Consider the following 114,036-nt stretch of genomic DNA (forward strand, 5'->3'; position numbering starts at 1 on the left):
AAATTCAGATACAGGAACATTCCGGACTTCATGCACAACACAGGGGTAGTGTAACATGGCTCAAAATTCATTGCGGTTGGTTGAGGGTAATTCGGTGGATAAAACGAAAGCGCTGGATGCGGCATTGTCCCAGATCGAGAGGGCCTTTGGTAAGGGCTCGATCATGCGGCTTGGACGCAATGAGCAGGTGGTTGAAATCGAAACGGTTTCGACCGGCTCGCTGTCGCTGGATATTGCCCTTGGCGTCGGCGGATTGCCGAAAGGCCGTATCGTCGAGATTTATGGGCCGGAAAGCTCCGGCAAGACGACGCTTGCCCTGCATACGATCGCCGAAGCCCAGAAGAAGGGCGGCATTTGCGCCTTTGTCGATGCCGAGCATGCACTTGATCCTGTCTATGCCCGCAAGCTTGGCGTCGATCTGGAAAACCTCCTGATCTCGCAGCCGGATACGGGTGAACAGGCTCTGGAGATCACAGATACGCTGGTGCGCTCTGGCGCGATCGATGTTCTGGTCGTCGACTCCGTCGCCGCACTGACGCCTCGCGCTGAAATTGAAGGCGAGATGGGGGACAGTCTGCCGGGTCTGCAAGCCCGCCTGATGAGCCAGGCGCTTCGCAAGCTCACCGCTTCGATCTCGCGTTCGAATTGCATGGTCATCTTCATCAACCAGATCCGCATGAAGATCGGTGTCATGTTCGGTTCGCCCGAAACCACCACGGGTGGTAATGCGCTGAAATTCTATGCGTCCGTCCGTCTCGATATTCGCCGCATCGGTTCGCTGAAGGAGCGCGATGAGGTTGTCGGTAACCAGACCCGCGTCAAGGTGGTCAAGAACAAGCTGGCTCCACCCTTCAAGCAGGTCGAATTCGACATCATGTATGGCGAAGGCGTTTCCAAGACGGGCGAGCTCGTCGACCTAGGCGTCAAGGCCGGTATTGTGGAGAAATCCGGTTCCTGGTTCTCCTACAACTCGCAGCGTCTCGGTCAGGGCCGCGACAATGCGAAACTGTTCCTCAAGGAAAATCCGGAAATCGCCAACGAGATCGAATTGGTGTTGCGCCAGAATGCCGGTCTCATCGCCGAGCAGATGCTCGACAAGGGTCCGGACGATGTCGAAGATGACGAGAGCCCGGACGCCGCCGAAGGCTGATCTGCCGATTACCGCTTAAGGCTCTATCCGCTCACGGTGATTACAAACCCGCATCCAAGACTTGGCTGCGGGTTTTTGCATGATGCTATGGCGAGGGGTTCTTGCCAACCACTCCATCCCTCATGCTGAGCTTGTCGAAGCACGTACAGCAGCATTGCGTGCTTCGACGAGCTCAGCATGAGGGAGGTTGAGCTTAGCAAAGGGATTTTCTGGACAGGTCGCGGCCCTATCGCTACAAGCGGTGCGTTCTGCCCCTTTTCCATAGGAAGGGGCCAATTCCGTTTCGGACAATAGCAGGTCAGAAGGCAATAAGATGAGTGGCGTCAACGAGATCCGGTCGACATTTCTGAACTATTTCAAGAAGAATGGCCATGAGATCGTGGCGTCGAGCCCGCTTGTTCCGCGCAATGATCCGACGCTGATGTTCACCAACGCGGGTATGGTCCAGTTCAAGAATGTTTTCACCGGCCTGGAGCAGCGTCCTTATAGCCGCGCTACCACCTCGCAAAAGTGCGTCCGTGCCGGCGGCAAGCACAATGACCTCGACAATGTCGGCTATACCGCACGTCATCACACCTTTTTCGAAATGCTCGGCAATTTTTCCTTTGGCGACTATTTCAAGGACGAGGCGATCTCGCTTGCCTGGAACCTGATCACCAAAGAGTTCGGTCTTTCGGCAGACAAGCTCACCGTCACCGTCTATCACACGGACGACGTGGCTTTTGACCTTTGGAAGAAGATCGCCGGTCTCCCGGAAGAGCGCATCATCCGTATCGCCACCAGCGATAATTTCTGGGCGATGGGCGATACCGGTCCTTGCGGTCCGTGCTCGGAAATCTTCTATGATCACGGCGCGGATATCTGGGGCGGTCCTCCCGGCAGCGCCGATGAGGATGGCGACCGCTTCATCGAGATCTGGAATCTCGTCTTCATGCAGTTCGAACAGGTGACGAAGGAGCAGCGCATCGATCTGCCGCGTCCGTCGATCGACACCGGTATGGGGCTCGAGCGCCTTGCTGCGGTTTTGCAGGGCAAGCACGATAATTACGATATCGATCTTTTCCAGACGCTGATCCACGCTTCGGAAGAAGCGACCGGCGTCAAGGCGGAAGGTCCATTCCGTGCCAGCCACCGCGTTATTGCCGATCATCTGCGGTCATCGAGCTTCCTCATTGCCGATGGCGTCCTGCCTTCCAATGAAGGCCGCGGCTATGTGCTGCGCCGCATCATGCGCCGCGCCATGCGTCACGCGCAGCTGCTTGGCGCCCGGGAGCCGTTGATGTATCGCCTTCTTCCAGCGCTGGTGCGCGAGATGGGCCAGGCCTATCCCGAGTTGATCCGGGCGGAATCGTTGATCTCCGAGACGCTGAAGCTCGAAGAGACCCGCTTCCGCAAGACGCTCGAACGTGGCCTTGGCCTGCTTGGCGAAGCAACGGAGACCTTGAGCGATGGCGACAGCCTCGACGGCGAAACGGCATTCAAGCTCTATGATACCTTTGGCTTCCCGCTCGACCTGACGCAGGATGCGCTGCGCCAGCGCGGCATTTCCGTGGATACGGAAGGCTTTTCCGCTGCCATGGAGCGGCAGAAGGCCGAGGCCCGTGCCCACTGGTCCGGTTCGGGTGATGCGGCAACGGAGACCATCTGGTTCTCCGTTCGTGATAAAGTCGGGGCGACCGAGTTTCTTGGTTATGAAACCGAGAAGGCGGAAGGCGTCATCACCGCCTTGGTGCAGAATGGCGCGGTTGTAGACAGCGCCAGCGAGGGCGACGCCGTGTCCATCGTCGTCAACCAGACGCCGTTCTACGGCGAATCCGGTGGCCAGCAGGGCGATACCGGCACCATCTCGGGCGATGGCTTCACTGTGTCCGTCACCGACACGCAGAAGAAGAACGACGGCGTTTTCGTTCATATCGGCACCGTTACCAAGGGGACGGTGAAGGTGGATCTGCCGGTCGAACTCACTGTGGATCATGCGCGCCGCACCCGCATCCGCTCCAACCATTCGGCAACGCATCTGTTGCATGAGGCGCTGCGTGAAACGCTTGGCACCCATGTCGCCCAAAAGGGTTCGCTCGTCGCGCCCGACCGGCTGCGTTTCGATTTTTCGCATCCGAAGCCGATTTCGGACAAGGAGCTTGCCGTCATCGAGGATCTTGCCAACGAGATCGTCCTGCAGAATGCGCCGGTCACCACGCGTTTGATGGCCGTCGACGACGCCATTGCCGAGGGCGCCATGGCGCTGTTCGGCGAAAAGTATGGCGATGAGGTGCGTGTGGTTTCCATGGGCACCGCACTGCATGGCGACAAGGCTGGCAAGAGCTATTCGACGGAGCTTTGTGGCGGCACGCACGTGCGTGCGACGGGCGATATCGGCTTGATCCGTGTCGTCTCCGAAGGTGCAGTCGCTGCGGGCGTGCGCCGTCTGGAAGCGCTGACGGGCGAGGCGGCCCGGCGCTACCTCGAAGAGCAGGACGAACGCGTCAAGGCAATCGCCGGCGTGCTCAAATCTGCACCGGCCGATGCGTTGTCGCGTGTCTCGGCGTTAATGGATGAGCGCCGCAAACTCGAACGCGAACTGACCGAAGCGCGCAAACAGCTGGCTTTGGCCGGCCCGGCTTCGGGCGGCGCACAGTCCGAAACGGTCAATGGGGTCGGTTTCATCGGCAAAGTGGTCAGCGGCGTCAATCCGCGTGACCTGAAGCCGCTTGCCGACGACGCGAAGAAGACCGTCGGCTCGGGTGTCGTGACTTTCATTGGCGTCTCGGACGATGGCAAGGCAAGCGCAGTCGTCGGCGTTACCGATGATCTCGTTAGCAAATTTAGTGCCGTCGATCTCGTCCGCATTGCCTCGGCTGCACTTGGCGGGGCAGGCGGCGGCGGGCGTCCGGATATGGCACAAGCCGGCGGCCCCGATGGCTCCAAGGCCGAGGAAGCCGTGTCTGCCGTGCGCGAAGCTTTGGCGGGATAGGTCATCACTGACACCAGCCGCGCGTATTGCGCGGCTGGAATCTATCCCAAGTTGCTATTGGTAATAGATTGGCAAGTACGACTAAGTGTTTAATTTTAAATAATTGCTTTCTTCCAGTGTCGGGAATATTATCTTGGATGAATAGTTTATTATGTTAAGTCGTTTGAAGAATCTGAAAGCCGAGGTGGTCGGTGCCGTGCTTCAGATACCTGTAATTCTCTTCTTAAAGTACTGAGATTCTTTATGCCGCGTAAAGCGGCGGATTGTTACTTATACATTGCTTGGGAGATTGACTTGGTGAGGCGCATCTTTGTTCTGCCAGCGCTTACGATTGCACTTTGTTCATGCATAACGCAGTCAGCAATTGTCAAGGATGTGCACGTGGGTGATCAGATAGCCTATGGACCAGTTGTTACGGCCTATTACGCTGTTTTAGAGTTTCTGCAGATCAGACCGTTTTATTCGATGAAATCGGGGTATGGCTTCGAGACGCGCTTCGCTAGCTATGGCAAGGCCTCATTTATCGAGGCTTGGAGCTTTGGAAAGCAGTTAGACTACAGCAAAGGTGTGTCGCAAAAGGGGATTTGCTTCCAAGCGCCGTGCATGATTGAGGAGACAGGGCTTGTCCTTTTAAGCGAGGCCGATTTTCTGGCAGCGGCGCAAAACGGTTTTGCTTTCGCGTTGGTAGGCAAGCTACGAAGGATCAATGGGAAGGCATCAGCGCAGGCTTTTGGCGCGGTGCTGAAGCTCAAAAAACAGCTTACGCCCGCCGCGTCAGCGATTCAGGTGATCGAGCCGCCTCCGAAGCCCTACCCGGATCTCGCTTTGGAATTGGATGCGAAATCGGGAGAGTTGCGTCCACGTGAACAGGTCCTGACCCTGGATTAACCAGCGCGAAAGCCGCGGGCCGCTGCAATATGCATCGGCGCGATGCTGTAGCTGTTCAGTCCCGCCATCACCGTCGGGTCGTTCTCGGCAAATTGTACTGCTTGATTGTGATCCATGACTTCGAGGAGCGCGATGCCGAACCAGCCGTCCGGGTCTTGCACCGGGCCATAGGCGAGAACGGTTCCCTCTTCGAAATATTCGCCGACATAGGTCACGTGCTGGCGCATCAATTCCTGTTCGTCGTCGTCCATATCGTCGGCGAAGGTCGGGCGCGGCGGGATCAAGCGGAAAAAGAAATGCTGCGTGGTCATCGTTTCAGTCCCCTCTGTTCGATGGCGCTGTGACACTCCATCATACCGCAGGAACATGGGACTTGCGATCCAGTAAATACTTGCCGCGCTGCGGGGGCTATTTCCGTACCTGCTCCATTTCGCTTTGGATCAGCCCGCCAAGCCGCTGCATGCCTGTATCGATCGCTGCGGCATCTGGCAGGGAGAAGTTCAGCCTTATCGTGTTCTTTCCGGTGCCATCGGCGTGGAAGGCCGCACCTGGCACGAACGCCACCCGGATCTGCTCGATTGAACGGGCCAGCAGCGCCGCACCATCCATATGGTCCGGCAGCGTCATCCAGACGAACATGCCGCCCTCTGGCTTTGTCCATGTTACGCCCTCCGGCATATATCGTGCCAAGGCGTTCAACATGTGATCGCGCCGTTGCCGGTAGTGCTTTCTGGCTTTTTCCACCTGCGCATCGAAATGGCGCTCTGCCACGTGGTGAATGACCATCTGGTTGATGGTCGGGCTGTGGAGGTCCGCGGCCTGCTTGATCAGGACAAGTTTGCTGATGACCGGATGTGCGGCGCAAATCCAGCCAACACGCAAACCGGGCGTCAGGGTTTTCGAGAAGCTGCCGGAATAGAGGATGCGTGTCTGGTCGATATGGCCTTCGCGCTCGATATCCAGCGCCAGCAATGAGGGCGCATTCTCTCCCTCATAGCGCAGCGCGCGATAGGCGGCATCCTCGATCAGCGGAATATCGAGTTCGTGCGCTAGATCGATCAGCTTCATGCGATCGCTGCGGCCTATTGTTTCGCCGGTCGGGTTGGAAAAATCACTGGTTAGATAGGCGAGTTTTACGTGACCTCCCGCCGCCCGCTCATTGGCCCGGTAGGCGTCAGGCGTCATGTTGCCACCCTCCGGGATCAGGCGATCATAGTGCGGCTCATAGGCGTTGAACGCCTGCAGTGCGCCGAGATAGGTCGGCCATGTGGTGAGGATCGTATCGCCGGGCGAAATGAAGAGCTTGCCGAGATAGTCGAGCGCCTGCTGCGATCCGGTGGTGATGATGATGTTGTCGATCGTGCAGGCAACACCAAGCGAGGCCATGTACTGCACCAGCCATTGCCGCAACGGCTTGTAGCCTTCACTGACCGAATATTGCAGCGCTGCATCCGCATTCTCGTTCAGGACTGCAGCATAGGCGTCCTTGATCGCATCTTTTGGAAAGAGCGCCGGGTCCGGAATACCGCCGGCGAAAGAGATGATGTCCGGCTGGTCGAGCAGCTTCAACAGCTCGCGAACTTCCGAAGCGCGCATCTTGCCTGTGCGCGCCGAATACCGAGCATCCCAGTCGCTCATTTCAATCCTCCCATCGTGCAAAGGCACTCGACCGCAATTTCGTGATTATGTCAATAATGCTGTCGTATATTTGGGTTTTCAGTTTGACAATATAAAAAGCCCCGGCGAACCGGGGCTTTCTCTAAGCATCAAGTGCCGGATCAGGCAGCCATGGCTTTCGAAAGGTTCTCGTTGATCTTGTCGAGGAAACCAGTGGTCGACAGCCAAGGCTGATCCGGGCCAATGAGCAGGGCGAGATCCTTGGTCATGTAACCGGCTTCAACCGTATCGACGCAGACCTTTTCCAGCGTATGACTGAAGCGCTCGAGCTCCGCATTGCCGTCGAGCTTGGCGCGGTGCGCAAGGCCACGCGTCCAGGCGAAGATGGAGGCGATGGAGTTGGTCGACGTCTCTTCGCCCTTCTGGTGCTGGCGATAGTGGCGGGTCACTGTGCCGTGCGCTGCTTCAGCTTCGACGGTCTGGCCATCCGGCGTCATCAGCACCGAGGTCATCAGGCCGAGCGAGCCAAAGCCCTGCGCCACGATGTCGGACTGCACGTCGCCGTCATAGTTCTTGCAGGCCCAGACATAGCCACCGGACCACTTCAAGGCCGAAGCGACCATGTCATCGATCAGGCGGTGCTCGTAGGTGATCTTCTTGGCCGCGAACTTGTCCTTGAATTCGGCGTCGAACACTTCCTGGAAGATATCCTTGAAGCGGCCGTCATAGGCCTTGAGGATGGTGTTCTTGGTCGACAGATAGCAGGGAACGCCGCGATTATAGGCATAGTTGAACGAGGCATGGGCGAAATCGCGGATCGAGTCGTCCAGATTGTACATGGCCATGGCAACGCCGGCGCCCGGCGCATCATAGACTTCATGTTCGATGGTCTCGCCATCGTCGCCGACAAACTTGATCGACAGCTTGCCCTTGCCGGGGAATTTGAAATCGGTGGCGCGGTACTGGTCGCCGAAGGCATGACGGCCGACGATGATCGGCTGCGTCCAGCCTGGAACCAGGCGCGGGACGTTCTTTGCAATGATCGGCTCGCGGAAGATGACGCCGCCGAGAATGTTGCGGATCGTGCCGTTGGGCGACTTCCACATCTTCTTCAGGCCGAATTCCTCAACGCGCTGCTCGTCAGGGGTGATGGTGGCGCATTTGACGCCGACGCCATATTGCTTGATCGCATTGGCTGCATCGATTGTCACCTGATCGTTGGTTGCATCACGATGCTCGATCCCGAGGTCATAATATTTCAGGTCGATATCGAGGTAAGGATGGATCAGCTTTTCCTTGATATATTGCCAGATGATGCGGGTCATCTCGTCGCCGTCAAGCTCGACGACCGGATTTGCAACCTTGATCTTTGCCATGGAGTGTCAGCCTCTTTTTTGCTGCGTCTGGGAGTGTCAGCACGGGATTAAAGTGAGGGTTCGCGCCCCTATAGCACCACGATTGCAGAACGCAAAGTGAGGGATGCGCTGGTTTGAGGGTGTTTCTGAAATATTCGGCTTTGCAGCCCTCGCAGGATGGCAATGGCGCTGTGCGTGGTTCGACAAGCTCACCATGAGGGAAATGGAGTTTTGCAGGGCGCCAGCGCAGAAGCCTCCCTCATGCAATCAACCTACCTCCCTCATGGTGAGCTTGTCGAACCACGCACAGCAGCATTGCCCATCAAAAAAACGCGAGCTATGACGGCGCAACGTCAGCGAAGGATTAAAAATGGCCGGTACAGACAGACAGCGCACCCTTATCGCCGAAGGCCCGGCGATCATTCTGGTCGAACCGCAACTGCCGGAAAACATCGGCATGGTGGCGCGGGCCATGGCAAATTTCGGTCTGGCGGAGCTGCGCCTGGTCAAGCCGCGCGAGGAATTTCCAAACGACAAGGCGCGCTCCGCCGCGAGCCGCGCCGATCATATCATCGATGCGGCGCAGGTCTTCGACGACCTGCCTTCGGCGATCAAGGATTTGCATTTCGTCTATGCGACCACGGCGCGCGAGCGTGACGCCTTCAAGCAGGTTCGCGGCCCCGTCGAGGCGGGCCAGGTCCTGCGGCAGCGTTTCAACAATGGCGAGAAGACCGGCATTCTTTTCGGGCGCGAACGCTTCGGCCTCAATAATGACGAAGTCAGCCTTGCCGATGAGCTCGTGACCTTTCCGGTCAATCCGGCGTTTTCGTCGCTGAATATTGCACAGGCGGTTTTGCTCATGTCCTATGAGTGGATGAAGTCAGGTCTGGAGAAGCATACCGACACGGCTTTTCGCGGGCCGGAACTTGAGCCCGCGCCAAAAGAGCAGCTGCAGGGCTTTTTCAACCACCTCGAAGACGCCTTGCAGGCGCGCGGCTATTTCCGGCCGATGGCGCGCAAGGAAATCATGGTCAACAATCTGCGCGGCGTGCTCACAAGAGCGGGCTTTTCCGATTCCGAATTGAAACTCCTGCGCGGCGTTCTTGTCTCGCTGGATTATTTCAGCCCGAAGACTCCGCGCGGCTCCGGTGCGCCGGAAGGGCGCAAGCGCGAGAAACCACCAGCGAAGAAAATCAACGGGGATCAGCCAGGCGATGAGTGAAGAAACTGCGGACCGGCCGATCATCGTCTTCGACAGCGGGATTGGCGGCCTGACCGTTTTGCGCGAGGCGAGGGTGTTGATGCCGGACCGGCGGTTCGTCTATATCGCCGACGATGCCGGCTTTCCCTATGGCGAATGGGAGGAGGGCGCCCTGTGCTCCCGCATTGTCGATATGTTCGCGGGCCTCATCGCCGAACACAATCCGGAGATTGCGATCATCGCCTGCAACACCGCCTCGACGCTGGTGCTCGATGATCTTCGCGAGGCCTATCCCGGTGTGCCGTTCGTCGGCACAGTCCCCGCGATCAAGCCGGCCGCCGAGCGCACCTCGTCAGGCTTCGTCAGCGTGCTGGCGACGCCGGGCACCGTCAAGCGCGCCTATACCCGCGATCTCATCCAGTCTTTCGCTACGAAGTGCCATGTCCGCCTTGTCGGCAGCCAGAATCTGGCTGCCATGGCCGAAGCGCATATTCGCGGCGACCACATCGATGACGAAGCCATCGCCAAGGAAATCGCACCGTGCTTCTACGAGAAGGACGGTGACCGCACTGACATCGTTGTCCTTGCCTGCACGCATTATCCCTTTCTCGCCAATGTCTTCCGGCGCCTTGCACCCTGGCCAGTAGATTGGCTCGACCCTGCCGAGGCGATCGCCCGCCGGGCGCTGTCACTGCTCAAGCCGAATGGCACCGGTGCCGAGCCCGAACATGGTGACGACATCGCCATCTTCACCTCGGGTAATCCGGATTTCTCGACAAGACGGCTCATGCAGGGCTTCGGGCTTGCAACAGTGTGACTGCCCAATAATGGGTCACGCGAGCTGCGCGATAAAAAAATAGACAAACTGCGACTATCGTCGAATTGACCACTCAACCTCCTGCCGCCAAAAGTTGCTTTTTGAGATTTTCAGAGAGCACTTATGAATTTTCGTCATTTATTGCTTGCGGCCGCCCTTGGCCTTTCCGCTTGTAACGGCTCGGACTCTTCAACGACAAAAAAAGAAGCGGATAGCACTTTTTCCGATCTGGCCAATGCAAAGGCCGAATTGGTCAAAGTGAATGCTCAAAAAGAGGCTGGAGAAAAGGACAAGATCGTTCTTGCTGGCGAAATCGCAGCTCTGGAAGCCAAGCAGAAAGAGCTGAGGTCGGCGATTGGGAACGCCACAGCTGAACTTGGTCGGCTGCAAGGTGAGGACGGAAAGGGCGGAGAGATCGCCGCGCAGAAGGCACGTCTAGCGCAGCTGACAAGCGAGACGGAAGACAAGACAGCGGACATCAAGGCGGCCAAGGAAACATTGGCGCGGCTCGGCAGTGTCGAAGACAAGAGCAGCGAGATTGGTCTGGCCAAAGCAGCGTATGACAAGCTCGTCCGGGATGCAGAGGTGAAAGCCGAAGACCTCAAAAAGGCAACTGAAACGCTCAAACGGCTTGCAGGTGGAGAAAGTGAGGGCGGAGAGGGTGGCGAGATAAAGGTAGCCAAGGAGACGCTTGCTAACCTCGGGAAAAAAATTGGCGATGCCAACAAAGACCTCAATACCGCGAAGGCTTCGCTCGCAACACTGAACGGCAAGGACGAAGGCTCAATCTTCGCGGCACAAGAGAAACTCAAGAAGCTGACGGGAGATGGCGCGGATCCCGGCGAAATTGCGAGGGCAACCAAAGAACGCGACAATCTGCAGGAAGCGGCCCGCAAGGCAAATGACGATCTTGTTGCAGCAAGGCAGAAACTGACGGCCTTGCAAGGGGACGAAGGCAAGGGCGGTGAAATCGCCGAGGCAGAGCGCAAGCTGCTTGAGGTCAAGGACGAAATCGCGACCACCAGTGAAATGCTGAAAGCAGCGCGAGAGTCCCTGGAGAAGTTGCAGGGCAAGGATGGCAGTGACGGTGACATTGCGACGGCGCGCAAGGCCCTCGAAACTCTCTCTGCCGATATCGAAACTGCACAAGACAAACTGGCAGCGGCACACAATGCCTGGAAAAAGCTTGCAGGCGAAGACGGAAAGAGCGGTGATATTGCTGCCGAGCAGAAAAAGCTTGACGATCTGATCAAGCTAGCTGGAGACAGAGCCGAAGAGATTAAGGTAGCACAGGCTGACCTTGAGCGGATCACGCTTGACGGAAAAACCATAACGGACAAGGCGACGCTTGATGCTGCGCGCATTCGTTCACAAGCGGCATTCGATGCGGGGCGTTTCGACGACGCCGGGAAGTTTCTGACCGATGTCGGCCTCAATGACGAAGCCATCGAATTGTACAAGAAAGCAGGCAAGATCGACAAGGCAGCGGCGCTGCTGACTGCCGCCGGCAAACTCGAAGACGCCTACAAGCTCTATGCGGTGGAAGACGAGGCGATTACGGACACCAATCCTTACGGCGCCGCGACGTACGGCTCGGTCACATTCGATAAGGTCGACGAATCTCCTTCGGTCAAGCGTCATTCGATGCAACTCGGCGACAAGACGGTGTGGTTTACCGCCAAGGCCGGTCATCTCGTCGCCTACGCCCAGAAGGACAAGAACAATCCAGATGCCAAGCGGGATCCGCAGGCGGCAGTCTTCTATATGAGTTACACGCGCGATGACCTGCCAAAGGAGGGGCGTCCCGTCACCTTCTTCTTCAATGGAGGGCCGGGCGAATCTTCCATCTGGCTACATCTCGGTGCCTGGGCGCCGTGGCGGCTGAAGGTCGACCAGCCCAATGTTCCAGCTGATGCCAAGTCCGGCCCTCCCAAGAGCTATCCCTTTGTAGAAAATCCGGAAACCTTGCTCGACAAGACGGATCTCGTTTTTGTCGATCCCATTGGCGCTGGCTATTCGCAAGCCATCTCTTCGGACGTCAAGAAACACATCAACAAGGATTTTTGGGGCGTCGACGCCGATGCTAAAGTCATGCGCGATTTCATCACTCGCTATATCAATGTGAACAAACGCCAGAGTTCACCCAAATATTTATACGGCGAGTCTTATGGAGGGGGTATTCGCGTGCCGGTCCTGGCCAAATTGTTGATCGATGCCGGAACGACAAATTTTGATGATGACAAATCAGGAAAGCCGCCGGTCGTTCTGACGGGTTCGACATTGCATTCGCCCATACTGGACTATGGGTCAAACTGTTCTACCGGCGGAGGTTCATCCTGTGCCGGATATATTCCGACCTATGTATTGACGTCCGATTTCTTCGGAAAATCGACCGGACACGACAAAACTCGCCCCTATACGAAGTTTGTCGAGCAATTGCGTTCATTTACCCGGGAAGAATATACCCCGGCGATCACGGAATATCTGAAAGTGGAGAGGGGGGCTCAATGGACAACCTATACACAAACTTTTCTCGACGAGATGAGCCGATTGACGGGCATTACCGCAACAAGATTATCTGATTCCAAGGGGAATGTGACCAACTATGCCAATATCTGGAGACAGTGGCCGACTGTCACCGTCGGCAAATGCGAGCCTGATCGCAAGCAACAAGAAGGATATATGAATGCTCTCAAGCCGGGATTCAGTTATAATTTATATGACACCCGGATGGTTCTCGAAAGCAGCGTGCCCTATGATTTCGAGTATTCCGAGGATGACGCGTTCAAGGCACGTATGGCGACGTTCGTGCCGGAATATTTGAACTACAAAAACAGTGCCGAATATATCGCATCTCCAAATTTGACAAACAAAGACCTTTCAAAGGGTTGGGATTGGGGAACCAATCGCGGTGGTGTAGAAAAGAAAAAGACAAGTTCGCTGTCGGATCTCGCGTTGGCTATCAATGGCGCGCCAGGGCTCAAACTCATCGTCACGCATGGATATTTCGACGCGGCGACACCGTTTTTTCAGACAGAACTCGACCTTGATGTTGTGGTCAACGTGCATGGTGCCGACGTCAAGCTCTCCGACCGTATTCCAGTCCATAATTTTGAGGGCGGTCATATGATTTATTACGTGGAGAAAGCACGCCCGGCCTTGAAGAGAACCATGGACAATTTTTACGACGCGCCTCCCTATACACCGCCAGCCACAGTTCCCGCACGAAAATCGGCTGCTCTGCAGTGAGATGAATGTCATGAAAAAAATGTTTCAAGCTGCTGTTATTCTCGCATTTTTCAACACGTCGGTGGCCGTCGCGATGCCACTTTCCGGCATGGGAGAGATGCATGCTGACGCTGTCGTTCAAGTCAAGGACGGAAGGTTCGGTTCACCGCCGATCGATCCGAACCTGCCGCCGGTGACCGGTGATTCAATCAATGCGGAGGTCAACGCTGAAGTTGCGGCGCGCTTTGCGGAAGCCGCGGGTACTTCCTCCGGCTTGCTGACAGTCAGCCAAGCGAAAAACGCGAGCTGGGGCTACGTCGCCGATCATTTTACGGCGATCGACCGGGATGGTGACGGTTACGTAAAGCTGGGCGATGTTCTGGATTTCATGCAAGGCAGATCTGGCAGCGGCGTTCAAAGCGGGCAAATCCCTGCCGGGCCGAAGAGCATCCAGATAGTGGAGTAGGTCGCCAAACTTCCTCGGATAGAGTCATCATTCTCAGACTCGGCGGACGTCGCTACACGTTCCGTTTGGCGCTCTGTTGATCAGAGATACGCCCTTCATTCCGTACATTTTCGATTTCTTTCATGCGATCCAATCGGCGGACAACAACACCGCCCGAACGCACGTGCGCGGCGACAATGCGACATGCGACTTTCGCCTAATAGACGCCACAGCTCATAATTGCATATGGTGTCAGTACTAAACTTTTACGTGTAGTGCTTCTGGGTCTGCCTGGATTTCCTTTCGAGAAGGTTGCTCCAATATCGTCGTTTGTCGCCAACGATCGTAATCCATTGATTGATAGATTTTTTTATTGTGGAGGTTGTGATGAAATACTGGATTGCGCTCGTTTCTGCATCGCTTTTACTGACCGCCTGCGGTGATGATTCTGGCAACACCAATACCGATAATGCGTTTGTGCCGGCTTCGACCGACCCGAACGTCGGCACATTTGTGTCGACCGGGGCCGGCCCAAACGTCAATACTCCGAAAGATCCAGAGACGACAGAGGTGGTAATCAAGGGCGTCGCATTGGTCCCACCCGAGGACCATGTGCTGGAAGACAAGAACGTCTATAGCGCCGCTGCAGATGCGAGCCTTAGGCCAGCGGATGTCGACGAGACGCCCGCCGTCAAGAATCACCAGATCATGATCAACGGCAAGCTGGTGAAATTCACTGCCTCTGCCGGCCATCTCATTGCCTATGCTCCGAAAGATACCAAGAACCCGGCCGCGAAGGTTGAAAAGGCATCCATGTTCTACATGGCCTACACGAGGGAGGACTTGCCGAAGGAAAATCGCCCCGTGACGTTCCTCTGGAACGGTGGCCCGGGATATTCCTCCGCCTTTCTGCATCTGGGCTCGTGGGCGCCGAAGCGGCTCAAGACAGGTGCTTCCGATGTTGCCCAGGGAAGTCCGAAGAGCGAGACGAAAGGCTTTTCGTGGATCGACAATGCGGAAACATTGCTCGACAAGACCGACCTGGTGTTTGTCGATCCGCCCGGAACGGGGTTGTCGCAGGCCATCGCACCTTACAAGAACAGCGACTTCTGGGGTATGGAGGCGGATGCGCGGGTCAATCGCGACTTTGTCGTGCGCTTCGTCAATCGTTACGGTCGGCAAAGCTCGCCGAAATATCTTTATGGCGAATCCTATGATGGCATCCGCCTGCCGATTGTCGCCAATCTGCTCGTCACTGCGGGAAGCGGCAATTTTGACCCCGATAAAACCGGCAGGAAGCCTGTCGCTCTGTCAGGGCTCATGCTGGGTTCGCCGGTTCTCAACCTGGGGACGAACTGCAGCCAGAATGCAGAGGTCAGCTGCGCGGGCTATTTGCCGTCCTACGCCATGGCGGCTGACTACCACGGAACGGGTACCGGGCGGGGGAAAGCGACCGCACTGGAATATATTGAGATATTGCGCACATTCGTCACGGAAAAGTACAACCCTGCCCGGAAAATCTGGTACGCGCCAAGGCTCGTTGCAGCCAAGGATATTTATGCCGAAGCCAAGGGCCAATACGACACGGCGACCGGCCGTTGGCCGAACGCTGCCAGCGCCCGCCAATGGGCGATTAATGTGGAAACCTCGCAGGAAGCGAAGAGAAAAGCCACCGAACTCGCAAACGTGCTTATTGCCATCCCAGCGGAACGGGAGAGCTTTATCACAGACTTCACGACTGAGCCGGTTGCCACGCTTGAGCAATTTGTCACCAACGCCAAACAGGAGGTCGAGAGAGCCTTGACGCTGGCGTGGCGGCCCTATGCACAGACGCCGGCTGGTTTGAACTTCTTTAAGGAAATGACAAGCATCACCGGTCTTGCTGCGGATTGGCTGTATGAATTTGAAGCGTCTCCAGTTCAATTCCTCACCAGGCTCGTTCCAGGCTCAAGCCTCGGTTTCTTTGACGCTCGGGCGAAACTCTCCCACTTTGGCAGCCCTGCCGCTGCGCTTTATACCGGTGCAGGGTTTGCTGATGCAATAAGGACTGCCCTGCCTGAGATGTTCAACTATCACAACGTTTCGCCCTATATGCTGCGCGATGACAGTATACGTGGCCCTTGGAAATTCGAGCGCGAACACAAGCTGCAGCCATACAGAACCGGACTTCCGGACTTGGTCGCGACCTTGAAGAGGGACCCGGCGGTAAGGGCGCTTGCCTTGCACGGTTACTATGACCTGCTGACGCCATTTCACCAGACAGAGCTCGGTCTCGCCGGCGCCGGCTTGGCAGGCAGCGTCCCGGTCGAACTCTACGAAGGCGGGCACATGCTCTTCGATGACGACAAGGCACGCGCTCAGGCAAAAAAGACGCTCGATGCGTTCTACGATGGTCGGCCCGCGGACGCTAGCAAGCCGGCTGTCGTGTTACACTAGTGGTCCTATTCTGATCGTGGAAATAAGGGCACTCACGCTGTCGTTGCCGCGTCGGCTTCTGCTACCAATGTCGGGCTGGAGCTAGCCTGAGAAATATACTGTAATGCGGCCCTTAGCTCATATTCAGAGATTTTTGTGGCCATTATTCTCGGGCTGGTTCTTTCCAGCAAAGCAAAGTCGTCGAAGCATGGTCTGAAGGCGAAGGAGCTTGCAGCCAGGTTTTGCTTGATCGCGCGTCAGGAACCCGTTCTGGGACCTCTTGCGGTTATTGGAGCGGAAGGTGACGACGGCAAGACTGAATCGACGGTCTCGATACTGCCCATCGATGAGAATGTGCATTTTTACCAGCATGGACGGAAGGTGAAAGTCTCTGCCGCGACCAATGCGACTGGGCCGGGATATCATGACTATCTCGTCGGGCTTCTGGACCAACTCATTGCTGCCGAAAATCTGATCGCAACTGAGGAAGAAGGGTGGCTGGACGAGACCGAGTACTGGACGCATCGCGATTATGCTTTGCTTCAAACGCATATGAGCATCTATTTCAACATGGTTTCCAAGGTTGTCGTCGCGCGAAGCAGAGCCGAGGGGCATGGGCCTCTGTCTCTTTCTCTGAAGCCCTCCGAAATCCTTGACGATTTCAAGGCGGAAATAGTGACGGTGCGGGGCCCGCGCGACGCGGCTTTCTTCGGAATTACCGGAGAAGCCGCCAACTTCTTTCCGTGGTGGGACTTTGCTTTGCCGCCAGCCGCCGCGCTAGGGTTGGCAGAAGCAATGTTGTGGCTGGAATTCCCCTGGCGTGCGCCAATCGATCGCTACGAGGCTGCTCTCGTTCATACGGTTTCTGAGCTAATCAAAATTGCGCAAGAGGAGCCTCGACTGAATTCCGATACCCGATTGAACGTTGCCGCGTTCCGGGCGGCAAGCACATCGATGGAATGGCCCGCCTCCACTGGCATGGGCTATCTTCGCTATTCCCGGATGGTCAATATCAACGACAACTGGTGGATCAAACTGCCGGGCTACTTCGCCAGCGTGTGGGACGAACATTTCAAACAGGAAGTGTTCAAGTGTTTTGGCTGCGTCGTCATCGTAGCCATAGGTCTTACGGAGAAAAAGGATCGCAGCGTGATTGGAGGTTTCGAGGGCAAGCTCGACATATCTGTCGCAAAGGACGACCTCAGTTTCTACGGCATATTCCGTGATAAGGAATATACCGCTCGCAAGATGGGTAAGTGGCTGGATGGTTGCGCGGTAGCAAAGGATGAGGTGGCTGTTGTCGCCATCATGTTTAATGATCTTACCTTGCAGCAATGGGCCACGGATACGTTCCTTAGCATTCGCACCCATTAAAGGTAGGCCGTCGCTGCCGCCTCCATCTTCGCCACTCCACCAAGTTCCTTCCTGATCACCGGCGCGACCTTCGTGCCATAGAGCTCGATGGCCTTTAGCGTGTTCGCATGCGGCAGGCTGCCGAGGTCGATCTGCAGCATGAAACGATCGTGCTGGAAATAACTGTGCTGCAGCATGATCTTGTCGATGACCTCCTGCGGGGAGCCGACCAGCAATGCGCCGCGCGGTGTACGTCCGGCCTCGTATTGGGCGCGGTTGCTCGGTGGCCAGCCCCGCTCGCGGCCGATCTTGTTCATCACCACCTCGTAGGACGGCCAGTATTCGTCAGACGCGGCTTGCGAATTCTCTGCGATATAGCCATGCGAATTGATGCTGACCTTCAGCGTTTCCGGCGCATGTCCCGCCTTGGCGGCCGACTTGCGATAAAGTTCCACCAGCGGCGCAAAGCGATGCGGTTCGCCGCCGATGATCGCCACGGCCAGCGGCAGGCCGAGCGTTCCGGCGCGGACCACCGATGCCGGTGTGCCGCCGACCGCGATCCAGACGGGCAGGGGATCCTGCAGCGGACGCGGGTAAACGGCGAGGTTGTCGATCGGCGCGCGAAAATTGCCGCTCCATGTTACGCGTTCGCTGGCGCGCAGTTTCAGGAGCAGGTCGAGTTTTTCGGCAAAAAGCTCGTCGTAATCGTTGAGGTCATAGCCGAACAGCGGAAAGGATTCGATGAACGAGCCACGTCCGGCCATGATTTCGGCACGGCCGGAGGAGATCAGGTCCAGCGTCGCATATTCCTGAAAAACACGGACCGGATCGTCGGAGCTCAGCACTGTTACTGCGCTGGTCAGTCTGATGTTCTTTGTCCGCGAGGCGCCGGCCGCCAATGCAATAGCCGGGGTCGAGATGACGAAATCAGGGCGATGGTGCTCGCCGATACCGAACACGTCGAGCCCGACCTCATCGGCGAGCACCATCTCCTCAATGAGGTTCTGCATGCGCTGGTGCGCGCTGATGGCGACGCCCGTCGCAGGATCAGGGCTCATCCCTGCAAATGTATAGATGCCGAGTTCCATGGTCATACCTTGCGTTACTTTGTTGCATAGTTAAGCGCAGGATGACGCCATGGGAAGAACGCACGTTGCGGTTGCCAAGGCACCAAAAGGAAACCGGGCTGGGGAAGCTAGATTTGGCTACTTTGCTGCTGTGCGTGGTTCGACAAGCTCACCATGAGGGACGTAGGACCATTTTCAGGGAGCGGGTAGAGCGCCGCTCTTCAGTTTCTGGCTCTCTTAAAACGCCAACCCCCTCATGGTGAGCTTGTCGAACCACGCACAGCAGCAGACCGTCTCCCGGTTGTTAAACCCGGGAGACGACTGGCACCTCAATAACCCACGGTAAAACGCTCCCTGCTATGCTTCGGCTTTTCTGCCTCATCCACAATTGCCACGGCCAGATCGCTGGCGCTGATCGCGCTGTTGCCCTCGGCGTCGAACACTGGGTGATCCTTGCCGAGCCGGTATTTGCCGGTGCGCGGGCCGGGTGCCAGATGGAACGGCGGTGACACGAAACTCCAGTCGAGTTCTGTCTCACCGCGCAGGTCGTTCAGTGCCTGGCGCGCACCCAATGCGCCTTCCTTGTATTCGGCCGGAAAACCTTCGCCATCGACAAATTGCGTGCCATCTGGCGCATAAAGGCTGCCGGCGCCACCGATGACGATCAGCCGGCTGATCCCCGCTTGCTTCGTTGCCTCGGTGATCGATTTGCTGGCGGCGATATGGACTGCCTTGATGTCCGGGTTGGTCCAGCCGGGATTATAGGCGGAAATGACGATGTCATGGCCTTTGAGTTTGGCGGCGAGGTCGGAGCTGTTGGTTGCATCGGCTTCGACGGCTGTAACACCCTTCAGCTTTTCCACCTTGTCCGGGCTGCGCACCAGCGCTGTGACGCTGCCGCCGCGCGCAGCGGCTTCCTTCAAAATCTCGCTGCCAACAAAGCCGGTGGCGCCAATCAATGCAATTTTCATAATATGCTCCTTTGGTGCGGGTACGCATCGTTTTCTGGTTACCAATAATAACCATGTATGCTAGAAGCATGATCGGGAGAAGTACGCACTTTTTCCGTTTCAGGGCACATGGAAGTAACTGCCTGAAGCAATTCCAGGAAAAGTGGAAACCGGTTTTCCGTCGGGACGAAGAAACAGAAGACGAGGCAGATGTGAGTATTCATGCGAAAGCCGACGGCAAGACACCACTGCTTGAATCGATGCCGGCCATGCAATCGGATGGTGCAGGCGGATGCCCGATGCGCGAGGTGCTGGATATTGTCGGCGACTCCTGGAGCCTCCTGACGCTGATCAACCTGCAGTCCGGCCCGCGCAGGTTCAACGTGCTTCGCCGCATGATAGAAGGCATATCGCAGCGCATGCTTACGGTGACGTTGCGCTCGCTCGAGCGCGATGGTCTCGTCAGCCGTACTGTCAAGCCGACATCGCCGCCGGAAGTGACCTACGCGTTGACCGATATTGGCCATTCGATCGCGGTGCCGGTGGGCGCGCTTGGCGAATGGGCGGCTGCCAACCGCGATCACCTGCGCGCGGCGCGCAAGGCTTTCGATGAGGCGAAGAAAGAATAAGTGTGCGTGGTTCGACATGCTCACCATGAGGGAGGTGGTTGGGCTGCAATACCAAACGTCGGCGATGGCCATCCTGACTCCCCACGGTCACCACCTCCCTCATGGTGAGCTTCATCCTGAGCCTGTCGAAGGGCGAACCACGCACCATGATTTTGGAACCCCCATCCGCCGGTTGCGTTTCTGAACCTGTGCAACATTTCTCAGGGAGAATGACAATGCCTGCAAAATCCCAGGCCCAGCAAAAGGCAGCTGGTGCGGCGCTTTCAGCAAAGCGCGGCGACACCAAGAAGAGCGAGCTCAAGGGCGCGTCCAAGGGTATGTATGAATCAATGAGCGAAAAACAGCTCGAAGAATTCGCAGAAACCGATCGCAAGAACCTTCCAAAGAAGAAGTCAACCAAACACTGATCGGAATTCAAATTCGAGGCGCCGCTGCTACTGGCAGATGCGCGCCTCACATTTTCTTCCGTGACAGCCGAGATCGAGATGCAGGTTGCCCTGATGGGCAGCATCGCCATCCGGGCCGATCACCGTCATGAAGCGGTCGCAGCTCGCCTTGTGCAGCGCCCGCCAGAATGTCTGTTCCTCCGGGTTGCCCCTCCATCCCGAACCAAGTTCCGTCGTCTTGCCGTTCTTGAACTTGAAGGAGACGATATCGACAGCGTTGGCGAAGGCGTGTTCCGAAACGCGGCCCTTGTGGCCATTATTGACCTTGCGGCACTGATAGTCGGAACCGGTGGTGATGCTTTCGATCTCTGCACCAAAATTCGCCTGCGCATCTTTTTGCACCTCAACTACCCACGTCGCCAGTGATCCTGCCATCGCGCAATTCGTGGTGATCGGAGCCGCCAGTTTCACCGGATTGTCCTTGCCAATGGCCGTGATCTTCAATGGCGAACGCTCACCGCACATACCCTCGGATAAGGGTGAAATGAGTTCGCCCTTGACCTCGCCGTTCATCAGGGCAGGGCAGGCATTCTGGTAAACCCGGTCGGGCGAGATCGAAGGATCAGCCTTTTCGACACTTTCCTCATGATCGGGCTTGTCGCCGGCATCCTGCTTGGGCAGCGGGTTCGGGCCAAGTTGTTCGGCGGGCTTTGGCGGCTCCTTGGGCTCCTCGGCCGGTTTGGTCTCCGGGGCTGGCTTCTGCTCAGGAACGGGCGTCGTTTGCGGATCCGCTTTTTGTATTTCGCCGGCAGGCTTTTCCTCAGGCTTTGGCGCTTCCGGGGCGGCTGCGCGAGGATTGTCCATTGGCAGGGGCGGAACAGCAGGCAGGGCAACAACCGGCGGTCGCGGGGGACGAACAATTTTTGTCCGGTGTCCCCGTCTGTGCCGCGCATCCGCATCGTCGCTCGAACCGATGATGACTGTGCTTGCAATAATGGCTGTGAAGGATAGAAGGACGAGTGGTAGGTTACGCGACTGCCGCGAGAATAGGGTCATTATCTGGCGCTACTCCTGTTGAGCGTCCACCCTAACGTTTCAAATGTGGCATCGGTTTCAAATTATATGATCCGCTGAAACATGCAGCAGTTGTCGCAGCGACAAATCAATCGAGACTCTGCCACCGTAGAACTTTATATGATTGCGTAATGCGTCCGTTCTCAAAAACTGCCGCAGGGCCAAACTTTCCGTGTTCTGACATGGAACCAATGATGTTGGAGACAAATTTCCAAGGCGTATTCTCGTTCACGATGACAAAGACGCACGCATCTTTGTTGCTGCGCAGCTTGGCCAACAACTCATCTGGGTTTGCTACTTGGCCGCTCCACGTGGATATCTCCCCCGCAGGATTGACCGTAACCATCAACGGCTTGACGGGTTTTGCGTGGGTGGCATCGCATCGCGCCCAAGCGTGTTGAGGAAAAATTGTCGAGCAAGTGAATAGTATCAGGCAACCAATCAATTTCATGAAACACCTCAAAAAAACTTCTAAAATATGCATCCACAAACCATGCCCGGCTCGCCAAAGCAAGATCCGTGTCCTTGGGTTGACATTCCCTTACCTTCACTCTAGAAGCCACCCAGCGCAGGGCTTGAAAGAGCTCTGCGTTTCATTTGACGTGTCCCGTGAGTGATCTCGCAAAGCGTGCGTGGGTCATTCTGTCAGTCTTCGAAAACGGAAGGCAGAGGAGGGCGCGTTTCCTTGAACCCGGGTTCTAAACCCAGGTTTGGTTTGTTTGAAAGGAAATGCGATGAGCAAGCGCGAATCGTCCAAGTATAAAATCGACCGCCGTCTTGGCGAAAACATCTGGGGCCGTCCGAAGTCCCCGGTCAACCGTCGTGAATATGGCCCCGGCCAGCACGGTCAGCGCCGCAAGAGCAAGCTCTCCGATTTCGGTGTGCAGCTGCGCGCAAAGCAGAAGCTCAAGGGCTTCTACGGTGACATTTCGGAAAAGCAGTTCCGCAAGACCTATGAGGAAGCCGCTCGCCGCAAGGGCGACACCGGTGAACAGCTCATCGGTCTGCTCGAGTCGCGTCTGGATGCGATCGTGTACCGCGCAAAGTTCGTTCCGACGATCTTCGCAGCGCGTCAGTTCGTCAACCACGGCCATGTCAACGTCAACGGCCGTCGCACCAACATCCAGTCCTACATCTGCAAGGCTGGCGACGTGATTGAAGTGCGCGAAAAGTCGAAGCAGCTCGTTATCGTTCTGGAAGCCGTTCAGCTGGCTGAACGCGATGTTCCTGAATATCTCGAAGTTGATCACAACAAGATGGTTGCCAAGTACAACCGCGTTCCGGCCTTCTCCGATGTGCCTTACGCTGTACAGATGGAACCAAACCTGGTTGTCGAATTCTATTCGCGTTAATCAGTATTGAGTTTTAAAAGAAGCCGCCGGAGAAATCCTGGCGGCTTTTTTTTCAACCGGAGTTTCGCATGACCGACCTTCAGGATGTCGTCGACAGCGTCTATCACGATCTTTCGGGCAGGATCGGCGAGGGAAAGCTTGCCGACTATATTCCGGAGCTTGCGACCGTCGATCCGAAGCAGTTCGGCATTGCGCTGGTCACTGTCGACGGGCAGACTCATGCGGCAGGCGGCGCTGAAACAGCATTCTCGATCCAGAGCATCTCGAAAGTCTTCACGCTGACGCTTGCGCTTGGCAAGATCGGTGATGGTCTATGGAAGCGCGTCGGGCGTGAACCATCGGGTAATGCTTTCAATTCCATCGTCCAGCTCGAGCAGGAAAAGGGCAAGCCGCGCAATCCCTTCATCAATGCCGGAGCGATCGCAGTCGCCGATGTGGTTCTGGCCGGCCATTTGCCCAAGGAAGCGATCGGCGAGATCGTGCAGTTCATCCGGCATCTCGCCGATGATGAAACCATCGCCATCGATCAAAACGTTGCCCGCTCGGAGACGCAGACCGGCTACCGCAATGTGGCGCTCGCCAATTTCATGAAAGCCTTCCGCAATCTCGATCATCCGGTAGAACACGTGCTCGGCGTCTATTTCCATCACTGCGCCATCGCCATGTCTTGCCGCCAGCTTGCGCACGCCGGGCTTTATCTCGCTTCGGCCGGGCGCAATCCGCTCAATGGCGGCAGCGTGGTTTCGGCAAGCCGTGCGCGCCGTATCAATGCGCTCATGCTGATGTGTGGCCACTATGATGGCTCGGGCGATTTCGCCTATCGCGTCGGGTTGCCGGGCAAAAGTGGCGTTGGTGGCGGCATTCTTGCCACCGCCCCCGGCAAAGCCTCGATCGCGGTCTGGTCACCGGGGCTGAACGAAGTTGGCAATTCGCAGCTCGGCTCGGCGGCACTGGAACTTCTGGCGCAGCGCACTGGCTGGTCGGTGTTTGGGCAATAAGCAATTCCAGGAAAAGTGGGAACCGGTTTTCCGTCCGGAATTGCGACCAAAAGCAGAGATTCTGATAGCGCTTGCGTTGCGGCTATTTGCGATGCAATGAAAGCGCCATGAGGTATTCACATGACCATTCATGACCAGGAATTGACCGACGCTGCCGGTTGCCACCCGATGTTTCTCGGCGTGCCGTCCAGCGTGGAGTTCAACAAGCTGCGCAAGCGGCTGTTACGCAACATGCGGCAGGCGCTCGAAGATTTCGCCATGGTCAAGCCGGGTGAGCGCTGGCTGATCGGACTTTCCGGCGGCAAGGATTCCTACAGCCTGCTGGCGCTGCTGCTCGATCTGAAATGGCGCGGTTTGCTGCCGGTGGAACTCCTCGCCTGCAATCTCGATCAGGGCCAGCCGAATTTCCCCAAGCATATCCTTCCGGATTTTCTCAAAGCAAACGGCATCGAGCACCGCATCGAATACAAGGACACCTATTCGATCGTCACGGAGAAGGTGCCGAAAAACCAGACCTATTGTTCGCTCTGCTCAAGGCTCAGGCGCGGTCATCTTTACCGCGTGGCGCGGGAGGAGGGCTGTTCGGCGTTGGTGCTCGGCCACCACCGCGAGGATATCCTTGAAACCTTCCTGATGAACCTTTTCCATGGCGGGCGCCTTGCCGCGATGCCGCCGAAGCTGCTCAATGACGAAGGCGATCTCATGCTGCTGCGGCCGCTGAGCTACTGTGCCGAGGATGATCTGGAGAAATTTGCCGCCGCCATGCAGTTCCCGATCATTCCTTGCGACCTGTGCGGCAGTCAGGACGGGCTGCAGCGCAACATGATGAAGGCGATGCTGGCCGATATTGAAAAGCGTATGCCGGGCCGCAAGGAGATCATGATCCGCGCGCTGGCAAACACGCGCCCGAGCCACCTGCTGGATCGGAAGATTTTTGATTTCGCCGGGCTAATGGCCGGTTAAAATCAGCGCTTTTTCGAAATCAGGGGAATAGTTTTACGATCGCCGCGATGGCGGCAATGGACGTCCCGAAGAAAAATGCACCCATCCGCACCGTAAGACGAAGCGTCAGCAGCTCTAGAGCGATGTTCAGATCAGATTTGGTTACCAGTTCGGGCATGATGAAATCCCTTGCGGCTTCTGCTTGCGCCTTGGCATGGACGGGACTGATTCCGCCCTGTTCCAAGCGTATCACACAACCAAGAGTATCAAATGAAATTGTCATAGTCAGGCCCTTCAAGATACCCGAATGTTAGGCGACAGGTTGGATGCCAGCAATTCAACCAAAGTGCTACATGGCCCGTTGCGGAATACTAAACCGGCTTGTTGTGAGGCTGGAACAATTTTCCCCTTTCGGCGATGAGCACAAACACCAGCCCGATCAGCGACAGCACGAAAAACCCGGTGACCAAGGGCAGGGTTGTGCCGTTATAAGCCTGGCCGATCACCGCGCCTATGATGCCGCCACCGGCCGTGCCCATGAAGCCAAGCACGGACGAGGCGGTGCCGGCCACGTGTCCAAGCGGCTCCATCGCCAGCGAATTGAAGTTGGAGCCGATCCAGCCGAACTGGAACATCGCCAGCGAAAACAGCAGAAGATAAAGCACGAATGGTGTCGGCTGCGGTCCGAAAAGCGTCAACAGCAGCCACACGCCATTGATAGCCATGAAAGCAAGCAGCGCTCCATGCGACAGGCGCCGCATGCCGAAGCGGCCGACGAAGCGCGAATTCATGAACGAAGAAAACGACATGGTGATCGCGACGACGGAGAAGGCGAGCGGGAACCACACGCCGAGATGATAGATCTCGACATAGATCTGCTGGGCCGAATTGATGAAGCCGAACATCGCGCCGAAGATGAACGCACTTGCCAGCGCGTAGCAAAATGCGACCCGGTTGGTCAGCACGATCTTGAATGCGCGGGCAACCGACACGATGGTAAATGGACGCCGATCGGTAGGGTCCATCGTCTCTGGCAAGCGCAGATACATCCAGATCGCGACCGACGTTGCCATCAGCGCCATGAAGATGAAGATCAGCCGCCAGTCACCGAACAGCATGACGACCTGACCCGTCCCCGGCGCAATAACCGGAACGATCATGAACACCATCATGATCAGCGACATGGCCTCGGCCATCTGCCGGCCGCCATAAACGTCACGCACGATCGAAATGGCGATGACGCGGGTAGCGGCGGAGCCGATGCCCTGCAGTGCCCGGAAAAACAGCAGTGCGCCAAAGCTCGGGACAAAGACGCACGCCATCGCCGAAGCGATATAAATGATCAGCCCGCAGAAAATCGGCACCTTGCGGCCAAAACGATCCGATAGCGGGCCGAAGAACAGCTGCGCCACCGAGAAGCCGAGGAGATAAGCCGAAATCACATACTGCCGATGGTTTTCACTGCTGATGCCAAGCGCCGCGCCGATCTGCTGCAAAGCCGGCAGCATGACATCGATAGCCATGGAATTGACCGCCATCAACATTGCCATCAGGCTGATGAATTCGACTTTACCCATTCCCTGAAGGCGTGAGGGAGCGGTATCGGCGGGGGAATCCATTTCCAAGTGCTTTCTGGATTTGAAAAACAAACAAAGACAAAGGCGTCGGAACGGCCGACGCCTTTAACATGGAGATTCCGGATGAGGCCGGAACCAGTTGGAATTAAAGCGTAATCAGGCGGCCTTGGTGGCAACGCCCTTTTCGCTGAGGAGAGCCTGCAATTCACCCGCCTGGAACATTTCGCGGATAATATCGCAGCCGCCTACAAATTCGCCCTTCACATAAAGCTGCGGGATGGTCGGCCAGTTGGAATAGTCCTTGATACCCTGGCGCAGTTCATTGGAAGAAAGAATATTCACGCCTTTGTAGTCGACACCGACATAATCGAGGATCTGCACGACCTGACCGGAAAATCCGCATTGCGGAAAGCCCGGGGTGCCCTTCATGAAAAGGACGACGTCGTTGCTCTTGACTTCATTGTCGATGAATTCGTTGATACCGCTCATTTAAGGTTCCTTTCGCGGCCGCGAGGGAGGAATCACGGCCAGAAAAACGCTTTGAGGCCAATCTACCTCAATTCTTTGCCCAGAAAAAGCACGATGGACGCGTGAACGCAAGTAACTTGTCTATTAGTTGGGAGTGCGTGGCTCGACAATCAATAAGGAGATTTCATGCCGCTGCTCCATCTTGTCTCGGAGCCAAATGGAATCCCATTGCTTTCAGGACAGCCACCGTTGTTTCCAAAGTGGGATTTCCGGTTTCGCTCAAGCATTTGTAGAGATGCTCGCGTGCCAATCCCGTTTCGCTGGCAATCTTGCTCATGCCTTTTGCACGTGCCACGACGCCCAGAGCTGCTGCAATAAGCTTCGCGTCATCGGTTGCCATAGCTTCGGTCAGGAATATTTCCACAGCCTCATCGGAGTCGAGCATTTCTGCGGGATCGAAATCGTAGAATTTCTCAGCCATTCTCATCTTTCCATTCGGCAGCGATTTGCTTGGCCATTCTGATATCTTTTTCTTGAGTGCTTTTGTCGCCGCCACACAAAAGCAGGATAATCAGATCACTGCGCCGCTGAAAATAAACACGATAACCAGGACCGTGGTGAACACGAAGTTCGCTGATACCCTCGCCGACCGGTGCCGCGTCACCAGCGTTTCCTCCGAGTAGACGTTGCAGACGCAAAGCAATCAGCGCCTTCGCCCGACGATCCTCTAGCTTATTTTGCCACCTTTTGAAGGTGTCGGATTGTTTAAATGTCGGCACCGGAATATGTAAGTTAAAAATTACAAACTGTCAAATGGATTGGTATTGTAAATAGATAGAGCGCCGTTATTCCGGCGCGCTGGTCTGCAGGGCGAGGGCGTGCAACACGCCGCCCATGTTGCCCTTCAGCGCATCATAAACCATCTGGTGCTGCTGAACACGCGACTTGCCGCGAAAGCTTTCCGCAACGACTTCGGCGGCATAATGGTCGCCATCGCCCGCCAGATCGCGAATGGTTACCTTCGCATCCGGAATGGCGTCTCGAATCATTTTTTCGATATCGCGCGCGTCCATTGCCATGTCGTTCTCTCCTCAGGCGGCCTGTGTTTTTTCGTCCGCCTGACCACTCATATAGTCAGGGAACCACGATTCGTGGGCTTTTGTCAGGTCCTCAACAGATATGGAGAGCATGCGTCCAATCGTCAATGCGTTGCCGCCGACTGTACCAAGGTTGCGGAATGGAACGCCGGAACCTTCCGCGTTGAGCATGACGAGCTTTGCCAAGTCAGGGGCAACCGTCACGACGTAGCGGGCTTGGTCCTCACCGAACAACAGCGCATGCGGCGCGGTTTCGCCGATTTCCACATTCGCACCTTTGCCGGAGGCCATGCACATCTCGCTGAGTGCAATGGCAAGGCCGCCATCGGAAAGGTCGTGGCAGGCGGTCACCTGGCTGTTGCGAATAGCGGAGCGCACGAAATTGCCGTTGCGCTTCTCGGCGGCAAGGTCAACCGTCGGGGCCGGACCATCGGCGCGGCCGTGCAGGTCGCGCAAATAGATCGACTGGCCGAGATGCGTGCCATCGCCGCCGAGCAGGATCAGAACATCGCCATCGCGCATGCCGCCGATCTTCGCCGTCTTGCTCCAGTCCGGAATGAGCCCAACGCCGGCAATGGTCGGTGTTGGCAAGATCGCCTGGCCGTTGGTCTCGTTGTAGAGCGAAACATTGCCGGAAACGATCGGAAAGGCGAGAGCGCGGCAGGCATCGCCGATGCCGCCGATGGCCTTCACCAGCTGGCCCATGATCTCGGGCCGTTCGGGATTGCCGAAATTGAGATTGTCTGTCGCAGCCAGCGGTTCGGCGCCAACAGCTGTCAGGTTGCGCCAGCATTCTGCCACCGCCTGCTTTCCGCCCTCATAAGGATCCGCCTCGCAATAACGCGGCGTCACATCGGACGAAAAGGCGAGCGCCTTGCTGTGATGGCCATCGACACGCACCACGCCGGCGTCTCCGCCCGGCACCTGCAGGGAGTTACCCTGGATCAGCGTGTCATATTGCTCGTAGACCCAGCGGCGAGATGAAAGGTCGGGCGAATTGAGCATTTGTAGCAGCGCCGCGCCATAGTCCTCGACCTCTGGCACATTGGCAGCTGGCAGGGGCGCGTGCTTGCCCGGCTCCATCCAGGGCCGGTCATATTCCGGGGCCTGGTCGCCGAGATCCTTGATCGGAAGATTGGCGACTTCATCGCCGTCATGCAGCACGCGAAAGCGCAGATCGTCGGTCGTATAGCCGACAATGGCGAAATCCAGCCCCCATTTCTTGAAGATGCCCTCGGCCTCTTCCTCTTTTTCCGGGCGCAGCACCATGAGCATGCGCTCCTGGCTTTCGGACAGCATCATTTCGTAGGCGGTCATGCGCTCTTCGCGCACCGGCACGGAGTTGAGATCGAGTTCGATCCCGAGATTGCCCTTGGCGCCCATTTCCACTGCCGAGCAGGTGAGGCCGGCGGCACCCATGTCCTGAATGGCGATGACGGCGCCGGAAGCCATCAGTTCCAGAGAAGCCTCGAGCAGGCATTTTTCGGTAAAGGGATCGCCCACCTGTACGGTAGGGCGCTTCTCCTCGATGGATTCGTCAAATTCAGCCGATGCCATGGTTGCACCGCCAACGCCGTCACGTCCGGTCTTGGCACCGAGATAAACCACCGGCAGGCCTACGCCCTTGGCCTCGGACAGGAAGATTGCATCGGTCTTGGCAAGGCCCGCTGCAAACGCATTGACCAGGATATTGCCATTATAGCGCGCGTCGAAATTGACCTCGCCGCCAACCGTCGGCACGCCGAACGAATTGCCATAGCCGCCGACCCCCTCGACTACGCCGGAAACGAGATGCCGCGTCTTGGGATGCGACGGTTCGCCGAAACGCAGCGCGTTCATCGCCGCGATCGGCCGCGCACCCATCGTGAACACATCGCGAAGGATACCGCCGACGCCGGTCGCGGCGCCCTGATATGGCTCGATATAGGACGGGTGGTTGTGGCTCTCCATCTTGAAGACTACGCAATCGCCATCGCCGATATCGACGACACCGGCGTTTTCGCCCGGCCCCTGGATGACCTGTGGACCGGTCGTCGGTAGTGTACGCAGCCACTTCTTCGAAGATTTGTAAGAACAATGCTCGTTCCACATGGCGGAAAAGATGCCAAGTTCGGTAAAGCTCGGCTCGCGCCCGATCAGATCGAGGATGCGCTGATATTCGTCCGGCTTCAGCCCGTGTGAAGCCACGAGTTCCGGCGTGATCTTGACAGTATTGGAAATGGTCATGGGTCCTGAAATATCCATACGTGGGAGAGCTTTTGGCCTTCTTTAGCTTATGTAGTCCTGCGGCGCGATAGGAAAAAGGGCTGAATCAACAGAGAGGGTCGCGGCTAAGGCTGGGGCGCTTGTCCGGCGCATATGGCGGGCATAAGGTCTGCATTCAGGCAGTATCGCGTGTGGAGGAGACCGAAAATGACGGGCAGGCTGGCAGGCAAGGTGGCAATCGTTTCCGGTGGAGCGACAGGCATGGGCGGCGCGGCATCGAAACTTTTCGCTGCCGAGGGCGCAAAAGTGGCAATCATCGACCGCAACGAGCAGGCGTCGGCTGCCGCTGTAGCGGAGATTATTGCTGCTGGTGGTGTCGCCAGCTATTTCGTCGCCGATGTTTCCGATGAGGCGCAGGTGCAGAAGGCGGTTGCCGGGGTTGCGGACAGATACGGCAATGTCACTGTTCTCTTCAATCATGCGGGTACCATCGTCATCAAGCCGTTCCTCGAGACGACGGTTGAGGAATGGGATTGGCTGCACGCGGTCAATGTGCGCTCCATGTATCTGATGACGCGCGCCGTCATCCCGCACATGCTCGATGCTGGCGGCGGTTCGATCGTCTGCACCTCGTCCATTTCAGCTGTGGCGGCAACGCCGATGGAAGTTCTCTACGATACGACCAAAGGTGCCTGTCATATGTTTGCGCGAGCCATCGCGGTTGAATTCCGCGATCGCAACATTCGATGCAACGCCGTCTGCCCGGGGTTTATCCGCACGCCGCACGGCGTGCGTGAGGTGGATGAATTGCAAAAGCAAGGCGTGGATGTTTCGGATGAGGCGATAAGCGCGGCGCAGGGGCGGATCGGCGAGCCCGAAGAAGTAGCTCGTGCCGCGCTTTTCCTTGCCAGCGACGAGGCGAGCTTCATCACCGGCACGCACCTGTTTGTTGATAACGGCTTCACGGCGATCTGAACAAAGCGTTTCTGCAACTGGAAGTTGGCGCTTCCCCGTGCAACACTGCATTTGGGTCACCGGACTTTACGGGCTTCGACAGCCCGGCATAGGAGGAATGCAATGACGGTTTTCCTGATCGCCGACGTTAAAATCACTGATGACAAATGGGTGCCGGAATATGCAGCTGTCGTGCATGACATAGCGGCTAAACATGGCGGCAAATATCTTTCACGCAGCGGCAATATCAAAGTGCTTGAAGGCAAGCCGCTTGAGACGACGCTCATCGCACTTATCCAGTTTCCGGATGCGGATGCCGCCATGGCCTTTGCAAATGATCCGGAATACGCCCCTTATGGCAAGGCGCGCCAGGAAGGCAGCGAAAGCCGCTTCCAGCTTATCGACGATACGGATATCGCCGGGACCATCCCGTACTTGGGCAAGGGGTGAGGATAGAGGCGCTGGCATATCGAGGCGTCAGTGCAAGCAATGAGTACATCACCATGTGCGTGGTTCGACAAGCTCACCACGAGGGAGGTTGGTGGATTTCCATGCCAATCGCCAACGTTTCCATTTCGTTGCTCCCTGCAATCAACTCACCGCCCTCATGGTGAGCTAGTCGAACCGCGCACATGGAATTGGGCTCAATTATTTGCTCGGATTCTCCAAGAACTATACCTCAAGAATAACTGTCATAACTCGCATTATCCGTTTCCATTAGCCGGCGTAGTATGCTGAAGCCCTGAACCACCTCATCGCGCGTTTCCGGCACCGTCAGTCCGAGGCGGACGCGATGGAACACTTTCTCTGTGCGGCCCGGTTTGAATTCGTCCTCGTCGTCCACAAGCACGCCTTCATTCAGCGCAGCGCTTTTGAACGTGCCAGAAAGCCACGGGTCGGGCAATTTCATCCATAAAAATGGCGCAAGCGGCTGCGAGGAAAACTCCATGCCCGCGAAGACCGAGCGCGCAATCGCTTCGCGCGCGGCGATCTCGGTCTGGACCTTGCCGCGGATCGCGTCGGCTTCGCCTGAATTGACCAGTTGTGCGCCGAGTTCCGCCATGATGAATGGCATGCCGCCGGTGACCATCTTGTGCGCCGTGTGGACACGCGCCGCGAGATGCGGAGGGCAGGCGACCCAGCCGCCGCGCACACCCGCCGCCACGGATTTCGACAGGCCGCCGATATGAAATGTCCGTTCCGGCGCGAGATCGGCGATCTTGATATGGTCGTGCCCCATCACCGAGCCGTAAATCTCGTCCTCGATGATCCAGACATTGTGCCGCCGCGCGATCTCGACGATCACCCGGCGATGCTCCTCCGGCATGGTGGTTGCAGTCGGGTTGTGCAGCGACGGCATGAGAAAAATCAGCTTGGGATGCTGTTGCGCGCAGAGCCGTTCGAAATCGTCGGGCGTCGCACTGCCATTTTCCGTGTGGAGGATGATGCTGCGCCGGCCCATGAGATTGACGCTGCGTGCTGCCGAGCAATAGGTCAGGTCTTCGAAAGCGACCCGGTCGCCGGGAACTGTTATCGCCGCTATCACCGCGAGAATTGCCGAATGCGCGCCGAGTGTCGGCACGATGGACGGAGGTTCCGGCACCCAGCCAGCGCCGGATAGCCATTTGCTTCCAGCCTCCTGCCACGATGCGGGAAGGGTGCGGGAATAGCTCGACATCTCGCGCGGGAATTGTCGAGTGATGTCCGCCAGTAGCTGTTGCATCGCGTCGGACTGGCCGACCTCGATTGCGGCCGTCGAGTCCATGCGAATCTTGCCGGGTGTGGCCACCGGACCGCGCGTGCCACCAAACGGCTCCGTGTGCGGTGGCGCCTGAACCAGCGAGGCCACCTTGTGATCCGTCACGTAGGTACCGCGTCCGACTTCGCCGCTGACAAGCCCGCGCTCGCGAATGAGATTATAGGCGCGGCCGACCGTTCCTATCGTCACGCCGATATCGAAGGCGAGATTGCGCTGTGGCGGCAGTTTGGTGCCGGGCGCGAGAATGCCCCCGGCAATGTCGGTTTCAATACGGTCGGCCAGCTGCAGGTATAGCGGGCCTTTGCCAGGTTCAAGTTCAGGGAGCCAATTTGTCATGGTAACAATTATAATATTGCGATTTCAATTGAGTCAATTCATATAACAATCGCACAAAAAGAGTCAATTTGACCTCCCAAGGACAATGACAATGAGTACAATAGATACAATTAGACCTTCTGATGGCGTTGCAAGTCACGCGGCAAGGACTGAGAAGCGCGGATGGCTACCCACGGCATCCGCATTGATCGGCTGGTTTGGTAACGCCATGATGAAGCGCCGGACGCGCATGCATCTCAGCGAGCTCAGCAATGATCTATTGAATGATGTCGGTATTGAACCGGCGCAAGCGCGTCGCGAGACCAAGCGGTTCTTCTGGGATTGAGGCGCTCTTGCGATGGGGGTCGCCAATACCGATATGAAAGGCGATCGCTCGTCACATGGAGGCGAATATGGGTCCGATCTACATAGATCCTGGCAGGTCATTTCTCTTCGGCCTGGTACCAGCATTTCAATACGGCATACTCACACGCGTCGTGCGCTGGCTGGAAAATGCGGCCGTGCAACGCCGGACAAGGCTGGAGCTTGGATCGCTTGGCGATGACGGGTTGAAAGACCTCGGCTTGACACGCGATCACGTCGAAGCGGATCTCGAAAGGTATTATTCCTGAGGTGATGAGGCCGGCGCACCTCGCACGGCCTCAGCCATTTTCATCCGCTGGCCGAGCACGATGTCTGTCCGCCTGCCCACCGCCGCACGTCTCCGGCGATCCGGTTGCCGGCGGAATTGCTCATGAGCGGACCGAAGGCTTCGACCTTCGCCGGGTTGCCTTCCGCATGCACGACGAGAAGCGGGCGCCCGCCCGGATTGCTCGAGGGGACGACGAGGATGCGCGGGCGTCCCGAAAAGGAATTCAGTTCCGGCGCCAGACGGTATGGCTTGAAGCTTGAATCGCCCGATTTGAACCAGCAATTATTGGCGGCGATTGCCACGCGCTCCATCGTTGGCAATGCGGCTTTTTCCGATGAGAAGGCCAGAGAACCAGGCCCGGGTTTGCCTTTCGATTGACAACCGGCCAGGACGCCGAGCGAAATTATTACGGCGATTGCGATCGTCGGCGTCTTCATGCGTATTTCTCCGGTTTAAAGGTATTGTTGAGATTCATGTCAAGGCGAGGCGAAAACGGCGGTTTTCGAGAACCGGAGCGCAGCGTACATTGAGTACGTGAGCACCGGAGCGCAGTAAACAGCCGTTTGCAGGCCGCCATGGCGTGAATATCTACATACCTTTGGTTTTAAGCGGACTCGAGCTCACCCTGGAACACTTTGAGTCCGTCGGTCATTTCGTACCAGACCAGCGATAGCACCGGATCCTGAATAATCAGTTGCTGAAGCGCATCGAATTTCGGGTAAGGGTCGAGCAGATCCTCGCGGCCGGAGATGACGCGGAAATTGTTGAAGACGAAACGCGTCGGCGTCAGCCAGGCATCGGCCAGAGTCATCTGATCGCCCAGCGCGTAAGGGCCATTATCGATACGCTTTTCGATCTCGGTCAGGCCGATTTCCATCTGCTTGAACAGCTTGCTGATGCGCGCATCATCCTTCGACTTCCTGAAGAACAGCTCGAAAAGTTCCATCACCGGCGCCAGCACCTCGAGTTCGGCCGTGCGGGCGGTCATGCGTACAATGGCCCGGTCGCGGGAATCGGCCGGGAGCAGCGCTGGTTCGGGGAAATGCTCTTCCAGATATTCGGCGATCACCGAGGCTTCGACGATGGTGAGGCCGGAGCCCGTGATCAGCACAGGTATGCGGTTGAACGGCGAAATGGCGCGGAATTCTTCCGGGATCGGAAATCCCGAGGGCGGCGCGACGACCTTGATGGGAGCTTGTTTGTAATAGGCGATGCAGCGGATGATGGAGGAATAGGGGGATAGTGGCCGCGAGTAGAGTTTCATGTGTGGTCCTCCATTAAGCGCAGTTTTTGCTGTCCGCAGACACTGCTTCGGTCGAGCCTATAGCAATGCCCGCAGAGATCAAGGAAGACATCGCTTTTGGGGTCCGTCGGCTAAGCCAACGTATCAAAGTTGGGAGAGAAACTTTGCGAATACCATCGAACCTTCCGGCCAGGGGCCGTGGCCGGATTCCGAATTGAGATGGCCGCTGTCACCGGCGTCGACGATCATCGAACCCCATGATGCGGCGAGTTCATCCGCCACCTCGTAGGAGCAATAATGATCGTTGCGGCTGGCGACGACGATGGACGGAAATGTGAACGGTTCCAGCGGGTAGGGGCCGAAGGTCATCAGATGTTTCGGCCGGATCTTCGGGTTGGAAACATCCGGCGGCGTTACCAGAAACGCGCCTTTGACCTTGTCGCCGATCTCGGGAATGGCATGAATGAAGGTCGGCACGCCAAGCGAATGCGCGACTACGACCACCGGGCGCGTCGCGGCATTGACGGATTTTATCACCTGCGCCACCCAGTCCTCACGGACGGGTTTCGTCCACTCCGCCTGGTCGACGCGGCGCGCGGTGGAAAGCTTGTTCTCCCAGCGCGTCTGCCAGTGATCGGGGCCGGAATTGGTATAGCCGGGAACGATGAGAATATCGGTGTCTTTGACTTTCATGCGCCGTATTTAGGAAAAAAGCCGGTGGTTCGCAATATCGGCATGCCTGACGGACGCTGCGAGCAGGGATATACCAGGTCTCCGCGATCTTCGTTATCGATACCGACGAAAAGGCGCTTGTCCTTCCAATGAAGTAAGGTAAGGAGCGTTGGCCGGGCCAAAAATCGAACCCCGGCCTCGTTAGCTTGCTTTCAGGAGCCACCTACCATGCTCGATCTGCTTGTCTCGCCACTTTTCCAAATCGTCGCACTGGGTATTGCAGGCATCGTCGTCTGGCATTTGCAGGGGCGCGGTCGTCCGACAGCCCGCCTCTTGGTCCAGATCGCTTTCTTTGCCGCCATGACGGCAATATTGTTCGCAAACGGCATCTCGCCTCTCAAGTTCGAGCCAATGAGAGAAGGTGGCACCATGCTCATCGCAGCCAAGACGCTGTGGTGGGTACATCTGGCCTGGGCATCGATCGGTTTTGTCCGCATCTATATTGTCCTCGACGGCAGGCCGCGCGAAGCCCGGGTGTTACAGGACCTGATCATCGCCGCAGTCTACCTTGGGGTTACGCTCTCGGTTCTCGCCTTCGTGTTTGACTTTGCAATCGGAACACTCCTCGCGACCTCCGGCGTCCTCGCGATCATACTCGGCCTTGCCTTGCAGAGCACACTGAACGATCTCTTTTCCGGATTGGCACTCACATTGGGACGCCCGTATGGAATCGGTGACTGGATCATCCTGACCGACGGCACAGAGGGACGGGTGGTGGAGAGCACCTGGCGTTCAACCCATATCCTGACGCCGGCAAACAACATCGTCGTGTTGCCGAACAGCTTTCTGGCCAAGATCGGCCTGACGAACGTCAATCGTCCTGACGAGACGCATCTGCTGGTTCTGCCGCTCCGTGTGAAGCCGGTGCACCCGCCATCTTTTGTCGTCGAGAAGATGCGGCAAGCCATGATTGGGGCAAACAACATCATTCACGATCCTGCTCCCGTTGTCGCGCTGAAGGGTATCGACGCCTTTGCCATGGACGTGGAACTGCAATTCCGTGTCAGGCATCCCTCAGATAGAATTCCCGCCAGGAACGAGCTTATCAATCTGGTCTATCGCCAATGTATCGAGGCGGGCATTTCTCTTGCCCCGCCGGCGTCGTCTTCCGTCCTTGTTGAAAACATTCACACCAATCATGCCTCACAGGAAACGTTGCAGGAACTGTTGCAGAGCAATCCCATCTTTGCAGATATCGAACAGGCCGAGCTGCATAAACTGTCAGCGTCGGCGAAACTGCGGCAGTACCGGCCCGGAGATATCGTTTTCGAAGGGGCGGATAGTGCATCGAACCTGATGGTTGTCCGCTCGGGAGCTATCTCGGCACTTTCTGATGGAGTGGAAGTCCTGCGACTTGCGCCGGGTGCCATATTCGGCCAGATCGATGGCGTGCCGCGGGCCACCAAATACGAAGCTTTGACCGTGCTCGAAGCCTATGAAATTGACGGACTTACCTTGGCGCCGCTGTTCAAGGATCATCCCGAATTCCAGAACAACCTTACCCGGCACCTTTCCGGTATTACCGGGAACGGACCGGCGGCGGGCTCTTCTCGAGGGGAGCATGCATCCATCCTCCGTACGGTTCGAGGCTTGTTGGGTAAATGAATAAATGCACAATTTCTTCTCGGCGCTGTCGGCAAATGCCACTCCCGGTCGTCTTTAACGCATAACGGCAGCATTGAAGGAGACTAAAATGAGAAAGATCGTTACCGGTGCTTTTATAAGCCTCGACGGTATCATGCAGGCACCAGGTGGCCCTGACGAAGACCCGATAGGCGGCTTCAAGTATGGCGGCTGGGTTGCACCCTACTTTGACAAGACAGGGGAAGAGGCGGTGGGCGAGATGTTTGCCAAGCCTTTCGACCTTCTGCTCGGCAGGAAAACCTATGATATTTTCGCTGCACATTGGCCTTATGTCGGCGCTGACGATCCGATAGGTCCGTTGTTCGACCGCATCACCAAATATGTCGCGACCCGCAACCCGAACCTGAAGCTCGACTGGCAGAACAGCCAAACCCTGGGCCCGGATGTAGTAGCGGCAGTCACGAAGCTGAAAAGCGAGGACGGGCCGGATCTGCTCACCCAGGGCTCGACCGATTTCTTGAAAACCCTGTTCGAAAATGACCTGATTGACGAGGTGAACATCTTTATCTTTCCGCTCATATTAGGGAACGGCAAGAAGCTGTTCAGCGGCGATGCCTCTCCCGCCGCGTTGAAACTCGTTTCCTCAAAGGTCTCGGACACCGGCGTCACGATCAACAAATACGTTCGCGCGGGGGACATCGTGACCGGCTCGTTCGAATTCGAACAGCCGACCGAGGCTGAGTTGGAACGGCGTAGAAACCTGACGTGAACCGATCGGTGAGGGTCGCACCTGACTATCCGGGAATTCAGACCTTCTCCTTCTTTTTGATCGGAGTTTTCTTCGCCGGTTCATCCGGCTCGTCCGGCGTGGGGGTCAACAGCTTTCGCAGTTGGCCAATCTTGTCTTTCACCAATGGGCGAAAGCGGGACGCTCGGTAAGGCATGTCGGCGGCGCCGTAACCTTCGGGGCCGTCATCATTGCCGCGGTGGATTTCCTCGACCTTGATGCCGACGAATTCGCCATCGACGTAATGCTGGTACATGCCAATCCAGCGGATGGTGTAGATCTGGCCTTTTCGGATGATTTGATCGATGCTGACATTCTTGAATTTGTCGTCGATACAAACGACTTTCTGTCCGACATAAAAGTCGTTCATGATATTACCCTCGCCTAAACCAAAGCAGGCTCAAATGAGCGTGCTGCCGCCATCGAGTCAACCCAACAGTTGCCGGTTATCTCCCCCCTTGTGGGGGAGAAAGCGATTTCGGCATCTTAGCACTTGCTAAGTGCCAGAAATCGCCAGAGAGGGGATTTTGCGCGGTGGTTTCCAAATCCCCTCACTTGGATTTTCCAAGGATTTAGCAAACAGGCTAAATCCTGGAAAATCGCTTTCTCTCCCGCAAGGGGAGAGATAATCGGCATCGCCCAGTGCCGCCACCCTTCACTCCCGATCATCCCCAATGCTAACCTTCATCCGATTCCAGTTCTGGGAGGAATGACGCAATCATGACGATATTGGTGACAGGCAGCTCCGGCCATCTGGGCGAGGCGCTGGTGCGCACATTGCAGGGCAGAGGTTGCGAGGTCGCCGGGCTCGATATCGCGGCAGGACCGTTGACCACCCATGTCGGTTCGATAGCCGACCGGCCTTTCGTCAAACGCTGCATGGCGGGTATCGAGACCGTCTTCCATGCGGCCACGCTGCACAAACCGCATGTCGGCACGCATGCGCGGCAGGATTTCATCGATACCAATATCACCGGCACGTTGAACCTCCTGGAGGAAGCGGTGGCGGTGGGCGTCAAATCCTTCATCTATACCAGTACGACGAGTGTCTTTGGCGATGCGTTGGTGCCGCCCCAAGGTGCGCCTGCCGCCTGGATTACCGAGGAAGTGCGGCCTGTCCCCAAGAACATTTATGGGGTGACCAAGGCAGCGGCCGAAGACCTTTGCCAGCTGTTTTATCGCAACCAGCGGTTGGCGACGATGGTGCTGCGGACGTCGCGGTTTTTTCCGGAAGAAGACGACGACAAGGACGTCCGAAACACCTTTGCCGATGAAAACATCAAGCTGAACGAGTTTCTCTACCGCCGGGTGGATATCGAGGACATTGTCAGCGCGCATCTTCTGGCGGCGGAAAAGGCGCCTGCACTGGGTTTTCGCCGCTATATCATCAGCGCGACGACACCGTTTACGCCAGACGATCTGGCTGATTTACGCGCCGATGCCCCGCGTGCCGTGCAGCGCCGTGTTCCTGAATACGCGGCCGAGTTTGCGCAGCGCGGTTGGAGAATGCTTCCGAGCATCGACCGTGTGTATGTCAATGAGCGCGCGCGGACAGAACTCGGCTGGCAGCCGAAATATGATCTCAGGTATCTGATCGGGCGTCTGGCTCGCGGCGAGGACACACGCAGTCCGTTGGCTCGCTTGATCGGCGCAAAAGGCTACCATGCGGAGAGGTTCAGTGAGGGGCCATATCCGGTAGAGTGATGGCCACTGCCGGCTCCTACCTCCCTCGTGCTGTAAACAATCCCCGTCACTAAGTTCACTATTTGTGAACAAGCTGTTCGCTCGTGCCGGGCTTGTTTCGGGCCCCGATAAATCCGACCTTAGCAACAACGAAACTGATATGTTGCGAGGGGATGGGTATGAAGCTCACGCGCCGGAATGTAGTTGTTGGCGCTGCCGCCCTTGCTGTATCGACGGGAAGTACCCGCGCGGAGACAAAAATGGACAAGATTTCCTTTGCAGCAACGGCGCCGACCCATGTGTCGAAGGTAGGCATCAAGGCCAAGGATGCCGATGCGCTGGCGAAATATTATGAGGATGTGGTCGGTCTGCGCGAGATTTCGCGCAAGGGCCAGTCAGTCATTCTGGGTGCTGGCGAAACGCCGCTGCTCGAGATCGAGCAGGCTTCTGCTGTTCGCGCGGATGATCTGCACAGCGCCGGTCTCTATCACACGGCTTTTCTGTTGCCGGCGCGTGCCGATCTCGCTCGCTGGGCGCGGCGCGCGATCGACAAGCGCACGCCGATCGTTGGCGCGTCCGACCATCTGGTCAGCGAGGCCATCTATCTTACCGATCCGGAAGGCAACGGCGTTGAAATTTATGCCGACCGTCCGCATGAGAACTGGAAGTGGAACGGCTCATCCGTGCAGATGGGTACCGAGGCGCTGGATGTCGGCAATCTGCTCGGCGAACCCGGTAACGAGGTGCCTTTCGACATGGCACCGGACGGGACGATGGTCGGCCATCTGCACCTGCGCGTCGGCAACGCCAAGGAGGCCGAAAGCTGGTGGCAGGATGAGCTCGGGTTGCAGACGGTTGCCGGGTTTGGCGGCAGTGCCGTGTTTATGTCAACCGGCGGTTACCATCACCACGTCGCCGCCAATTCCTGGCAGAGCCGCGGGGCAGGGCGCCGTGACAATGACCGCTCCGGATTGGCTTGGGCCGAGTTCAGCTCTGCCGATGCCAAGGACGAACGCGAGATCGTTGACCCCTGGGGCAATGTGATCAGGATCGTGCCGGCAAAGGGTTAGTGGCAGCTTATGCACTTTGGGTTGTGTGCCACTGTGCGTGGTTCGACAAGCTCACCATGAGGGAGGTTGTGGTTATAATGACAATCGCCAAAGTTGCAGGAAGCAGCTTCCTGCAATCCCCTACCTTCCCTCATGGTGAGCTTGTCGAACCACGCACCAAACCCCTTCAGTACCCACCGTTACGGCACTTCAATCCATCCCAAAAAATTAATTGAACGCTCGTTCTATTAATTTCCCGAACCATCTCGTTTTTACTGGCGGTTTTTACCTATTTCACTTGATGTAACCGCTATTTGGGCGGGTGAATTGCGCAACAATGTCCGATTCACACTCAGGAATGTTGAATTCCTATGCAAGAATCCTCGAATCCGGAATGCTTTTATCAACCTGGGGCTTTAATTTAGTTGCTGCCGGTTGAGCCAAACACGCGCTTGAAGATCGTATCGACATGTTTGGTGTGATAGCCAAGGTCGAATTTCTCGCGGATCGTCGCTTCGGGCAGGGCAGCGCGAACATCGGCGTCAGCGAGCAGTTCTTCGAGGAAATCGGCCCCGTGTTCCCACACTTTCATGGCGTTGCGCTGCACCAGACGGTATGAATCTTCGCGGGAAACGCCGGCCTGCGTCAGTGCCAGAAGCACCCGCTGCGAGTGGATCAATCCGCGGAACTTGTTCATGTTTTTCAACATGTTATCCGGATAGACCAACAGCTTTTCGATAACGCCGACCATACGCGCCAAGGCAAAATCCAGGGTGATCGTCGCGTCGGGGCCGATCATGCGCTCGACCGAAGAGTGCGAAATATCGCGTTCGTGCCACAGGGCCACATTTTCCATCGCCGGCAGTGCAAACGCGCGGACCATGCGGGCGAGCCCGGTCATATTCTCGGTCAACACCGGATTGCGCTTGTGCGGCATGGCCGATGAGCCCTTCTGGCCGGGTGAAAAATACTCTTCCGCCTCCAGAACCTCGGTGCGCTGCAGGTGGCGGATCTCGACGGAGAGACGCTCGACCGACGAAGCGATGACACCAAGGGTTGCAAAGTACATGGCATGGCGGTCGCGCGGGATCACTTGCGTCGAAACCGGTTCTGCCTGCATTCCCAACGCCTTGGCGACATGTTCTTCCACGCGGGGATCGATATTGGCGAAGGTGCCGACAGCGCCGGAGATAGCACAGGTTGCAATCTCCGCGCGTGCCGCGACGAGACGACTACGGCAGCGTTCGAACTCGGCATAGGCCTGCGCCAGCTTGACGCCGAAGGTTGTCGGTTCGGCGTGGATGCCATGGCTGCGGCCGATGGTAACCGTGTCTTTATGCTCGAAAGCCCGCTTTTTCAGGGCCACCAAAAGTCTGTCCAGATCGCCGAGAAGGATATCGCTGGCACGCATCAATTGCACATTGAAACAGGTGTCGAGCACGTCCGACGAGGTCATGCCCTGATGGACGAAACGTGCGTCAGGGCCAACGATTTCGGCTAAATGTGTAAGGAAAGCAATGACATCGTGCTTGGTCTCGCGCTCGATCTCGTCGATGCGATCGATGTCGAAAGTGGCTGCGCCGCCCTTTTCCCAGATGGTTTTGGCTGCTTCCTTCGGGATAACACCAAGCTCCGCCAGCGCATCGCAGGCATGTGCCTCGATTTCAAACCAGATGCGGAATTTCGTTTCCGGGGACCAGATGGCGACCATTTCGGGACGCGAATAGCGCGGGATCATATGTGTTTCCTGTTCTTTTAGAGTCTGATCGAAAATTCGTCAGGGAGTGGCGAAAATGATGGTTTTCAAGCACCGAAGCGGAGCGTACGGTCGGGTACGTGAGCATCGGAGCGCAGAAAACTGCATTTGCAGCCCGCCTTGGCGAATTTACGTTCAGGCTCTTAGGCTTTAAACGCGGTCTATCAGAGCTAGGCCGATCACTCAACGCGCCATTTGGCGCCTTTTTTACAATGGATGCGCCTATCTCTGCCTGGTGACTGCCAGCCAGCGATAGTCCGGGCCTTCGAATCCCGTTCCGCGCACCGCAATCATCACCGCGATTACCGGTTTTCCACCGTCCGGATATAGGGTCTGGACCGCACCGACACTATAGCCGAGCGGACAGCCGCGACTGGCCGGAACGGAGGCGTCTTCGTGGAGCATTTCGGGCTTGGCGTCAGGTTTATCTTCAAGCAGCGTCAAGCGGAAGCCTTTGATTTCACCCAGGTTTTGACAGGTTTCACTCGGCGGGACGGCGATCTCCTCAAGCTGTATTGTCAGCGCGGGATCAATCGCGGGAAATACGAATCGCGGGTTGATTTTCACCTTGAACGGATCGGCCGAAAGCTCAGTAACAGGGTTCGATGCCACCGCATTGCCGGCATTGGTGCGCAGTTCTTCATCGCTGAGCGATGTCACGCCTTGTGCATCGCGGCCTACCTTGTCGCGGGCGTTTTCAAGTGACGAATTTTCATCGTCGAGCCTGACCCGAACCGGCGTTTTGGCCAGAAACTTGTCGGTTGCCGTGTCGATATAGAACCGGTTGGCGTAGGGGAAACCAGAGCCGTCCTGGACGCCATATTCCTCGAAGGCAAATGTGCCGCCATCCTTGGAAAACCCAATGATATCAAGCTTTGCGGCATCTCCGGCCCATGCCGCGACTGGCGAAGACGCCATGAGAAGGCAAAGAAGAATGCGGCGGATTATCATCGGGATCCTTGGCGGATTGAACTGCGGATAAGGTCGATGTTGGATTTATAGGCGGCTTCGCTTCCACCTTTGTAAATAGCGGACCCGGCGACCAGCGCATTGGCGCCTGCCCGTACTGCCAGCGCAGCCGTTTCATGGGTGATGCCGCCATCGACCTCGAGATCGATAGGTCGGTCGCCGATCATCGCCTTGATTGTCTTGATCTTTTCCAGCGTTTCCGCAATAAATTTCTGTCCGCCAAACCCCGGATTGACAGTCATGACGAGGATGAGGTCGACGTCGTTCAGCACGTATTCGATGGCGGATTCCGGCGTCGCGGGATTGATGGCAACGCCAGCCTTTTTGCCGAGCGCCCGAATGGCTTGAAGCGAGCGGTGCAGGTGTGGTCCGGCTTCCGCGTGGACCGTGATAATGTCCGAACCGGCCCTGGCGAAGGCCTCGAGATAGGGGTCGCAGGGCGAAATCATCAGATGCGTGTCAAAAACCGCGTCTGTCAGCGGTCGGATGGCTTTTACCACTTCCGGACCAAAGGTGATGTTCGGAACAAAATGCCCGTCCATCACATCGATATGGATCCAGTCAGCGCCCGCCTGCAAAACCGAGTTTACTTCCGCGCCAAGTTTCGAAAAATCCGAGGCCAAAATGGAAGGTGATATGACGAGCGGACGGCTCATGATCTGTCTCCGGTAGAAATTCTGTGGGCGCCGGTTATCACGCGCGGCCGTATCACACAATCGAAACTGTTCAGCGAAGTGATTGCCAGACGGGGAAGGGATCGTTGTCCGTCGGTGTAGCGGCATGAACGCCTCGTGCTATGGCGCGCGCCATTGTTGAGGCTGCCGCGGCACAAAGGTCAATGAATTCAGCCGCTTCTGGCGTTCTGCTGGTTCCGGTGGCGAGCGCGAACACCAGATCGCCGTCAAAAGGCGTGTGTGCCGGCCAGACTGCACGGGCGTAACCATCATGGGCGGCGATGGCCAAGCGCTTGGCCTGAGCGCTGGTGAGGATCAGATCGGTAGCGATGACGCCTATCGTGGTGTTGGCATCCCGCGCCGCGTCGCTGAACTTGGTCCCGATTTCGGCGGCATCGGCAGGAAAGGGATGCGGCAGGCCAAGTCCGCCGAACTCGTTACCGATTTCGAAAGGCGCAGCCCAAAAATGCCTGCTTTTTCCGACGGTTACCATACCCAGCGCGTTAACCGCGACCAGGGCGCCAATGGTCACGCCGCTTTCAAGGATTGACGAGGCGGAGCCCAGCCCGCCCTTCAGCCCTTTGACAGTTGCTCCTGTCCCGGCGCCCACGGTTCCAAGCGTGAAATCACTTGATGCCGACTGCGTTGCTTCATAGCCGAGCTCACGATAGGGCGGGTAACGGCCCCAGTCCTTGTCGCCGCCATTCAGCAAATCGAAGAGAACAGCGCCCGGGACGATTGGAACACGCTGCGTGCCGACCTCAAAACCGATGCCTTTTTCCCGGAGGGCCGCCTGAACGCCCGACCCGGCATCCAAACCGAATGCGGATCCGCCCGACAAAACCAGCGCGTTGACCTGCTCAACGGTATTGTGCGGCTCGAGGAGGTCGGTTTCGCGCGTGCCCGGTGCGCCGCCGAGCACCTTGACTGCGGCGGTCGCGGGACTATCGCAGAGAATGACGGTCGTGCCAGATTTGAGCTTGCTGTCCGAAGCATTCCCGACTTTTAACCCAGCGACGTCGGTAATGAGGTTGCGTGGACCGGCCTTCAACATCAGTTGGTCTCCAGCACGAACTGGTTGCCATCGAATTTCTGCAGGCGGTAAGTATCAGCGATGCGCTCGCCTTTGGCATCGAATTGCATCGTGCCAAGTGCAGTTTCAAAGACATTGGTGTGCAGAATCTCCTGCAGGGATCCTGCCTGTGATTGCGCGGTCGTTAGCGCCTGCATTGCCACTTCGGTCGCGGCATAAGCAGGTACCGTATAGCCTTCCGGCACTTTTCCGGCCAACTCGATCGTATTCTTGGCGTTTCTGGCACTCTCCAGAGTTTGTGGCTCGCGTGGTGCGATCATCAATGTGCCGATGGCGAGTTCACTGCCATCGCCTGCCGCCTCAAGAGCCTCGCCACCGGCGATGACAAGCGAATAGTTTAGCGCCGCGGCGCTTCGCCCTATGGCCGCAACATCGTCGCGTTCACCGCCGATGAAAACCTGTGTGGCGCCTGCGCGTTTCAGCCGGCTGACCAGTGCATTCTGATTGTCGAGACCGGGACGGTACGTATCGGCAAAGACTGGTTTCAGGCCTTTTTCCTCCAGACGGGCCCGCACACCTGCCGCAAGTTCACGCCCGAAGATCGTGCCGTCATCGATGATGGCAAACGGTTCCGAATGCCACAGCCCGGCGAGGATATCACCGGTTTCGTTAGCCTCATTGCGGCCGGATGGCGCGGTCCTGAAGACCGGATAAGGCTGATCGGCGCGCAGCTCTGTCAGTGTTTGTGCGCGTATTGCCGGGGTAATGATTGGAATACCCTTCTGATTGAGGATGGGCAGAGCGGCTTCGAGCGATTCAGTGCAGAGAAAGCCCATGACTATCGCAACATCTGCCTGGACCAGCTGTTTTGCCGCCGCGTCACCGCCTGCCGCACTGCATTGGTCATCGGCCGTTGTAATTGATATCGCCTGGCCGCCCTTGTTCGCAGCCACCGCAATCGTCGCACCATCGACAACTTGCGTTCCAAGGCGCGCAAAAGGGCCGGAAAGCGGCGCGATAACACCAATCTTGTCTTCCGCATGTGCGACACTTGCGACAGCTATGCAAAGGCCAAATGTTGCGGCGCGTATTGTGGGGTTCATTGCGAAAATGTCGTTTCCTCTTTGATGGGTAGTAGTTGCACGTTTTCGGTAGCTGTTTCCTTCATTCTTAGCAATCTCGCGCTATATAAAAGGAAGTTATCGGAAAATATGACCTGCCCCTATGGTTGAGACACATGTTGCGATAGTGATGGTTCGGACAATGGAAATAGAATTGTGCTAATTGCCAAAGATCAGAAAATAGAGCCGCTCGCATTTCGCAATGCCATGAGTCATTTTGCCGAGGCGGTTCATATCCTTACCACCGATGGTCCGGCGGGCCGCCGCGGCGTTACAATTTCGGCAGTATGCTCGGTTTCGGACAATCCGGCGACGATGCTCGTGTGTCTCAATCGCAATCATGACTTCAACCACCTGTTCATCGAAAATCAGGTTTTCGCGCTGAATACGCTCTCGTTCCAACAGCAGGCGCTTTCCGAAGCCTTTTCCGGCAAGGGCGATCTGTCCCAGCCGGACAGGTTTGCGCTCGGGCATTGGCAGACACTCCAAACCGGTGCTCCAGTGCTCACAAACGCCTTGGCGAGCTTCGATTGCCGCATCATAGCTACACACGAAGTCGCAACGCATTATGTGATCTATGGTAAGGTCACCGCCCTCAATATGGGCGATCCTGGCCGTTCATTGATCTATCTCAATCGCTCCTATCACAGTTCGGGAGACTAGCGCCGGAGACGCCATGGCTGAACTACCGCAATCGATCGAAGATGCGCTGGCTTTGCTCGAGGCTGGCGGATATGTCGCCGACCGCGCGTTGGCGACGGTATTGTTCCTCAGCTTGCGAATGAAGAGACCCTTGTTTCTGGAAGGCGAGGCGGGCGTCGGAAAGACCGAGATCGCCAAAGTACTCGCGGCAACGCTGGACCGACCGCTGATCCGCCTGCAATGCTATGAAGGGCTCGACGTTTCTTCTGCTGTTTATGAATGGAACTATGCAGCGCAGATGATCGAGATTCGCCTCGATGAAGCGAGTGGCAAGGTTGATAAGAAAGCCATAGAGCGCAATGTTTTTTCAGAGAAATTCCTGATCAGGCGGCCCGTTCTGCAGGCGCTGTCGGGTAAACCGGGTAAGGCCCCGGTTTTTCTCATCGACGAACTTGATCGAACCGATGAAGCCTTTGAAGCCTTCCTGCTCGAAGTACTGTCGGACTATCAGGTCACGATTCCGGAACTTGGAACGATCCGTGCTGCCGAACCACCAATCGTCATCATAACGACCAATCGGACTCGTGAGATCCACGACGCACTGAAACGCCGGTGTCTCTACCATTGGGTAGACTATCCCTCCGCTGAACGGGAGCTTGAGATCGTCCGCCGCAAAGTCCCAGCAGCCAATGAACGCCTGTCGGATGAGATCGTCCGGTATGTGCAGAAATTGCGGGATATGGATCTGTTCAAGCTGCCGGGTGTCGCTGAAACCATCGACTGGGCGGGGGCTTTGACCGAAATGGATAAGTTGGCACTCGATCCGGAGACGGTATCCGATACGATCGGCGTTTTGCTCAAATATCAGGATGATATAGCCAGAATTTCCGGCGGCGAGGGGCGACGAATACTTGATGAGGTCAAGGCGGAACTGAACGCGGCGTGACATGGAAACATTCGCCTCATCACCCGAGATAGCGCGGAGCGAAAGCCGCCTCGCGGACAACATCGTTTTTTTTGCCCGCACCTTGCGAAAGGCCGGGTTGCGGGTTGGCCCGGCTTCCGTCAGGGACGCGATCGAGGCGGTTTTGGCCGGTGGTATCGGCTCTCGGGACGATTTTTATTGGACGCTGCACAGTGTGCTCGTCAACCGCCGCGAGGATCATGCGACATTCGATGAGGCGTTCCGGCTTTATTGGCGCTCCCGCGAACTGATCGAGAAAATGTTGGCCATGTTTTCGCCGGTAGCCTTGGCGCGCGAACGATCAAAGCCTAGGGCTGCCGAAGCTCGCGTCGCCGAAGCGCTGTTCAAGGAAAGCTCGCGCAACCAGCCTGGAGAACTCCCGCCCGAGATCGATGTGGACGCACGTTTGACATTTTCCGGCAAGGAAGTGCTGCGGACCAAGGACTTTGCCCAGATGTCGGCCGATGAGCTCAGCCAGGCGCGCCGGGCGATGGATGAGCTGACGCTGCCCGTCGATGAAGTCGAGACGCGGCGTTTCCGCAGTGACCCGAAGGGCGCGCGTATCGATCCGAGAGCGATGATGCGTGCGAGCCTGCGAACTGGTGGTGATCTCATTTTACCGAAATTCCGCTCGCGTCGCGAAGTGCATCCGCCATTGGTCGTCCTTGCCGATATTTCCGGTTCCATGAGCCAATACACCCGCATTTTCCTGCATTTCATGCATGCAATGATGGCCAAGCGTCGCCGGGTGCATTGCTTCGTCTTTGGCACGCGGCTGAGCAACATCACGCGATCCCTGCGCTATCGTGACCCGGATGATGCGATTGCCCATTGCACCGGTGCCGTACAGGACTGGTCAGGCGGTACACGCATTGGCGAAACCCTGCGGGAATTCAATCGTCATTGGTCGAGACGTGTTCTCAGTCAAGGTGCGGTAGTGCTGCTCATTACCGACGGACTGGAACGCGAGGATACGAACGGTCTTGAGGCCGAGATGGAGCGGTTATCGAAATCATGCCGTCGGCTGATCTGGCTCAATCCTTTACTCCGATTTGAAGGTTTTGAGCCCCGTGCGCGTGGGGTAAAAGCTATGTTACCCTATGTTGACGAGTTCCGTGCCGTGCACAATATGGATGCTTTGGAGGATCTGTGCCGGGCTCTCAGCCGACCGCGCAATAACGATGACGATCCGAGGCGCTGGTTGCACCAATATTGAGGTTTGTGGTACTGTCATACAATGCAAAACCCCACTGAACAAATACGCGATCCGCTGCTGATCGCCGAAAGCTGGATGGCCGAAGGCCGCGACGTGGCGATTGCCACAGTCGTGGAAACCTGGGGATCGGCACCGCGCCCGGTCGGCAGCCATCTTGTGATCGATGAGGCAGGTAATTTCGAGGGCTCGGTTTCTGGCGGTTGCGTTGAAGGCTCGGTCATTGCCGAAGCCATGGATGTGATCAGCCAGGGCACCCCGCGCATGCTTGAATTCGGTGTCGCCGACGAAACCGCCTGGCAGGTCGGTCTGTCCTGCGGCGGACGTATCAAAGTCTATGTCGAACGGCTGGGCTGAGTATGGATCCCTATTGTCTGAAGAAGCTCAATGCAGAACGGCGGGCCCGCCGTGCGGCATTGTTGCTGACTGATCTGGGCGACGGGCGCGACCGCGTGATCAAGGAGGGCGATCCGGTTGCCGGTCTACTCGGCGATGCGATCAGCCAGGCGTTCCTGTCCGGAAAATCTAGCCTCGCCGAGATCGAGGGCCGGTCGTTCTTCCTGAACGTCCACGTGCCGCCGCCGCGTCTGGTGGTGATTGGGGCTGTGCACATCAGCCAGGCCTTGGCGCCGATGGCAAAAATTGCGGGATACGATATGGAAATCATCGATCCGCGTACGGCGTTTGCCACTCCGGAGCGCTTCCCGGATATCAAACTCTTTGCAGAATGGCCGCAGGATATACTCGAGCAGCGACCACTTGATCCCTATACGGCGGTTGCTGTCGTCACGCATGACCCGAAAATCGACGATCAGGCGCTGGAGCGGGCGCTAAAAGCGGGATGCTTTTACGTCGGCGCGCTGGGTAGCCGCAAGACGCATACAAAGCGGGTCGAGCGGCTCAAGGCATTGGGTTCCAGCGATGATGAGATCGCTTTGATTCATTCGCCTATCGGCCTTGATATCGGTGCCGCCAGTCCTGCTGAAATAGCCGTTGCGGTTATGGCCGAGGTGATCAAGGCATTTCGAGCCAGAGGTCTCCAAACCGCGCGGAATCTGGAAAAGACAGTATGATCTTTGGTGAAATCTATATCGAAGATGCGCTTGGGGTTATCCTTGCGCACTCGACCCATGTCGGGAACGTGAAGCTGAAAAAGGGACATGTCCTCAAGGAGCATGACCTTGGGCAATTGCGCGAAGCAGGCGTCACGTACATCATTGGCGCTCGCTTGCAAGACGCAGATATCGAAGAAAACGAAGCGGCCAAACGGATAACGGAAGCATTGCAATGGTCTGGCGTGCGGGCGGGGCCAGCATCGACCGGCCGGGTCAATTGCTATGCCGAAACGGCCGGGCTTTTCACGGTGGATCCTGAGTTGATCAATGCCATCAATGCGGTCGATCCCTCCGTGACGATCGCGACGTTGAAACCATTCGACAAGGTTCAACAGCAGCAGATGGTTGCGACCATCAAGATCATTCCTTTCGCCGTTTCTGTGTCTGTAACTAACAGGATCGCGGAGTTGGCACGTGGTCGTACGGCCTTTGGAGTGCGCGGTTTCGCAGGCTCACGCATTGGCCTGATCCAGACGACGCTGCCATCAATCAAGCCGACAGTGCTCGACAAGACGCGCCGTGTCATCGCAGCACGAATCGCAGCCAACCATGGAGTTGTGACATCCGAACTGCGCCCGCCCCATGCGAGCAAACCGCTGGCAGAAGCGATACGCAAATTGCAGGAAGCAAATGACTTCGTCGTCGTTTTTGGCGCCTCCGCTGTGGTCGATCAGGACGACGTTGTTCCCACGGCAATCAGGGAGGCAGGCGGAGCCGTTAGTCATATCGGCATGCCAGTTGATCCGGGAAACCTGCTGATCCTAGGCGAACTTGATGAGAAGCCGTTGATCGGCGCTCCCGGTTGCGCGAGAAGCCCCAAGGAAAACGGCTTTGACTGGGTGCTCGACCGGCTGATGGCGAATGTGCCGGTGACCAAGTCAGACATCGTCGGAATGGGTGTAGGGGGCTTGTTGATGGAAATTCCGACGCGACCGCAGCCGCGCGATCCACGCCCGTTGGCGGCGCGGCCCGACGTTGCGATCGCTCTGCTCGCTGCCGGTCAGTCGACCCGTATGATGGGGCCGAACAAATTGCTGGCCACTTTCGACGATGTACCGCTGATACGCCGCTCCGCACAGATTGCAATCCAGGCGGGTGGGCGTCCTGTCGTCGCCGTGCTCGGACATATGGCAGAGCAATGCAGCGCGGCGCTGGATGGGCTCAATGTGATGATTGCACTTAACAAGGACTATGCCAGCGGGTTAGCCTCATCGCTGCAAACCGCGATCAGAAACGTACCAGGGTCGTCCGACGGCGTCATGATGCTCCTGGCCGACATGCCTGCTCTGTCCGCGACCGATCTGCAGGCCATGATCAGTCGTTTTCAAAGCACCGGCGGTCAATCCGTCGTGAGGGCGACTTTCGAGGGCAAGCGCGGCAATCCGGTGATCCTGCCGCGTATCTTGTTCAACGAAGTATTCAGTCTGGCCGGTGATGTTGGTGCACGTCATTTGATCGAGCGTGGCGATATTCCTGTCATCGATGTGGAGCTTGGCGAGGCGGCTGCCCTTGACGTCGATACGCCGGATATGCTGGATCGCGCGGGTGGTACTATTACTCAGCCCATCCGATAGGAAATTCGCTTGATCAGGTACTTTATTCTCGGCGCCTTGGCGTTCGTTTGCCTTTCGAGCCCCGTGTCAGCATTGCAGCTCGAGCCCTACAAAGATGATCTCTTTGCCTATCCCGGGATTCTCAAGACCGGCGATGGTGGCGACTATGTCGTGGTCGATTATAACGAGATGCGGGATATCAACGGTCGCGATCAGGTGCCGGAACGGCGCGTCAAGCAGAACTACATCTCACTTCAGCCGAAACGTTCGCAAAGGGACCTTGTGGTTACGACATCCAAGGGACCGCTAAAAGTCATGACAGTGGGGAAACTTTCAGGCGCTTCTGTCATTACCATTTATCTGCACGGCCAGGGCGGTAATCGCCAGCAAGGCATGAACGACTTTACGTTCGGCGGTAACTTCAATCGCCTGAAAAACCTGATGGATCGCAATGGAGGACTCTATGTCACACCAGAATTTAGTGACTTCGGAGACAAGGGCGAAAGCGAAGTTGCGGGTGTAATAGATTATTTCAAGGCGCAATCGCCACAAGCCAAGCTCTTCGTCGCTTGTGGATCGATGGGCGGCTCATTGTGCTGGAAGCTGGCGCAGGATGCCGAAACGTCCAGGCACATCTCGGGCTTGATCATTCTCGGATCGCTGTGGGATGAGCACTTTATCGAATCAGCTTCGTTTAAACGCCGAGTACCGGTCTTCTTCGGCCATGGCAGCCGTGATCCGGTTTTTGCTGTCGAAAAGCAGCAGGCTTTTTACCGGAAGATACGGACATCGGCGCCGGGGTATCCCGCCCGGTTTCATCGATTTGAGAGCGGCAATCATGGCACGCCAATTCGCATGACCGACTGGCGCGGGGTACTCAACTGGATGCTGTCGGCCTCCCGCTGACATCCCGGGATGGACTTGTGGCAATAAAGTCCCATTGTGGCAGTTGCGCCACTAGACAAATGATAAAAACCGAATAGTTTCCGGCCTATATCCAATCCTGCGATAAGACTTTGCGGAGAGAACCATGCGTCTGCCTACCGATATTTTGAGCCGGATTGCCCCTCTGGTAATCCTTATTCCACTGGCAGCATGTTCTACGACCGGCGCACCCAGCATGATGCCGACCATGCCGACTTTCGCACCAGTACGACCGCCGGTGAACGCGACTCTTGCTCAACCGTGCATTGCGGCAGCATCTTCCAAATATTTCATGGGCGAAAGTAACATTAAGGCCATCGATGCCGAACCAGTGGGTGGTGGCGTGAATCAGGTGCGCTTGAAGGTTGATCTCCGCGATGCGATGTGCACCGTTACCGACAAGGGTAAGGTGCGTTCCGTAGTTGACACAATGCCGAAGAGCGCGGATCAGCTCGCTGCCGAAGAAGCTGCGGCGAGGAAGGCGGCTGGACAGGCGGCGCCAGTCAAGAAATCAAAGAAAAGTAGCTGACGTCGTATCCAACTGGACTGGGCGGCGCGGTCAAACCGCGCCGTTTTCTATGGAAAGCCTGACTTGGGGACAAGAACCTGAAGTTCTCCCACGTGAATGGCGATTTTGACGTCTCGCGCGAGCGGGATCAACTCGCCGTCTATGGTCGCTTTTGCGCCGCGCCGCAGGTGCGGGAAGTGTAGCTCAACTTTCTTGGCAAGAATTTCGTCGACGTCGGGGTTGCGGCGCCACGACCCGGTCAGAACGCTAAACGCCAACTTTACTATAGCGCCGGGGGTTAGGCCTCCGGCAACGTAGACGCCCAATTCGCCGTGGTCGACGTTGTCAGGCACCGGTAAAACGCCGCTACCATAAGGATTATTCGAAATCGAGATAGCGGAAACGGTTCGCTCTGTGGGGATGCCGTCGATGACCATGCGCACGGCGAAGCGCGGCGGATTGCCCATGGCTTTGGCGAATGCGCGGATGCTTGCAAGACGCTTACCCCAGCGGGAGCGATACTCCAAGGTGTTGCGGAGCTTGATCATCTGCGGCTGGAAACCAATCGAAAACTGATGAACAAAGCTTTCCTCGTTGGCGGTAGAAATGTCGACCGCCTGGATGGTGCCGCTGGCGAGGCTTTCCAAGGCTACGTTAATATCTAGCGGAATTTTCAGGGCGCGTGCAAAAAGATTCATTGTTCCAGCGGGCAAGACTGCGAGCGGCACCTTTGCTTTCCAAGCAACATCCGCGGCGGCCGAAATCGTGCCGTCGCCGCCGCCGGCCATGAGAACGTGCTCGCCCACCTCGCTAGCAACGTTTTGCAACGTCTTCACAACACTTTTGCCGGGTACAATCTCGCTCTCAAACGTATGGCCATGCTTTTCAAAAATTGCCTTGGCTGTTTTCGCGAACAACTTGATATCCATGGTGCGAAACGTACCGCCATCGCGGTTAAAAACAGCATGGATTTTCATGTCTGGTCCCTTGAATGGGAGTATGCGGAATTTGATCGGAGGATGATCAATTGTCCTGGGAGAAGCAATGCCTCAGTCTTGGTTTGGTTCCCGCGATCCGAGCAGATGAGGGCTGGCAAAGCCAAGGCTTCGCAGAGAATTCTGGATTTCCGGCGCGCTCATGAAGAGCCTCCATAGGAGGCCGCTTCTATGATTCTCGATCATGGCAATGGTCGGGCCCTGGTCTATGGCGAGGTAGGTCCTGGCGAACCAGTTTCTGGAAAGCGAAAACGCATCGACGAAGCCAAACCTGCCGTTCACCTTCCCATGGGGAAGAGTCAGGAAATAACGCAAGGCACGCATGGAGTGTTCTGGAACGTATGGCAGGCTACTGAGGGCGGCAGTGGGGGCAATCAATCCGAAATCTGAACCGGGCGAACTTACCCTGTAGCCTCTCGGACCGTGACTGGAAGATAGGCCCCAGCACGCTTGACCATAGCCGATATAACCATGTGGATTGTGCACGCTGTGCAGGTAGTTGATTTCCGCGTGGCTACAATTCTGCAACCAGTAGTCGGCGTATTGGTCTGTAAGGGCACGCGGATCGAGACCGCAGAAAGAATAGTGTGCAAAGAACATGGGGCCGCCAAACTCCGGGCCCAATGGTAACCTGACGCCGTAATAGTCTCGCCCATTGATGAAGGCGCCATTTGCCGCAAAACCTTCGTGATAAATCTCTGGATCGATCCCATGGTCCGGGGAGGCTGCAGCCAAGACGTAAGTGATCAGCGCTTCGTTCCAGCCCCGGATCGGCACATTGCGCGCCCAGCCAAATTTTGGACTGTGGTGCCAGTAGAGAACCTTTTCCCCCGGTTTGATGTGGGAATCCCACTGGACCGATCGCCACAGCCGATTGATCCTGTCACGCATGGCGGTGTCTTTGGGGCCGTTGGAGGCAAAATATTGCCGGACACAAATCAGTCCTTGAACGAGAAGCGACGTTTCAACCAGGTCACCACCATCATCCAGGCGTGTAAAGGGTACGGTCGTGCCATCCACTCCATTGATAAAGTGCGGAAAGACGCCTCGATAGAGTTTCGTGCGTTCGAGCGCCGACAGCATCTTTTCAATACGGACTTGTGCCTCATCGCGTGAAATCCAGCCACGCTCAATGGCAACGAGGACAGCCATGAAACCGAAGCCGGATCCGCCAATAGCGACGAGGTCATTATTCGGATCGGAAGTCCGGCCGGACCGGTCGCGCGCGAGGCCGCTCTGCGGATGAGCGCCCTCCCAGAAATAGCGGAAATTCGCCCGCTGCACCTGGTCCAGCAGAAAGTCATCGCTGTCGTCCGCATGCAACGGATCTTGCAAATCAAGTCTCTGATGCATGAGAAAGATCGGAATCCTTGTCGAGGGCGTTATGCCGCTGCATATGACAGGTTGCATTGGCGATTTGTCTGATCTCTATAACACTTAGTATGTGTCATGCTGTCTGAGAAGACTGAGATGAAGGTCAGCCAATTAATTTGAGGTGAGGCGTAAGAATGCATCAGAATGAATTTGTTTTCGAGCCGCTTCCGCAACCGTCCTTGCGGGTTATCGGCTCAGACAAGCTGTTTCCGGTTCATCGGATCTATTGCGTCGGACGGAATTATGCCGATCATGCCATCGAGATGGGACATGACCCTGACCGCGAGCCGCCGTTTTTCTTTCAAAAAAATCCGGATTGCCTTCTCACGGATGGTCGCGATTTCCCGTATCCGTCTGCGACAAAGGATGTCCATTTCGAAATGGAAATGGTTGTTGCGCTTGGAAAAGGTGGCTCTGACATTGCCACTGAAAATGCGCTCGATCATATATTTGGCTATGCAGTTGGTCTCGATATGACACGCCGCGATCTGCAAGGGGAAGCCAAGAAGCTTGGGCGTCCTTGGGAGGTTGGAAAGGCGTTCGAAGCGTCTGCGCCCTGTTCGGCTGTCGTGCCTGCCACACACATCGGTCATCCGGCCAAGGGTGCGGTCTGGTTGAAAGTCAACGGAGCTGAACGACAGCGCGGTGACCTCGAACAAATGATTTGGAAAATACCTGAGACGGTCAGCTATCTCTCGACACTGTTTACGCTGCAAGCCGGCGATCTCATCTATACGGGCACTCCAGCTGGCGTGGGTGCTGTTTTGCCTGGCGACGAAATGATCGGAGGTGTGGACGGAATTGGTGAAATACGCGTGCGTGTTGCCTGACGCCGATGTTTTGTCAACGAAATGAAACAGTTGCTTCTGGCAATCTGCAAAAGGTGCAAAATATATTTCATCGTATTATTTCGGGAAACGCTGCAATGTCCCCAACAAATATATCGGTTTTTGGGGGAGAAATGAATGTTTCCCGCGGGGATTCCAGCTGTTGATTTCAACTTCAGTAGTAGTGTGTCGGCTAAGTATAAAAAGCTCAAAATTCTGTGAAAGACCTGAGTATTGTCTTTGCTGAAAAATGCTCTATTGAGGAACTTCCTTGGTCATAATTCTGTCACTTAAAGTCACGCTTCATGAACCACCGCATTCTTTTTGGCTCTTATCCCATCCCGCGTTTCGCGGGGATTGTCAGCCATAATTTTGTTGTCTGGACCGATGACACCGGCAGGCCACTCTACGAAATCAATGGCGGTGCCGCCCATGCGGATGGCAGTTTCAATTATTGCGCGCTTCGAGGGCCCCTGACTGCCGTTGTCACTGATTATGCTAAACGCGACCTCGTATATTGTCCTGAATTCTATGTACGGCCTACGTCGCGCACGATCGTCCTTATGGAAGGTAACGTTTCTTCCATTGCCGCGCGTTGGCGGACTGCAGTAGATGTTGCCGAGCGGATCCGGCTGTCCAAGCTGCGTTATTCCTTTCTTGTTCAGAACAGCAATTCTGTTGCAACAGCCATTGCCGAAGGCATGGGACTAAAACCACCATCAGCCGCCGTGGGTCGTGTCAAAGCACCTGGAAGCCATCGCCACCTGGTCCTGGATGCAGCTTAAGTCGAATCGACCCTATCACCAGTATTCAAATAACAGGTCAACGTGTTTAACCGGCGTTGATGCAGGTGTTGTTTAATTTGCCTTTTCTCGGCTCAATCCCGCCATTATTGCAGGGCTAATGACGCCGTCACAATTTCATGGTGAAATCAAAATTACTTTCATCCGTTTCTGGCTCCGGAACCCCTTATGACGTCCATACCTGGCAACGACAAGCAAACACGCAGGATCGAAGCCCGCGCGCAGTCAAGACTGCCGTGGGGCAAGAAGACGAAATCCGCATTGTTCGCGTTTTTCGGAATAGCAGTTGCCGTGATCGGCTTGTTGGTTCTCGATCATCTTTCTAGTGGCATTTCGATCCGTGATGTCAAGCAGTCCCTCCATGCCATACCCGGCAGCGTTCTGTTGACTGCGTTATTCTTTACATTTGTAAGTTTCGCAGCCGTTGCGCTCTATGATGTGGTTGCTGTCGAAACCATTGCACCGGGGCGGGTGCCCTATCACATATCAGCCATGGCGGGCGGTGCGGGATATGCAATCTCAAACGCTCTCGGGTTTTCCCTGCTTACCGGCGGCGCACTTCGCTATCGGGTCTATGCTGCCGAAGGGATAGATATTGCCGACATCGGCCGGATTATCGGTACTTCCTGGATGGCAATCTGGTTTGCGTTCACCATCCTGATTGCTGTCGCCCTCGTCATCGATCCCTCACGGATACCCTGGATATTTTCGTTCGGACCGGTTCTCGATCAACTAATCGGCATATTTGTTCTCCTTGCTGTGGCGCTCCTGTTGTACTGGCTTTCTCGCCGCGAGCGAACCCTCAACATCGGCCGGCTATCTGTCCGCTTGCCCTCGTCGCAGGGTGCCCTGCTGCAGATTTTGGCCGGTCTCGTGGATGTCGCCGCCGCCGCGGCGACGCTCTATGTGCTGCTTCCGGCAGGATCGGTGAACAGCATTCCAGCGTTTGCTCTCGTCTATGTGGTCGCTGTCGCTCTAGGTATCATCAGCCATGCACCCGGCGGCATTGGTGCGTTTGAAGCGACCATTGTTGCGGGTCTTGGGCTGGGGCAAAATCCCGACGCTATAGCGGCGCTGGTCGCGTATCGCGTCATCTACACGCTCATTCCGTTTCTGGCGGCGATAGCAGGTTTCGTCGTTTCTGAAGTCTTGCGCCGCCGCCATCTCATCGCCGGCCCAACCATTTCCGCTGTGCGAATGTTCGAGCCGCTCATCCCGCCGCTGTCGGCTGGCATCGCCTTTCTTGGCGGTATCGTTCTGCTTATTTCCGCGGTCATTCCCGATCTTCACCACCGGCTGGAAATGCTTGCCGACGTATTGCCCCTACCATTTCTGGAAATGTCCCATCTTGGCGCGAGCTTCGTCGGGTTGGCGTTGCTGATCGTCGCGCGGGGCCTCGCACGGCGTCTCTGGCGCGCCTGGTTCCTCGCGCTGATCCTCTTCAGCCTTGGGGCGATCTTCGCATTGAGCAAGGCCTTTGCCTGGGAAGAAGCGCTTATGCTTGCTTTGATGGCAGGCACGCTTCTGCTATTTCGCGATTCATTTTATCGCAAACCGCTGGGCGAGCATTTCAGCTTGTCCTGGGGCTGGCTGGCCAGCGTCGGCACAACGGCGTTTGCCATTCTCTGGCTCGGTCTTTTCGCCTATCGGCATGTCGAATATGCGAATGAACTGTGGTGGGAGTTTGCCTGGGATGCGCAGGCATCGCGTTTCCTTCGCGTTTCTGTACTCATCCTGACCGTTCTCGCGGCGATAACGATCAATACGATCATCAATGGCGTTGGCCGGAGCAAACTGCGCGCCCAGCCCATCCCGGAACAAGTGCCCGATCTCGTTGCTATGTCCCCGAGCGCTTCGGATGCGCTTGCTTTGCTTGGTGACAAGCGCTTCCTGATGGATCCCAAAGGCAAAGGCTTTGTCATGTATGCCCGTTCTGGCGGTAGTCTGGTTTCAATGGGTGAACCAGTGGGCAGCGATGATGTGATTGCCGATCTGGCCTGGGCTTTTCGAGGACTGGCAGATCGCACCGGTACTAGAACGGTATTCTACGGGGTAGGTCCGGAAAGACTGCCTCTGTTCCTGGATATGGGCCTGACCGCGCTGAAGCTTGGCGAAGTCGCACGCGTTGATCTCAGCGATTTCTCGCTTGAGGGCTCCAAGCGCCAGCCCCTGCGCTATGCCGCCCGGCGCTTGGAAAAGGAAGGGATCAGCTTCGAAATCCTTCCAAAGGGCCAAACCGCGGATATCATGGACGAACTTCGCGTCGTGTCCAATGCCTGGCTCGAAATGAAATCTGGTTCCGAAAAGCGTTTCTCGCTTGGTTCGTTCGAAAATGCCTACCTTTCACACTTCGACATTGCAGTCCTGCGCAAGGAGGGCGGCGCGATCGTGGCCTTTGCCAATGTGTGGCGCGGTGCAGGTAATCAGGAAATTGCCGTCGATCTGATGCGGCATGTGCCTGATGCATCCAGCGTCATTATGGATGGGTTGTTCGCCAATCTCCTGATGGCTGCGAAGGGCGAAGGCTACCTCTGGTTCAATCTTGGCGCTGCGCCCCTGTCAGGCCTTTCCGATAGCCATCTGGCCTCCCGGTGGAACCGTATCGGTTCATTTATCTACCGCCGCGGCGCTGAATTTTATCGGTTTGACGGACTGCGCGCTTTCAAGGATAAGTTCGGCCCGAAATGGACTCCCTATTATCTGATTTGCCCCCCGGGCCTCGCGACACCTCGTTCGCTGATCGATGCGACAAACCTGGTTAGCGGCAGCCCCTTCGAGGTCTTTAAACGATGAAATTCATTCGCAGGCCCTACCTCATCGCCATACTTGCACTTGTCCTCGTTAGCGTGGGTCTTTCTGCAGCGCTTCATTTTTTCCCTTGGTTTGGTTTCGGGTCTTCGGGCGGCCGAATTCTCATTTCGTCCGAGCGCCTTAACGACGTCCCGCTGTTGCGACCAGCTGGCAAGCCGACAGGCATTGCCATCCTGGTGTCGCAGAAGGGTGGTCTCGGTGCTGACGATGAAACCTTGACGAAACTGCTGCTGGATCGCGATTTTCTTGTGCTGACGGTTGATCTGGAGAAATGGCGCAAGGAACTCGATCAGGATACGGGCGATTGCACCTATTTTGTTTCCGATCTTGAAGGCATAGCAAAGGAAGCTCAGCGCCGGATTGCCGTCGATACCTATATGCATCCGGTGGTTATCGGTATCGGCGAGGGTGGTGTCATGGCTTATGCGTCGATGTCCGATGCTCCGGCAGCAACGCTTGCCGGTGCGGTTTCAGTCGATCCGTCAGTGGCGCTCAAAACGAAGCTTCCCTCATGCGAAGGTGCGGACTACGAAGCCGTTCCGGGAGAGGGGTTCAGCTACTCCTATGACGCCGATCTACCCAATCCGACGACGATTGTGCGGGAGAAGCCTGACACTGATCCCAAGGGTCCTCCGAGTGCCGGATTTTTTCTAGCGCAGGAAAAAATTGGTGCCACCAAAGCTGAGCGGTTTGTAATAGCGGCTGATGCAGCAGTCGATATTGCCAAGGAAGATGCTTCAGCGGAGGCCTTGCCCACCATCGACGTTCCTGCCGCTGATGGCCAGGCTAAATACCTCGCGGTATTCTTCTCCGGCGATGGCGGCTGGCGCGATATCGACAAATCTGTTGGCGACATCATTGCGAAAAAGAGTGTGCACGTTGTCGGCGTAGATTCGCTGCGCTATTTCTGGTCGCTGCGCAAACCGGAAGACATTGCCAAGGATATTGCAAGGATTGTCGCCAAAGCTGACCCCTCCGGCAAATTGCCCGTGGTTTTGCTCGGCTATTCCTTCGGCGCTAATACGATCCCGTTCTCTTGGCCCTTTCTGCCGAAGCAGTTGCAGGACCGTATCAGTCTCGTCGGCTTGATCGGCACGGAAGAGACCACACCGTTTCAGGTTTCTGTTGGTGCGTGGCTGGGCCTGGGTGGCGATAATGAGGTAGCGCCGGCAGTTGCGAAGCTGCCGCTGGACAAGGTCCTGTGCGTTTATGGTTCGGAAGAGGATGATACGGCGTGCACAGCTCCATCGCTTTCTGCAGTTCAGAAGATCGAACTTGCCGGCGACCATCACTATGATGAGAAATATGAGATGCTTGCTGGCAAGCTGATGGAAGCAGTTGCATCCCGGCAGCCAAAGTAACAATTTTAGTCGCGGCCCCGGGCTTCTCTAATCATTTAGATTTATATTTCCCTTGCCCCTTCAATTTCCCGATTCCCAATCATGATGGAGTTGTGGGGCTGCGGTGCCCGACAGTCGACGCAACCGGAACGGCGATGCGCATGCTTATTTCGCCATGCTCGACGCAGATGCTAGATGATGTCTGTTGCCCAGAACCAGCAGTTCTTCAAAGTGGTTCATGTCATTGAAGCTGCAAAAGGCGGGTGGACGAATTTCGATGATGGGCGCTGTTCTCTCAAGATAGAGGAGACACTCGTCCAGCAGCTTTTGCCAGACGGGGAGGCGCTCATCAGCCAACCAGTCAACGGGATAAGCGAAGGTGATATGAAAGAAATAGTTGTCGTGATCTGGATGGCGGTAGCCGAACGGAACGGCGAGTGCGTCACGCCATTTCTTTATGACAGTCTCGTCTTCGTAAGTAGCGCCGGTAACGGTCAGACTCACGGGAGTGACGTCAATCACCTTGATTTTGAATGATCCGAAGTCTCTGAATTGTGTGAGACGATCCAGGTACAGACGCGTCATCTCGTCGATGCCGGTGATGAGAGGAACATCCGCCGGCCAGAACGGCAGCGCGCGGCGATATTCGATGATGCCTTGAAACAGCGTCATATGCAGGCTGGAGACAGGTGTGAACGTGAGTTTGCCGGCGTCGGGCATCGACAGCAGGCGGTTTCGCACCTCAATGACAGCGCGCTCTGAGGCCGAACCGTCCACCAGATGACAGATCACAGTATTACCTGGTTCCGGCAGGAAGGTTCCCTGCACATTATAGCGCGTTCCCAAATGGCGGGGCGTGTCGAAATTGCTGTTGGCGGCGTATCGGGCGACGGACGGTTTGATGGATTGAGACATACAAATTCCATGGCATGCGTTTCGCATTGAGCGCGCGCGGGTTCGGTAGGTCGGGAGTCGGTGCGACGAGCACAGTGATCGCAATTTGCCCAATGTATTTGTCAGCGATATGAATGCAGTCAGATGCAGCAAAAATCGCTGGTACATGCCACTCGGCGGTCCTTCCCAATGCGATATAAGTTGACAGTTTTCATCATAAATGATTATCGGAAGCATGTGCAGCTGTTCCAGCCGCATGCTCATTAAAACGGAGGTCGCCATGAAATTCTCTCTAACCTTGGCCGGAGTTGTGGCTTTTGCCGCCGGTCTTGCCGGCTCAACAATGCTGGCAACGGCACAGAGTGAGTCGGAAGGCATTGTTGTCTACAACGCACAACACGAAAGCCTGACCGAAGCCTGGGCCGCCGGCTTCACCAAGGAAACGGGAATCAAGGTAACTTTGCGCAATGGTGGCGACATGGAATTCGCCAACCAGCTTGTCCAGGAAGGTGCTGCTTCACCTGCGGACGTGTACCTGACAGAAAATTCACCAGGAATGGCGCTCGTCGACAATGCAAATCTGTTCGAGCCGCTGAACGCCGATACGCTTGCTCAGGTGCCTGAGAAATATCGCCCGGCCAACGGTCATTGGGTCGGAGTTGCGGCTCGCTCCACCGTTTTTGTCTATGACAAGACCAAGCTGGCCGAGGACAAGCTCCCGAAGTCGTTGCTGGACCTTGCAGATCCAAGCTGGAAGGGCCGTTGGGCAGCATCGCCATCCGGCGCTGACTTCCAGGCTATCGTCGGTGCGCTTCTCCAGCTGAAGGGCGAAGAAGCGACCGCTGCTTGGCTGAAGGCAATGAAAGAAAACTTCACCCCCTACAAGGGCAACAGCACTGCTATGAAGGCCGTCAACGCCGGTCAGGTCGAGGGCGCAGTTATCTACCACTATTACTACTTTGGTGATCAGGCCAAGACCGGTGAAAATAGCAAGAACATCGCCACTCATTACTTCAAGAATGAAGATCCGGGTGCATTTGTCAGCGTCTCCGGCGGAGGCGTTTTGGCCTCGAGCAAGCATAAGGACGAGGCGCAGGCGTTCGTAAAGTGGGTTACCGGCAAAGGCGGGCAGGAGATTCTGCGCGATGGTACATCCTTCGAATACGCGGTAGGCGAAGGGGCGGCATCCAATCCCAAACTGGTTCCGCTTGCTGACCTGCAAGCCCCTAAAGTCGAGCCGTCGAAGCTAGATAGCAAAAAGGTCACCGATCTGATGACCGCTGCTGGTTTGCTCTAGCCGTAACACACCGGTCGAGCTAACAGTTCGCCAGCGACATCCACGGTGCTTCTATCGGGGATGTCGCTTAATTCCAGGCAGCCACAAGTCATATTGACTGACTGTAGCTGCAACAATGAAAGCAATTTACATTGCCGCCAAGCCAGTCACTTTACCAGCCAGGCGATCTTCTCCAAGCATCCAACCCGCTCATCCGGCGCCGGTGGATGTCGAACGCACCTATGGTTCTAGCGGCGGTGATTGTTTCCCTTGTCTCGCTGCTGCCTGTCGGATTTGTCATCTGGATCGGCATACAAACTGGCTGGGAAACCGCCTCGGCCCTGATTTTCCGGCCACGAGTGGGTGAACTTCTGATCAATACTGCGCTGCTGCTGGCCGTCACGATTCCGATTTCGATCATCCTTGCGGTCATGCTTGCATGGCTCACGGAGCGCACTGATCTGCGTGGAGCGCGCATCTGGTCCTGGTTCGCAGTAGCTCCACTTGCAGTGCCCGCTTTTGTGCAAAGCTATGCGTGGGTTAGCCTGATACCCGGCCTGCATGGGCTTTTCGGCGGCGTTCTGGTATCAGTTTTGGCATATTTTCCATTCTTGTATCTGCCGGTCTCCGCGCAGCTCCGCCGGCTGGATCCGGCAATCGAAGACGCTGCCGCTTCGCTGGGCAACGGCCCGTGGCGTGTCTTCTTTTTTGCCGTGTTACCCCAATTGCGTCTCGCTATTTGCGGGGGCTCACTGCTGATCGGGCTTCATCTTCTTGCCGAATATGGTCTCTACGTCATGATACGGTTCGATACGTTCACGACGGCGATTGTCGATCAGTTTCAATCGGCCTTTAATGGTCCGGCGGCCAATATGCTTGGTGGCGTGTTGGTCATTTGCTGCTTCGGCCTTTTGAGCCTTGAAGCACTTTTGCGCGGCAATGAACGCTATGCCCGGGTTGGTTCGGGTGCTCCACGCGACACGATGAAACAAAGATTGGGTTTGCTGGCGGTACCTGCCTTTCTGATTTGCCTGATCACAGCAGGACTGTCTCTCGGCGTTCCATTCGTTACTCTGGCCCGTTGGCTGTCTATTGGCGGCATGGACAGCTGGCGCTTGGACCTGATTGGTATGGCACTTGGTCAAACCATCATATTTGCAGTTGCAGGAGCACTCCTGACCACCATTATCACAGTGCCAATGGCTTGGCTTTCAGTTCGAGCGCCGGGCCGTTTTCAACGGATTATGGAGGCGTGCCACTACTATGTCGGATCTTTGCCGGGCGTCGTGGTGGCATTGGCACTGGTCACTGTAACTGTGCGCGTCGCGCTACCTCTTTATCAGACAGTATTTACCCTGCTACTCGCCTATGCCCTGCTGTTCCTTCCCAGGTCGCTCGTTGGATTGCGCGCCAGTATTGCGCAGGTACCGGTCGAGCTTGAGCAAGCAGCCATGGCGCTTGGACGGTCGCCTGCGCAGGCAGTCAGACAGATTACCATGCGCCTTGCTGCTCCCGGCGTTGCGGTCAGTATGGCACTGGTAGGCTTGGGAATAACCAACGAATTGACGGCGACGCTGATGCTGGCACCAAACGGCACCCGCACTCTTGCGATGCAGTTTTGGTCGCTCACCAGCGAAATAGACTATGTGGGTGCAGCACCCTATGCGCTCATGATGGTACTCTTGTCCCTGCCCATGACGCTTCTGCTTTATGCACAATCAAAACGATTTGGCGGACGATGACATTTTTAACGGTTACCGGCATTGGCAAGTGTTACGGGAGAGTAGTTGCTCTCGACGATATCACTCTCGCTGTGCCAGTGGGCAGCCGCACCGCAGTCGTTGGCTCCTCCGGGTCTGGCAAAACTACGCTACTGCGTTTGATCGCTGGATTCGAAGTACCCGATACGGGCCGGGTCGTGTTGGACGGAAGTGTTCTGGCGGACGGACCAGCTGTAGTTCCTGCACATCGTCGCAGTATCGGCACCGTTGCACAGCACGGCGCCTTGTTTCCGCATTTGACTGTCAGCGACAACATCGGGTTCGGGCTCGAACGAAATACTCCGCAACGCGACAAACGCATTCTGGCCCTGATGGATCTGGTCGAACTCACACCGGGCATGCGGGATAGACGTCCGCATCAATTGTCAGGAGGTCAGCAACAGCGTGTTGCACTCGCTCGCGCACTGGCTAGACAGCCGAAACTAATGCTATTCGATGAGCCGTTTTCTGCTCTTGATGCAGGTCTCCGCGAAGGTATCAGGACATCGGTGGCTGAGGTGCTGCGCACTCAGAAGATCACCGCCATATTGGTTACCCACGATCAAGCCGAAGCCCTCTCGTTTGCTGATCAGGTCGCCATTTTGCGGGAAGGCAAGCTTCTGCAAGTAGGTTCACCCGAAGATCTCTATATGAATCCCCGCGATCCGTATACGGCCGCCTTTTTGGGTGACGTCATCATCCTGGATGCCCATGTTAACGATGGCTGGGCCGTTTGCCCACTCGGCCGTATCGAAACCAGTTCATTTCACTCAGGTCCTGCGAAGATCATGCTCCGGCCCGAGCAGGTGGTTGTTTCTCCGGTCTCTGCTGACGCCAATGATGATACGGGTTTTTACGGGCATATCATCCGAACGGAATTTGGCGGTGCTGCGTGTTCCATCACCGTTTCACTGACCAGTAGTAGTCACGATACGCTGGATCAGCCTTCGCTGGTGATCAAGACGACAAGTATCAATTTGCCGGCGGTGGGAAGCCGTGTTCAGATAGTCGTGCTTGGTAAGGCACATGTCTTCGAATAAATATAAGTGCGAGGTCTGGATCCATGGGCAATTTATTCGGCTGGTTGAACGAACCGGCGGCCTTCAGCGGCGATGCCGACGAACTCCACTTCGCGACCAAGGAAAAGACCGACTTTTGGCAGCAGACGTTTTACGGTTTCGAGCGTGATAATGGCCATGCCTATTTGACGCGGGTGAGTGGTGATTTTACGGCCAGCGTTACGGTTTGCGGTGACTATCAACAGCTCTACGATCAAGCGGGGCTGATGCTGCGCATCGATTCGCACCACTGGATCAAGACGGGTATCGAATACACGGATGGGCTGATGCATTTTAGCGTCGTCGTCACCAACAGGACGTCGGATTGGTCCGTGATCCCTCTTCATGGCTCGAGTATCAAAGATCAGATAGGTGTGCGACTGACGCGTCACGGGGATGCAGTACGGGTGCAATTCTCGGTCAATGGCGCAGCATGGCGGCTCGCCCGTCTAGCACCGTTTTCGTCGGGTGACGCTTCGGTAGGTATCATGGCGTGCTCACCCGAACGAGGCGGTTTCGAGGCGACGTTTCGGGGTTTGACCGTCGGTTCCGCCGTTTCGCGCAATCTTCACGACTAGCTTCCGAACAGTTCCGGACGCTTATTTCTAAGATGCAAGAGCATTTTGCCCATCTGGGCTATATGTGCTTCCATCGTCTTGGCGGCCTTGTCGGGATCCTTGTCGGCGATGGCCGAGATGATTGCGTCATGCTCTGCCAAAGTCTCAATCATCCGAGTTTCGTAGTGGAGCAAGAGTCTCCTGACGCGATCGATCTGACTGCGTTCCTTTGAAGCGATCTCACGCAATCCCACTAGTCCTGCGGCATCGCAAATGAGATCATGTAGCGCTTCGTCGAGTTCGTAGAACTGTTCGAAATCCTGTTTGTCGGCGGCCTTGCGCTGACGTTCCAGATTCTGCCGAAAACGAGCGATGGTTTCAGGAGTTGCGCGTTCCGCAGCGCGGCGAATTGCGGCTGTCTCGAGCGCGACGCGGACGAATTGCGCCGTTTCGATCTTATCGAGCCATAGTCGTGCAACGAAGGTTCCTGTCTGTGGATAAATCTCAACAAGGCCTTCATCCGAAAGCCGGTTTATTGCGTCGCTTACCGGGGTGCGGGAAACGCCCAGCTGCGCTGCGACGAGCTCCTTGCGAATGGCTTCGCCCGGCGACAATTGCGACGAAATGATCGCCTGCCTCAGTATTGTGTAAACCTGGTCCTTGCGCGTGACCGAGACAACTTTTTGCTCCTTGAAGTTTCTGCTCGGAGAACGAAGCTGCAAGTTCAGACCCCCATTGTTGTTACCAAAAATCCGTTGAATGCTGGAAACTAAAATATTTGACTCTAATCCAATAACATCTAACATGTTACACACCAACTTGAAAGAATGTTTTGGGAGGAGCATTTTGGAGAGGCAGTCCCCAATCGTCTCGCTACGCGGGATCAGCAAGTCCTTTGCTCACGTTGTGGCTCTGCGCAGCATAGATATGGATGTGTATGCTGGTGAGATCCATGCCGTGATGGGCGAAAACGGTGCAGGCAAGTCAACCCTCGTCAAGGTTTTGAGCGGTGTTCATCGTCGAAGTAGCGGACAGATGACTGTTCGTGGACGCGAGGTCGATTTTGTGACGCCCAAGGAAGCCGAGCGCAACGGCATCGCGATCATCCACCAAGAACTCAATCTTATCCCAAGCCTCAGCGTTTCAGAGAATATCTTTCTGGGACGGGAACCGCTCAAAGCCGGGTTGTTTGTCGACTACAGCGAAATAGAAACCCGAAGTGCAGAAATTCTCGCCAGGTTCGGCATTGATATCGATCCACGGGCTGACGTCGAGAGTTTGCGCGTTGGAGAGCAGCAACTCGTGGAGATTGCACGCGCGCTTTCCCTGGATGCGGATGTGCTTGTGCTTGACGAGCCCACATCCGCCTTGTCGGAGGCGGAGGCACAGCGCCTCGCCAGCTTCATTCGCGGACTGGCGCGCCAAGGTGTGGCGATCGTCTATATCTCACATCGTATGAGTGAAGTTTTTGCGTTAGCTGACAAGATCACCGTGCTGCGGGACGGCAATTTTATTGCAACACGGCGCTCTGGCGATATCAGCGAGCGCGATGTGATCCGGATGATGGTTGGACGAGAGCTGAAAAAGCAGGAGAAGAAGGCACCAGTGTCCGGCAATCCGGTTGTCTTGTCCGTCAGAAATCTCGGCCTTCAGAGACCGAACTCGCGCGGCCGGATTCATGGTGTGGTCGATGACGTGAGTTTCGAGCTTCATGCCGGTGAAATACTGGGCATCGGCGGTCTGCTCGGCTCAGGCCGGACTGAAGTCTTGGAACTCATATTCGGTTCGGCAATTGGCAAGCGCTCAGGTTCGGTCCAGCGTTCTGGTACGAGTTCCGATGCTCAGTCGCTCACGCCCCGAGGGTCGGTGGCCAGGGGGGTCGCATTTCTCACAGAGGACCGCAAAGGTACGGGTCTTTTGATGCAGGCAGATATTCGATCGAACGCTGTTCTGCCTTCGCTGCCATGGATCGCGCCGCTCGGCTGGGTGACGCAATTTCAAGAGAACGTCGTTGCCAACCGAATGATCAAGGCTATGCGCGTTCGCTGCCAAGGTCCGGACCAACAGATTGATGAACTGAGTGGCGGAAACCAGCAAAAAATCGTTCTTGGCAAATGGCTCGAAACCAAGCCAAGCGTTGTCCTGCTTGATGAGCCGACGCGCGGGATCGATGTTGGGGCAAAAGACGAGATTTATGACCTTCTGAGAAAGCTTGCTCAATCAGGGGTGGCGATCGTCATGGTCAGTTCGGAACTACCGGAACTACTGGCGCTTTCAAACCGGATTCTTGTGATGCGCGAAGGCAGGGCGGCGGGGATCATCGAGAGCCAGGAGTTCTCGGAAGAACGGGTAATGGAGCTTGCGACGCCCTTGGGGAATGCGCTCACGGGAGAGGCTGCATGACGAATACAAGCGAGCAGATCATGCCATCATCAAATAGTACTGAACGATTGAAGAACGTTCTCAAGTCAACAAAGCTTTATTGGGGACTGGCATTGCTTTTTTTGGTGGGTGTTATTTCATCGCCCGTCTCATCAAAAGGTCACAACATCTTCTTATCGTTTGGAAATCTTTCCGATGTTTTCAGGCAGATCTCCGTTACGGGCATAACCGCGGTAGGGATGACGTTGGTTATCCTGATCGCGGGAATCGATCTTTCTGTTGGCTCAGTGCTGGCTTTGGGGTCTGTGGTCTGCGCCATGCTCTTGACCAATGAAGGCTGGTCCTCCGCTTATTTGCTTGGTGTCCCAGCGATATTCCTACTGGCGTTTTTAGTGGTGTTTGGCGTTCTCAGCTTCGGGATAAAGTTGCAGCGAAGGGCTGCGCTCGACGCAGGCACCAACCCGCCGGGCGTCTCAAAACCGCTGTTGGCCGTTGCCGCTGCTGCCGCTCTTGTTCTGGCATTTGCAGTGGCCTTGACCTCAGAAGGAAAGGCAGGAGTTCTCCTCGTTCTCCTAGTCGTGCCGGCAGTGGGTTTCATGCTTGGTACCATAAACGGATTGATCATTGTCGGTGGCAGGTTGCAACCCTTCATAGTCACGCTTGCCATGATGGTCGCCGGCCTCGGAATCGCACGATTAACTGCAGGACAGAACACTGCCGTCTGGCCCGTCTACACGGGAAGTAACGCCACCGAAAATTTCGAGGCTCTGCGCTCATTGATATTCGGGATAATCCCGGTCCCGGGTGTCATCTTCGCGGGCATAATCGTCCTTTTCTGGGTGATCCTGAAATTCACGAAATTTGGGCGTTATATATACGCAATTGGCGGAAACGAAGAAGCCGCCCGCTTGGCCGGCGTGCCTGTTTGGCGTGTAAAGATCACCGTCTATGCCATATCGGGCTACCTGGCTGCTCTAGCCGGTATTCTTTATGTTGCGCAGTATCGGCAGGGAAAGCCGGATGCCGGGACGGGCCTTGAGCTCGATGCCATCGCGGCTGTTGTCATTGGCGGTACGAGCCTGATGGGGGGGCGGGGGTCGATGATCGGCACATTGGTTGGCGTCCTCATATTTGGCTTCCTCAGCAATATCCTCCAACTCAACAACATCGACAGCAACACCCAACTCGTACTGAAAGGCGCGATCATTATCATTGCTGTTCTTCTGCAGGAGCGGCGCTCCAGCGGATGGTTGTTCTTTCTATCGCAATTGAGGGCGCGAGATGTGATCGACAAATCCGAGCCCAATCAAATCAAGAATCCGCAAGGACAGGGCGACTAACTCACAAGCAGTTAAACCCAAAGGGAGAGAGAAAATGAGCATTACCCGCAGACGATTTACAAAATGGGCCATGGCGACAGCCTTGATCGCGCCGCTCGCATTTAACGTGTCCGTCGCAGGTGCGAAGGATAAGTATGTGATCGGCTTCAGCCAGACGACGACCGTTGAGCCCTGGCGCGTCCAGTTCAACAAAGACCTCGAGGCTGAAGCCAAGAAACACGCCAATGTCGAGCTCCTCGTTGCGGACGGGCAGGACAAGACGGAAAAACAGGTCGCCGATGTTGAAAACTTCATTCGTCAGGAAGTTGATGCGATTTTGATTTCTCCGAAGGAGTCTGCAGGTCTGACAGGCGTTGTCGAGAAAGCCATGGATGCAGGGATTCCAGTTATAGTGCTGGACCGCAACGTCGATACAGAAAAGTATACCCAGTGGATCGGTGGCGATAATGTCGTCATCGGGGAAGCGGCGGGTAAGTATGCGGTCGAACTCCTTGGCGGCAAGGGCAAAGCCAAGGGTACAGTCGTCGAAATTTGGGGCGGGCTCGGCACTCAGGCCAGCCACGATCGCAGTAATGGCTTTCACAAGAACACCGACGCTGAGCCCGGGATCAAGTATCTTCTCGACAAACAGTCGGGCGACTGGAAGCAGGATCAAGCCTATAATATCATGGCGACTGCACTGCGCAATCATGAAGACATAACGCTCGTCTACGGTCACAATGATCCCATGGCTTATGGTGCCTACCTGGCCGCAAAGGACGCTGGCCGCGAGAAGAATATCCTCTTTATCGGCGTAGATGGACTACCGAACGAAGGTGTTCAATGGGTGAACAAAGGGGAGTTGGCCGCGACATTCCTTTACCCAACTCCCGGGGCCGAGGGCCTGCGTCAGGCCTTAAAAGTGCTCGCAGGCGAAAAGGTGGAAAAGAAAATCGTCCTGGATACGCAAGCCATCACCAAGGAAAACGCACCGGAGATACTGAAAGCCAACGGGCTGCAATAGTTAAAAGAATATGGCGGGCCGTGCTCAATGTGCGGCCTGTCAGTATTTACCCTAACCTTCATTTTTATGCCGAATTCTGTTTTATCACAGCAATATAGTGGTAAAATGTATTTGTTGATCACGATCATGTTCCGTGTTGCAACTGATTCTGATCTTGTGGCATTGAAGGGCAGGAGTAACGAAATGAACGTTTTCAAACCTCTCGCAGTCACAAGCGCACTTATGATCTGTCTTTCTACTCAGTCTAAAGCAGAGCCGCTGAAGACAATGGACGATGTAGGGCGCGCTATCGACACGTGCTGGCAAGCACCATCCGACGCCAAAGGTTCCGTAACCTTGAGCTTCAGCTTCAAACGGGATGGAACGCTGATAGGCAAGCCGCGGCCAACGAGCATAGCTATCGACGGAGATGACAAGGTCCGCCAGCAATTCATTGCATCGGCGATCGATGCGCTCAACAGTTGTACGCCACTGACTTTCTCGTCAGGACTGGCTGCAGGAATCGCAGGACAAGTATTCACTATGCCGTTCACTGCGCCAAAAGATTCGTCTGGTCCGATGGTCACTACGCAGTGATGTTCATCTGCCGGGTGTAGATTGCATGCCGGCGTTTTCTGGTACCTTAGATCAGGGGGCGTCGCTTACCAATCCGGCCTTTGGAGTATGCCCGGCCTTAGCCGTATCCATGAAACTTGTACCCACGAGCCAGCATGCCCCGAGAACCAAGACAAAGAGAATTGCAAGGATCAGAAAATCCCGAGGTTCAAGCTGCCTGTGGTGAGTTCCACGCATTTGATTGCCATCGCGTTGACTGTGCTGGCCAAACCCTAGGTAGATTGACTTAAATTCGTGTTAAAATTGCATGAAGTATATCCGTTGCTATAAAGGGTTGTAGAAACGACTTCTGGCATCAGCGGGAAACCTCTCGTTTTGGAAACAGCCTTAGTCCTTGGGTTTGGCTAACGGGTGAAGCCAATCAGCGATCGGACGCCAACATCCGCAGATAAGCTATTGGTGATGCGGTCGGCATCTGATCAAAATCTGATCGAGCCTCGCGGTCATCGTCGGCTTGTTGAATAACGGGCAAGCAGGCGTGATGGTCGTTCGACGTAGCTTGAGACTTCTCCAGCACCTTGGAATCTCTTCACCTAGCGCTGAATCGGGTCAGCTAGGCTCTGCGATCATATACCGTTCGTCCATGCATCAACTTGGCATCAGGCCAAGAGCCGTAGTTTCGGTTCGCGTTGCCAGTAACGTTTTTTCGCTATTTCGACAAAGCTTTGATCCAGTGGAACTACGCCGTCGTCTGCCTCAATTCCTGCCTTTTCGAGCAAAGGTTGAGCCGCAGCGGTGTAGCCTATGGCCTTCAGATGTCCAAACGCATCCATGAGCCACTGTATGGCAGCACCTTCCTTTATCAGGTGTTTGGCTCCGTCTTCCGAAAGCAAGACAACAACTGCGTCGAATAATTGCGAGGGCGATCCGAGCAGCTGACCCTCGGCTTTCATTTGTTTTCCATCGGAAAGTTTTGCTCCACCTATCTTTGGAGCGACCACGAAAGATTGCCCACCTGCATCCTTGATTGCTTCTTGCAGAGTTTTAAGTGCAGCCGCATCGCTTCCATCCGCGATGAGAATTCCGACCTTCCGCCCTTGCAGCGTATCCATCATATTCGCATGAATGCTGAGGGCCGGAGAGGACTCCATATCGACTGGCTCGCGTGCCGCCGGGTTCTTCTCCGGCAAGATGATCGCAAGACCATCCGCCACTCGTCTGGCTAGGTCTTCGTCTACATTGCGCAGATTGGCCACCATTCTGGGGGGCACCTGCTTCAGTCCAACCTTGGAAAGCTCGAATACGAACGAAGAGGCGATATGTGCTTGCTCTGATGGTTGTTGCGAACGCCAAAACAGCCGGGCTTGGCTGTAGTGATCGGCAAAGAGTTCGGCGCGGACGCGCAGCTTATTCCCTTTTTCTCCTTGGCTCGTACCACCTTCAAAAGTTCCAAACCCCGTCACTGGGCATTCCCGTGGTCCGCCCGCTTCGCCGTCGGATGACAGACTATTGGGTTCGTAATTGGCACGACCCTTTGGTACGCTCATTTGCATTTGACCATCACGCTGAAAGTTCATGACTGGACACTTCGGTGCGTTGATGGGCAGTTGGTGAAAATTTGCCGTTCCAAGACGTGACTTTTGCGTATCGAGATAACTGAAGAGGCGCCCCTGCAAGAGGGGATCGTTGGTGAAATCTATTCCCGGCACAATATTGGCGGGGCAATAGGCAACCTGTTCGGTTTCCGCGAAGAAATTATCGGGATTCCGGTCGAGAACCATGCGTCCAACCATCCGAAGAGGAAGGACTTCCTCTGGGATTATCTTCGTCGCGTCGAGTACATCGTAGGGTTGAGCGTCAGCAAATTCCTGATCGAACAATTGCAATCCGAGTTCCCATTCCGGAAAGTTTCCCGAACTGATCGCTTCCCAGAGGTCGCGGCGGTGAAAATCGTTGTCCGCTGCCTGAAGCTTTAATGCTTCGTCCCACAGAGTTGACTGAATGCCGAGTTTAGGCCGCCAGTGGAATTTGACGAAGGTAGATTTGCCATCGGTATCGACAAGTCTGAAGGTGTGAACACCGAAACCTTGCATCATCCGTACCGACCGGGGCAAAGTGCGGTCTGACATAGCCCACATCAGCATGTGTGTGGTCTCGGGCATTAATGAAGCCCAGTCCCAGAAAGTATCGTGTGCGCTTGCGGCTTGAGGAAAGGCGCGGTCCGCCTCCATTTTCACGGCATGAACGAGATCGGGAAACTTCATAGCATCCTGAATGAAGAAGACGGGAATGTTGTTACCGACGAGATCCCAGTTGCCTTCCTTCGTATAGAATTTCACGGCAAAGCCACGGACATCTCTTGGGGTATCAACCGATCCGGCACCGCCAGCTACGGTCGAGAATCGCGTAAATACGGGTGTCCTTTCACCCGCACGCTGAAATAGATCGGCTTTGGTGATGTCGGAAAGCGAATCATAGAGTTCGAAGTAGCCATGGGCAGCCGATCCACGGGCATGAACGATTCGTTCAGGAATGCGTTCATGGTCGAAATGGAAGATCTTTTCGCGAAGGACGAAATCCTCAAGCAATGTCGGGCCACGTTCGCCTGCCCTCAAACTATTCTGATTGTCGGTGATGCGGATGCCCTGATTAGTGGTGAGATGGTTGACACCATCATGCGGTCCCTTTTCAGACACATGCTGGTGTGTTTCGCCGCCGTTGCCTCGGTCGGTGTCGAATGTCGTCGTCATGGTATCGCCCTCGCTATTGGTAGATGGAATCTAACGAGGGCTATGGAAGAAGGTTCCAGTTAGAGCTGCGCTAAACAACGGCGAATGGAGGAGTGCGAAATGGCAGCCAGGCTTGAAACGTGTGCGTGTTTTTGCGGTGCAGTTGTTGCGGAGGTCGAGGGCGATCCGTTCTGGATTTGTTATGACCATGATGATGACTGTCGCCGCGCCATTGGAGGCCCACTAACCATTTGGGTCGGCTATCGACCCGACCAATTCCAGCTAAAGCGCGGGAAGCCGAAGACATTCTCGAAAACGCCTGGCGTCACTCGCAGCTTTTGTGCGGACTGTGGCACGTCGATCAGCTATTTGGACGCGGGCATCGTTGATGAACTCTACTTGACGATCGGCTTTTTCGATCACCCGGAGCGATTTCCGCCCGAGGCGCAAACATATTGGCGGCTAAGGCTGCCCTGGGTCGAATTTGCCGACGAACTTCCGCGCATCGATGAATATTCACGGCCGCGAAATGCGAAGTTTGGCAATCCGCGTGATCGGTGAATCCGACTTTACCAAGCTCTGCCTGCCCCTTCATTTCGGCCACGAGCACGTTGGAACTCAAATTGAACGATCGCGTTCAATCAATATGACAAGAATGGCTTTTGAACACGTCACCATTACAGATCGAATGCGCCTCATAAGACGTGTGTCTTGCGTTGAATCGGCTGCTGAAGTTCTTGCAAAATACTGGCCTAAAAACTGTGGTGAAAAATATGCTACAGCGCAGCAAGCATGTCTCGAAGCCGGGGCTGGCCGATTGCATCCCGACGAAGTCAGGCGCGCCTTTATTGATGCAGCCAAGGAGGCATCAATTTACGTCAATGAGCGGTCGCGCTAACAAACTACCTCCATTCAATATATTCCTGAAAATATAACACTAGCTATCCCCCAGCCACCGATATATTTAGGTGAATATTTCGCACGCCTATCGGAGGTTGAATATGCGCATTCGTCGTCGTCACTGGATAATGACTGTTGCCGCACTACTGGCGGTGTGGCTTGGCCCATTGCTAGCAGTTCCGACTCTAGCCGCAGAAAAGGTGACCGTTTTCGCAGCGGCTAGCCTCAAGAACGCACTCGATGACATAACAGCCGCGTGGCAGAAGCAGTCTGGCAAGGAAGCTACAGTCTCCTATGCTGCCAGTTCGGCTCTGGCAAAGCAGATCGAGTCTGGCGCGCCGGCCGATATCTTCATCTCGGCTGATCTTGACTGGATGGACTATGTTGCAAAGAAAAACCTGATCAAAGCATATACCCGCAAAAATCTCTTGGGAAATCGCATCGTTCTGGTGGCATCGAAAGACAAGGCAGAGCCCGTCGAAATTAAAAAGGGTTTTGACCTCGCCAAACTTTTGGGCGAGGGCCGTCTCGCCATGGGTGCTGTGGATTCGGTTCCGGCAGGCAAGTATGGTAAGGCCGCTCTTGAATACCTGGGTGTTTGGTCGTCAGTGGAGGACAAGGTCGCGGGCGCGGAGAGCGTGCGCGCTGCATTGTTGCTGGTATCGCGTGGTGAGGCGCCCTATGGCATCGTCTATCAGACGGATGCTACCGCTGACAAAGAAGTCAAGATCGTAGGAACGTTCCCCGAGGACAGCCATCCTCCAATCATTTATCCGACCGCAATTCTGAGCGACAGCAAGAATGCCGATGCGGTGTCGCTGTTTGATTACATCAAGTCAGAAAAAGCTGTGCCATTCTTCGAAAAGCAGGGATTTACCGTACTCAGGTGAACCCGCTTCCGCGTCTGGTGCTGCGGGAGACTTACTACACACATGATGCGGGGCTGACATTCGTGGATTGGTTCTCACTGAGCGATGAAGAATGGACTGCGGTCCATCTTAGCCTTCGAATCGCGTTCGTCGCGATGCTTACAAGTCTGCCTCTCGGCGTTCTCGTTGGTCTGTTGCTGGCACGAGGCAAGTTCTGGGGCAAATCCATCCTCAATGGCCTCGTCCATCTTCCTTTGATTCTTCCTCCCGTTGTCACCGGCTTTATTCTTCTCATACTCTTTGGTCGACGTGGCCCGATCGGAGCGTTTCTGGCCGAACATTTCGATATCGTTCTATCGTTCCGCTGGACCGGCGCCGCACTGGCCTGCGGGGTGATGGGATTCCCATTGATGGTTCGCAGCATCCGCCTATCCATAGAAGCGGTAGACCGAAGTCTCGAAGATGCCGCGGGCACGCTTGGTGCAAGTCCGCTATGGGTATTCGCGACGGTCACTTTGCCGCTCATCCTGCCAGGCATCATCGCCGGCATGATTCTTTCGTTTGCCAAGGCAATGGGCGAATTTGGTGCGACGATAACTTTCGTTTCCAATATCCCAGGGGAAACGCAGACGCTTTCGGCTGCAATCTACACTTTCACACAGGTGCCGGGCGGTGACGCAGGTGCCTTCCGCCTGACCATCATATCAGTCATCATCTCCATGGCCGCTTTGATGGCTTCCGAATTCATGGGCTACCTTGTCGGACGCAGGGTTGACATCGAATGACCCTGACTTTTGAAGCAAAACATACGCTTGGAAAATTCGTACTTGACGCCGCCTTCACGTCCGACCGCGGCGTCACGGCGTTGTTTGGACGTTCAGGTTCGGGAAAAACATCGATCATCCGCATTATCGCGGGCCTTTCACGGCCGGACCAGGGCAGGGTCGTTTTTGACGGCGACGTTCTGGTTGATACGAAGAAGAGAATATTCGTTCCCAAGCACAAGCGCTGTTTCGGATATGTATTTCAGGAGGGTCGGCTTTTTCCCCACCTGACAGTTCAGCAGAATCTCAACTACGGCCGCTGGTTTACTCCGACATCACGACGCTCGGACGATTTGTCGAAGATTGTCGACCTTCTTGGTATAGGCGCTATTTTGGACCGGCGTCCGGGCAAACTGTCAGGCGGAGAAAAGCAGCGTGTCGCGATCGGCCGTGCCTTGTTGTCGTCGCCACGCATGCTCCTTATGGACGAACCGCTAGCGGCGCTCGATGATACAAGGAAGATCGAAATCCTTCCCTATCTTGAAGCTCTACGCGATGAAATGAATATCCCGATCATTTATGTGAGCCACTCGGTGTCAGAAGTGGCACGTCTTGCCGATCGTGTCATTGTTATGAGCGAAGGCAAGGTGGCAATGGCCAGCACCGCAGCTGATGTCTTGAGCCAAACCTCAATTTCAATCGCGACCGATCGCCGCGAAGCAGGTTCATTGGTGGAGGGGAAGGTCGTGAATTACGATCCAAAGCACAAGCTGACGACCATCGGGTTCCAAACATCCAAAATTTATGTTTCAGGAACGGAGGTTGCGGTAGGAAAGGGCGTTCGCGTTCAAATCCTTGCCAAGGATGTGATGCTTTCGACGATTCGACCTGAACAGTTAAGTGCGCTCAATATTCTCGAAGGGACCGTAAGCGCGATCACCTTCGAATCGGGCATAGTCGATGTTCAAGTTGATTGCGAGGGAACGATAATCCTGGCACGCATTACTGAGTTATCCTGCGGAAGGCTTGGTCTGCGGCCGGGCGTGCTGGTCTTTGCGATTATCAAGACCGTCGCGTTGGAGCCTTACTGATATCAGCCTCGGATGCCGAGGATGTGCTTTTGCTGCGATTGGCATCAAGCCAGGCAATATCTGACGCAACTGCAGTTTCGATTTTCTCTTCCATTGTACGAAAGCGGCTGAGCAATTTCTCGCCGAATTCGGTCACCGCGGCGCCGCCGCCTTGTTTGCCACCGCGCTGAGAGTCCACGACCGGTTGGGAGAACATGGCGTTCATTGCACTGACCAGGAGCCAGGCGCGACGGTACGACATATCCATGGCGCGACCAGCGGCTGAAATAGAGCCCGTTTCACGAATATGCTCGAGCAACTGCATCTTTCCACGACCGATTTTCTCATTGTCCGGAAAATCGATACGCAAAACTGTTTTCAAATTTTTACTTGAAGATGGACCCATCGTCGTGACCGCACCGTTGGACTGTCGCATTTATCTATAGCAATGCGCAGAAAGATGTACACGAGGATCTGATGCTTAAACCAAACTGAGCGATATCGAACTCTCGATATCGCTCAGTGATTTGGCGAGCCCCTATTGCTGCTCGGGGAAACTACTTATCCGAGGCTCAACTGCACCCGGAAGTATTTCCACAGGTGTCGCACTTCAAGCACGTCCCATTACGGACCATCGTGAAGTTCGAGCATTCCGAGCAACTGTCGCCCGTATAGCCCTGCATCATCGATTTGATGCGGCGATCCGACATCACCTTCTTTGCTTCGGCTTTGGCTTCCTCAGCTGCGGCTTCTGCATCCGTGTCCTCGAACAGGGCAGACGCCGGAGTTGCTTCTGCCTGATCCTTTGCACGCTCCTCATAGTCGCGCTTGAAGGCTGTCGATTCCTGGCTGACCACTGCAATCGTTGGTTTTGCAGCGATCGCAGTTACAGTACGGCTGGCGAGGGTCGTGACATTTGATGACGCAGTTGCCTTCGGCGCGTTAACGGCGCCTGTTCCCCCTGCGCTGCTAAAACCCTTGGGATCAGCCTTGTTGGGCGAAACCACCTTCAGCGAAGCACCGCGTGTCAGACCCTTGGAGACCGGTTCCGCTTTGCCTTCGGAAATACCGCGGCCAAGCGAGGTATTGGAGAAGTCGGACTGGTCGACATGGGCAAGATCATGGCGATCGAGATAGGAAACAGCCAGTTCGCGGAACAGGTAGTCAAGGATCGACGTAGCGTTCTTGATTGCATCATTGCCCTGAACCATGCCTGCCGGTTCGAATTTCGTGAAGGTGAAAGCCTCCACATATTCCTCCAACGGCACGCCGTATTGCAGCCCCAGCGAAATGGCGATGGCGAAGTTGTTCATCATTGCCCGGAAGGCGGCGCCTTCCTTGTGCATGTCGATGAAAATTTCGCCGAGACGGCCATCGTCGAACTCACCCGTCCGCAGATAGACCTTGTGGCCGCCAACGACTGCCTTCTGGGTATAACCCTTACGGCGGTTCGGCAACTTCTCACGATCATGAACATAGCGTTCGACAATACGCTCTACGATCTTTTCGGTGACCTGAACGGCACGGGCAGCCGCTGGCGCTTCGATCAACGCCCCGATTGCATCGTCTTCATCCTCGTCATCATCGGCGAGCAACGAAGAATTGAGCGGCTGCGAGAGCTTGGATCCGTCGCGGTAGAGCGCATTGGCTTTCAGTGCCAGCTTCCAGGAGAGCATATAAGCGGATTTGCAATCCTCGACAGTCGCCTCATTTGCCATATTGATGGTCTTGGAAATCGCGCCGGAGATGAACGGCTGGGCGGCCGCCATCATGCGGATGTGGCTGTCAACGGAAAGATAACGCTTGCCGATCTTGCCGCAAGGATTGGCACAATCGAAAACCGGGTAATGCTCTTCCTTGAGGAAAGGAGCACCTTCAAGTGTCATCGCGCCACAAATGTGGATGTTGGCGGCCTCGATTTCCTTCTTGGAGAAGCCGAGTGCCGGCAGGATCTCGAAGGAAATATCGTTGAGCTGCTCGTCAGTGAAACCGAGAACATCCCTGGCGAACGCTTCGCCAATCGTCCACTTGTTGACTGCGAATTTGATGTCAAAGGCCGACTTCAAAGCAGTGTTAAGCGAGGCAATGATCTCGTCGGTGAATCCTTTGGCTTTCAGCGAACCGGGGTTGATGCCAGGCGCCTGGTTGAGATTGCCATGACCAACAGCGTAAGCTTCGATCTCGGCGATCTGGCTTTCCGAGTAGCCCAAGGTGCGTAGAGCTTCGGGCACAGCACGATTGATGATCTTGAAGTAGCCGCCGCCGGCCAGCTTCTTGAACTTGACCAGCGCAAAGTCCGGCTCGATGCCTGTCGTATCACAGTCCATGACGAGGCCGATCGTACCTGTCGGCGCGATAACTGTAGCTTGCGCGTTACGGTAGCCATGCTTTTCGCCAAGCTTCAGTGCCTTGTCCCATGCTGCCTTTGCATGTGTGATCAGGTCCTGATCCGGGCAGTCAGCTGCAATCAAAGCGACAGGATTTACAGCGAGGCCTTCATAGCCCTGGTTTTCGCCATGCGCGGCGCGGCGATGGTTGCGGATGACGCGCAGCATGTTGGCAGCATTCGGGGCATAGCCATTGAACGCACCAAGTTCTTTTGCCATCTCGGCGGATGTAGCATAGGCGGTGCCGGTCATAATCGCAGTAAGTGCACCGCCGATCGCACGGCCTTCGGCGCTGTCATAGGGGATACCCGAAGTCATCAGCAGGCCGCCAATATTGGCGTAACCCAGACCGAGCGTGCGATACTCATAGGAGAGCTTGGCAATTTCCTTGGAGGGGAACTGCGCCATCATCACGGAAATCTCGAGTACGATCGTCCACAGACGAGCGGAATGCTCAAAGCCGGCAACATCGATCTTGCCGTCCTTGCCGCGATAGGTCAGGAGGTTGATCGAGGCCAGATTGCAAGCCGTATCGTCCAGGAACATATATTCCGAGCATGGGTTGGACGCGCGGATCGGACCAGCAGCCGGGCAGGTGTGCCAGTCATTCATCGTGGTATTGAAGTGCAAGCCTGGATCAGCCGATGCCCAAGCGGCATAACCGATCTTTTCCCAAAGTTCGCGTGCCTTCAACGTCTTCATTACCCTGCCGTCCTTTCGGGCGGTCAGGTTCCAGTTGCCGTCATTTTCGACAGCGCGCAGGAACTCGTCCTTGAGTGAGACGGAATTATTGGAGTTCTGACCGGCAACGGTCAGATAAGCCTCTGAATCCCAGTCGGTATCATAGGTCTTGAAGTCGATATCCGTGTAGCCTTGCTTGGCAAACTGGATGACGCGCTGGATATAATTTTCTGGAACCTGATTTTTCTTCGCGGCCTTGATCTCACGCTTCAGCGCGGGATTTTTGGTTGGCTCGTAGCAGTCGCCATTGTCGGCTTCGCAATTGACGCAAGCCTTCATGATGGCAGCGAGATGCTGCTTGACGATCTTGGAACCGGTGACGAGAGCTGCAACCTTCTGCTCTTCCTTTACCTTCCAATCGATATATTCCTCGATATCAGGGTGGTCCACGTCAACGACAACCATCTTGGCGGCACGGCGCGTCGTGCCGCCCGATTTGATGGCGCCGGCAGCGCGATCACCAATTTTCAGGAAGGACATGAGACCGGAGGAACGACCGCCACCAGACAGTTTTTCGCCTTCGCCACGCAGATACGAGAAATTCGAACCCGTGCCGGAACCATATTTGAACAGCCGTGCTTCGCGAACCCAAAGGTCCATGATGCCGCCTTCGTTTACCAGATCGTCCGCGACAGACTGGATGAAGCAAGCATGCGGTTGCGGATGTTCATAAGAAGATTTGGACTTGGTCAGCTTGCCGGTGTCCGAATCAACATAATAGTGACCCTGACCTGGACCATCGATACCATAAGCCCAATGCAAGCCTGTATTGAACCATTGCGGCGAGTTAGGCGCAACGCGCTGGGTGGCGAGCATGTAGGCAAGCTCGTCGCGGAAGGCGAGGGCATCGGCTTCGCTATCGAAATACTTGCCCTTCCAGCCCCAATAAGTCCAGGTGCCGGCAAGACGATCGAAGACCTGGCGCGCATCCATCTCGGAGCCGTAGCGTTCCTCGGTAGGCAACGCAGCCAAGGCTTCTTCATCGGCAACGGAACGCCACAGCCAGGAAGGGACAGAATTTTCTTCAACCTTCTTCAATTTGGCGGGCACACCTGCCTTGCGGAAATACTTCTGTGCCAGAATATCTGCGGCTACCTGGCTGAACTGGGCCGGCACGTCGATATTCTCCAGGCGGAACACGACAGATCCGTCCGGGTTTTTGATCTCACTCGTCGCTACGCGAAATTCGATCTCCGCATAGGCTGATTGATTCTCTTTGGTAAAACGCCGTTCGATCCGCATCTCTCTCGTCCTCGTCTCTATATATAGTATCCATCGGGCGCCGTGTGAAGGGTTGTGCGCGCTTGGACACAATTCCGCCCTGACCGATTTCAATCGCTGAAAACGGTCGCTACACCTTCGCCCTTATAGACGCGGTTCCCCGCGTCGTTTTTGGGCTTGGTGGCCCTTCTTTTTGACGCCTGCTGTGTGATTCTTATCCTTTAAGGACTGTCACATTATCTGGTGAATATTCTGCCTGTAAACACTAAATATAGTGTTAATTAGCCATTTACCCAACAAAATATTCTGTCTATCTGGAACCGTTTTCCCGATCGGAAATAGCTCATCGCTCGCACGCACCATAGGGTGCAAGCACTGGCAAACACTGTATAAACTGGAAAAGGGCCGGTTACAGACGCTCCGGTGACGCCACCAACGCAACATCGCTCACCATAAAAAATGACTCGCGTGCAAGCGTCAAGTCATAGTTTTTTACATATTTGTGACCGCAATATCTTGTGTGTCACATATGTGGATAACGGGGAGAAACCCTTGGGGATTTGCTGGCTAGCGACGCGCCAATGGTTTCAGGGCAAGGCCATCACGCTGGGGAAAATGAATAGGTTCAATTGAGATGGAAGCGCATTCTAAACGCTGCGACGCTTAGTGATCGGCTAAAGTCCCAAGATCAAAGCTTGCCAGAAGGCTTTTCAATCCGGGTTCTTCCACGCGCTGAGCAGCCTCGTCGATGCTTACCCAATCGAGCCGGCGTTCACCGCGCTCAGGCCAGTTCTTTTCCTGCTGCGAAAAATGCATAGGAAAAACATCAACGATGAAATCGCCGCATTCACCGTCACACACATCATGTTTTTCGTATGTGTACGTACCAATGGAAAAGGGCGCCATATCGCCGCGCACGCCGGCTTCTTCATACGCCTCCCTTTGCGCAGACTGGGCGAACGTCTTGCCGACCTGCGGCCACCCCTTGGGCAGGACCCAGCGGCCGGTTCCGCGACTCGTGATCAACAATATCTCAGGTCGTTTTTTCTTCAGACGATAAACGAGCGCAGCGACCTGACAAATCCTGCCATCCGGCATTTCGATCCGCTTGTCCGTTACGATTTCGTTTTGATAGGTTACGTTCAATATTCCGCTCATTTCAGCTTGTTTTCAGCAAGTGTGAACCGATTCGAATAATGTGCAATCGTTCTCTAGCTACAGTTTGCTGCATATATGCGACTTATGACATTTTTTGAACAGCAGTGCAAAAAAAGCACATTGGATTGGAACCTGCACCGCCAACGCCCGACTAACGGATAACTGGAAAGGTTGGACCACAAGGGATAACCTGTGCGAAAAGTGGGAGGGACAATGACATCTTCCAGACCGTCGTTTGAAGAGGCTCGGCCTTTCGGTGCTGCAGGTTCAGCAGAGGATGAAAACGTCAGTGTCGTAGCGTCATGTGTCTACGCCAACGGCCAACGCATAGCAGACATCTCGATCGATGAAGCTGGAATGTGGGCTCATAAGGAAGGACACGTAGTCTGGATCGGGTTGTTAGAGCCGGACGGGGAAGTTCTGCAGCGGGTTCAAAAGCAATTCGGCCTGCATAGCTTGGCTATTGAGGATGCGGAACACGCTCATCAGCGTCCGAAGCTTGAGCAATACGGTGATGCGATTTTCATCGTGGCGCGCACGGCACAACTGACCGATGGCCGTGTCGAGTTTGGCGAAACGCATGTTTTCCTTGGCAAGGGATATATCGTGAGTGTTCGTCATGGAGCCTCGACGTCTTATGCGGCCGTCCGCAAACATTGGGAGACGTCACCTTATGCGCTTGCGAAAGGCGAAGATTTTATCCTCTACGCAATCCTGGATTTTATAGTCGACAACTACATGCCTGTGCTGGAATCGATTCATGATGAAGTGGAATCGATCGAGGATCGCGTACTTGCGAAACCCATGACCAGCAGCGATATCGAACGCCTGTACATGCTGCGCCGTGATCTTTTGCGCCTGCGCAACGCGATTGGACCGCTTGTCGATGTATGCGGACGACTAAGCAATACAGATCTGCCCCAGATCCAAGCAGCGATGCAGCCTCATTTCAGAGACGTCACCGATCATGTCCGCACGGTTCAGGAGAAGATCGACGGTTTACGTGAGGTTTTAGCCTTTGCCTTCGAAGCCAGTCTGCTCGTTGGCCAAAGTCAGGAAACGGTCATTTCCAAGCGCTTGGCCTCTTGGGCGGCGATATTGGCCGTGCCGACAGCTATTGCTGGTATATACGGCATGAATTTCAAGCACATGCCGGAGCTCGATTCTCCCAATGGGTACTATTGGGTGTTGGGAGCGATCGGACTTGTATGCTTGACGCTATTCTGGCGGTTCCGGAAGAGCGGTTGGCTTTAGAACCGTTATCCGCCATGGCCCTTGGTAATCGGTTCCTGGTAGGTCAGGCCCATGTCCCATGGGAAATAGATCCACGTATCCTGTGAGACTTCCGTTACGAACGTGTCGATGAGCGGGCGCCCCTTGGGTTTGGCATAAACGGTGGCAAAATGCGCTTTGGGCATCATTGCGCGCACGATGGCGGCGGTCTTACCTGTATCGGTCAGGTCATCAACGACCAGAATGCCTTCGCCTTCGTTCTCGAGAAGCCGTGGATCAACATTCTTCAGGACCTTGAGTTCGCCTTGCTCGTCATAGTCGTGGTAGGAGGCAATGCACACCGTCTCGATCATGCGGATGCCAAGCTCGCGACAGATAATGGCAGCCGGAACCAATCCACCGCGCGTAATTGCGACCATGGCGCGCCATTCACGCTGCATGCCGGCAACTCGCCAGGCCAATGCGCGGGCGTCCCTATGAAACTGGTCCCAGGAGACCGGAAAAGCTTTGTCGGGAAGGGACATGGCGCGCACTCCATCAGAAAAATGCAATGTAGCGGAAAATCCGCCAGGAATGCATCTCGCAATAGCGGTAAAAGCAAGCCGCTGGCAAGCCGGTTGCGTTGTCCGCGATCTGTTCCGACAAGAAAAATGTGATTATTGCGGCCTGTTCAGCGCGACATCAATGTCAAGCAGGGCATATCGGCCATTATAGAGCTGGTTACACCGCCGAAGACCCATTCCTTTAAGCGGGACTGGCTATAAGCCCCCATCACGAACAATGACGCATTGTTGTCCGCAATCCAGCGTCGCAGTACCTTGTCGGCAGATTCAGAGTTCGAATTGATTGTGTGGGGATGGACATTCACCCCATGGCGGCGAAGTGCGTCAGAAAGCGGTGTTCCAGGGATGTCGACATTCGGATCGTTGGATTTCTTTGGATCGACCCAGACGATATCGACACTTTCAGCCTTGAGCAGTAACGGGAGTGAATCGAATGCGGCGCGCGATGCTTCGCGCTTGCCGTTGAAGGCAACAACGACACGATCGATCTTTTCCGGCAATTTCGTTTTGTAAGGGACAAACAGAACAGGTCTGCCGCTTTCCATGACGAGCGGATCGGTGACGTCGTTGACGCTATCTGGATCATCAGGATCAGGTTGACCGGCAATTATGATGTCGGCTCGAAGGGCGCTTTGCGTAACACCCGCGGACGGGCTGCTGCTTTCGGATCGTACAATGCGGAACTCATGGGAGATGGTTCCAGTCGACATCTCCGCCCCAAAAAGAGCTGAAATCGCTTCGGAGTTTTCCTTGTGGCGCTGTTCATGGGCTTCGAACAATGTCGTGTCGGCAAAACCCGTGGGATCGGCATAAACAATCGGGGAGGGGATCGTATAAAGGCCGATGATATGCGTGCGCTCGCTGGACGAAGCGATCAACCTTGCGGCGCCTATAACCTTCTTTGCTTCACGCTCGCTGCGAATGAAAGCGATGATCGTCCGAAATGCCATGTTGGCCTCCATAGGTTGTTGCATCCTTGAACGCATCAGGCAACATTATACGCCTTCCGCGCAATAGTTGCTTTGTATTTTGGACAACTTGCGTTGATTCAAGGGCAGCTCATTGGGCAGATTGCGTGGCGATATCTGCAACCATCTCCTTGACGGCTGATTCAGCCGCAAGAAGTTTTTCTTCTTCGCGCGCCCTGATAACCAGTTCTGTCGAGAATTTGCCGTTTTCGTATTTTGGATAAGAACCGATGATCGTATCTGGATGAATTGCCTGGATATTTCGCAGCGGAACGGCAATCGCGCCTTCGCCAAATGGGCAGTTCACTGAACGGGACAACAGCTTCTTACCCACTCTCAATGTCGGAATCACATTGTCCAGCATAGCTTGAAAAACCGAAGGGACGCCTGCCATCACGTAGACATTGCCGATATGGAAACCGGGTGCTGTCGAAACTGGATTGGCGATGTGGGCCGAGCCGCGTGGCATCCGTGCCATGCGCTGGCGGCTTTCGGTGAATTCCATCCCGCGTGCTGCATAATTATCGCCCATGAGTTTCATCGCTGCCGCGTCGTGTTCACAAGGCACATCAAACGCTTTTGCAACTGCATCAGCCGTTATGTCGTCGTGCGTTGGTCCGATCCCGCCGGACGTGAACACGTATTCATAACGTTCCCGCAGGGCATTCAGCGCTTCGACAATGCGATCCTCTTCATCCGGAACGATGCGGACTTCTTCAAGATCGATCCCGATAGCTGTAAGAATATCAGCCAGGTGACCTATGTTCTTGTCCTTTGTCCGGCCTGACAGCAACTCATCGCCGATCGCCAGCATGGCTGCGGTCACAACTTCATCAGTCATAAAAAGTCTCCTAGCGGGAAGGCGACCGTAATTCTCCAAACGAATCGTCGCAAGCCATTTCGCTCAGCAAAGGCGAAGGAGCAAAGGTCGGGTCGAGCGTGCTAGAGCGTTGGTGCGGACGGCGGGACTTGAACCCGCATGACCTATGGCCGACAGATTTTAAGTCTGTTGTGTCTACCGATTTCACCACGTCCGCGCGCCCATGCTTTTCGACGGTTCGGGCGGTTCCGTCAACGCTCTTTTACAGCGTGATGCCTTATTCGTTTGGAAACGCTGCTTTTAGGCTGTTCCATTATCAGCTCAAACTAACGTTTTACGACTAAAGTATCATCTTCGGTGGATTTGGGTTGCGACCTGGACTAGAACGCGAGCTCTTTGAAGCAAAAGAAGCCGCTATGTCCGCTATCCCATTTCAATTCCCGCTGGCAAGTTTGACCAAAGTAGCGTCGCGAAATCCGGCGCTCTTGCTGATTCTTCTCTATTTTGCGTTCCAGGTCTTTTTTCTGACGATGATTTCAAATGGCGCGGGAGTGGATGACGCCGAGCAATTGGCCTATGTCGGTGCTCTGCAATGGGGATACGGCGGGTCGCAGGCGCCGCTTTATACATGGATAAACAGCATCGCTGGAAATCTCCTCGGAATCAGCATGTTTACCATTTATCTCGTCAAGTTCGGTATGCTTGCAAGTTCGTTCATCAGTGTTTATTTCGGCGCGCGTCTGCTCGGCCTGTCTAAATCGGTAGCTGCTGCTGGCATGCTAGGCATATTCCTGCTGCCTCAAATCGCGTGGGAATCGCAACGGACATTGACTCACTCGGTAGGGGGGACCACTGGCTGCGCTTGGGCATTTCTCGCCTTCGCCTGGCATATGAAATCTCGCTCCTGGCATTCTGCTGTACTGCTGGGGCTTGGCCTCGCTTCGGGTCTACTCGGAAAATTCAACGCGAGCTTCTTCCTCATCGGGCTCATTTTGGCTGGCTTTTCCATTCCTGAATATCGAACCGCTCTTTTGATGCGGAAGAGCATTCTGGTGCTGCTTGTCTTCATTGCGGCCATAGCGCCTACGGGCTTGTGGACGCTTTCGCATACAGAGAACCTTCTGGCGCGTTCACATAAATTCGAAATAGGTGAGGGCGGTAATTTCGTTATCAGTCGTCTTCACGGCGAGTGGAAGCTCTTTCTCAATGGCGTTCTCTTTTCGGGAATAGCGCTGGTTTTCTTTGCAATCGCCTGGTGGCGAAGCCGGGCAGAACAAATCTCCTCGCCACGTCCCTGGAATGACGCGGAGAAATTCGTAGGCCGAACCTTGCTGTTTGCGCTGGCGGCTGTTTTTGTCGGTGTCCTCATCAGCGGTGCTGCCGAGGTGAAAGATCGCTGGCTCCAGCCGGTTCTGTTCTTGAGCCCGCTCTATCTGGCAATGCTTTTGGGGCGCTACATCCGAACTGACTTGCCGTTGAAACGCTTCGCGATTGTCGGTGCGATCTGCGGCCTGGTCGTAATTCCGGGATTGGCGGTGAATATACTGTATGCTCGCGACGGTAAGGCTCCTTCCATTGGCCAGCTGGACTACGCGAAGCTTTTCGCCGTGACGCGCGCCGCGGGCACTTACCAGACCGTTGTGTCAAATGGCCCACAATTGCCGGGGAATCTGCGTCTTCTCGATAATTCAATCGTTCCGGTACATCTGGAAATGCCGAACGCCGTGTCACGCATCCGCTTTCCGGCACTTTTTGTCTGGTTCGGCGAGGGGATGAACCCGGCTGTGTTAAGCTTACTCAACGGCGCCGGTATCGCGGCGCCGCCAGCAGACGTCAAGCAGGTGGATATCACCTATAAATATTACCCCGATCAGTCAGCGCGAGTGAGCTATTTCATCGTTCCAGCAAAGTAGGCCCGCTTTATCACTTTAATCCTCGACAAAAACCTCGTCGCGCTTCTTGCGGATGCTTGGCAGCAGCACGACCACGAGAACGGCTGCGGCGAGTAACAAGAGCCCAAGACTGATAGGGCGATTGAGGAAGGTCATGGGATCGCCGCGCGACATGATCATGGCCCGGCGGAGATGCTCCTCCAAAAGCGGTCCAAGCACAAAGCCGAGTAGCAGGGGCGCCGGTTCGCAGCGGAGTTTTGCCAGCCCGTAACCGATGAGACCGAAGAAGGCTACAGCATATAGATCGAACACATTGGAATTGACGCTGTAAACGCCGATTGAACAGAAGGCGATGATGGCTGGAAACAACATGTAGTAGGGAATGGTCAACAGCTTAACCCAAAGCCCGATCAGCGGCAGGTTAAGCAGAATCAACATGAGATTTCCGATCCACATGGAGGCAATGATCCCCCAGAACAAGGCAGGTTGTTCGGTGGCAACGTTGGGACCAGGAACGATACCTTGAATGATCATGGCGCCGATCATCAAGGCCATGACCGGATTGGCCGGTATGCCAAGCGTCAGCATCGGGATGAACGATGTTTGCGCGCCGGCATTGTTGGCTGATTCAGGGCCTGCCACCCCAGCGACAGCGCCCTTGCCAAATTCGCCCGGCGTATTCGAGATCCGTTTCTCGACCGTATAGGATGCGAACGACGCAAGAATTGCTCCGCCACCGGGCAAGATGCCGAGGGCGGAGCCAATTACCGTTCCACGCAAGATCGGTGCGGTCATCTCCTTCCAATCCTGTCGCGTGGGCAAGAGATTGGTTACCTTTTTGATCATCACATCGCGGTCATGCTCGTTTTCAAGGTTCCGCAGGATTTCGGCAATACCGAACACGCCGACTGCAAGCGCTACGAAATTCAACCCGTCAGACAATTCGAGAATTCCGAGATTGAATCGAGGCGTACCGGTATAAATGTCTGTCCCGACGAGACCGAGAAGCAGGCCAAGAACCACCATGCCGAGTGCTTTGACGACGGAACCATGGGCGAGTGCGACGGAGGAAACGAGACCGACGATCATCAGCGAGAAATATTCCGGTGACCCGAATCTCAAAGCGACAGCTGTTAACGGCGGAGCAAACACGGCAACCAGTATGGTTGACACCGTTCCGGCAAAGAACGAACCTATTGCTGCGATGGCAAGTGCAGCTCCTGCGCGACCCTTGCGCGCCATCTGATATCCATCGATAGCAGTGACTGCAGACGAGGATTCTCCGGGCATGTTGATGAGGATAGCGGTGGTTGAGCCGCCATACTGTGCGCCGTAGTAGATGCCCGCCAGCATGATAAGTGACGACACTGGCTCAAGCTGAAAGGTAATTGGCAGAAGCATGGCGATCGTCGCCGTCGCACCGATACCCGGAAGCACGCCGATAAGCGTGCCGAGGATGACCCCGGTGAAGCAGAACAAAAGGTTGTAGGGCGAAGCTGCAGTTGCAAATCCGAGTTCGAGATTATTGAGAAGATCCATATCGCGGCCTCACTGCCCAAGCCAGGGGCCAAAACGCCGGAAGGGCAGGCCGAGCGCATAACTGAATACGATTACAGAGAATAATGTCAGGCCGCCCACCAACAGGAGCGCGGTTCCGGGGCGCATCTTCGTACTTGCAAAAGCTGCAACCAGTCCCGTCAGAAACAGTGATGGCACGAAGCCTAGCCCACGGACGGTGAGGCCAAACAAGATCGGCGCCGGCAAAATGAATAGCATACCGCGCCATGCAATTGGGCCCATTGGTTCATGCTGTAGCTGAGTGCCCTGAATGACGACGATAATGCCAAGAAGGATAAGGACGCCAGCCAATACAAACGGGAAATAACCTGGTCCCATGCGGAGCGCAGTGCCAACTTCAAGGCCATATGCCTGTATGGCAAAGAAAAGGCCTATGAATATGAACAGTACGCCGCAGATCAAATCGCGTAAACTAAAACTAAGATCTTTCATATGTTCCCCGTCGCCGTTTGACGCTACATAAAAGGGCCAGAAGCGCTCCTCCACTCCCGGCCCACAATCTACTAATCAGCGTATTGACCGGCCGCTTCAATGACCGGCTTCCAGCGGGTCACTTCGCTTTCAAGCTTCGTCTTCAGGCCTGCAGGTGTTGCTTCAGCATCAGTTGACGGCACTGTACCCAGTTCAGCAAAGCGAGCGATGATGTTCGGGTCTTTCAACGCTTTTTGCAGAGATGCCGAAAGCTTCTGCGTTACCTCTGCAGGGGTTCCCTTTGGTGCGTAAATGCCGTGCCAAATGCCCACCTGCATGCCCGGCAGGCCGGCTTCGGCGACTGTTGGAAGATCGGGAAGAGCATCGAGTCTCTTGGCCGATGTCACTCCATAGGCTTTGATCGTACCGCCTTTGATCTGTTTGGTTGTATTGGTGGTCTGGTCGCACATCAAATCCACCTGACCACCCAGAAGATCTGTCATGGCAGGACCGGTGCCTTTGTAAGGTACAGTTGTCAGCGGCGTCTTGATCTCACTCATGAACAGCATCCCGCAAAGATGGGAGGCTGCACCAATACCGGCATTCGCAAGGGTGATCTTGTCAGCATTTGCCTTGACGTATTCAACAAGGCCTTTGAGATCAGTCGGCTCGAAATCCTTCTTTGCCACAATGGTCATTGGAACATCTGTGACCAGCCCCACATATTCGAAGGCGTTGAGCGTGTCATAGGGCAGCTTGCGATATAGCGTGGCGCTGGTTGCCATACCAATGTGATGCAGCAACAGCGTATATCCATCCGGGTCTGCCTTCGCTACCTGGGAGGCTCCGAGCGTGCCACCTGCTCCGCCGACATTTTCCACGATGATTTGCTGACCGAGATCCTTCGACATGGATTCGGCGACAAGTCTGGTGACGGTATCGGTTGGGCCGCCCGCCGCGAACGGCACGACCATGGTGATGCTGCGTTCGGGATAACCCTGCGCAAAGGCGCTACCCGAGATGAGAGCAATGGCGGCTGTGGCGGCCAATGAAGTAAATAGTTTGAACATTACGATTTCCTCCCAGAACAACGCTTGTGAATTGCCGCAGTCAGACCATGCCAACGCTTCCCCCGGTCATTGGCAACTCCGTTTTCGACGCGGCGCATGAGACCTATCGGACGCAACGATCGCGGTTCTGTCAAGCAATTCATGGATTTCGCCGAATTTTTTGAGAATTCCACTGTGAACAGAGCAGTCACGTTGTTTTTTGGTATATGCATATTCGAATAGATCAGGCGATCGGAGTGACGGCGATGAGCAAACAGGCAGCCAAACCAGCAATATGGACGGAATCAGCGCCGCTGCTTGTTGACGTTGCGATGGGCCGCAAACATGCCGATCTGGTTGTCCGCAACGGTCGTCTGGTAAGCGTCTATTCCGGAGAAATCATAGCTGGTACCGATCTTGCGATTGTGGCCGGGCGCTTTGCCTTTGTCGGGCAAGGAGCGGAGCACTGCATCGGGCCGAAAACGAAGGTCGTTGACGCGGGTGGACGCTATCTCGTGCCTGGTCTGTGCGACGCGCATATGCATGTCGAAAGCGGTATGGTCACGGTGACTGAGTTTACGCGCGCCGTCATTCCTCATGGTACTACGTCGATGTTCATTGATCCGCACGAGATCGCCAATGTGTTGGGGCTCGATGGCGTCCGCCTGATGCACGACGAAGCGCTTGCCATGCCGATCAATGTGCACGTGCAGATGCCGAGTTGTGTTCCATCGGCACCGGGATTGGAGAATGCAGGTGCCTCCATAAGCCCGGACGACGTTGCCGAAGCGATGACGTGGCCCAATATCATCGGTCTCGGCGAGGTGATGAACTTTCCTGGAGTCGCCAACAACGACGCCACCATGCGGGGTGGTATTGACGCCACCGTAAAGGCCGGAAAGACAGTCGGGGGGCATTTTGCATCGCCCGAGCTTGGACGTGCTTTCCACGGTTACGTGGCAGGGGGGCCCGAAGACGACCATGAAGGTACCCGCATGGAGGATGCTATTGCCCGGGTGCGTCAGGGCATGCGAGCTATGCTGCGTCTCGGATCCGCTTGGTACGATGTTGCCCGCCAGATCAAAGCGGTTACGGAACAGGGCCTCGATCCGCGCAATTTCATCCTGTGCACCGATGACAGTCACTCAGGCACGCTTGTGAACGAAGGTCATATGGACCGTGTCGTCCGTCACGCCATAGCCCAGGGGTTAAAACCAGTGACGGCGATCCAGATGGCGACACTCAATACAGCGCAGCATTTTCGGCTGGAGCGGGAGATCGGCTCAATCACACCGGGACGACTTGCAGATTTCCTTCTTGTATCAGACTTGCCAAATCTGACGATCGACCGTGTTTACGCGCGGGGCGCGCTTGTTGCGGAGAAAGGTAAGCTCGTCGCTGAGATTCCGGCCTACAACTATCCAGCATTTGCCAAGAATACGATCAAGCTCGGGAAAAATTTGAAGGCCAGAGATTTTGATATCAAGTCTCCGAGACCCACAAAGCAGATCACCGCGCGTGTGATCGGCGTCATCGAAAATCAAGCGCCCACAAAAGCATTGGAGGCGGAGTTGTCAGTCTCGGACGGCATTGTTCAAATGGATCGACGCAACGATGTCTGCCAAATCGCTCTCGTCGAGAGGCATCGCGGAACAGGGAAGGTGGTTAACGGCTTTGTCTCCGGCTTTGGCTATACCCTCGATTGCGCTATGGCCTCAACTGTCGCCCACGATAGTCACCACATGATTGTCGTTGGCACCAACAAAGACGATATGGCCAAGGCTGCCAATCGGCTTGGTGAAGTTGGCGGTGGTGTGGTGCTGTTTTCCAAGGGCCGGGAACTTGCCATGGTGGAAATGCCTATCGCTGGCCTGATGTCTGATCAGCGCGCTGAAATCGTCGCAGCAAAGGCTGATAAACTCGTCAACGCCATGCGTGCGATGGGCTGTACTCTCAATAACGCCTATATGCAGCATTCGCTGCTGGCGCTGGTGGTCATTCCGGAATTGCGTATATCTGATGTCGGGATTATCGATGTCCGGACATTTACGAAGGTTGGCCTGTTCCTATGACTGCATTCATCAAGGCCGTGGATCGCGCGACGGAAAAAATGCGCGTGCTGTTTCCCGAAACACCGCTGCAACTCAACCATTATCTCTCCCAGAAATACGGCGCACAGATCTGGCTCAAGCGCGAAGATCTGTCACCTGTGCGGTCCTACAAGATCCGGGGCGCGTTCAATTTCATCTCTCATTATCTGAGCGAGCACAAGTCAGAGGATTCGTCTTTTGTTTGTGCTTCGGCAGGAAACCACGCACAGGGTTTTGCCTTCATCTGCCGGCATTTTGGCAAAAAGGGTGTCGTTTTCATGCCGGTGACGACACCGCAACAGAAGATCGACAAGACGCGCAGTTTTGGCGGCGAGTTCATCGAAATCCGCCTGTTCGGAGATATCTTCGATCAATGCTACGCTGCTGCGCAGGACTATGCTGCGACAAGCGGCGCAATCATGGTTCCGCCTTTCGACCACATGGATATCATCACTGGGCAAGCGACCGTGGCGCATGAAATCGCCACGCAGCTGCCGGACAAGCGCAAGCCCGACCTGATGATCCTGCCTGTCGGCGGTGGCGGGCTTTCCGGTGGTGTTACACGCTATCTTGGCGATCTCGGCTGGGAGACCCGCTTCCGCTTCGTTGAGCCAGCCGGTGCGCCAAGCCTGAAACGCAGTCTCGAAGCAGGCAAACGTATCAAACTTGACACTGTGGACAATTTCGTCGACGGCGCCGCAGTTGCAGAGATCGGCCGCGAAAACTTCAAATTACTCAAAGGCTTCACGGCAGACTCTGTCACTTTGATTCCAGAAAACCGCCTGAGCTCAACCATTCTCGAGATGCTCAACATCGAGGGCATCGTAGTAGAGCCGGCCGGCGCTCTCGCCATCGATGCACTCAAGGATTTCAAGAAGAGCGATATCAGGAACAAACGGATCGTTCTGGTTATATCAGGCAGCAATTTCGATTTTGAACGGCTGCCGGAGCTGAAGGAGCGGTCGCTGCGATACGAGGGACTGAAGAAGTATTTTATCTTCCGGTTCCCGCAGCGGCCGGGCGCTTTGCGGTCGTTTCTTGACCTTTTGGGACCGGACGATGATGTTGCGCGTTTCGAATATCTCAAGAAGTCCGCGCGCAATTTCGGTTCCGTCCTCATCGGTATCGAAACCAAGAACAAGCTCAATTTCGACATGCTGTTCAAACGTTTCGACGAAGCAGGTTGGGCATATCAGGACATCACCGACAATGAGACCATTGCCGGATTGATTATCTGAGGAGGCATAGTGACCTGCTGGATCATTCTGTTTCGCGGTGTCGGCGGTGATACGTTGCTTCCTGTGCAGCCATTGAAAGCGGCCTTGGTCGAGGAAGGCTTTAAGTCCGTTGTAACCTATATCAACACCGGCAATGTCGTTCTCACCTCAAATGATGCGCCGAAGCGTATCGTTAAGCGTGTGGCTACGATCGCACTGGAACATTTTGGCTTCTCCAAGCACATCATGATCGTTAGTAGGGCGGAATGGGCCAGACTCATTACCCAAAATCCATTCCCGCTGGCTGTGAGTGAACCGGCAAAACTTCATGCCTATGTTCTGGAACGGGCACCTGATCCCGGGGCAGTGAAGGCACTGGAGCAAAAAGCGATAGGGCCGGAGCAGTTCGAGATAAGGGGCAGGGTGCTGTATTACTACACACCACAAGGCGTTTCGAATGCACGACTGCATCCTAAGATTGAGAAAACATTGAAAGTTGCAGCTACAGCGAGAAACTGGAATACAGTGCTCAAGCTGGCCCATTTGGCTAAGCAAATGGCGGGGGATGCAAAGTGACTATCTATATTGTGCTGTTTCGCGGCATCAATGTTGGCGGCAACAAAAAAGTTAACATGGAAGCACTGCGGGACATGCTTGTTGGGGCCGGCTTCGAGGGTGTGAAAACCTATGTACAAAGCGGCAACGTCGTTCTCAGGTCCAACAAGACGGCGCGCCAGATTGCCGAGGCAATTTCGAGCATTTTCGTGAAAACGTTCAGTTTCGAATCGCGTGTCTCCATTCGTAACATTGATGAATGGAACTGTATGATCGCGAAGAATCCTTATCCCCAAGCCCAAGAAAACCCAAAGTCGCTTCACGCCGTCATTCTTGATGAAGACCCGACTGACACTGCGCTTGAAAATTTTGCCAGCAAAGCGAGTGAGACCGAAAGTTTTACTGTCAGGAACCGTGTTCTTTACCTCTATACGCCCGACGGTTTTGGCACTTCGAAACTCGCCCTCGCACTCGACAAGGCGCTGAAAGTGCCGCTCACCGCGCGCAACTGGCGCACCGTCTTGGCCCTTCAAAAACTGGCGGAAGCGGCCTGATCGGCAATCAGTCTTTGCAGTACCGTGAAAATAAGCGGGTCGTTGCACTGCGCCACATTGAAACGCATGTAAGAAGATGCGGCCTGCGACTGGCTGAACACATTGCCTGGCGCAAAAATGACACCTTCTCCCAGACCGCGCTGCGCAATTTTTGCAGCATCCACGCCTTCGGGCAGTTTGCACCACAGAAACATGCCGCCGCGCGATTCAATCCAGGGAACCAAGCCGAGCGACTTCAGCTTGGCGATTGTGTCGCCCATGCTCTTTGCCAGTTGCGTGCGCAGGCCGTCCATGTGCTTGCGATAGCTTCCATCCTTCAGCATGAATAGTACGAGTTCTGCACCCAGGCGTCCGCCACCAAAGGATGTAGCGATACGCAAATCCACTAGCCCTTCGATCCAGTCGCGCCGCGCAGCAATGAAGCCGCAGCGAACAGATGCCGATAGCGATTTGGAAAAGCTGCCGATATGCACGACCCGATCTAGCCCATCGAACGCAGCGAGCCGAGGTGCCGATTCATGTTCGAAATCGGCAAAGATATCATCTTCGATGATTGTCAGATCGTGCTGTTCTGCAAGCTTGAGCAGCCGGTGGGCGACGACGGGCGAAAGCACTGCGCCAGTGGGGTTATGCAGGGCGGAATTGGTAATGTAGAGGCGGGGTCGGTGTTCCGAAAGCGCGTCCGCAAAACGGTCGAGGTCGGGACCGTTCGGCGTATAAGGTACCCCGATCACCTTAGCGCGATGGGCCTTGAGCAAGGCGTGGAAGTTGAAATAACACGGGTCGTCGACAATGACGGCATCCCCAGGCTCAATCAGGAAACGGCAAAGTAGATCGATTGCCTGCGTGCCCGATTCCGTCAACATGATCTGGTCGGGCACCGCCTCAATGCTATGGCCACCCATGCGGCGCGCAAGTAATTGGCGCAATGGTTTCAACCCTAGCGGCGATGCATAGTCGGTGAGGGAGGACCCATCCGCCCTTCCCATGGCGCGCAGGGCGCGGCGAATTCCTGCTTCAGGCATCCATGGGGATGGTAGCCAACCACAGCCAGGCATCGCCATGCTGTCATTTGCATCGAGTGATGTGCGCGACACCCAAAGCGGATCAATGGCATGGTCCAGCCGCGGCCCGATTTCAGACAGTGACAAAGGCGGCATATGACCGGCGACATAAAAGCCTGAGCCGCGCCGGGACAAAATAACACCGTCGGCGGCGAGCCGATCATATGCCTCGACAATTGTCGATTTCGATACTGATAACGTCTCGGCAAAACTGCGTATCGAGGGGAGCTTTGCTCCCGGCGTGAGTGCCCGCCCAGCAATACGTTGACGGACCTCGCGCATCACGCGATTGACCAACGTACCGCCTTCGAGCTTGAGTTCAACGGTTTTGTCCATCTGTACTGCTTGCCATCCCATGACAGTTTGCGTGTATTGTACTGTACCGTATCTGGAAAATCTACGGCGCAAGGTGGATACAGCTCACGATGTGATCGCATGGCAGAGAAAATATGGACAAGATAACAAGCGGCTGGATTAACGGATTTATCGGCGTACTTATTTTCAGCGGGTCCTTACCTGCCACTCGGGCAGCCGTTGCCGGATTCGATCCCATCTTCCTGACCGGTGCGCGTGCCACGATTGCGGCTGCGCTGGCACTTGCCCTGCTACTGGCTTTCCGCGAAAAGCGCCCGATGAGGACGGATCTCGGCCCGTTGTTTGTAACTGCTATGGGCGTCGTCGTTGGCTTTCCACTTCTGACCGCGCTGGCGCTACGCCACATCACGTCGGCTCATTCCATTGTGTTCATCGGGCTTTTGCCGCTTGCAACTGCCATATTTGGTGTATTGCGCGGCGGCGAGCGCATGCGTCCCATGTTCTGGCTGTTTTCCTGTGCGGGCAGCCTGCTTGTTGCCGGATTTGCATTGTCGCAGAATTTCGCGGCCTCGCTAACCGGCGATCTTTTGATGTTCGCGGCCATTGTTGTTTGCGGTCTCGGCTACGCGGAAGGTGCCCAGTTGTCGCGCAAATTGGGGGGCTGGCAGGTGATCTGCTGGGCGCTGGTCCTTTCGTTGCCAGTCACGCTACCCCTGACCCTCTATGTCTTCCCGTCGGATTTGAGCATCATCAAACAGCCCGCCTGGATTGGCCTCTTCTACGTCTCGCTTTTTTCAATGCTGATAGGTTTCATTTTCTGGTATCGCGGGTTGGCTCAAGGCGGAATTGCGGCTGTCGGTCAACTGCAGTTGCTACAACCCTTCTTTGGTTTGGTTCTCGCTGCGACACTGCTGCACGAATCCGTCAGCTGGCCGATGATCGCCGTCACTGTTGCAGTGATACTATGCGTGGCGGGGGCCAAGCGTTTCGCCAAATAGCTTGTTCGTTTTTGCGCCGCACAATAAAATCGTTTGCTTTTTGGCATAAGAAGGCCCATATGCCGGTCAGGCGCTTGGACCGGGCAACCCGGTCTTCCAGTTAAGGACTTCGTGGCGTCTGAGACCCATCCGCATGATGCGATGGGCACGGCTGCGCAAGTCGCATGAACCCAAAGCCATTGGCACAGGGTTCCTCGCGTCTCGTCGTTTATCCCAAAATTATTGCACGCAGGTTGCGCCCTGTGATGCGTTGTGTGGCCCGCGGTTTTCCGCGCCGGCCAATGAAAGAAGATTGAATTGGAAACTATTGAAACAAACGGCTTTGCCGCCATGGGTCTGAATGCCGTCCTGCTCAAAGCAGTCGAGGCAGCCGGAATGGCCACTCCAAAGCCCATCCAGGCACAGGCCATCCCTGCACAGCTCGCTGGTCAGGACATTCTTGGTATCGCCCAGACGGGGTCCGGCAAGACAGCGGCTTTCGCACTGCCGATCCTGCAGAAAATCATAACCATCGGTGACAAGCGCAAGGGTAAGACTGCCCGCGCGCTGGTTCTCGCCCCAACCCGCGAACTTGCCGTGCAGATCGAAGAGACGTTCCGTACCCTGGCCAAGGGCGCTCACATCTCCACCGCTCTCGTTCTTGGCGGTGTCTCGCGCATTGCCCAGATCAACAAGATGCAGGCTGGCGTCGATGTCTTGATTGCAACGCCAGGACGTTTGACCGACCTCGTACGTGACAACCGCGTTGATCTCTCGGAGACGCGCTGGCTCGTGCTCGACGAAGCTGACCGCATGCTCGACATGGGCTTCATCAACGATGTGAAGCGCATTGCCAAGGGCACTCATCGCGACCGCCAGACAGCTTTGTTTTCGGCAACGATGCCACAGGAAGTTGCCACATTGGCTGCAAGCCTGTTGCGCAATCCCGTTCGTGTGGAAGTTGCGCCGCAGGGCACAACGGCTGCCGAGATCAAGCAGGTCGTTCACATGATACCGACCAAGCAGAAGAAGCAGGTTTTGTCTGCCATGCTCAAGGATGCGGACTTGTCGTCTGTTATCGTCTTTACCCGGACCAAGCATGGCGCTGACGCGGTCACACGCGTTTTGGAGAAAGACGGCTATAACGTTGCGGCCATTCACGGCAACAAGTCGCAAAATGCACGCCAGCGCGCGTTGAACGGCTTCAAGGACGGTTCCGTGCGCATTCTGGTCGCAACCGATATCGCCGCGCGAGGCATCGATGTCGTTGGCATCAGCCACGTAATCAATTTCGATCTGCCGGACGAGCCAGAGAGCTATGTCCACCGGATCGGCCGTACAGGCCGCAACGGCGCGTCCGGTAAGGCGATCACGCTCTATGATCCGGCGGAAGAGGCTTCCAAGTTCAAGGCTGTCGAGCGCGTTACGCGTATGCGTCTGCCAATGGCGGACTCGCCGATCGACCTTTCGAGCCTCCCTGCTCGTGCTGCCAATAGCGACCAGCGCCCGCCGCGTCGCGAAGGCGGCAACGGGGCGCCTGGCAAAAAGCCGCATCGCGGCCAGTCTGCTGGCAAGCCGCGTGAACCGCGTGGTGAAAAGGTATGGAGCAATGATGCGGGTGCTCCCGCACAGAAGCGTCCATTCCGCCGCAACAAAAAAGGCTTCGGCGCAAGGGCTGCTTGACAGCTTCTGTTGACGTATTATCAGGCCGCTGGCACATCGTGTCGGCGGCCTTTTCATATGTGTCTTTGAAATAAATATCCGCATATCGTCTGGTTTGAAAAATTCTATGCTTGAACGGTTTGATCGGGACAAATAGGTTCAAGCCACGCAGAATGAAGGACTTGGCCTATGTATGATTCAGTGATCGACACCATCGGAAACACGCCGCTCATTCGTCTCAAGAAGGCTTCTGACCTCACTGGCTGCGAGATTTACGGCAAGGCAGAATTCTTGAATCCGGGCCAGTCCGTCAAGGATCGCGCAGCGCTCTATATAATCCGCGATGCCGAAGAACGCGGGCTTCTGAGGCGAGGTGGTGTGATCGTCGAAGGGACAGCGGGCAACACGGGTATCGGGCTTACCATGGTGGCCAAGACGCTTGGTTATCGAACCGTCATCGTTATTCCCGAAACGCAGAGCCAGGAAAAGAAAGATGCCCTCCGCCTTCTCGGTGCCGAGTTGGTAGAAGTGCCGGCTGTCCCCTACAAGAACCCGAATAATTATGTAAAGGTCTCCGGCCGTCTCGCGGAGCAGATGGCAAAAACCGAGCCGAATGGCGCCGTCTGGGCCAATCAGTTTGATAATGTCGCCAATCGTCAGGCGCATGTGGAAACGACGGCACAGGAAATATGGCGTGATACGAATGGCAAGGTGGATGGTTTCATATGCGCGGTGGGCTCGGGCGGTACACTCGCCGGGGTAGCGCAGGGACTGAAAGCACGAGACGCGAATATCAAGATCGGACTTGCCGATCCACTTGGCGCTGCATTGTTCTCCTACTACACGACCGGCGAGTTCAAATCGGAAGGGAACTCGATAACCGAAGGCATCGGACAAGGCCGTGTCACCGCAAATCTTGTCGGATTTACGCCAGATTTTTCCTACCAGATCCCGGATGCTGAAGCGCTCGAGATTGTTTTCGATCTCGTCGAGGAAGAAGGGCTGTGTTTGGGGGGATCGTCGGGGATCAATATTGCCGGCGCGATCCGCATGGCGCGGGATATGGGGCCGGACAAGATTATCGTGACGGTGCTGTGCGACTACGGCAATCGCTATCAGTCCAAAATGTTCAATCCGGAGTTCTTGCGCTCCAAGGACTTGCCAGTTCCGGCATGGATGGAAGCAAAGGTCAATATATCCGTTCCCTTCGAGAATGCATCCTGATGGCATACGATACGGCTATTCTTTTTCGCGACGATTCTTATCTTAAAGAGATAGATGCGACAGTATTGGCAATAAACGAGCGGGGCGGCATCCTGACCGACCAGACCGTATTTTACGCCACTTCGGGCGGCCAACCCGGCGATACCGGTGTTTTTGTTCGTTCTGATGGCTCAACCATCGGCATCGCCGCAACGGTTACGGGTGAAAGCAAGGAAGAGATCATCCACGTACCGGCGTCCGACCAGACCCTTCCTGCAATCGGCGAAAAGCTCACTCTGCGCCTCGATTGGGACCGCCGCTACAAGCTGATGCGGATGCATACGGCCTGCCATCTGCTCAGTGTCGTTTGTCCTTTTCCGATTACAGGCGCGGCAGTCAGCGAGGATGACAGCCGTGTCGACTTTGATCTGCCGGACGCAGGTGTGACCAAGGAAAGCGTTACCCAGAAGATGATGGAACTGGTGAACGCCAATCATCCGATCTTCACCCGGTGGATTACGGACGACGAACTCGCTGCAAATCCCGGCCTGATCAAGTCCAAGAACGTAAGGCCGCCGACAGGGACGGGGCGTATCAGGCTGGTTTGCATTGGCGAAAACGCTTCGGTCGATTCGCAGCCGTGCGGCGGCACGCATGTCGCGACGACCGGTGAAGTTGGTGCGATCCACATTGGAAAAATCGAAAAGAAAGGCAAGGAAAACAGGCGGTTCCGCATCCGCTTCGGTCCATTGCCAGAGGGAGTATGAACGTGGCAGACAAAAGCCCTTTTGTGGTTTCAGCCGATTGGCTGCAGGAAAGACTGGGCCAGCCCGGTCTCAGCGTTCTCGATGCGTCCTGGTATCTTCCAGCTCAAAAGCGGGATGCCAAAGCTGAATATGATGCAGCCCACATTCCCGGTGCGATTTTCTTCGATCACGAAGAGATTTCGGATCCGGATTCATCGCTGCCGCATACCCTGCTCAATCCGGAAGCCTTTGCAGCCACAATCAGCAGCATGGGTATCACCAACGACGATACGATCGTGGTTTATGATGGACCTGGAATGACGACCTCGCCGCGCGTCTGGTGGATGTTGCGCACGTTTGGCGCAGAGAACGTCTCAATCCTGGATGGTGGATTCGACAATTGGAAAAGCGCCGGCAGGCCTGTCACCGACGAGGTGACCAGGATTGCCCCCTCGGCCTTTGTCCCGAACTTTGAAGCAAGCAAGGTGGCGAGTTTCGACGATATGCGTGAGATCGTCCAACGCCAATCCCGACAGATCGCGGACGCGCGGTCGGCCGGTCGCTTCAAGGGTGTCGATCCGGAGCCACGTGCTGGACTGCGGTCAGGCCACATGCCCGGCGCGCGGAATGTTCCTTCATCGAGTCTGGCTGACAATGGTTATCTGAAGGATATCAATAGTTTGCGCAAGGTTTTCGATGATGCCGGCATCGACTTGTCACGTCCCGTCGTGACGAGTTGTGGGTCCGGGATAACAGCCGCCGTGGTTACGCTTGCACTCGAATCGGTCGGTCATAAAGACAACATTCTCTATGATGGTTCCTGGACCGAGTGGGGCGGAGACAAAAACACTCCCGTCGCTACCGGCGAAGCTTAGATCATGACCAGACCACGAATATTGAAGACGCGTGTCACACATCTGGAAATGACGGAGCGGCCGACGCTATCCGTACCGACACCCGTCAGCTTCAAGCTGGCGCTCATGCGCGCGACGAAGATTTCATTACCCTTCTATCGCTTTCTCTATGAACAGGTTGGCAAGCCGCATCATTGGTCTGTCCATCGTCGTCTCAATGATGAAGAGCTGGCGGCAATAATCCATCGTAACAATGTCGATATACACGTCCTTTACGCCGATGGTTCACCAGCGGGCTTTTTTGAACTCGTCATCGATGAGGAGCAGGCGGTCACCGAAATCCTTTATTTCGGTCTGGTACCGGAGTTCCAGGGCAGGGGGCTCGCCAGGTTCTTCCTGAACGAAGCCATCCTGACCGCATGGATGAGCAGTCCGCAAAAGGTGATCATCGAAACAAATACGCTCGATAGTCCGCGCGCATTGCAAATGTATCAAAGAATGGGTTTTAAACCTGTCAGTTTTGCAGAAGCGGAAATAGAAGCTTGGGATTAGAGCCTCGGGCAATAATATAAACAGTCGTCAAATTTGTCTTTTGTCTTATAGGCGATTCCAGAATACCCCTCTATAGACGAGCTGTTGAGTGATTCTTTGGGGGTTAAGAATGAATTTGAAGAACATGGTGTGCGGCCTGTCATTGATAGTGACAGGCTTGTCGACTTCTGCTTGTCAAACAGATGACCTCAAGTTTACGAGGGCGGGATCGGCGATTTATACGATCCCAGCGAAGTCTGGCCACAAAACTGGTCTTTTAAGCAACTATATGGTCAATCCTGATTGTTCTGGTGGCAGAACTCCGGACTTCAAAGTTGTAACCGCGCCGGCAAATGGCACGATTGATCTTTGGCGAGGGTCTGTTTCTCCATCTTTCAGACAGGGCCATCCGCAACAGAAGTGTAATACACATAAAGTAGCGGCGGTTGGCGCGTTTTATACTTCCAGATCTGGTTTTGTCGGCACGGACAAGGTGGTCATTTCGAGCAAGGCTCCTGGCAGTGATGTTTACAGTTACATCACTGTTCACATCGACGTCACGAAATAGCGTTCTGCAAGAATCGGGTGGTTTCGTGCAAAATTTGGGTGTCTCCTTGCTTTGACAAAGGAGGCACCCGATGAAACCGATCCGATTCATAGCCATGACGACAACACTTGCCCGCCACTATCAAGCGGGCGGGGCGGATGCGAATGGTCAGGCACCCGAAATCTTTACTTCCGACGGGGATGGCGTTCCTTGCCGGCATTGTCTGCAGAACGTAAAGGCGGGCGACAAATATCTGGTGCTATCGCACCGGCCGTTCCCGGCACCGCAACCCTATGCTGAAACAGGGCCGATCTTCCTGCACGCGGAGGCCTGTGAGCGTCACGAGGAAACGGCAGAACTACCGGAAATGTTTAGCGAGAATAGCGATTATATACTTCGTGGCTATTCCTGCCAAAACCGTATCGTTTACGGCACGGGCGGTGTGATCAAGACGGATGGCATCGCAAACCGGGCTGAGGAATTGCTTAAACGGGACGATATCGCTTATGTCCATATGCGGTCGGCAAGGAACAATTGCTTCCAGTGTCGCATTGAGCTTGCATGAAAAGCATTCCCGCTCTGACGGCCTGCAAATGGCGTTTTTCTGCACTCCGGTGCTCACGTACCTTAAAGTACGCTGCGCTCCGGTGCTCGAAAACCACCATTTTCGTCTCGTCATAGCGCGAATCTCGACGGGCCCGGCGCACGTTCTGCTTGCACCGGGTTTCGTTGATTTATGCAGCAATATCAGGCAGCTATTGCCGATTTTGCCTCGACCATCTCGAGGCCGAGTGCCTCGGCAACAGCCTGATTGGTGATGCGTCCCTTGTGGACGTTAAGGCCGTTGCGCAGGTGCGGATTGTCAACGAGTGCCTTTACGCCGCGATCAGCCAACTGCAGACCATACTGCAAAGTCGCATTGTTCAACGCGTGAGCGGATGTTACCGGCACGGCCCCCGGCATGTTGGCGACGCAGTAGTGGATGATGCCGTCTACTTCATAAGTCGGGTCGGAATGCGTGGTCGCATGCGATGTCTCGAAGCAGCCACCCTGATCGATCGCAACGTCAACGATAACCGCACCCTTTTTCATGCCTGAAAGCATCTCGCGCGTCACAAGCTTTGGAGCAGCGGCACCCGGAATCAGCACCGCGCCGACGACGATGTCAGCAGAAAACACTTCATCATCAAGGGCTTCGATGGTCGAGTAGCGCGTATGAATACGCCCGCGGAAAAGGTCGTCCAGCTGGCGCAGACGCGGAATGGAGCGGTCAAGAATAGTGACGTCGGCGCCAAGGCCGGTCGCCATCATCGCAGCATTGATGCCAACGACGCCGCCACCGATAATGGTGACCTTGCCGGGTAGTACGCCGGGGACGCCACCAAGCAGAACACCTCGGCCGCCATTGGCCTTCTGAAGTGCCGTTGCCCCAGCCTGTATGGCCAGGCGCCCGGCAACTTCGGACATCGGCGCCAGCAACGGCAAGCCGCCGCGGTCATCGGTGACAGTTTCATAGGCAATAGCAGTGACACCGGACGCCAGCAAACCTTTGGTCTGTTCCGGATCCGGAGCGAGATGGAGATATGTATAAAGTAACTGACCTTCACGAAGCTGCGCCCATTCGGAAGACTGCGGCTCTTTCACTTTGACGATCATGTCTGCCTGCTGGAAGACTTCTTCGGCGGTCTTGACGACTTTTGCGCCTGCCGCTTGGTAGGCTCCATCGTCGGCGCCTATCCCCAAACCAGCTCCGGACTGGACGATGACCTCATGGCCGTGGGCAATGTATTCGCGTACGGCGCCCGGAGTGAGGCCGACGCGATATTCATGGTTTTTGATTTCCTTTGGGCAGCCTATGCGCATGACGTCTCCTGTTTGGCTTAGGGTGTGTTGACATTCACGCCATGGCGGCCTGCAAATGGCGCTTTTCTGCAATCCGGTGCTCATGAACGAGAACGTTCACTGCGCTCGTCGCTGAAGCGACTCCAAAAACCACCATTTTCGGCTCGCCCTGACCCAGAATCTCAGCACACCCGAGATGTTCCCTTTTGAGACAGATATAACAGCACGAATCGCGTGGCATGTCCTTGCCAAGACGGCTCGACGCCACGTGATTTTTCGAATATCCTTGCGCAAAAAGTCTGGATATAAGGGGGAAGTTCGAACAATGTCATTGGACAGGATTGATATCGCTATTCTCGACAGCTTGCAGAAAGATGGCCGCATGTCGAATGCGACGCTTGCCGAAAAGGTCGGGCTATCGCAGTCCGCGTGCTCGCGGCGGCTGGATATACTGGAGAAATCGGGCGTCATCCGTGGCTATCATGCACGTCTCTCCAACAAGATGCTCGGACACCCGGTTATCGTTATCGTCAACATTTCGCTGTCCGGACAGGCGGACAAACAGCTGCGTGAATTCGAGACCGCAGTAAAACTCTGCCCCAATGTATTGGTGTGTTATCTGATGTCGGGCGAATATGACTATCTCTTGCGTATTGCTGCAAAAGATCTTGAGGATTACGAGCGGATACATAAATTCTGGTTGTCGGCCATGCCGCACGTTACCAAGATAAACTCATCCTTTGCTTTGCGCGAAGTGGCGGATCGCACCGGTCTGGGCGTTGAAACGGCGCTTATAGAGACCGCCAGCTAGCGCAATTTCGCGTCGCTACAACCAAATTTCATCCCAGCGTTGAAAATTCTGCATCAGAATCGCAGTTTCTTGCATAGGAATCGCCACTTCTTGCATGAGTTCGGGACTTTTCTGCGTAAAAAATGTTTTGGATTGGCTTTGGTCGTTCAAAACCATGCTCAAACCGGTTTCCCGACCTTCACCCCGCTGCGAGCGTTTTTTTCACTTTCGCAGGCGCCTTGGCATGCCAGGCAAGTTTGATGCGGTGGCCAAGTTCCGCATCGGAAACGGCCTCCAGGTGCATGAGGATATAGGGCCAGCCTTTGTAGTGGTCGGTCTCGAAATAGATATTCGGAACGCTCTCCATCAGCAGCGGTTTCTCCTCTAGCGGGCAATGGATTGCAAATGTCTCCCAATCTTTCATGCGCCCGATGAACGAGGTCTTCACCTTCAACGAAGGTGTGCCATGAGTTGTGCTGCGCACGAGCTCGGGCAGGTGCAGCGACTCGGCGATTGTCCAGATCCGCTCAAATGATTCATCGAGCGAGTTGGTCATGATTTGTAAAACACCTGCCGCACGTCGATATATTCGGAGCGAAACCCCGCCTCGCAATAAAACAGATAGAATTCCCAGAGCTTTTTGAAGCGGCCATCGAAGCCGAGTTTGCGCAGCTGGTCCCACGAGCCCCAGAAGCGCTCGCGCCATTCGGCCAGCGTGCGGGCATAATCCTGCGGGAAGATGTTTTCGCGGTAGAGGTCGAGGCCGAACTCCTTGCCCAGGCTTTTCAGCCTCTCCGGTGTTGGCAGCATTCCGCCCGGGAAGACATAGCGCTGGATGAAATCCGGCCGTTTGCGATAGCGATCGAAGCTCTTGTCATTGATGGTGATGATCTGCATGCCGGCGCTGCCGCCCGGATTGAGGCAATCCTTGACCTTGCCGAAGAACACCGGCCAATATTTTTCCCCAACCGCTTCGAACATCTCGATCGAGGCGACATGGTCATATTTGCCGGTCTCGTCGCGATAATCCTGAAATTTGATCTCGGCCATGCCGGAAAGCCCGGCCTTTTCGATGCGCTGCGTCGCATAGTCGAATTGCTCGCGACTGATGGTCAGCCCGGTGACATGCGCGCCGATCTCACGCGCCGCATATTCGGCAAAGCCACCCCAGCCGCAACCGATCTCCAGTACCCGCGACCCGGCAGTGATGCCGATATTATTGGCGAGCGCCCGGTATTTGGCGGTCTGGGCCGCTTCGAGATCATTGACGCCTTCATCGAACAGCGCCGAGGAATAGGTCATCGTCGGGTCGAGCCATTCTCTATAGAAGGCATTGCCGAGATCGTAGTGTGCCGAGATGTTCTTGCGCGACCTGCCTCGTGTATTGTCGTTCAGCCAATGACGCAGCCGCTGTACAGCGTTGATAAACCAGTTGGAGCCGCCGGCTAGGTCCTCACCCACCTCTTCATTGACGACGAAGAGCTCGAGAAAAGTCGTCACATCGGGGCTATCCCAATCGCCGTCCATATAGGATTCGGCAACGCCGATGGTGCCGCCGGCGAAGGCTCTGCGCGGCAAATTCCAGTTGTGCAGCACAACCGAGGCATCGGGGCCTCGCTGGCGTCCACCCACCTTGAAGACGTCCCGGTCGGGCGTGGTGATGGTCAAGGTGCCGCGTGGCAGGTGCGCCGCAGCGCGCAACGCCGCCTGTGCCTTGAGCGGCAAGCCTTTCAGCACCGCACTGACATTGTCCGGTGTCAGAAATCTCGTCTGGGTCACCGCATCCCCGGGTATCGACTCATTCAGCATCTGTTTAATTGTCCCGCACCCCTTGAGCCATTATTCACGGGAATGTCACAAATGTTCAAGTTGATTTTTATTGGACAGCGTTTTCGAAGAACTGGAATGAAGCACCTTGCGTTTGCAATTGGTGATTGAGCATGAGGCCACGCGATCTGGTGAAACTGCACCCGATTTTTGATCTCCGTCATGCGTCGATCCGGCACCGGCCATGAGCGTGGTACTGGAGACTTACATGAAAGGTTTGGACAATAGACTAAAGTATAATATCCAGAGACACGTAGAAGTTGTTATGTGTTTATTTGGTAACACGCTCCAGATGATTTTCATAGAAATAGGATTTACTTCGTATTCTGACCGGAATGCTGCTTGACCTGAAACATGCCTCAACTCATGTTAACCAAACGCCCCTCCCAATTAATAGGGGTCATTTTCATGTGATCAATTAATCAAGGAATTTTTTAATGACACCTCGTTTCCCCATACGCATCGCATGCGCCGCTGTCCTTGCGGCCTCGTTCGGTCTCACCGGTTCTGCATTTGCTGCATCCAGAACCGGAACTCTCAACGTGAAGCTTACGATTGAAAGTGGTTGCAGTGTTTACACTACTAATAGTGCCAATAGCACTATGGACTTCGGTACCTGGGCCACTTTGAGTGAAAACCTTGACCAGTCGACGACTTTTAATGTGTCGTGCACTGATGTTAGCACGGCAACCGCCAAAAAATCCGTTGAGGTCAGCCTTGATGGAGGCAAAAATGGAACAGTTGCCCAGCGCAAACTGGTCAAGACTGGCGACGCTACAAAGACGATCAACTATAACCTCTATACGGACAATACTTACGCCACTCCGTGGGGGGCTACTTCCGGGACCGATACCGTAACAAAGGAATTGCCGGCAACCACCAGTACCAATTTGGCCTTCACGGTTTATGGCCGTGTACCCGTGCAAGCCACACCCCCTGTGGGTGCCTACACGGATACTGTTGTTGTAACCCTGACGGCAAAATAACCAACCCGCACATCACAGGAGGACGCCATGCGATCCTTGTTATACGGCATGGGCCTTCTTGGCTTGTGCGCGTTGCAAACCAGTATTGCCGGGGCGTCCTCCCTGCAGGTTTCACCCACCCGTCTGGAAAAGGTGCTGCCGGAGTCGGCCGGCGTCATCACGCTCAGGAATGGCGACAACAAGCCTGTGAAGGTTCAGGTGCGGGTGTTCCGCTGGAGCCAGGTCATGGGCATCGAAAGGCTCGATCCGACAACCGACGTGGTCGCAAGCCCGCCGGTGGCGCAGGTTGGGGCAAACAATCAATACACCTTACGCGTCGTTCGCGTGAGCAAGAAGCCGGTCGCCATCGAGGAAAGCTACCGCGTTCTGGTCGACGAATTGCCGGACCCCTCGCAGATGAAGAATGGCAACGTCAATTTCACGGTGCGGTTCTCGCTACCCGTGTTCTTCAGAGCTGCCGAGACGCCGGCGGGGCAGGTGACCTGGAATATCCGGCGCGGCAATGGCGGCTATCTCTTGTCGGGAACCAACACCGGCGCGACGAAGCTGCGCGTGAAAGATGTTCAGCTCCTGCAGAACAGCAGGATCATTGCCATCAAGAAAGACGTTGCGGGGTATGTAACTGCCGGCGGCTCGGCACAGTTCGAGCTCGGCAATGCCAAAGGCCTGACCCCCGGTCCCGCCATCCTGAAACTTGAGACTGACAAAGGGCCGGTAGAAGCCAATGTCGATGTCAGCAATTAGCCGCGGCTCGTTAGCCCTGTGCCTTTCTGTCAGTCTCGTCGGGGCAGGGCAGGCGCAAGAGGTGCCCACCGATCCACTTGTCACCGCAGCTACCGAAGCCCGCGGCGCACAAGGGCTGCAGCTCGCCGTTTTTATCAATGAAGTGAACACGGATTTTGTCGGCACCTTCGAACAATTGCCGGATGGCAGTCTGACGGCGAAGCCCTCTGAGCTGGAAGAGGTCGGCATCAAACCGCTCAAGGCAGCGATCAGACGGGACGGGTCAATCCACCTCAACGATCTGCCCGGCATCGAATATCATGTCGTGCCGGAAACCCAGAGCATCTACGTTGTCGCCACAGATGCGGCGCGCGTGCCACGCAAGATCGATCTCGATGCCGAGCGCAGCGATCGCGAGCGCCCTAAGCCCACATCGAGTACGGGCGCGGTGCTGAATTATACGCTCTATTCGAGCTCGAACGACCTGACCGATGCGGATATCAAGCCGTTTCAGGGCATTTCCGGCGGCTTCGACGCCCGGTTTTTCAGCCCGCTAGGCACGGTCAATCAATCGTTTACGGCCAGTCTTTCCGACGGCGAACTGCACGGCTTCAAGCGCCTCAACACGACGTGGAATTATTCCGACCCGGAACGAATGATCACCTACAACGCCGGCGATTTCGTTACCCGCAGCCTGCCATGGACGCGCTCGGTCTATCTCGGCGGCATGCAGGTGGAACGTAACTTTGCCTTGCGCTCCGATCTGGTGACGTTGCCCATGCCGGTCGTCTCGGGCTCGGCCGCCGTGCCTTCGACCCTTGAGGTCTACTCGCAAAATGTAAAGACCTATACGTCCGACATTCCGGCGGGCCCGTTCGAACTCGCCAACCTCCCGGTCATCTCTGGTTCCGGCGAGGCTCAGGTCGTCATCCGCGATACGCTCGGCCGCGAGACGCGGACCACCTTGCCCTTCTACACAGCGAGCGAACAGCTGGCCAAGGGATTGATCGATTTCTCGGCGGAAGTCGGTTTTCCGCGCCGTAACTACGGCAGCGAATCCAATGACTATGCCAGCGATGTCTTCGGCACCGCGACCATGCGCTATGGCCTGACCAACTGGCTGACGCTGGAGGGACACGCGGAAGGCGGCGCCGATCTCCTCAATGGCGGCATAGGCGCCACTTTTCCCCTCGGGCGCTGGGGCGCGACATCGCTTGCCGCCGCCGGCAGCCAGCACGACGGGCAAACCGGCACGCTGCTCAATGGCTCGCTCGAACTTCGCTATGATGATTTTTCGCTCTATGGCCGCATGCAGCGCAGCTATGGCAATTATGACGACATCGCTTCGGTGAGTGCCGATAACGAACGCATTCGCGAACAATATAATTACTACTATCCAGGTTCGCGTACTTTCTCGGCTCGTATGCCGCGCGCGGTGGATCAGGTGAGCCTGAGCCTGCCGACGCTATTCAGCCGCTCCAATATCAATTTGTCGTTCACGCAGATTGAAACGGAGGGCGGCGACAAAATCCGTACCGCCAGCACCTCCTATAGCACTTCGCTGTGGAAGAACGCGTCGTTCTACGCCTCGGCCTTCAAGGATCTCGACGATAGCGACAGTTTCGGCGTCTATGCCGGTCTCTCCGTGTCCTTCGACAATGATATTTATGGTTCGACCGGTGTCGATCAGAACGGCAAAGACATTGCCGGTTTCGCCGAAGTTTCAAAGTCGGCAACCCGCGAGGAAGGAAGCTACGGCTGGAATGTGCGAACCAGCGAAGGCAAGACAGCCAATCGATCGGTTGGCGGCAACTATCGCAGCAAATATGCGCGTGTCGATGGTTGGGTCCAGCAATATGGCGATGCCGTTCGGGCCAGTGGCTCGCTGGACGGTGCCATTGCCGTTGCCGGCGGAGGTGTCTTCGCCACAAACCGCATTGATGATGCTTTTGCCGTGGTGGATGTCGGTGCGGCCAATGTCGAGGTGAGATCGCGCAACAATGTGGTTGGATACACCAATAGCAGCGGGCGGCTGATCGTGCCGGATCTCAATTCCTGGGACCCGAACCAGATCGATATCGACCCGCAAAACCTGCCCGTCGATGCCGTGGTGCGCGATACGCGCACAGTGGTGGTGCCAGCCAATAGTGGCGGTGTCGTCGTCGACTTCCACGTCAAGGAGGCCGCGGCCGCGGCGCTGGTCGGGCTGACCGATGCGGGCGGCAAGCCGCTTGACGCCGGGCTCCTCGGCCGGATCGATGGGTCGGATGCGACATTCGTCGTTGGTTATGATGGCGAGGCCTTTATCGAGGGGCTGTCGCGCAACAACAATGTCACCGTGGAATTCGTCAATGGTCAGACCTGCCATGCGGCCTTCGCCTATAGCCCGCAGCCCGGAACCCAGGTCGCAATCAAAAATGTGGTGTGCCAATGAAACGTTTTCTGCTGCCGTTGATGTGTTTGTTCGTGCTGTTTCTGGCATCGGGAAGCGCGTCAGCAGATACGAATTGTGCTTTCAACAGGTCGGGTGGGCTTGATTTTGGTAATTTGGATCCAGGATTGGGCGGCAGTTTTAACGAAACCATGCAGATAGATGCCAACTGCCAAAGCTACGTGGTGATCGACTTTGTGGGTATTTTCTCACAGCCCATTCGCGCGTGCATGTCACTTGACGCCGGTAGTGGCGGAGGGGACACAAATTGGCGCTATATGGTGGACCGCAACAATAAAAAGATCAAATATCAACTATATGGAGCTGCCAACCATGTGAACCCTTATAGGGCCGGCACTGCTGTTGCCAATGACATGAG

The 114,036-nt window shown here is 55.7% G+C and carries 108 protein-coding genes and 1 tRNA gene (1 of these 109 running past the window's edge); 66 read left to right on the top strand and 43 right to left on the bottom strand.

Annotation, left to right across the window (positions count from 1 at the left end; genetic code table 11):
- Positions 1 to 55 precede the first annotated feature (55 nt).
- The 3 genes from recA (at position 56) to C7476_RS05320 (ending at position 5,009) form a co-directional block, all read left to right on the top strand.
- Complete coding sequence (gene recA, locus C7476_RS05310; protein WP_114428850.1) at positions 56 to 1,150, top strand: recombinase RecA; 1,095 nt, start codon at positions 56 to 58, stop codon at positions 1,148 to 1,150.
- Between the two features lie 313 nt (positions 1,151 to 1,463).
- Positions 1,464 to 4,121, top strand: a complete 2,658-nt coding sequence (gene alaS / locus C7476_RS05315; protein WP_114428851.1) for an alanine--tRNA ligase — start codon at positions 1,464 to 1,466, stop codon at positions 4,119 to 4,121.
- Between the two features lie 381 nt (positions 4,122 to 4,502).
- On the top strand, positions 4,503 to 5,009 hold the full coding sequence (locus C7476_RS05320; RefSeq protein ID WP_147274615.1) for a hypothetical protein: 507 nt from the start codon (positions 4,503 to 4,505) through the stop codon (positions 5,007 to 5,009).
- Here the strand turns inward: C7476_RS05320 and C7476_RS05325 are convergent.
- The 3 genes from C7476_RS05325 to C7476_RS05335 form a co-directional block, all read right to left on the bottom strand.
- A complete protein-coding gene (locus tag C7476_RS05325; RefSeq protein WP_181872349.1) occupies positions 5,006 to 5,320 on the bottom strand; it encodes a YciI family protein in 315 nt (104 codons plus the stop codon). The two genes, C7476_RS05320 and C7476_RS05325, sit on opposite strands and share 4 nt — an antisense overlap.
- A gap of 97 nt (positions 5,321 to 5,417) precedes the next feature.
- Positions 5,418 to 6,647 (bottom strand): aminotransferase-like domain-containing protein, encoded by a 1,230-nt coding sequence (locus tag C7476_RS05330; RefSeq protein ID WP_114428854.1) that lies wholly within the window; start codon positions 6,645 to 6,647, stop codon positions 5,418 to 5,420.
- 140 nt (positions 6,648 to 6,787) lie between these two features.
- Entirely contained in the window at positions 6,788 to 8,002 is a 1,215-nt protein-coding gene (locus C7476_RS05335) for an NADP-dependent isocitrate dehydrogenase (RefSeq protein ID WP_114428855.1), read from the bottom strand.
- A 349-nt stretch (positions 8,003 to 8,351) separates the two neighbouring features.
- Between C7476_RS05335 and C7476_RS05340 the strand changes: the two genes are divergently transcribed.
- The 6 genes from C7476_RS05340 (at position 8,352) to C7476_RS05365 (ending at position 17,461) form a co-directional block, all read left to right on the top strand.
- Positions 8,352 to 9,203, top strand: a complete 852-nt coding sequence (locus tag C7476_RS05340; RefSeq protein WP_114428856.1) for an RNA methyltransferase — start codon at positions 8,352 to 8,354, stop codon at positions 9,201 to 9,203.
- Entirely contained in the window at positions 9,196 to 9,999 is an 804-nt protein-coding gene (gene murI / locus C7476_RS05345; RefSeq protein ID WP_114428857.1) for a glutamate racemase, read from the top strand. Before C7476_RS05340 ends, murI begins: the two co-directional genes overlap by 8 nt.
- Before the next feature lie 123 nt (positions 10,000 to 10,122).
- Positions 10,123 to 13,248 (top strand): S10 family serine carboxypeptidase-like protein, encoded by a 3,126-nt coding sequence (locus C7476_RS05350; protein WP_114428858.1) that lies wholly within the window; start codon positions 10,123 to 10,125, stop codon positions 13,246 to 13,248.
- Positions 13,249 to 13,258: 10 nt separating this feature from the next.
- Complete coding sequence (locus C7476_RS05355) at positions 13,259 to 13,693, top strand: hypothetical protein (RefSeq protein ID WP_147274616.1); 435 nt, start codon at positions 13,259 to 13,261, stop codon at positions 13,691 to 13,693.
- Between the two features lie 366 nt (positions 13,694 to 14,059).
- On the top strand, positions 14,060 to 16,108 hold the full coding sequence (locus tag C7476_RS05360; RefSeq protein WP_114428860.1) for a S10 family serine carboxypeptidase-like protein: 2,049 nt from the start codon (positions 14,060 to 14,062) through the stop codon (positions 16,106 to 16,108).
- Between the two features lie 135 nt (positions 16,109 to 16,243).
- Positions 16,244 to 17,461 carry a hypothetical protein gene (locus C7476_RS05365; RefSeq protein WP_114428861.1) on the top strand — a complete coding sequence of 406 codons (1,218 nt, stop codon included), beginning with the start codon at positions 16,244 to 16,246 and terminating at the stop codon, positions 17,459 to 17,461.
- On the opposite strand, the gene C7476_RS05370 is transcribed toward C7476_RS05365, so the two are convergent.
- Entirely contained in the window at positions 17,458 to 18,528 is a 1,071-nt protein-coding gene (locus C7476_RS05370) for an LLM class flavin-dependent oxidoreductase (protein WP_114428862.1), read from the bottom strand. The genes C7476_RS05365 and C7476_RS05370 overlap by 4 nt on opposite strands.
- A gap of 308 nt (positions 18,529 to 18,836) precedes the next feature.
- A complete protein-coding gene (locus tag C7476_RS05375) occupies positions 18,837 to 19,478 on the bottom strand; it encodes an NAD(P)-dependent oxidoreductase (RefSeq protein WP_181872350.1) in 642 nt (213 codons plus the stop codon).
- A 239-nt stretch (positions 19,479 to 19,717) separates the two neighbouring features.
- Between C7476_RS05375 and C7476_RS05380 the strand changes: the two genes are divergently transcribed.
- Together C7476_RS05380 and C7476_RS05385 are read left to right on the top strand one after the other, a co-directional pair.
- A complete protein-coding gene (locus tag C7476_RS05380) occupies positions 19,718 to 20,086 on the top strand; it encodes a winged helix-turn-helix transcriptional regulator (protein ID WP_114429037.1) in 369 nt (122 codons plus the stop codon).
- 215 nt (positions 20,087 to 20,301) lie between these two features.
- Complete coding sequence (locus C7476_RS05385; protein ID WP_114428863.1) at positions 20,302 to 20,493, top strand: DUF3008 family protein; 192 nt, start codon at positions 20,302 to 20,304, stop codon at positions 20,491 to 20,493.
- A 27-nt stretch (positions 20,494 to 20,520) separates the two neighbouring features.
- Here the strand turns inward: C7476_RS05385 and C7476_RS05390 are convergent, their stop codons facing one another.
- On the bottom strand, positions 20,521 to 21,528 hold the full coding sequence (locus C7476_RS05390) for an extensin-like domain-containing protein (RefSeq protein WP_114428864.1): 1,008 nt from the start codon (positions 21,526 to 21,528) through the stop codon (positions 20,521 to 20,523).
- Positions 21,529 to 21,634: 106 nt separating this feature from the next.
- On the bottom strand, positions 21,635 to 21,997 hold the full coding sequence (locus C7476_RS05395) for an ExbD/TolR family protein (RefSeq protein WP_114428865.1): 363 nt from the start codon (positions 21,995 to 21,997) through the stop codon (positions 21,635 to 21,637).
- Between the two features lie 283 nt (positions 21,998 to 22,280).
- On the opposite strand from C7476_RS05395, the gene rpsD reads away from it, so the two are divergent.
- The 3 genes from rpsD (at position 22,281) to ttcA (ending at position 24,859) form a co-directional block, all read left to right on the top strand.
- On the top strand, positions 22,281 to 22,898 hold the full coding sequence (gene rpsD, locus C7476_RS05400; protein ID WP_112528375.1) for a 30S ribosomal protein S4: 618 nt from the start codon (positions 22,281 to 22,283) through the stop codon (positions 22,896 to 22,898).
- Between the two features lie 68 nt (positions 22,899 to 22,966).
- Complete coding sequence (locus C7476_RS05405) at positions 22,967 to 23,896, top strand: glutaminase (protein WP_114428866.1); 930 nt, start codon at positions 22,967 to 22,969, stop codon at positions 23,894 to 23,896.
- Between the two features lie 120 nt (positions 23,897 to 24,016).
- Entirely contained in the window at positions 24,017 to 24,859 is an 843-nt protein-coding gene (ttcA, locus tag C7476_RS05410; protein WP_114428867.1) for a tRNA 2-thiocytidine(32) synthetase TtcA, read from the top strand.
- Between the two features lie 19 nt (positions 24,860 to 24,878).
- Here the strand turns inward: ttcA and C7476_RS05415 are convergent, their stop codons facing one another.
- From C7476_RS05415 to purL, 7 genes are all read right to left on the bottom strand, one after another.
- Positions 24,879 to 25,121, bottom strand: a complete 243-nt coding sequence (locus C7476_RS05415; protein WP_114428868.1) for a hypothetical protein — start codon at positions 25,119 to 25,121, stop codon at positions 24,879 to 24,881.
- Positions 25,122 to 25,209: 88 nt separating this feature from the next.
- Positions 25,210 to 26,415, bottom strand: a complete 1,206-nt coding sequence (locus C7476_RS05420; protein ID WP_114429038.1) for a multidrug effflux MFS transporter — start codon at positions 26,413 to 26,415, stop codon at positions 25,210 to 25,212.
- A gap of 156 nt (positions 26,416 to 26,571) precedes the next feature.
- Positions 26,572 to 26,904, bottom strand: a complete 333-nt coding sequence (gene grxD / locus C7476_RS05425) for a Grx4 family monothiol glutaredoxin (RefSeq protein WP_112528367.1) — start codon at positions 26,902 to 26,904, stop codon at positions 26,572 to 26,574.
- Positions 26,905 to 27,067: 163 nt separating this feature from the next.
- The gene (locus tag C7476_RS05430; RefSeq protein ID WP_114428869.1) at positions 27,068 to 27,364 is read right to left on the bottom strand and encodes an addiction module antidote protein; all 297 of its coding nucleotides are present in this window, start codon (positions 27,362 to 27,364) and stop codon (positions 27,068 to 27,070) included.
- On the bottom strand, positions 27,357 to 27,662 hold the full coding sequence (locus C7476_RS05435) for a type II toxin-antitoxin system RelE/ParE family toxin (protein ID WP_114428870.1): 306 nt from the start codon (positions 27,660 to 27,662) through the stop codon (positions 27,357 to 27,359). The genes C7476_RS05430 and C7476_RS05435 overlap by 8 nt, the downstream gene beginning before the upstream one ends.
- Positions 27,663 to 27,728: 66 nt before the next feature.
- Entirely contained in the window at positions 27,729 to 27,962 is a 234-nt protein-coding gene (locus C7476_RS05440; protein WP_099998651.1) for a BolA/IbaG family iron-sulfur metabolism protein, read from the bottom strand.
- Positions 27,963 to 27,974: 12 nt separating this feature from the next.
- Complete coding sequence (purL, locus tag C7476_RS05445) at positions 27,975 to 30,206, bottom strand: phosphoribosylformylglycinamidine synthase subunit PurL (RefSeq protein WP_114428871.1); 2,232 nt, start codon at positions 30,204 to 30,206, stop codon at positions 27,975 to 27,977.
- 186 nt (positions 30,207 to 30,392) lie between these two features.
- Here purL and C7476_RS05450 point away from each other — a divergent pair, with 186 nt between their 5' ends.
- Entirely contained in the window at positions 30,393 to 31,160 is a 768-nt protein-coding gene (locus C7476_RS05450; RefSeq protein WP_114428872.1) for an SDR family NAD(P)-dependent oxidoreductase, read from the top strand.
- Between the two features lie 102 nt (positions 31,161 to 31,262).
- The gene (locus C7476_RS05455) at positions 31,263 to 31,589 is read left to right on the top strand and encodes a DUF1330 domain-containing protein (RefSeq protein ID WP_114428873.1); all 327 of its coding nucleotides are present in this window, start codon (positions 31,263 to 31,265) and stop codon (positions 31,587 to 31,589) included.
- A gap of 229 nt (positions 31,590 to 31,818) precedes the next feature.
- Here the strand turns inward: C7476_RS05455 and C7476_RS05460 are convergent, their stop codons facing one another.
- On the bottom strand, positions 31,819 to 33,234 hold the full coding sequence (locus tag C7476_RS05460) for an aminotransferase-like domain-containing protein (protein WP_114428874.1): 1,416 nt from the start codon (positions 33,232 to 33,234) through the stop codon (positions 31,819 to 31,821).
- 91 nt (positions 33,235 to 33,325) lie between these two features.
- On the opposite strand from C7476_RS05460, the gene C7476_RS05465 reads away from it, so the two are divergent.
- Entirely contained in the window at positions 33,326 to 33,559 is a 234-nt protein-coding gene (locus C7476_RS05465; RefSeq protein ID WP_114428875.1) for a DUF1127 domain-containing protein, read from the top strand.
- Between the two features lie 67 nt (positions 33,560 to 33,626).
- Positions 33,627 to 33,845 carry a DUF1127 domain-containing protein gene (locus C7476_RS05470; RefSeq protein ID WP_181872351.1) on the top strand — a complete coding sequence of 73 codons (219 nt, stop codon included), beginning with the start codon at positions 33,627 to 33,629 and terminating at the stop codon, positions 33,843 to 33,845.
- Positions 33,846 to 33,885: 40 nt separating this feature from the next.
- Here C7476_RS05470 and C7476_RS05475 read toward each other — a convergent pair whose 3' ends face one another.
- The 3 genes from C7476_RS05475 to C7476_RS05485 all read right to left on the bottom strand — a co-directional run bounded on the left by C7476_RS05475 (position 33,886) and on the right by C7476_RS05485 (position 35,801).
- Positions 33,886 to 34,302 carry a hypothetical protein gene (locus C7476_RS05475; protein WP_114428877.1) on the bottom strand — a complete coding sequence of 139 codons (417 nt, stop codon included), beginning with the start codon at positions 34,300 to 34,302 and terminating at the stop codon, positions 33,886 to 33,888.
- Positions 34,303 to 34,469: 167 nt separating this feature from the next.
- Positions 34,470 to 35,129 (bottom strand): glutathione S-transferase family protein, encoded by a 660-nt coding sequence (locus tag C7476_RS05480; RefSeq protein ID WP_114428878.1) that lies wholly within the window; start codon positions 35,127 to 35,129, stop codon positions 34,470 to 34,472.
- 123 nt (positions 35,130 to 35,252) lie between these two features.
- Positions 35,253 to 35,801: an RBBP9/YdeN family alpha/beta hydrolase gene (locus tag C7476_RS05485; RefSeq protein ID WP_114428879.1), complete on the bottom strand. Its 549-nt coding sequence runs from the start codon at positions 35,799 to 35,801 to the stop codon at positions 35,253 to 35,255.
- Between the two features lie 207 nt (positions 35,802 to 36,008).
- Between C7476_RS05485 and C7476_RS05490 the strand changes: the two genes are divergently transcribed.
- On the top strand, positions 36,009 to 37,445 hold the full coding sequence (locus tag C7476_RS05490; protein WP_114428880.1) for a mechanosensitive ion channel family protein: 1,437 nt from the start codon (positions 36,009 to 36,011) through the stop codon (positions 37,443 to 37,445).
- Between the two features lie 88 nt (positions 37,446 to 37,533).
- On the top strand, positions 37,534 to 38,193 hold the full coding sequence (locus C7476_RS05495; protein WP_114428881.1) for a dihydrofolate reductase family protein: 660 nt from the start codon (positions 37,534 to 37,536) through the stop codon (positions 38,191 to 38,193).
- A gap of 37 nt (positions 38,194 to 38,230) precedes the next feature.
- On the opposite strand, the gene C7476_RS05500 is transcribed toward C7476_RS05495, so the two are convergent.
- On the bottom strand, positions 38,231 to 38,584 hold the full coding sequence (locus tag C7476_RS05500) for a CAP-Gly domain protein (RefSeq protein WP_114428882.1): 354 nt from the start codon (positions 38,582 to 38,584) through the stop codon (positions 38,231 to 38,233).
- A 347-nt stretch (positions 38,585 to 38,931) separates the two neighbouring features.
- On the opposite strand from C7476_RS05500, the gene C7476_RS05505 reads away from it, so the two are divergent.
- Positions 38,932 to 39,915, top strand: coding sequence for an NAD-dependent epimerase/dehydratase family protein (locus C7476_RS05505; protein ID WP_114428883.1), 984 nt, complete (start codon positions 38,932 to 38,934; stop codon positions 39,913 to 39,915).
- A gap of 239 nt (positions 39,916 to 40,154) precedes the next feature.
- A complete protein-coding gene (locus C7476_RS05510; RefSeq protein ID WP_245426122.1) occupies positions 40,155 to 40,964 on the top strand; it encodes a VOC family protein in 810 nt (269 codons plus the stop codon).
- A 400-nt stretch (positions 40,965 to 41,364) separates the two neighbouring features.
- Here C7476_RS05510 and purB read toward each other — a convergent pair whose 3' ends face one another.
- From purB to C7476_RS05540, 5 genes are all read right to left on the bottom strand, one after another.
- Positions 41,365 to 42,681, bottom strand: coding sequence for an adenylosuccinate lyase (gene purB, locus C7476_RS05515; RefSeq protein WP_114428884.1), 1,317 nt, complete (start codon positions 42,679 to 42,681; stop codon positions 41,365 to 41,367).
- A 240-nt stretch (positions 42,682 to 42,921) separates the two neighbouring features.
- A complete protein-coding gene (locus tag C7476_RS05525) occupies positions 42,922 to 43,650 on the bottom strand; it encodes a DUF2259 domain-containing protein (protein WP_114428886.1) in 729 nt (242 codons plus the stop codon).
- Positions 43,647 to 44,324: a ribulose-phosphate 3-epimerase gene (gene rpe / locus C7476_RS05530; protein WP_114428887.1), complete on the bottom strand. Its 678-nt coding sequence runs from the start codon at positions 44,322 to 44,324 to the stop codon at positions 43,647 to 43,649. The genes C7476_RS05525 and rpe overlap by 4 nt, the downstream gene beginning before the upstream one ends.
- A gap of 70 nt (positions 44,325 to 44,394) precedes the next feature.
- Positions 44,395 to 45,396 carry a P1 family peptidase gene (locus C7476_RS05535; RefSeq protein ID WP_114428888.1) on the bottom strand — a complete coding sequence of 334 codons (1,002 nt, stop codon included), beginning with the start codon at positions 45,394 to 45,396 and terminating at the stop codon, positions 44,395 to 44,397.
- On the bottom strand, positions 45,396 to 46,478 hold the full coding sequence (locus tag C7476_RS05540) for a branched-chain amino acid ABC transporter substrate-binding protein (protein ID WP_114428889.1): 1,083 nt from the start codon (positions 46,476 to 46,478) through the stop codon (positions 45,396 to 45,398). Before C7476_RS05540 ends, C7476_RS05535 begins: the two co-directional genes overlap by 1 nt.
- Before the next feature lie 225 nt (positions 46,479 to 46,703).
- Between C7476_RS05540 and C7476_RS05545 the strand changes: the two genes are divergently transcribed.
- The 8 genes from C7476_RS05545 to C7476_RS05580 all read left to right on the top strand — a co-directional run bounded on the left by C7476_RS05545 (position 46,704) and on the right by C7476_RS05580 (position 53,436).
- On the top strand, positions 46,704 to 47,159 hold the full coding sequence (locus C7476_RS05545; protein WP_112528807.1) for a flavin reductase: 456 nt from the start codon (positions 46,704 to 46,706) through the stop codon (positions 47,157 to 47,159).
- Positions 47,160 to 47,172: 13 nt separating this feature from the next.
- Entirely contained in the window at positions 47,173 to 48,084 is a 912-nt protein-coding gene (locus C7476_RS05550; RefSeq protein WP_114428890.1) for an AAA family ATPase, read from the top strand.
- A gap of 1 nt (position 48,085) precedes the next feature.
- Complete coding sequence (locus C7476_RS05555) at positions 48,086 to 49,318, top strand: vWA domain-containing protein (protein ID WP_114428891.1); 1,233 nt, start codon at positions 48,086 to 48,088, stop codon at positions 49,316 to 49,318.
- Between the two features lie 21 nt (positions 49,319 to 49,339).
- On the top strand, positions 49,340 to 49,672 hold the full coding sequence (locus tag C7476_RS05560; RefSeq protein WP_114428892.1) for an XdhC family protein: 333 nt from the start codon (positions 49,340 to 49,342) through the stop codon (positions 49,670 to 49,672).
- A gap of 2 nt (positions 49,673 to 49,674) precedes the next feature.
- Complete coding sequence (locus tag C7476_RS05565) at positions 49,675 to 50,388, top strand: XdhC family protein (protein WP_114428893.1); 714 nt, start codon at positions 49,675 to 49,677, stop codon at positions 50,386 to 50,388.
- A complete protein-coding gene (locus C7476_RS05570) occupies positions 50,385 to 52,004 on the top strand; it encodes an NTP transferase domain-containing protein (protein ID WP_114428894.1) in 1,620 nt (539 codons plus the stop codon). Before C7476_RS05565 ends, C7476_RS05570 begins: the two co-directional genes overlap by 4 nt.
- A gap of 9 nt (positions 52,005 to 52,013) precedes the next feature.
- Positions 52,014 to 52,889: an alpha/beta hydrolase gene (locus C7476_RS05575; RefSeq protein ID WP_114428895.1), complete on the top strand. Its 876-nt coding sequence runs from the start codon at positions 52,014 to 52,016 to the stop codon at positions 52,887 to 52,889.
- 124 nt (positions 52,890 to 53,013) lie between these two features.
- Positions 53,014 to 53,436 (top strand): hypothetical protein, encoded by a 423-nt coding sequence (locus tag C7476_RS05580; RefSeq protein ID WP_114428896.1) that lies wholly within the window; start codon positions 53,014 to 53,016, stop codon positions 53,434 to 53,436.
- A 47-nt stretch (positions 53,437 to 53,483) separates the two neighbouring features.
- Here C7476_RS05580 and C7476_RS05585 read toward each other — a convergent pair whose 3' ends face one another.
- Together C7476_RS05585 and C7476_RS05590 are read right to left on the bottom strand one after the other, a co-directional pair.
- Positions 53,484 to 54,392: a diacylglycerol/lipid kinase family protein gene (locus C7476_RS05585; RefSeq protein WP_114428897.1), complete on the bottom strand. Its 909-nt coding sequence runs from the start codon at positions 54,390 to 54,392 to the stop codon at positions 53,484 to 53,486.
- 72 nt (positions 54,393 to 54,464) lie between these two features.
- Positions 54,465 to 55,763: a glucoamylase family protein gene (locus tag C7476_RS05590; protein WP_114429040.1), complete on the bottom strand. Its 1,299-nt coding sequence runs from the start codon at positions 55,761 to 55,763 to the stop codon at positions 54,465 to 54,467.
- 155 nt (positions 55,764 to 55,918) lie between these two features.
- Between C7476_RS05590 and C7476_RS05595 the strand changes: the two genes are divergently transcribed.
- The 4 genes from C7476_RS05595 (at position 55,919) to C7476_RS05610 (ending at position 61,586) form a co-directional block, all read left to right on the top strand.
- Positions 55,919 to 56,614 (top strand): fumarylacetoacetate hydrolase family protein, encoded by a 696-nt coding sequence (locus C7476_RS05595; RefSeq protein ID WP_114428898.1) that lies wholly within the window; start codon positions 55,919 to 55,921, stop codon positions 56,612 to 56,614.
- A gap of 302 nt (positions 56,615 to 56,916) precedes the next feature.
- The gene (locus C7476_RS05600; RefSeq protein ID WP_114428899.1) at positions 56,917 to 57,396 is read left to right on the top strand and encodes a hypothetical protein; all 480 of its coding nucleotides are present in this window, start codon (positions 56,917 to 56,919) and stop codon (positions 57,394 to 57,396) included.
- A gap of 186 nt (positions 57,397 to 57,582) precedes the next feature.
- Positions 57,583 to 60,207, top strand: a complete 2,625-nt coding sequence (gene mprF, locus C7476_RS05605; RefSeq protein WP_114428900.1) for a bifunctional lysylphosphatidylglycerol flippase/synthetase MprF — start codon at positions 57,583 to 57,585, stop codon at positions 60,205 to 60,207.
- Positions 60,204 to 61,586 (top strand): virulence factor family protein, encoded by a 1,383-nt coding sequence (locus tag C7476_RS05610; RefSeq protein WP_181872352.1) that lies wholly within the window; start codon positions 60,204 to 60,206, stop codon positions 61,584 to 61,586. Before mprF ends, C7476_RS05610 begins: the two co-directional genes overlap by 4 nt.
- Positions 61,587 to 61,730: 144 nt before the next feature.
- Here the strand turns inward: C7476_RS05610 and C7476_RS05615 are convergent, their stop codons facing one another.
- Positions 61,731 to 62,480 carry a DUF1868 domain-containing protein gene (locus C7476_RS05615; protein WP_114429042.1) on the bottom strand — a complete coding sequence of 250 codons (750 nt, stop codon included), beginning with the start codon at positions 62,478 to 62,480 and terminating at the stop codon, positions 61,731 to 61,733.
- Between the two features lie 259 nt (positions 62,481 to 62,739).
- Here C7476_RS05615 and C7476_RS05620 point away from each other — a divergent pair, with 259 nt between their 5' ends.
- The 4 genes from C7476_RS05620 to C7476_RS05635 all read left to right on the top strand — a co-directional run bounded on the left by C7476_RS05620 (position 62,740) and on the right by C7476_RS05635 (position 67,131).
- Complete coding sequence (locus C7476_RS05620) at positions 62,740 to 63,756, top strand: iron ABC transporter substrate-binding protein (RefSeq protein ID WP_114428901.1); 1,017 nt, start codon at positions 62,740 to 62,742, stop codon at positions 63,754 to 63,756.
- Between the two features lie 206 nt (positions 63,757 to 63,962).
- The gene (locus tag C7476_RS05625) at positions 63,963 to 65,477 is read left to right on the top strand and encodes an ABC transporter permease (RefSeq protein ID WP_114429043.1); all 1,515 of its coding nucleotides are present in this window, start codon (positions 63,963 to 63,965) and stop codon (positions 65,475 to 65,477) included.
- Entirely contained in the window at positions 65,474 to 66,535 is a 1,062-nt protein-coding gene (locus C7476_RS05630) for an ABC transporter ATP-binding protein (RefSeq protein ID WP_114428902.1), read from the top strand. Before C7476_RS05625 ends, C7476_RS05630 begins: the two co-directional genes overlap by 4 nt.
- Positions 66,536 to 66,558: 23 nt before the next feature.
- Entirely contained in the window at positions 66,559 to 67,131 is a 573-nt protein-coding gene (locus C7476_RS05635; RefSeq protein ID WP_114428903.1) for a DUF1349 domain-containing protein, read from the top strand.
- Here the strand turns inward: C7476_RS05635 and C7476_RS05640 are convergent.
- Positions 67,128 to 67,832 (bottom strand): GntR family transcriptional regulator, encoded by a 705-nt coding sequence (locus C7476_RS05640; RefSeq protein ID WP_181872353.1) that lies wholly within the window; start codon positions 67,830 to 67,832, stop codon positions 67,128 to 67,130. The genes C7476_RS05635 and C7476_RS05640 overlap by 4 nt on opposite strands.
- A gap of 124 nt (positions 67,833 to 67,956) precedes the next feature.
- Between C7476_RS05640 and C7476_RS05645 the strand changes: the two genes are divergently transcribed.
- The 4 genes from C7476_RS05645 (at position 67,957) to C7476_RS05660 (ending at position 72,411) form a co-directional block, all read left to right on the top strand.
- Positions 67,957 to 69,513: a sugar ABC transporter ATP-binding protein gene (locus tag C7476_RS05645; RefSeq protein WP_114428905.1), complete on the top strand. Its 1,557-nt coding sequence runs from the start codon at positions 67,957 to 67,959 to the stop codon at positions 69,511 to 69,513.
- Between the two features lie 20 nt (positions 69,514 to 69,533).
- Positions 69,534 to 70,832, top strand: coding sequence for an ABC transporter permease (locus C7476_RS05650; protein ID WP_425373949.1), 1,299 nt, complete (start codon positions 69,534 to 69,536; stop codon positions 70,830 to 70,832).
- A gap of 70 nt (positions 70,833 to 70,902) precedes the next feature.
- Entirely contained in the window at positions 70,903 to 71,835 is a 933-nt protein-coding gene (locus tag C7476_RS05655) for a substrate-binding domain-containing protein (RefSeq protein WP_245426167.1), read from the top strand.
- A 183-nt stretch (positions 71,836 to 72,018) separates the two neighbouring features.
- Positions 72,019 to 72,411 carry a hypothetical protein gene (locus C7476_RS05660; RefSeq protein WP_245426124.1) on the top strand — a complete coding sequence of 131 codons (393 nt, stop codon included), beginning with the start codon at positions 72,019 to 72,021 and terminating at the stop codon, positions 72,409 to 72,411.
- Positions 72,412 to 73,049: 638 nt separating this feature from the next.
- Here the strand turns inward: C7476_RS05660 and C7476_RS05665 are convergent.
- Positions 73,050 to 75,140 (bottom strand): catalase, encoded by a 2,091-nt coding sequence (locus tag C7476_RS05665; protein ID WP_114428908.1) that lies wholly within the window; start codon positions 75,138 to 75,140, stop codon positions 73,050 to 73,052.
- Between the two features lie 99 nt (positions 75,141 to 75,239).
- On the opposite strand from C7476_RS05665, the gene C7476_RS05670 reads away from it, so the two are divergent.
- From C7476_RS05670 to modC, 5 genes are all read left to right on the top strand, one after another.
- On the top strand, positions 75,240 to 75,680 hold the full coding sequence (locus tag C7476_RS05670; RefSeq protein ID WP_114428909.1) for a GFA family protein: 441 nt from the start codon (positions 75,240 to 75,242) through the stop codon (positions 75,678 to 75,680).
- Positions 75,670 to 76,017 carry a DUF982 domain-containing protein gene (locus tag C7476_RS05675; protein ID WP_181872355.1) on the top strand — a complete coding sequence of 116 codons (348 nt, stop codon included), beginning with the start codon at positions 75,670 to 75,672 and terminating at the stop codon, positions 76,015 to 76,017. The genes C7476_RS05670 and C7476_RS05675 overlap by 11 nt, the downstream gene beginning before the upstream one ends.
- A gap of 103 nt (positions 76,018 to 76,120) precedes the next feature.
- Positions 76,121 to 76,909: a molybdate ABC transporter substrate-binding protein gene (gene modA / locus C7476_RS05680; protein ID WP_114428911.1), complete on the top strand. Its 789-nt coding sequence runs from the start codon at positions 76,121 to 76,123 to the stop codon at positions 76,907 to 76,909.
- Between the two features lie 62 nt (positions 76,910 to 76,971).
- Positions 76,972 to 77,673 carry a molybdate ABC transporter permease subunit gene (gene modB / locus C7476_RS05685; protein WP_114429045.1) on the top strand — a complete coding sequence of 234 codons (702 nt, stop codon included), beginning with the start codon at positions 76,972 to 76,974 and terminating at the stop codon, positions 77,671 to 77,673.
- Positions 77,670 to 78,743 (top strand): molybdenum ABC transporter ATP-binding protein, encoded by a 1,074-nt coding sequence (gene modC, locus C7476_RS05690; RefSeq protein WP_114428912.1) that lies wholly within the window; start codon positions 77,670 to 77,672, stop codon positions 78,741 to 78,743. The genes modB and modC overlap by 4 nt, the downstream gene beginning before the upstream one ends.
- Here modC and C7476_RS05695 read toward each other — a convergent pair.
- The 3 genes from C7476_RS05695 to C7476_RS05705 all read right to left on the bottom strand — a co-directional run bounded on the left by C7476_RS05695 (position 78,715) and on the right by C7476_RS05705 (position 84,229).
- On the bottom strand, positions 78,715 to 79,128 hold the full coding sequence (locus C7476_RS05695; protein ID WP_114429046.1) for a winged helix-turn-helix domain-containing protein: 414 nt from the start codon (positions 79,126 to 79,128) through the stop codon (positions 78,715 to 78,717). The genes modC and C7476_RS05695 overlap by 29 nt on opposite strands.
- A gap of 166 nt (positions 79,129 to 79,294) precedes the next feature.
- Complete coding sequence (locus C7476_RS05700) at positions 79,295 to 83,092, bottom strand: vitamin B12-dependent ribonucleotide reductase (RefSeq protein ID WP_114428913.1); 3,798 nt, start codon at positions 83,090 to 83,092, stop codon at positions 79,295 to 79,297.
- Positions 83,093 to 83,734: 642 nt separating this feature from the next.
- The gene (locus C7476_RS05705) at positions 83,735 to 84,229 is read right to left on the bottom strand and encodes an NUDIX hydrolase (protein WP_114428914.1); all 495 of its coding nucleotides are present in this window, start codon (positions 84,227 to 84,229) and stop codon (positions 83,735 to 83,737) included.
- 213 nt (positions 84,230 to 84,442) lie between these two features.
- Here C7476_RS05705 and C7476_RS05710 point away from each other — a divergent pair, with 213 nt between their 5' ends.
- Positions 84,443 to 85,483, top strand: a complete 1,041-nt coding sequence (locus C7476_RS05710; protein ID WP_114428915.1) for a magnesium and cobalt transport protein CorA — start codon at positions 84,443 to 84,445, stop codon at positions 85,481 to 85,483.
- Positions 85,484 to 85,488: 5 nt separating this feature from the next.
- Here the strand turns inward: C7476_RS05710 and gpt are convergent, their stop codons facing one another.
- The 4 genes from gpt to C7476_RS05730 form a co-directional block, all read right to left on the bottom strand.
- Positions 85,489 to 85,986 (bottom strand): xanthine phosphoribosyltransferase, encoded by a 498-nt coding sequence (gene gpt, locus C7476_RS05715; protein ID WP_114428916.1) that lies wholly within the window; start codon positions 85,984 to 85,986, stop codon positions 85,489 to 85,491.
- A 146-nt stretch (positions 85,987 to 86,132) separates the two neighbouring features.
- Entirely contained in the window at positions 86,133 to 86,975 is an 843-nt protein-coding gene (locus C7476_RS05720; protein WP_147274618.1) for a universal stress protein, read from the bottom strand.
- Positions 86,976 to 87,084: 109 nt separating this feature from the next.
- On the bottom strand, positions 87,085 to 87,834 hold the full coding sequence (locus C7476_RS05725; protein ID WP_114428918.1) for a competence/damage-inducible protein A: 750 nt from the start codon (positions 87,832 to 87,834) through the stop codon (positions 87,085 to 87,087).
- A gap of 110 nt (positions 87,835 to 87,944) precedes the next feature.
- Positions 87,945 to 88,030: transfer RNA gene (locus C7476_RS05730), tRNA-Leu, on the bottom strand.
- Positions 88,031 to 88,229: 199 nt separating this feature from the next.
- Here C7476_RS05730 and C7476_RS05735 point away from each other — a divergent pair.
- Positions 88,230 to 89,726, top strand: a complete 1,497-nt coding sequence (locus tag C7476_RS05735; protein ID WP_114428919.1) for a glycosyltransferase family 39 protein — start codon at positions 88,230 to 88,232, stop codon at positions 89,724 to 89,726.
- A gap of 15 nt (positions 89,727 to 89,741) precedes the next feature.
- Here C7476_RS05735 and C7476_RS05740 read toward each other — a convergent pair whose 3' ends face one another.
- The 3 genes from C7476_RS05740 to C7476_RS05750 form a co-directional block, all read right to left on the bottom strand.
- Positions 89,742 to 91,244: a tripartite tricarboxylate transporter permease gene (locus tag C7476_RS05740; RefSeq protein ID WP_114428920.1), complete on the bottom strand. Its 1,503-nt coding sequence runs from the start codon at positions 91,242 to 91,244 to the stop codon at positions 89,742 to 89,744.
- A 9-nt stretch (positions 91,245 to 91,253) separates the two neighbouring features.
- Complete coding sequence (locus tag C7476_RS05745) at positions 91,254 to 91,715, bottom strand: tripartite tricarboxylate transporter TctB family protein (protein ID WP_114428921.1); 462 nt, start codon at positions 91,713 to 91,715, stop codon at positions 91,254 to 91,256.
- 71 nt (positions 91,716 to 91,786) lie between these two features.
- Positions 91,787 to 92,764, bottom strand: a complete 978-nt coding sequence (locus tag C7476_RS05750) for a tripartite tricarboxylate transporter substrate binding protein BugD (protein ID WP_114428922.1) — start codon at positions 92,762 to 92,764, stop codon at positions 91,787 to 91,789.
- Between the two features lie 245 nt (positions 92,765 to 93,009).
- Here C7476_RS05750 and ade point away from each other — a divergent pair, with 245 nt between their 5' ends.
- Genes ade through C7476_RS05770 form a run of 4 tightly spaced genes read left to right on the top strand, consistent with a single transcriptional unit; the run spans position 93,010 to position 97,159 of the window.
- On the top strand, positions 93,010 to 94,815 hold the full coding sequence (gene ade / locus C7476_RS05755; protein ID WP_114429047.1) for an adenine deaminase: 1,806 nt from the start codon (positions 93,010 to 93,012) through the stop codon (positions 94,813 to 94,815).
- The gene (gene ilvA / locus C7476_RS05760) at positions 94,812 to 96,071 is read left to right on the top strand and encodes a threonine ammonia-lyase IlvA (RefSeq protein WP_114428923.1); all 1,260 of its coding nucleotides are present in this window, start codon (positions 94,812 to 94,814) and stop codon (positions 96,069 to 96,071) included. The genes ade and ilvA overlap by 4 nt, the downstream gene beginning before the upstream one ends.
- A gap of 9 nt (positions 96,072 to 96,080) precedes the next feature.
- On the top strand, positions 96,081 to 96,626 hold the full coding sequence (locus tag C7476_RS05765; protein ID WP_114428924.1) for a DUF1697 domain-containing protein: 546 nt from the start codon (positions 96,081 to 96,083) through the stop codon (positions 96,624 to 96,626).
- Complete coding sequence (locus C7476_RS05770) at positions 96,623 to 97,159, top strand: DUF1697 domain-containing protein (protein ID WP_114428925.1); 537 nt, start codon at positions 96,623 to 96,625, stop codon at positions 97,157 to 97,159. Before C7476_RS05765 ends, C7476_RS05770 begins: the two co-directional genes overlap by 4 nt.
- On the opposite strand, the gene C7476_RS05775 is transcribed toward C7476_RS05770, so the two are convergent.
- Positions 97,135 to 98,559: an aminotransferase-like domain-containing protein gene (locus C7476_RS05775; protein ID WP_114429048.1), complete on the bottom strand. Its 1,425-nt coding sequence runs from the start codon at positions 98,557 to 98,559 to the stop codon at positions 97,135 to 97,137. The genes C7476_RS05770 and C7476_RS05775 overlap by 25 nt on opposite strands.
- Positions 98,560 to 98,672: 113 nt before the next feature.
- Here C7476_RS05775 and C7476_RS05780 point away from each other — a divergent pair, with 113 nt between their 5' ends.
- From C7476_RS05780 to C7476_RS05810, 8 genes are all read left to right on the top strand, one after another.
- On the top strand, positions 98,673 to 99,536 hold the full coding sequence (locus C7476_RS05780; RefSeq protein WP_114428926.1) for a DMT family transporter: 864 nt from the start codon (positions 98,673 to 98,675) through the stop codon (positions 99,534 to 99,536).
- 330 nt (positions 99,537 to 99,866) lie between these two features.
- On the top strand, positions 99,867 to 101,198 hold the full coding sequence (locus tag C7476_RS05785; protein ID WP_114429049.1) for a DEAD/DEAH box helicase: 1,332 nt from the start codon (positions 99,867 to 99,869) through the stop codon (positions 101,196 to 101,198).
- Between the two features lie 168 nt (positions 101,199 to 101,366).
- Positions 101,367 to 102,401 carry a cysteine synthase A gene (locus C7476_RS05790; protein ID WP_114428927.1) on the top strand — a complete coding sequence of 345 codons (1,035 nt, stop codon included), beginning with the start codon at positions 101,367 to 101,369 and terminating at the stop codon, positions 102,399 to 102,401.
- Entirely contained in the window at positions 102,401 to 103,147 is a 747-nt protein-coding gene (locus C7476_RS05795; protein WP_114428928.1) for an alanyl-tRNA editing protein, read from the top strand. The genes C7476_RS05790 and C7476_RS05795 overlap by 1 nt, the downstream gene beginning before the upstream one ends.
- A 2-nt stretch (positions 103,148 to 103,149) precedes the next feature.
- Positions 103,150 to 104,001, top strand: coding sequence for a 3-mercaptopyruvate sulfurtransferase (gene sseA / locus C7476_RS05800; RefSeq protein WP_114428929.1), 852 nt, complete (start codon positions 103,150 to 103,152; stop codon positions 103,999 to 104,001).
- 3 nt (positions 104,002 to 104,004) lie between these two features.
- On the top strand, positions 104,005 to 104,532 hold the full coding sequence (locus tag C7476_RS05805) for a GNAT family N-acetyltransferase (RefSeq protein WP_114428930.1): 528 nt from the start codon (positions 104,005 to 104,007) through the stop codon (positions 104,530 to 104,532).
- Positions 104,533 to 104,641: 109 nt separating this feature from the next.
- On the top strand, positions 104,642 to 105,079 hold the full coding sequence (locus C7476_RS27805; protein WP_147274619.1) for a hypothetical protein: 438 nt from the start codon (positions 104,642 to 104,644) through the stop codon (positions 105,077 to 105,079).
- Positions 105,080 to 105,149: 70 nt separating this feature from the next.
- Positions 105,150 to 105,623, top strand: a complete 474-nt coding sequence (locus tag C7476_RS05810) for a DUF1203 domain-containing protein (RefSeq protein ID WP_114428931.1) — start codon at positions 105,150 to 105,152, stop codon at positions 105,621 to 105,623.
- A gap of 182 nt (positions 105,624 to 105,805) precedes the next feature.
- Here C7476_RS05810 and ald read toward each other — a convergent pair whose 3' ends face one another.
- Positions 105,806 to 106,921, bottom strand: coding sequence for an alanine dehydrogenase (gene ald / locus C7476_RS05820; protein ID WP_114428933.1), 1,116 nt, complete (start codon positions 106,919 to 106,921; stop codon positions 105,806 to 105,808).
- Positions 106,922 to 107,225: 304 nt separating this feature from the next.
- Here ald and C7476_RS05830 point away from each other — a divergent pair, with 304 nt between their 5' ends.
- Complete coding sequence (locus C7476_RS05830) at positions 107,226 to 107,711, top strand: Lrp/AsnC family transcriptional regulator (protein WP_114428935.1); 486 nt, start codon at positions 107,226 to 107,228, stop codon at positions 107,709 to 107,711.
- Positions 107,712 to 107,889: 178 nt separating this feature from the next.
- Here the strand turns inward: C7476_RS05830 and C7476_RS05835 are convergent, their stop codons facing one another.
- Both C7476_RS05835 and C7476_RS05840 read right to left on the bottom strand, forming a co-directional pair.
- Positions 107,890 to 108,246, bottom strand: coding sequence for a hypothetical protein (locus C7476_RS05835; RefSeq protein WP_114428936.1), 357 nt, complete (start codon positions 108,244 to 108,246; stop codon positions 107,890 to 107,892).
- Complete coding sequence (locus tag C7476_RS05840) at positions 108,243 to 109,499, bottom strand: SAM-dependent methyltransferase (protein ID WP_114428937.1); 1,257 nt, start codon at positions 109,497 to 109,499, stop codon at positions 108,243 to 108,245. Before C7476_RS05840 ends, C7476_RS05835 begins: the two co-directional genes overlap by 4 nt.
- A gap of 455 nt (positions 109,500 to 109,954) precedes the next feature.
- On the opposite strand from C7476_RS05840, the gene C7476_RS05845 reads away from it, so the two are divergent.
- The 4 genes in view from C7476_RS05845 to C7476_RS05860 are tightly spaced (at most 27 nt apart) and all read left to right on the top strand, a layout consistent with a single transcriptional unit that may run on beyond the window.
- On the top strand, positions 109,955 to 110,503 hold the full coding sequence (locus tag C7476_RS05845) for a Csu type fimbrial protein (protein WP_114428938.1): 549 nt from the start codon (positions 109,955 to 109,957) through the stop codon (positions 110,501 to 110,503).
- A gap of 27 nt (positions 110,504 to 110,530) precedes the next feature.
- A complete protein-coding gene (locus C7476_RS05850) occupies positions 110,531 to 111,247 on the top strand; it encodes a fimbrial biogenesis chaperone (protein WP_114428939.1) in 717 nt (238 codons plus the stop codon).
- Positions 111,234 to 113,660 (top strand): fimbria/pilus outer membrane usher protein, encoded by a 2,427-nt coding sequence (locus C7476_RS05855; RefSeq protein WP_245426127.1) that lies wholly within the window; start codon positions 111,234 to 111,236, stop codon positions 113,658 to 113,660. The genes C7476_RS05850 and C7476_RS05855 overlap by 14 nt, the downstream gene beginning before the upstream one ends.
- Positions 113,657 to 114,036 carry the 5' portion of a Csu type fimbrial protein gene (locus C7476_RS05860; protein WP_114428941.1) on the top strand. 613 nt of this gene lie beyond the right edge of the window, so the window shows 380 of its 993 coding nt (coding positions 1-380); it begins with the start codon at positions 113,657 to 113,659; the stop codon falls past the right edge of the window. Before C7476_RS05855 ends, C7476_RS05860 begins: the two co-directional genes overlap by 4 nt.

The organism is Phyllobacterium bourgognense (assembly GCF_003337575.1).
Taxonomy (GTDB): domain Bacteria; phylum Pseudomonadota; class Alphaproteobacteria; order Rhizobiales; family Rhizobiaceae; genus Phyllobacterium; species Phyllobacterium bourgognense.

Excerpts from the sequence above, each read along its gene's own strand:
- C7476_RS05545 (WP_112528807.1), top strand. The coding sequence starts at position 46,704 with ATGAGTCATTTTGCCGAGGCGGTTCATATCCTTACCACCGATGGTCCG.
- rpe (WP_114428887.1), bottom strand. The coding sequence starts at position 44,324 with ATGAGCCGTCCGCTCGTCATATCACCTTCCATTTTGGCCTCGGATTTT.
- C7476_RS05785 (WP_114429049.1), top strand. The coding sequence starts at position 99,867 with ATGGGTCTGAATGCCGTCCTGCTCAAAGCAGTCGAGGCAGCCGGAATG.
- C7476_RS05450 (WP_114428872.1), top strand. The coding sequence starts at position 30,393 with ATGACGGGCAGGCTGGCAGGCAAGGTGGCAATCGTTTCCGGTGGAGCG.
- C7476_RS05795 (WP_114428928.1), top strand. The coding sequence starts at position 102,401 with ATGGCATACGATACGGCTATTCTTTTTCGCGACGATTCTTATCTTAAA.
- C7476_RS05440 (WP_099998651.1), bottom strand. The coding sequence starts at position 27,962 with ATGGCAATGGACGCGCGCGATATCGAAAAAATGATTCGAGACGCCATT.
- C7476_RS05700 (WP_114428913.1), bottom strand. The coding sequence starts at position 83,092 with ATGCGGATCGAACGGCGTTTTACCAAAGAGAATCAATCAGCCTATGCG.
- recA (WP_114428850.1), top strand. The coding sequence starts at position 56 with ATGGCTCAAAATTCATTGCGGTTGGTTGAGGGTAATTCGGTGGATAAA.
- C7476_RS05810 (WP_114428931.1), top strand. The coding sequence starts at position 105,150 with ATGAAACCGATCCGATTCATAGCCATGACGACAACACTTGCCCGCCAC.
- C7476_RS05460 (WP_114428874.1), bottom strand. The coding sequence starts at position 33,234 with ATGACAAATTGGCTCCCTGAACTTGAACCTGGCAAAGGCCCGCTATAC.
- C7476_RS05615 (WP_114429042.1), bottom strand. The coding sequence starts at position 62,480 with ATGTCTCAATCCATCAAACCGTCCGTCGCCCGATACGCCGCCAACAGC.
- ilvA (WP_114428923.1), top strand. The coding sequence starts at position 94,812 with ATGACTGCATTCATCAAGGCCGTGGATCGCGCGACGGAAAAAATGCGC.
- C7476_RS05350 (WP_114428858.1), top strand. The coding sequence starts at position 10,123 with ATGAATTTTCGTCATTTATTGCTTGCGGCCGCCCTTGGCCTTTCCGCT.
- C7476_RS05495 (WP_114428881.1), top strand. The coding sequence starts at position 37,534 with ATGAGAAAGATCGTTACCGGTGCTTTTATAAGCCTCGACGGTATCATG.
- C7476_RS05380 (WP_114429037.1), top strand. The coding sequence starts at position 19,718 with ATGCCGGCCATGCAATCGGATGGTGCAGGCGGATGCCCGATGCGCGAG.
- purB (WP_114428884.1), bottom strand. The coding sequence starts at position 42,681 with ATGATCCCGCGCTATTCGCGTCCCGAAATGGTCGCCATCTGGTCCCCG.
- C7476_RS05740 (WP_114428920.1), bottom strand. The coding sequence starts at position 91,244 with ATGGATCTTCTCAATAATCTCGAACTCGGATTTGCAACTGCAGCTTCG.
- grxD (WP_112528367.1), bottom strand. The coding sequence starts at position 26,904 with ATGAGCGGTATCAACGAATTCATCGACAATGAAGTCAAGAGCAACGAC.
- C7476_RS05710 (WP_114428915.1), top strand. The coding sequence starts at position 84,443 with ATGACATCTTCCAGACCGTCGTTTGAAGAGGCTCGGCCTTTCGGTGCT.
- C7476_RS05665 (WP_114428908.1), bottom strand. The coding sequence starts at position 75,140 with ATGACGACGACATTCGACACCGACCGAGGCAACGGCGGCGAAACACAC.
- alaS (WP_114428851.1), top strand. The coding sequence starts at position 1,464 with ATGAGTGGCGTCAACGAGATCCGGTCGACATTTCTGAACTATTTCAAG.
- ttcA (WP_114428867.1), top strand. The coding sequence starts at position 24,017 with ATGACCATTCATGACCAGGAATTGACCGACGCTGCCGGTTGCCACCCG.
- C7476_RS05725 (WP_114428918.1), bottom strand. The coding sequence starts at position 87,834 with ATGACTGATGAAGTTGTGACCGCAGCCATGCTGGCGATCGGCGATGAG.
- C7476_RS05660 (WP_245426124.1), top strand. The coding sequence starts at position 72,019 with ATGAACGTTTTCAAACCTCTCGCAGTCACAAGCGCACTTATGATCTGT.
- C7476_RS05855 (WP_245426127.1), top strand. The coding sequence starts at position 111,234 with ATGTCAGCAATTAGCCGCGGCTCGTTAGCCCTGTGCCTTTCTGTCAGT.
- C7476_RS05535 (WP_114428888.1), bottom strand. The coding sequence starts at position 45,396 with ATGTTGAAGGCCGGTCCACGCAACCTCATTACCGACGTCGCTGGGTTA.
- C7476_RS05360 (WP_114428860.1), top strand. The coding sequence starts at position 14,060 with ATGAAATACTGGATTGCGCTCGTTTCTGCATCGCTTTTACTGACCGCC.
- C7476_RS05585 (WP_114428897.1), bottom strand. The coding sequence starts at position 54,392 with ATGAAAATCCATGCTGTTTTTAACCGCGATGGCGGTACGTTTCGCACC.
- C7476_RS05695 (WP_114429046.1), bottom strand. The coding sequence starts at position 79,128 with ATGGGTCCATCTTCAAGTAAAAATTTGAAAACAGTTTTGCGTATCGAT.
- C7476_RS05600 (WP_114428899.1), top strand. The coding sequence starts at position 56,917 with ATGAACCACCGCATTCTTTTTGGCTCTTATCCCATCCCGCGTTTCGCG.
- mprF (WP_114428900.1), top strand. The coding sequence starts at position 57,583 with ATGACGTCCATACCTGGCAACGACAAGCAAACACGCAGGATCGAAGCC.
- C7476_RS05470 (WP_181872351.1), top strand. The coding sequence starts at position 33,627 with ATGGGTCCGATCTACATAGATCCTGGCAGGTCATTTCTCTTCGGCCTG.
- C7476_RS05590 (WP_114429040.1), bottom strand. The coding sequence starts at position 55,763 with ATGCATCAGAGACTTGATTTGCAAGATCCGTTGCATGCGGACGACAGC.
- C7476_RS05745 (WP_114428921.1), bottom strand. The coding sequence starts at position 91,715 with ATGAAAGATCTTAGTTTTAGTTTACGCGATTTGATCTGCGGCGTACTG.
- C7476_RS05560 (WP_114428892.1), top strand. The coding sequence starts at position 49,340 with ATGCAAAACCCCACTGAACAAATACGCGATCCGCTGCTGATCGCCGAA.
- C7476_RS05750 (WP_114428922.1), bottom strand. The coding sequence starts at position 92,764 with ATGTTCAAACTATTTACTTCATTGGCCGCCACAGCCGCCATTGCTCTC.
- C7476_RS05480 (WP_114428878.1), bottom strand. The coding sequence starts at position 35,129 with ATGAAACTCTACTCGCGGCCACTATCCCCCTATTCCTCCATCATCCGC.
- C7476_RS05465 (WP_114428875.1), top strand. The coding sequence starts at position 33,326 with ATGAGTACAATAGATACAATTAGACCTTCTGATGGCGTTGCAAGTCAC.
- gpt (WP_114428916.1), bottom strand. The coding sequence starts at position 85,986 with ATGTCCCTTCCCGACAAAGCTTTTCCGGTCTCCTGGGACCAGTTTCAT.
- C7476_RS05805 (WP_114428930.1), top strand. The coding sequence starts at position 104,005 with ATGACCAGACCACGAATATTGAAGACGCGTGTCACACATCTGGAAATG.
- C7476_RS05330 (WP_114428854.1), bottom strand. The coding sequence starts at position 6,647 with ATGAGCGACTGGGATGCTCGGTATTCGGCGCGCACAGGCAAGATGCGC.
- C7476_RS05720 (WP_147274618.1), bottom strand. The coding sequence starts at position 86,975 with ATGGCATTTCGGACGATCATCGCTTTCATTCGCAGCGAGCGTGAAGCA.
- C7476_RS05550 (WP_114428890.1), top strand. The coding sequence starts at position 47,173 with ATGGCTGAACTACCGCAATCGATCGAAGATGCGCTGGCTTTGCTCGAG.
- C7476_RS05420 (WP_114429038.1), bottom strand. The coding sequence starts at position 26,415 with ATGGGTAAAGTCGAATTCATCAGCCTGATGGCAATGTTGATGGCGGTC.
- C7476_RS05370 (WP_114428862.1), bottom strand. The coding sequence starts at position 18,528 with ATGGAACTCGGCATCTATACATTTGCAGGGATGAGCCCTGATCCTGCG.
- C7476_RS05630 (WP_114428902.1), top strand. The coding sequence starts at position 65,474 with ATGACATTTTTAACGGTTACCGGCATTGGCAAGTGTTACGGGAGAGTA.
- C7476_RS05555 (WP_114428891.1), top strand. The coding sequence starts at position 48,086 with ATGGAAACATTCGCCTCATCACCCGAGATAGCGCGGAGCGAAAGCCGC.
- C7476_RS05385 (WP_114428863.1), top strand. The coding sequence starts at position 20,302 with ATGCCTGCAAAATCCCAGGCCCAGCAAAAGGCAGCTGGTGCGGCGCTT.
- C7476_RS05415 (WP_114428868.1), bottom strand. The coding sequence starts at position 25,121 with ATGACAATTTCATTTGATACTCTTGGTTGTGTGATACGCTTGGAACAG.
- C7476_RS05620 (WP_114428901.1), top strand. The coding sequence starts at position 62,740 with ATGAAATTCTCTCTAACCTTGGCCGGAGTTGTGGCTTTTGCCGCCGGT.
- C7476_RS05735 (WP_114428919.1), top strand. The coding sequence starts at position 88,230 with ATGTCCGCTATCCCATTTCAATTCCCGCTGGCAAGTTTGACCAAAGTA.
- C7476_RS05510 (WP_245426122.1), top strand. The coding sequence starts at position 40,155 with ATGGACAAGATTTCCTTTGCAGCAACGGCGCCGACCCATGTGTCGAAG.
- ade (WP_114429047.1), top strand. The coding sequence starts at position 93,010 with ATGAGCAAACAGGCAGCCAAACCAGCAATATGGACGGAATCAGCGCCG.
- C7476_RS05840 (WP_114428937.1), bottom strand. The coding sequence starts at position 109,499 with ATGCTGAATGAGTCGATACCCGGGGATGCGGTGACCCAGACGAGATTT.
- C7476_RS05505 (WP_114428883.1), top strand. The coding sequence starts at position 38,932 with ATGACGATATTGGTGACAGGCAGCTCCGGCCATCTGGGCGAGGCGCTG.
- C7476_RS05325 (WP_181872349.1), bottom strand. The coding sequence starts at position 5,320 with ATGACCACGCAGCATTTCTTTTTCCGCTTGATCCCGCCGCGCCCGACC.
- C7476_RS05390 (WP_114428864.1), bottom strand. The coding sequence starts at position 21,528 with ATGACCCTATTCTCGCGGCAGTCGCGTAACCTACCACTCGTCCTTCTA.
- C7476_RS05430 (WP_114428869.1), bottom strand. The coding sequence starts at position 27,364 with ATGGCTGAGAAATTCTACGATTTCGATCCCGCAGAAATGCTCGACTCC.
- C7476_RS05610 (WP_181872352.1), top strand. The coding sequence starts at position 60,204 with ATGAAATTCATTCGCAGGCCCTACCTCATCGCCATACTTGCACTTGTC.
- C7476_RS27805 (WP_147274619.1), top strand. The coding sequence starts at position 104,642 with ATGAATTTGAAGAACATGGTGTGCGGCCTGTCATTGATAGTGACAGGC.
- C7476_RS05395 (WP_114428865.1), bottom strand. The coding sequence starts at position 21,997 with ATGAAATTGATTGGTTGCCTGATACTATTCACTTGCTCGACAATTTTT.
- C7476_RS05650 (WP_425373949.1), top strand. The coding sequence starts at position 69,534 with ATGCCATCATCAAATAGTACTGAACGATTGAAGAACGTTCTCAAGTCA.
- C7476_RS05340 (WP_114428856.1), top strand. The coding sequence starts at position 8,352 with ATGGCCGGTACAGACAGACAGCGCACCCTTATCGCCGAAGGCCCGGCG.
- C7476_RS05580 (WP_114428896.1), top strand. The coding sequence starts at position 53,014 with ATGCGTCTGCCTACCGATATTTTGAGCCGGATTGCCCCTCTGGTAATC.
- C7476_RS05655 (WP_245426167.1), top strand. The coding sequence starts at position 70,903 with ATGGCGACAGCCTTGATCGCGCCGCTCGCATTTAACGTGTCCGTCGCA.
- C7476_RS05790 (WP_114428927.1), top strand. The coding sequence starts at position 101,367 with ATGTATGATTCAGTGATCGACACCATCGGAAACACGCCGCTCATTCGT.
- C7476_RS05355 (WP_147274616.1), top strand. The coding sequence starts at position 13,259 with ATGAAAAAAATGTTTCAAGCTGCTGTTATTCTCGCATTTTTCAACACG.
- C7476_RS05565 (WP_114428893.1), top strand. The coding sequence starts at position 49,675 with ATGGATCCCTATTGTCTGAAGAAGCTCAATGCAGAACGGCGGGCCCGC.
- C7476_RS05375 (WP_181872350.1), bottom strand. The coding sequence starts at position 19,478 with ATGAAAATTGCATTGATTGGCGCCACCGGCTTTGTTGGCAGCGAGATT.
- C7476_RS05775 (WP_114429048.1), bottom strand. The coding sequence starts at position 98,559 with ATGGACAAAACCGTTGAACTCAAGCTCGAAGGCGGTACGTTGGTCAAT.
- C7476_RS05335 (WP_114428855.1), bottom strand. The coding sequence starts at position 8,002 with ATGGCAAAGATCAAGGTTGCAAATCCGGTCGTCGAGCTTGACGGCGAC.
- C7476_RS05570 (WP_114428894.1), top strand. The coding sequence starts at position 50,385 with ATGATCTTTGGTGAAATCTATATCGAAGATGCGCTTGGGGTTATCCTT.
- modC (WP_114428912.1), top strand. The coding sequence starts at position 77,670 with ATGACCCTGACTTTTGAAGCAAAACATACGCTTGGAAAATTCGTACTT.
- C7476_RS05455 (WP_114428873.1), top strand. The coding sequence starts at position 31,263 with ATGACGGTTTTCCTGATCGCCGACGTTAAAATCACTGATGACAAATGG.
- C7476_RS05780 (WP_114428926.1), top strand. The coding sequence starts at position 98,673 with ATGGACAAGATAACAAGCGGCTGGATTAACGGATTTATCGGCGTACTT.
- C7476_RS05540 (WP_114428889.1), bottom strand. The coding sequence starts at position 46,478 with ATGAACCCCACAATACGCGCCGCAACATTTGGCCTTTGCATAGCTGTC.
- C7476_RS05525 (WP_114428886.1), bottom strand. The coding sequence starts at position 43,650 with ATGATAATCCGCCGCATTCTTCTTTGCCTTCTCATGGCGTCTTCGCCA.
- ald (WP_114428933.1), bottom strand. The coding sequence starts at position 106,921 with ATGCGCATAGGCTGCCCAAAGGAAATCAAAAACCATGAATATCGCGTC.
- C7476_RS05845 (WP_114428938.1), top strand. The coding sequence starts at position 109,955 with ATGACACCTCGTTTCCCCATACGCATCGCATGCGCCGCTGTCCTTGCG.
- C7476_RS05595 (WP_114428898.1), top strand. The coding sequence starts at position 55,919 with ATGCATCAGAATGAATTTGTTTTCGAGCCGCTTCCGCAACCGTCCTTG.
- C7476_RS05835 (WP_114428936.1), bottom strand. The coding sequence starts at position 108,246 with ATGACCAACTCGCTCGATGAATCATTTGAGCGGATCTGGACAATCGCC.
- C7476_RS05475 (WP_114428877.1), bottom strand. The coding sequence starts at position 34,302 with ATGAAGACGCCGACGATCGCAATCGCCGTAATAATTTCGCTCGGCGTC.
- C7476_RS05405 (WP_114428866.1), top strand. The coding sequence starts at position 22,967 with ATGACCGACCTTCAGGATGTCGTCGACAGCGTCTATCACGATCTTTCG.
- rpsD (WP_112528375.1), top strand. The coding sequence starts at position 22,281 with ATGAGCAAGCGCGAATCGTCCAAGTATAAAATCGACCGCCGTCTTGGC.
- C7476_RS05490 (WP_114428880.1), top strand. The coding sequence starts at position 36,009 with ATGCTCGATCTGCTTGTCTCGCCACTTTTCCAAATCGTCGCACTGGGT.
- murI (WP_114428857.1), top strand. The coding sequence starts at position 9,196 with ATGAGTGAAGAAACTGCGGACCGGCCGATCATCGTCTTCGACAGCGGG.
- C7476_RS05635 (WP_114428903.1), top strand. The coding sequence starts at position 66,559 with ATGGGCAATTTATTCGGCTGGTTGAACGAACCGGCGGCCTTCAGCGGC.
- modA (WP_114428911.1), top strand. The coding sequence starts at position 76,121 with ATGCGCATTCGTCGTCGTCACTGGATAATGACTGTTGCCGCACTACTG.
- C7476_RS05670 (WP_114428909.1), top strand. The coding sequence starts at position 75,240 with ATGGCAGCCAGGCTTGAAACGTGTGCGTGTTTTTGCGGTGCAGTTGTT.
- C7476_RS05705 (WP_114428914.1), bottom strand. The coding sequence starts at position 84,229 with ATGAGCGGAATATTGAACGTAACCTATCAAAACGAAATCGTAACGGAC.
- C7476_RS05625 (WP_114429043.1), top strand. The coding sequence starts at position 63,963 with ATGTCGAACGCACCTATGGTTCTAGCGGCGGTGATTGTTTCCCTTGTC.
- purL (WP_114428871.1), bottom strand. The coding sequence starts at position 30,206 with ATGACCATTTCCAATACTGTCAAGATCACGCCGGAACTCGTGGCTTCA.
- C7476_RS05850 (WP_114428939.1), top strand. The coding sequence starts at position 110,531 with ATGCGATCCTTGTTATACGGCATGGGCCTTCTTGGCTTGTGCGCGTTG.
- C7476_RS05485 (WP_114428879.1), bottom strand. The coding sequence starts at position 35,801 with ATGAAAGTCAAAGACACCGATATTCTCATCGTTCCCGGCTATACCAAT.
- C7476_RS05830 (WP_114428935.1), top strand. The coding sequence starts at position 107,226 with ATGTCATTGGACAGGATTGATATCGCTATTCTCGACAGCTTGCAGAAA.